General features: G+C 63.9%; 124 protein-coding genes and 2 tRNA genes (2 of these 126 running past the window's edge). 93 read left to right on the top strand and 33 right to left on the bottom strand.

What is annotated here, in order from left to right:
* The 10 genes from nuoI to DFR49_RS05675 all read left to right on the top strand — a co-directional run.
* Positions 1–77, top strand: the 3' end of a protein-coding gene (gene nuoI, locus DFR49_RS05720; protein ID WP_119034705.1) for an NADH-quinone oxidoreductase subunit NuoI. Its footprint begins 409 nt before the window's first position; only the last 77 of its 486 coding nucleotides appear in the window; its start codon lies off the left edge, out of view; it ends in the stop codon at positions 75–77.
* A 33-nt stretch (positions 78–110) separates the two neighbouring features.
* Positions 111–725, top strand: coding sequence for an NADH-quinone oxidoreductase subunit J (locus DFR49_RS05715; RefSeq protein WP_119034704.1), 615 nt, complete (start codon positions 111–113; stop codon positions 723–725).
* Positions 722–1027, top strand: coding sequence for an NADH-quinone oxidoreductase subunit NuoK (gene nuoK / locus DFR49_RS05710; RefSeq protein WP_119034703.1), 306 nt, complete (start codon positions 722–724; stop codon positions 1025–1027). Before DFR49_RS05715 ends, nuoK begins: the two co-directional genes overlap by 4 nt.
* Positions 1028–1145: 118 nt before the next feature.
* A complete protein-coding gene (nuoL, locus tag DFR49_RS05705) occupies positions 1146–3194 on the top strand; it encodes an NADH-quinone oxidoreductase subunit L (RefSeq protein WP_245968257.1) in 2049 nt (682 codons plus the stop codon).
* Positions 3195–3202: 8 nt separating this feature from the next.
* Positions 3203–4726, top strand: coding sequence for an NADH-quinone oxidoreductase subunit M (locus DFR49_RS05700; RefSeq protein ID WP_119034701.1), 1524 nt, complete (start codon positions 3203–3205; stop codon positions 4724–4726).
* Positions 4726–6171 (top strand): NADH-quinone oxidoreductase subunit NuoN, encoded by a 1446-nt coding sequence (gene nuoN / locus DFR49_RS05695; RefSeq protein WP_119034700.1) that lies wholly within the window; start codon positions 4726–4728, stop codon positions 6169–6171. The genes DFR49_RS05700 and nuoN overlap by 1 nt, the downstream gene beginning before the upstream one ends.
* Before the next feature lie 8 nt (positions 6172–6179).
* Entirely contained in the window at positions 6180–6875 is a 696-nt protein-coding gene (locus DFR49_RS05690) for a biotin--[acetyl-CoA-carboxylase] ligase (protein WP_119034699.1), read from the top strand.
* Positions 6876–6885: 10 nt separating this feature from the next.
* Positions 6886–7686 (top strand): type III pantothenate kinase, encoded by an 801-nt coding sequence (locus DFR49_RS05685; protein ID WP_119034698.1) that lies wholly within the window; start codon positions 6886–6888, stop codon positions 7684–7686.
* Positions 7687–7766: 80 nt separating this feature from the next.
* On the top strand, positions 7767–9425 hold the full coding sequence (locus DFR49_RS05680) for a ribonuclease J (protein ID WP_119034697.1): 1659 nt from the start codon (positions 7767–7769) through the stop codon (positions 9423–9425).
* 5 nt (positions 9426–9430) lie between these two features.
* The gene (locus DFR49_RS05675; RefSeq protein ID WP_119034696.1) at positions 9431–9724 is read left to right on the top strand and encodes a DUF1467 family protein; all 294 of its coding nucleotides are present in this window, start codon (positions 9431–9433) and stop codon (positions 9722–9724) included.
* A 4-nt stretch (positions 9725–9728) separates the two neighbouring features.
* Here DFR49_RS05675 and DFR49_RS21880 read toward each other — a convergent pair whose 3' ends face one another.
* On the bottom strand, positions 9729–11990 hold the full coding sequence (locus DFR49_RS21880) for a coiled-coil domain-containing protein (protein WP_170150930.1): 2262 nt from the start codon (positions 11988–11990) through the stop codon (positions 9729–9731).
* Between the two features lie 137 nt (positions 11991–12127).
* Between DFR49_RS21880 and DFR49_RS05665 the strand changes: the two genes are divergently transcribed.
* The 5 genes from DFR49_RS05665 to DFR49_RS05645 all read left to right on the top strand — a co-directional run bounded on the left by DFR49_RS05665 (position 12128) and on the right by DFR49_RS05645 (position 16801).
* On the top strand, positions 12128–12421 hold the full coding sequence (locus DFR49_RS05665; protein WP_119034695.1) for an Hpt domain-containing protein: 294 nt from the start codon (positions 12128–12130) through the stop codon (positions 12419–12421).
* Positions 12422–12487: 66 nt separating this feature from the next.
* The gene (locus DFR49_RS05660; protein WP_119034694.1) at positions 12488–13663 is read left to right on the top strand and encodes a hypothetical protein; all 1176 of its coding nucleotides are present in this window, start codon (positions 12488–12490) and stop codon (positions 13661–13663) included.
* 36 nt (positions 13664–13699) lie between these two features.
* Positions 13700–14812: a DUF2336 domain-containing protein gene (locus tag DFR49_RS05655; RefSeq protein WP_119034693.1), complete on the top strand. Its 1113-nt coding sequence runs from the start codon at positions 13700–13702 to the stop codon at positions 14810–14812.
* Positions 14809–16158: a sensor histidine kinase gene (locus DFR49_RS05650; RefSeq protein ID WP_245968256.1), complete on the top strand. Its 1350-nt coding sequence runs from the start codon at positions 14809–14811 to the stop codon at positions 16156–16158. Before DFR49_RS05655 ends, DFR49_RS05650 begins: the two co-directional genes overlap by 4 nt.
* Before the next feature lie 55 nt (positions 16159–16213).
* Positions 16214–16801: a GNAT family N-acetyltransferase gene (locus DFR49_RS05645; RefSeq protein ID WP_245968255.1), complete on the top strand. Its 588-nt coding sequence runs from the start codon at positions 16214–16216 to the stop codon at positions 16799–16801.
* A 37-nt stretch (positions 16802–16838) separates the two neighbouring features.
* Here DFR49_RS05645 and DFR49_RS05640 read toward each other — a convergent pair whose 3' ends face one another.
* Together DFR49_RS05640 and DFR49_RS05635 are read right to left on the bottom strand one after the other, a co-directional pair.
* Positions 16839–17711 (bottom strand): SMP-30/gluconolactonase/LRE family protein, encoded by an 873-nt coding sequence (locus DFR49_RS05640; protein WP_119034691.1) that lies wholly within the window; start codon positions 17709–17711, stop codon positions 16839–16841.
* A 342-nt stretch (positions 17712–18053) separates the two neighbouring features.
* Positions 18054–21002, bottom strand: a complete 2949-nt coding sequence (locus DFR49_RS05635) for a TonB-dependent receptor (RefSeq protein WP_119034690.1) — start codon at positions 21000–21002, stop codon at positions 18054–18056.
* Positions 21003–21236: 234 nt separating this feature from the next.
* Here DFR49_RS05635 and folE point away from each other — a divergent pair, with 234 nt between their 5' ends.
* The 4 genes from folE (at position 21237) to DFR49_RS05615 (ending at position 24474) form a co-directional block, all read left to right on the top strand.
* Positions 21237–21857 carry a GTP cyclohydrolase I FolE gene (gene folE / locus DFR49_RS05630; RefSeq protein WP_119034689.1) on the top strand — a complete coding sequence of 207 codons (621 nt, stop codon included), beginning with the start codon at positions 21237–21239 and terminating at the stop codon, positions 21855–21857.
* Positions 21857–22630: an SDR family oxidoreductase gene (locus tag DFR49_RS05625; protein WP_119034688.1), complete on the top strand. Its 774-nt coding sequence runs from the start codon at positions 21857–21859 to the stop codon at positions 22628–22630. The genes folE and DFR49_RS05625 overlap by 1 nt, the downstream gene beginning before the upstream one ends.
* Positions 22627–22986, top strand: coding sequence for a dihydroneopterin aldolase (locus DFR49_RS05620; protein ID WP_119034687.1), 360 nt, complete (start codon positions 22627–22629; stop codon positions 22984–22986). Before DFR49_RS05625 ends, DFR49_RS05620 begins: the two co-directional genes overlap by 4 nt.
* A gap of 138 nt (positions 22987–23124) precedes the next feature.
* A complete protein-coding gene (locus tag DFR49_RS05615; protein WP_211325802.1) occupies positions 23125–24474 on the top strand; it encodes a hypothetical protein in 1350 nt (449 codons plus the stop codon).
* An 18-nt stretch (positions 24475–24492) separates the two neighbouring features.
* On the opposite strand, the gene DFR49_RS05610 is transcribed toward DFR49_RS05615, so the two are convergent.
* The gene (locus DFR49_RS05610; RefSeq protein WP_119034686.1) at positions 24493–24960 is read right to left on the bottom strand and encodes an Lrp/AsnC family transcriptional regulator; all 468 of its coding nucleotides are present in this window, start codon (positions 24958–24960) and stop codon (positions 24493–24495) included.
* A gap of 189 nt (positions 24961–25149) precedes the next feature.
* On the opposite strand from DFR49_RS05610, the gene DFR49_RS05605 reads away from it, so the two are divergent.
* The 5 genes from DFR49_RS05605 to DFR49_RS05585 all read left to right on the top strand — a co-directional run bounded on the left by DFR49_RS05605 (position 25150) and on the right by DFR49_RS05585 (position 28428).
* The gene (locus tag DFR49_RS05605; RefSeq protein ID WP_245968254.1) at positions 25150–26907 is read left to right on the top strand and encodes a sensor histidine kinase; all 1758 of its coding nucleotides are present in this window, start codon (positions 25150–25152) and stop codon (positions 26905–26907) included.
* Positions 26904–27968 (top strand): polysaccharide deacetylase family protein, encoded by a 1065-nt coding sequence (locus tag DFR49_RS05600; protein WP_425454912.1) that lies wholly within the window; start codon positions 26904–26906, stop codon positions 27966–27968. The genes DFR49_RS05605 and DFR49_RS05600 overlap by 4 nt, the downstream gene beginning before the upstream one ends.
* A gap of 15 nt (positions 27969–27983) precedes the next feature.
* Positions 27984–28060, top strand: a tRNA-Ile gene (locus DFR49_RS05595).
* 91 nt (positions 28061–28151) lie between these two features.
* Positions 28152–28286 carry an entericidin A/B family lipoprotein gene (locus DFR49_RS05590; RefSeq protein WP_211325801.1) on the top strand — a complete coding sequence of 45 codons (135 nt, stop codon included), beginning with the start codon at positions 28152–28154 and terminating at the stop codon, positions 28284–28286.
* A gap of 65 nt (positions 28287–28351) precedes the next feature.
* Positions 28352–28428, top strand: a tRNA-Pro gene (locus DFR49_RS05585).
* Here DFR49_RS05585 and DFR49_RS05580 read toward each other — a convergent pair.
* The 9 genes from DFR49_RS05580 to serS all read right to left on the bottom strand — a co-directional run bounded on the left by DFR49_RS05580 (position 28429) and on the right by serS (position 38285).
* Positions 28429–29694, bottom strand: coding sequence for an RNA polymerase sigma factor (locus tag DFR49_RS05580; RefSeq protein WP_119034684.1), 1266 nt, complete (start codon positions 29692–29694; stop codon positions 28429–28431).
* Between the two features lie 54 nt (positions 29695–29748).
* Positions 29749–30183 (bottom strand): YciI family protein, encoded by a 435-nt coding sequence (locus DFR49_RS05575; protein ID WP_119034683.1) that lies wholly within the window; start codon positions 30181–30183, stop codon positions 29749–29751.
* Between the two features lie 170 nt (positions 30184–30353).
* A complete protein-coding gene (locus tag DFR49_RS05570) occupies positions 30354–30704 on the bottom strand; it encodes a response regulator (RefSeq protein ID WP_119034682.1) in 351 nt (116 codons plus the stop codon).
* Positions 30705–30743: 39 nt separating this feature from the next.
* Positions 30744–33134 (bottom strand): hybrid sensor histidine kinase/response regulator, encoded by a 2391-nt coding sequence (locus tag DFR49_RS05565; RefSeq protein ID WP_119035280.1) that lies wholly within the window; start codon positions 33132–33134, stop codon positions 30744–30746.
* A gap of 50 nt (positions 33135–33184) precedes the next feature.
* The gene (locus DFR49_RS05560) at positions 33185–33496 is read right to left on the bottom strand and encodes a PilZ domain-containing protein (protein WP_119034681.1); all 312 of its coding nucleotides are present in this window, start codon (positions 33494–33496) and stop codon (positions 33185–33187) included.
* Between the two features lie 253 nt (positions 33497–33749).
* Positions 33750–34976, bottom strand: coding sequence for a tyrosine--tRNA ligase (gene tyrS / locus DFR49_RS05555; protein WP_119034680.1), 1227 nt, complete (start codon positions 34974–34976; stop codon positions 33750–33752).
* Positions 34977–35158: 182 nt separating this feature from the next.
* Complete coding sequence (locus DFR49_RS05550) at positions 35159–36229, bottom strand: M23 family metallopeptidase (protein ID WP_119034679.1); 1071 nt, start codon at positions 36227–36229, stop codon at positions 35159–35161.
* 11 nt (positions 36230–36240) lie between these two features.
* Positions 36241–37005 carry a 5'/3'-nucleotidase SurE gene (gene surE, locus DFR49_RS05545; RefSeq protein ID WP_119034678.1) on the bottom strand — a complete coding sequence of 255 codons (765 nt, stop codon included), beginning with the start codon at positions 37003–37005 and terminating at the stop codon, positions 36241–36243.
* A complete protein-coding gene (serS, locus tag DFR49_RS05540) occupies positions 37005–38285 on the bottom strand; it encodes a serine--tRNA ligase (RefSeq protein WP_119034677.1) in 1281 nt (426 codons plus the stop codon). Before serS ends, surE begins: the two co-directional genes overlap by 1 nt.
* Positions 38286–38378: 93 nt before the next feature.
* On the opposite strand from serS, the gene DFR49_RS05535 reads away from it, so the two are divergent.
* Positions 38379–38819 (top strand): host attachment family protein, encoded by a 441-nt coding sequence (locus tag DFR49_RS05535; protein WP_119034676.1) that lies wholly within the window; start codon positions 38379–38381, stop codon positions 38817–38819.
* 205 nt (positions 38820–39024) lie between these two features.
* Here the strand turns inward: DFR49_RS05535 and DFR49_RS21875 are convergent, their stop codons facing one another.
* On the bottom strand, positions 39025–39906 hold the full coding sequence (locus DFR49_RS21875; RefSeq protein ID WP_170150929.1) for a hypothetical protein: 882 nt from the start codon (positions 39904–39906) through the stop codon (positions 39025–39027).
* A gap of 467 nt (positions 39907–40373) precedes the next feature.
* Between DFR49_RS21875 and dksA the strand changes: the two genes are divergently transcribed.
* Both dksA and DFR49_RS05520 read left to right on the top strand, forming a co-directional pair.
* Positions 40374–40838: an RNA polymerase-binding protein DksA gene (gene dksA / locus DFR49_RS05525; RefSeq protein ID WP_119034675.1), complete on the top strand. Its 465-nt coding sequence runs from the start codon at positions 40374–40376 to the stop codon at positions 40836–40838.
* A gap of 88 nt (positions 40839–40926) precedes the next feature.
* Entirely contained in the window at positions 40927–41283 is a 357-nt protein-coding gene (locus tag DFR49_RS05520; RefSeq protein ID WP_119034674.1) for a PilZ domain-containing protein, read from the top strand.
* A 160-nt stretch (positions 41284–41443) separates the two neighbouring features.
* On the opposite strand, the gene DFR49_RS05515 is transcribed toward DFR49_RS05520, so the two are convergent.
* The gene (locus DFR49_RS05515) at positions 41444–41599 is read right to left on the bottom strand and encodes a DUF465 domain-containing protein (protein ID WP_119034673.1); all 156 of its coding nucleotides are present in this window, start codon (positions 41597–41599) and stop codon (positions 41444–41446) included.
* 196 nt (positions 41600–41795) lie between these two features.
* Here DFR49_RS05515 and DFR49_RS05510 point away from each other — a divergent pair, with 196 nt between their 5' ends.
* Complete coding sequence (locus tag DFR49_RS05510; protein ID WP_119035279.1) at positions 41796–41978, top strand: YdcH family protein; 183 nt, start codon at positions 41796–41798, stop codon at positions 41976–41978.
* Between the two features lie 74 nt (positions 41979–42052).
* Positions 42053–42514 carry a DUF1465 family protein gene (locus DFR49_RS05505; RefSeq protein ID WP_425454927.1) on the top strand — a complete coding sequence of 154 codons (462 nt, stop codon included), beginning with the start codon at positions 42053–42055 and terminating at the stop codon, positions 42512–42514.
* A 23-nt stretch (positions 42515–42537) separates the two neighbouring features.
* Here DFR49_RS05505 and DFR49_RS05500 read toward each other — a convergent pair whose 3' ends face one another.
* Positions 42538–43500: an NAD(P)H-dependent flavin oxidoreductase gene (locus DFR49_RS05500; RefSeq protein WP_119034672.1), complete on the bottom strand. Its 963-nt coding sequence runs from the start codon at positions 43498–43500 to the stop codon at positions 42538–42540.
* Positions 43501–43828: 328 nt separating this feature from the next.
* On the opposite strand from DFR49_RS05500, the gene DFR49_RS05495 reads away from it, so the two are divergent.
* The 7 genes from DFR49_RS05495 (at position 43829) to DFR49_RS05465 (ending at position 49651) form a co-directional block, all read left to right on the top strand.
* Positions 43829–44161 carry a hypothetical protein gene (locus tag DFR49_RS05495; RefSeq protein ID WP_119034671.1) on the top strand — a complete coding sequence of 111 codons (333 nt, stop codon included), beginning with the start codon at positions 43829–43831 and terminating at the stop codon, positions 44159–44161.
* A 996-nt stretch (positions 44162–45157) separates the two neighbouring features.
* A complete protein-coding gene (locus DFR49_RS05490; RefSeq protein ID WP_170150928.1) occupies positions 45158–46312 on the top strand; it encodes a tyrosine-type recombinase/integrase in 1155 nt (384 codons plus the stop codon).
* A gap of 56 nt (positions 46313–46368) precedes the next feature.
* Positions 46369–46662: a type II toxin-antitoxin system TacA family antitoxin gene (locus tag DFR49_RS05485; RefSeq protein WP_119034669.1), complete on the top strand. Its 294-nt coding sequence runs from the start codon at positions 46369–46371 to the stop codon at positions 46660–46662.
* Between the two features lie 12 nt (positions 46663–46674).
* Positions 46675–47193 carry a GNAT family N-acetyltransferase gene (locus DFR49_RS05480; RefSeq protein WP_119034668.1) on the top strand — a complete coding sequence of 173 codons (519 nt, stop codon included), beginning with the start codon at positions 46675–46677 and terminating at the stop codon, positions 47191–47193.
* A 200-nt stretch (positions 47194–47393) separates the two neighbouring features.
* On the top strand, positions 47394–48056 hold the full coding sequence (locus DFR49_RS21670) for a hypothetical protein (protein WP_147373655.1): 663 nt from the start codon (positions 47394–47396) through the stop codon (positions 48054–48056).
* 69 nt (positions 48057–48125) lie between these two features.
* On the top strand, positions 48126–48350 hold the full coding sequence (locus DFR49_RS05470) for a helix-turn-helix transcriptional regulator (RefSeq protein ID WP_119034666.1): 225 nt from the start codon (positions 48126–48128) through the stop codon (positions 48348–48350).
* Positions 48347–49651: a phage/plasmid primase, P4 family gene (locus DFR49_RS05465; protein WP_119034665.1), complete on the top strand. Its 1305-nt coding sequence runs from the start codon at positions 48347–48349 to the stop codon at positions 49649–49651. The genes DFR49_RS05470 and DFR49_RS05465 overlap by 4 nt, the downstream gene beginning before the upstream one ends.
* A gap of 84 nt (positions 49652–49735) precedes the next feature.
* Here the strand turns inward: DFR49_RS05465 and DFR49_RS05460 are convergent, their stop codons facing one another.
* A complete protein-coding gene (locus DFR49_RS05460; protein ID WP_119034664.1) occupies positions 49736–49957 on the bottom strand; it encodes a hypothetical protein in 222 nt (73 codons plus the stop codon).
* A gap of 43 nt (positions 49958–50000) precedes the next feature.
* Positions 50001–50213 carry a hypothetical protein gene (locus DFR49_RS05455; protein ID WP_119034663.1) on the bottom strand — a complete coding sequence of 71 codons (213 nt, stop codon included), beginning with the start codon at positions 50211–50213 and terminating at the stop codon, positions 50001–50003.
* 116 nt (positions 50214–50329) lie between these two features.
* Here DFR49_RS05455 and DFR49_RS05450 point away from each other — a divergent pair, with 116 nt between their 5' ends.
* Positions 50330–50710 (top strand): hypothetical protein, encoded by a 381-nt coding sequence (locus DFR49_RS05450; protein WP_119034662.1) that lies wholly within the window; start codon positions 50330–50332, stop codon positions 50708–50710.
* Positions 50711–50871: 161 nt separating this feature from the next.
* Here DFR49_RS05450 and DFR49_RS05445 read toward each other — a convergent pair whose 3' ends face one another.
* A complete protein-coding gene (locus tag DFR49_RS05445; protein ID WP_119034661.1) occupies positions 50872–51453 on the bottom strand; it encodes a hypothetical protein in 582 nt (193 codons plus the stop codon).
* Positions 51454–51532: 79 nt separating this feature from the next.
* Positions 51533–51814 (bottom strand): helix-turn-helix domain-containing protein, encoded by a 282-nt coding sequence (locus DFR49_RS05440; RefSeq protein WP_119034660.1) that lies wholly within the window; start codon positions 51812–51814, stop codon positions 51533–51535.
* A 60-nt stretch (positions 51815–51874) separates the two neighbouring features.
* On the opposite strand from DFR49_RS05440, the gene DFR49_RS05435 reads away from it, so the two are divergent.
* A complete protein-coding gene (locus DFR49_RS05435; protein ID WP_119034659.1) occupies positions 51875–52147 on the top strand; it encodes a DUF5818 domain-containing protein in 273 nt (90 codons plus the stop codon).
* Positions 52148–52193: 46 nt separating this feature from the next.
* Here the strand turns inward: DFR49_RS05435 and DFR49_RS05430 are convergent, their stop codons facing one another.
* The 4 genes from DFR49_RS05430 to DFR49_RS05415 form a co-directional block, all read right to left on the bottom strand.
* Positions 52194–55340 carry a type I restriction endonuclease subunit R gene (locus DFR49_RS05430; protein WP_119034658.1) on the bottom strand — a complete coding sequence of 1049 codons (3147 nt, stop codon included), beginning with the start codon at positions 55338–55340 and terminating at the stop codon, positions 52194–52196.
* A complete protein-coding gene (locus DFR49_RS05425; RefSeq protein ID WP_119034657.1) occupies positions 55337–56023 on the bottom strand; it encodes an abortive infection family protein in 687 nt (228 codons plus the stop codon). Before DFR49_RS05425 ends, DFR49_RS05430 begins: the two co-directional genes overlap by 4 nt.
* 10 nt (positions 56024–56033) lie before the next feature.
* Positions 56034–56969: a restriction endonuclease subunit S gene (locus DFR49_RS21665; RefSeq protein WP_211325800.1), complete on the bottom strand. Its 936-nt coding sequence runs from the start codon at positions 56967–56969 to the stop codon at positions 56034–56036.
* A 342-nt stretch (positions 56970–57311) separates the two neighbouring features.
* Positions 57312–58880: a type I restriction-modification system subunit M gene (locus tag DFR49_RS05415; RefSeq protein WP_245968251.1), complete on the bottom strand. Its 1569-nt coding sequence runs from the start codon at positions 58878–58880 to the stop codon at positions 57312–57314.
* Positions 58881–59309: 429 nt separating this feature from the next.
* Here DFR49_RS05415 and DFR49_RS05410 point away from each other — a divergent pair, with 429 nt between their 5' ends.
* Entirely contained in the window at positions 59310–60713 is a 1404-nt protein-coding gene (locus tag DFR49_RS05410; RefSeq protein WP_013846918.1) for a tyrosine-type recombinase/integrase, read from the top strand.
* A 167-nt stretch (positions 60714–60880) separates the two neighbouring features.
* Here DFR49_RS05410 and DFR49_RS05405 read toward each other — a convergent pair whose 3' ends face one another.
* Positions 60881–61219, bottom strand: a complete 339-nt coding sequence (locus DFR49_RS05405) for a hypothetical protein (protein ID WP_013846917.1) — start codon at positions 61217–61219, stop codon at positions 60881–60883.
* 69 nt (positions 61220–61288) lie between these two features.
* Positions 61289–61735, bottom strand: a complete 447-nt coding sequence (locus DFR49_RS21660) for a hypothetical protein (RefSeq protein WP_126516758.1) — start codon at positions 61733–61735, stop codon at positions 61289–61291.
* Between the two features lie 34 nt (positions 61736–61769).
* Here DFR49_RS21660 and DFR49_RS05400 point away from each other — a divergent pair, with 34 nt between their 5' ends.
* From DFR49_RS05400 to DFR49_RS05330, 14 genes are all read left to right on the top strand, one after another.
* Positions 61770–62117 carry a helix-turn-helix domain-containing protein gene (locus DFR49_RS05400; protein ID WP_030540648.1) on the top strand — a complete coding sequence of 116 codons (348 nt, stop codon included), beginning with the start codon at positions 61770–61772 and terminating at the stop codon, positions 62115–62117.
* A 184-nt stretch (positions 62118–62301) separates the two neighbouring features.
* The gene (locus DFR49_RS05395) at positions 62302–63288 is read left to right on the top strand and encodes a DUF7146 domain-containing protein (protein ID WP_013846915.1); all 987 of its coding nucleotides are present in this window, start codon (positions 62302–62304) and stop codon (positions 63286–63288) included.
* A 36-nt stretch (positions 63289–63324) separates the two neighbouring features.
* Positions 63325–64962, top strand: a complete 1638-nt coding sequence (locus DFR49_RS05390) for a PRTRC system ParB family protein (protein ID WP_013846914.1) — start codon at positions 63325–63327, stop codon at positions 64960–64962.
* A 37-nt stretch (positions 64963–64999) separates the two neighbouring features.
* On the top strand, positions 65000–65437 hold the full coding sequence (locus tag DFR49_RS05385) for a PRTRC system protein E (protein ID WP_013846913.1): 438 nt from the start codon (positions 65000–65002) through the stop codon (positions 65435–65437).
* A 49-nt stretch (positions 65438–65486) separates the two neighbouring features.
* Positions 65487–65693, top strand: a complete 207-nt coding sequence (locus tag DFR49_RS05380; protein ID WP_013846912.1) for a PRTRC system protein C — start codon at positions 65487–65489, stop codon at positions 65691–65693.
* 75 nt (positions 65694–65768) lie between these two features.
* The gene (locus DFR49_RS05370) at positions 65769–66860 is read left to right on the top strand and encodes a hypothetical protein (RefSeq protein ID WP_013846911.1); all 1092 of its coding nucleotides are present in this window, start codon (positions 65769–65771) and stop codon (positions 66858–66860) included.
* Between the two features lie 8 nt (positions 66861–66868).
* Entirely contained in the window at positions 66869–67699 is an 831-nt protein-coding gene (locus DFR49_RS05365; protein WP_013846910.1) for a PRTRC system protein B, read from the top strand.
* Entirely contained in the window at positions 67696–68355 is a 660-nt protein-coding gene (locus tag DFR49_RS05360; RefSeq protein ID WP_013846909.1) for a PRTRC system protein A, read from the top strand. Before DFR49_RS05365 ends, DFR49_RS05360 begins: the two co-directional genes overlap by 4 nt.
* On the top strand, positions 68345–69103 hold the full coding sequence (locus tag DFR49_RS05355) for a PRTRC system ThiF family protein (protein ID WP_013846908.1): 759 nt from the start codon (positions 68345–68347) through the stop codon (positions 69101–69103). The genes DFR49_RS05360 and DFR49_RS05355 overlap by 11 nt, the downstream gene beginning before the upstream one ends.
* Before the next feature lie 112 nt (positions 69104–69215).
* Positions 69216–69491, top strand: a complete 276-nt coding sequence (locus tag DFR49_RS05350) for a hypothetical protein (protein ID WP_013846907.1) — start codon at positions 69216–69218, stop codon at positions 69489–69491.
* Positions 69488–69772, top strand: coding sequence for a hypothetical protein (locus DFR49_RS05345; RefSeq protein ID WP_013846906.1), 285 nt, complete (start codon positions 69488–69490; stop codon positions 69770–69772). The genes DFR49_RS05350 and DFR49_RS05345 overlap by 4 nt, the downstream gene beginning before the upstream one ends.
* A 60-nt stretch (positions 69773–69832) precedes the next feature.
* Positions 69833–70312: a hypothetical protein gene (locus DFR49_RS05340; RefSeq protein WP_013846905.1), complete on the top strand. Its 480-nt coding sequence runs from the start codon at positions 69833–69835 to the stop codon at positions 70310–70312.
* Between the two features lie 60 nt (positions 70313–70372).
* On the top strand, positions 70373–71572 hold the full coding sequence (locus DFR49_RS05335; RefSeq protein WP_245968250.1) for a hypothetical protein: 1200 nt from the start codon (positions 70373–70375) through the stop codon (positions 71570–71572).
* A 121-nt stretch (positions 71573–71693) separates the two neighbouring features.
* Positions 71694–76856 (top strand): lactate dehydrogenase, encoded by a 5163-nt coding sequence (locus DFR49_RS05330; RefSeq protein ID WP_013846903.1) that lies wholly within the window; start codon positions 71694–71696, stop codon positions 76854–76856.
* Positions 76857–76905: 49 nt separating this feature from the next.
* On the opposite strand, the gene DFR49_RS05325 is transcribed toward DFR49_RS05330, so the two are convergent.
* Both DFR49_RS05325 and DFR49_RS05320 read right to left on the bottom strand, forming a co-directional pair.
* On the bottom strand, positions 76906–77202 hold the full coding sequence (locus DFR49_RS05325; protein WP_013846902.1) for a type II toxin-antitoxin system RelE/ParE family toxin: 297 nt from the start codon (positions 77200–77202) through the stop codon (positions 76906–76908).
* Complete coding sequence (locus DFR49_RS05320) at positions 77192–77443, bottom strand: type II toxin-antitoxin system ParD family antitoxin (RefSeq protein WP_013846901.1); 252 nt, start codon at positions 77441–77443, stop codon at positions 77192–77194. The genes DFR49_RS05325 and DFR49_RS05320 overlap by 11 nt, the downstream gene beginning before the upstream one ends.
* Before the next feature lie 226 nt (positions 77444–77669).
* Here DFR49_RS05320 and DFR49_RS05315 point away from each other — a divergent pair, with 226 nt between their 5' ends.
* The 27 genes from DFR49_RS05315 to DFR49_RS05185 all read left to right on the top strand — a co-directional run bounded on the left by DFR49_RS05315 (position 77670) and on the right by DFR49_RS05185 (position 95801).
* On the top strand, positions 77670–78146 hold the full coding sequence (locus tag DFR49_RS05315) for a hypothetical protein (RefSeq protein WP_013846900.1): 477 nt from the start codon (positions 77670–77672) through the stop codon (positions 78144–78146).
* On the top strand, positions 78143–78448 hold the full coding sequence (locus tag DFR49_RS05310; RefSeq protein WP_013846899.1) for a hypothetical protein: 306 nt from the start codon (positions 78143–78145) through the stop codon (positions 78446–78448). The genes DFR49_RS05315 and DFR49_RS05310 overlap by 4 nt, the downstream gene beginning before the upstream one ends.
* 187 nt (positions 78449–78635) lie before the next feature.
* A complete protein-coding gene (locus DFR49_RS05305) occupies positions 78636–79883 on the top strand; it encodes a hypothetical protein (RefSeq protein ID WP_013846898.1) in 1248 nt (415 codons plus the stop codon).
* Between the two features lie 166 nt (positions 79884–80049).
* Positions 80050–80859 carry a DNA methyltransferase family protein gene (locus DFR49_RS05300; protein WP_013846897.1) on the top strand — a complete coding sequence of 270 codons (810 nt, stop codon included), beginning with the start codon at positions 80050–80052 and terminating at the stop codon, positions 80857–80859.
* A gap of 39 nt (positions 80860–80898) precedes the next feature.
* Positions 80899–81696 carry a DUF5983 family protein gene (locus DFR49_RS05295; RefSeq protein WP_234703075.1) on the top strand — a complete coding sequence of 266 codons (798 nt, stop codon included), beginning with the start codon at positions 80899–80901 and terminating at the stop codon, positions 81694–81696.
* Between the two features lie 75 nt (positions 81697–81771).
* Positions 81772–82419, top strand: a complete 648-nt coding sequence (locus tag DFR49_RS05290) for a hypothetical protein (protein WP_013846895.1) — start codon at positions 81772–81774, stop codon at positions 82417–82419.
* Between the two features lie 11 nt (positions 82420–82430).
* On the top strand, positions 82431–82892 hold the full coding sequence (locus DFR49_RS05285; protein ID WP_013846894.1) for a hypothetical protein: 462 nt from the start codon (positions 82431–82433) through the stop codon (positions 82890–82892).
* A gap of 43 nt (positions 82893–82935) precedes the next feature.
* Positions 82936–83697, top strand: coding sequence for a hypothetical protein (locus tag DFR49_RS21870; RefSeq protein WP_013846893.1), 762 nt, complete (start codon positions 82936–82938; stop codon positions 83695–83697).
* 167 nt (positions 83698–83864) lie between these two features.
* Complete coding sequence (locus tag DFR49_RS05275) at positions 83865–84059, top strand: hypothetical protein (protein ID WP_013846892.1); 195 nt, start codon at positions 83865–83867, stop codon at positions 84057–84059.
* A 131-nt stretch (positions 84060–84190) separates the two neighbouring features.
* On the top strand, positions 84191–85672 hold the full coding sequence (locus DFR49_RS05270) for a DUF3560 domain-containing protein (RefSeq protein ID WP_013846891.1): 1482 nt from the start codon (positions 84191–84193) through the stop codon (positions 85670–85672).
* Entirely contained in the window at positions 85669–86187 is a 519-nt protein-coding gene (locus DFR49_RS22100; protein ID WP_013846890.1) for a hypothetical protein, read from the top strand. The genes DFR49_RS05270 and DFR49_RS22100 overlap by 4 nt, the downstream gene beginning before the upstream one ends.
* Positions 86188–86189: 2 nt before the next feature.
* On the top strand, positions 86190–86630 hold the full coding sequence (locus tag DFR49_RS05260) for a hypothetical protein (RefSeq protein WP_013846889.1): 441 nt from the start codon (positions 86190–86192) through the stop codon (positions 86628–86630).
* Positions 86572–88479, top strand: coding sequence for an ATP-binding protein (locus tag DFR49_RS05255; protein ID WP_245968249.1), 1908 nt, complete (start codon positions 86572–86574; stop codon positions 88477–88479). Before DFR49_RS05260 ends, DFR49_RS05255 begins: the two co-directional genes overlap by 59 nt.
* A 74-nt stretch (positions 88480–88553) precedes the next feature.
* The gene (locus tag DFR49_RS05250) at positions 88554–89144 is read left to right on the top strand and encodes a DUF1419 domain-containing protein (RefSeq protein WP_013846887.1); all 591 of its coding nucleotides are present in this window, start codon (positions 88554–88556) and stop codon (positions 89142–89144) included.
* A 43-nt stretch (positions 89145–89187) separates the two neighbouring features.
* Positions 89188–89724, top strand: a complete 537-nt coding sequence (locus DFR49_RS05245) for a hypothetical protein (RefSeq protein WP_013846886.1) — start codon at positions 89188–89190, stop codon at positions 89722–89724.
* Positions 89725–89726: 2 nt separating this feature from the next.
* Positions 89727–90197, top strand: a complete 471-nt coding sequence (locus DFR49_RS05240) for a hypothetical protein (protein WP_013846885.1) — start codon at positions 89727–89729, stop codon at positions 90195–90197.
* Positions 90198–90281: 84 nt separating this feature from the next.
* Positions 90282–90710 (top strand): hypothetical protein, encoded by a 429-nt coding sequence (locus DFR49_RS05235; RefSeq protein ID WP_013846884.1) that lies wholly within the window; start codon positions 90282–90284, stop codon positions 90708–90710.
* Positions 90707–90907, top strand: a complete 201-nt coding sequence (locus tag DFR49_RS05230; RefSeq protein WP_013846883.1) for a hypothetical protein — start codon at positions 90707–90709, stop codon at positions 90905–90907. The genes DFR49_RS05235 and DFR49_RS05230 overlap by 4 nt, the downstream gene beginning before the upstream one ends.
* A gap of 67 nt (positions 90908–90974) precedes the next feature.
* Complete coding sequence (locus DFR49_RS05225; protein ID WP_013846882.1) at positions 90975–91163, top strand: hypothetical protein; 189 nt, start codon at positions 90975–90977, stop codon at positions 91161–91163.
* 28 nt (positions 91164–91191) lie between these two features.
* Positions 91192–91386 carry a hypothetical protein gene (locus DFR49_RS05220; protein WP_013846881.1) on the top strand — a complete coding sequence of 65 codons (195 nt, stop codon included), beginning with the start codon at positions 91192–91194 and terminating at the stop codon, positions 91384–91386.
* Complete coding sequence (locus DFR49_RS05215) at positions 91383–91931, top strand: hypothetical protein (RefSeq protein WP_013846880.1); 549 nt, start codon at positions 91383–91385, stop codon at positions 91929–91931. The genes DFR49_RS05220 and DFR49_RS05215 overlap by 4 nt, the downstream gene beginning before the upstream one ends.
* Positions 91932–92053: 122 nt before the next feature.
* Positions 92054–92578 (top strand): hypothetical protein, encoded by a 525-nt coding sequence (locus DFR49_RS05210; RefSeq protein WP_119034652.1) that lies wholly within the window; start codon positions 92054–92056, stop codon positions 92576–92578.
* Between the two features lie 205 nt (positions 92579–92783).
* The gene (locus tag DFR49_RS05205; protein ID WP_013846878.1) at positions 92784–93035 is read left to right on the top strand and encodes a type II toxin-antitoxin system prevent-host-death family antitoxin; all 252 of its coding nucleotides are present in this window, start codon (positions 92784–92786) and stop codon (positions 93033–93035) included.
* Entirely contained in the window at positions 93025–93447 is a 423-nt protein-coding gene (locus DFR49_RS05200; protein ID WP_013846877.1) for a putative toxin-antitoxin system toxin component, PIN family, read from the top strand. Before DFR49_RS05205 ends, DFR49_RS05200 begins: the two co-directional genes overlap by 11 nt.
* Before the next feature lie 321 nt (positions 93448–93768).
* Positions 93769–94068, top strand: coding sequence for a hypothetical protein (locus tag DFR49_RS05195; RefSeq protein ID WP_013846876.1), 300 nt, complete (start codon positions 93769–93771; stop codon positions 94066–94068).
* Between the two features lie 51 nt (positions 94069–94119).
* Positions 94120–94521: a hypothetical protein gene (locus DFR49_RS05190; RefSeq protein WP_030538185.1), complete on the top strand. Its 402-nt coding sequence runs from the start codon at positions 94120–94122 to the stop codon at positions 94519–94521.
* A 194-nt stretch (positions 94522–94715) separates the two neighbouring features.
* Positions 94716–95801: a hypothetical protein gene (locus tag DFR49_RS05185; RefSeq protein ID WP_013846875.1), complete on the top strand. Its 1086-nt coding sequence runs from the start codon at positions 94716–94718 to the stop codon at positions 95799–95801.
* Positions 95802–95928: 127 nt separating this feature from the next.
* Here the strand turns inward: DFR49_RS05185 and DFR49_RS21865 are convergent, their stop codons facing one another.
* Complete coding sequence (locus DFR49_RS21865; RefSeq protein WP_170150862.1) at positions 95929–96246, bottom strand: hypothetical protein; 318 nt, start codon at positions 96244–96246, stop codon at positions 95929–95931.
* Between DFR49_RS21865 and DFR49_RS05175 the strand changes: the two genes are divergently transcribed.
* Positions 96230–97234, top strand: a complete 1005-nt coding sequence (locus DFR49_RS05175) for a deazapurine DNA modification protein DpdA family protein (RefSeq protein WP_013846873.1) — start codon at positions 96230–96232, stop codon at positions 97232–97234. The two genes, DFR49_RS21865 and DFR49_RS05175, sit on opposite strands and share 17 nt — an antisense overlap.
* A 111-nt stretch (positions 97235–97345) precedes the next feature.
* On the opposite strand, the gene DFR49_RS21860 is transcribed toward DFR49_RS05175, so the two are convergent.
* On the bottom strand, positions 97346–97522 hold the full coding sequence (locus DFR49_RS21860) for a hypothetical protein (RefSeq protein WP_013846872.1): 177 nt from the start codon (positions 97520–97522) through the stop codon (positions 97346–97348).
* Here DFR49_RS21860 and DFR49_RS05165 point away from each other — a divergent pair.
* From DFR49_RS05165 to DFR49_RS05155, 3 genes are all read left to right on the top strand, one after another.
* Positions 97493–98359: a hypothetical protein gene (locus DFR49_RS05165; protein ID WP_245968248.1), complete on the top strand. Its 867-nt coding sequence runs from the start codon at positions 97493–97495 to the stop codon at positions 98357–98359. The genes DFR49_RS21860 and DFR49_RS05165 overlap by 30 nt on opposite strands.
* Positions 98360–98446: 87 nt before the next feature.
* A complete protein-coding gene (locus DFR49_RS05160) occupies positions 98447–98761 on the top strand; it encodes a type II toxin-antitoxin system Phd/YefM family antitoxin (protein ID WP_013846870.1) in 315 nt (104 codons plus the stop codon).
* Positions 98758–99210 (top strand): type II toxin-antitoxin system VapC family toxin, encoded by a 453-nt coding sequence (locus DFR49_RS05155; protein ID WP_013846869.1) that lies wholly within the window; start codon positions 98758–98760, stop codon positions 99208–99210. The genes DFR49_RS05160 and DFR49_RS05155 overlap by 4 nt, the downstream gene beginning before the upstream one ends.
* A 25-nt stretch (positions 99211–99235) precedes the next feature.
* Here the strand turns inward: DFR49_RS05155 and DFR49_RS21855 are convergent, their stop codons facing one another.
* Complete coding sequence (locus DFR49_RS21855) at positions 99236–99385, bottom strand: hypothetical protein (RefSeq protein ID WP_013846868.1); 150 nt, start codon at positions 99383–99385, stop codon at positions 99236–99238.
* A gap of 293 nt (positions 99386–99678) precedes the next feature.
* Positions 99679–100074, bottom strand: a complete 396-nt coding sequence (locus DFR49_RS05150; protein WP_013846867.1) for a hypothetical protein — start codon at positions 100072–100074, stop codon at positions 99679–99681.
* A 99-nt stretch (positions 100075–100173) separates the two neighbouring features.
* Here DFR49_RS05150 and DFR49_RS21655 point away from each other — a divergent pair, with 99 nt between their 5' ends.
* The 3 genes from DFR49_RS21655 to DFR49_RS05135 all read left to right on the top strand — a co-directional run bounded on the left by DFR49_RS21655 (position 100174) and on the right by DFR49_RS05135 (position 102568).
* The gene (locus DFR49_RS21655; protein ID WP_062116437.1) at positions 100174–100410 is read left to right on the top strand and encodes a DUF5818 domain-containing protein; all 237 of its coding nucleotides are present in this window, start codon (positions 100174–100176) and stop codon (positions 100408–100410) included.
* 575 nt (positions 100411–100985) lie between these two features.
* On the top strand, positions 100986–101459 hold the full coding sequence (locus DFR49_RS05140) for a DUF736 domain-containing protein (protein WP_030538182.1): 474 nt from the start codon (positions 100986–100988) through the stop codon (positions 101457–101459).
* A gap of 83 nt (positions 101460–101542) precedes the next feature.
* A complete protein-coding gene (locus DFR49_RS05135; protein ID WP_013846864.1) occupies positions 101543–102568 on the top strand; it encodes an SLOG family protein in 1026 nt (341 codons plus the stop codon).
* Positions 102569–102732: 164 nt separating this feature from the next.
* On the opposite strand, the gene DFR49_RS05130 is transcribed toward DFR49_RS05135, so the two are convergent.
* Complete coding sequence (locus DFR49_RS05130; protein WP_013846863.1) at positions 102733–103056, bottom strand: hypothetical protein; 324 nt, start codon at positions 103054–103056, stop codon at positions 102733–102735.
* 464 nt (positions 103057–103520) lie between these two features.
* On the opposite strand from DFR49_RS05130, the gene DFR49_RS05125 reads away from it, so the two are divergent.
* The 6 genes from DFR49_RS05125 to ppsA form a co-directional block, all read left to right on the top strand.
* Complete coding sequence (locus DFR49_RS05125; protein WP_013846862.1) at positions 103521–103820, top strand: ribbon-helix-helix domain-containing protein; 300 nt, start codon at positions 103521–103523, stop codon at positions 103818–103820.
* 172 nt (positions 103821–103992) lie between these two features.
* Positions 103993–106143, top strand: coding sequence for a type IV secretion system DNA-binding domain-containing protein (locus tag DFR49_RS05120; RefSeq protein WP_013846861.1), 2151 nt, complete (start codon positions 103993–103995; stop codon positions 106141–106143).
* Positions 106140–109133 (top strand): MobF family relaxase, encoded by a 2994-nt coding sequence (gene mobF, locus DFR49_RS05115; protein ID WP_013846860.1) that lies wholly within the window; start codon positions 106140–106142, stop codon positions 109131–109133. Before DFR49_RS05120 ends, mobF begins: the two co-directional genes overlap by 4 nt.
* Positions 109134–109157: 24 nt before the next feature.
* Complete coding sequence (locus DFR49_RS05110; protein ID WP_234703076.1) at positions 109158–109733, top strand: restriction endonuclease; 576 nt, start codon at positions 109158–109160, stop codon at positions 109731–109733.
* A gap of 14 nt (positions 109734–109747) precedes the next feature.
* Complete coding sequence (locus DFR49_RS05105) at positions 109748–110287, top strand: lytic transglycosylase domain-containing protein (RefSeq protein WP_013846858.1); 540 nt, start codon at positions 109748–109750, stop codon at positions 110285–110287.
* Positions 110288–110852: 565 nt separating this feature from the next.
* Positions 110853–110956, top strand: the 5' portion of a protein-coding gene (ppsA, locus tag DFR49_RS05100) for a phosphoenolpyruvate synthase (RefSeq protein WP_030090317.1). The gene runs 2278 nt beyond the window's last position; only the first 104 of its 2382 coding nucleotides appear in the window; it begins with the start codon at positions 110853–110855; the stop codon falls past the right edge of the window.

The following is a 110956-nucleotide window of genomic DNA, read 5'->3' as shown; positions in this document are numbered from 1 at the left end:
CAAAGCTGCTCGATAATGGCGATCGGTGGGAACGTGCGATTGCCGCGAACCTTGCCGCCGATGCGCCCTACCGTTAAGCGCAACCGACTTTTCAGGGGCCTTGTGATTCAGTGATTCAAGCAATCGCCTTCTATCTGTTCGCGATCGTCGTCATCGCCGCTGCCGCGATGACGATTTCCGCGCGCAACCCGGTGCATTCGGTGCTGTGGCTGATCCTCGCCTTCTTCAACGCGGCCGGGCTGATGGTGCTGATGGGCGCCGAGTTCATCGCGATGCTGCTCGTCATCGTCTACGTGGGCGCGGTCGCGGTGCTGTTCCTGTTCGTGGTGATGATGCTCGATATCGATTTCGCCGAATTCCGCGCCGGCTTCGTCCGCTATCTGCCCGTGGGGCTGGCGCTGGCGGTACTGCTCGTGGTCGAGATCATATTCTACGGTTTCGCGGTATGGCAGACCGACAGCCTGCAACTCGCGCGCCGGGTCGCGCCGACGCCCGAGAGCGTGCCCAACATCCAGGCGATCGGCGATCTGCTCTACACGCGCTATCTGTTCGTGTTCGAAGGCGCGGGGCTGGTGCTGCTGGTCGCGATGATCGGCGCGATCGTGCTGACGCAGCGCCAGCGCGGGGGCACGCGGCCGCAGAATATCGCGCGCCAGAATGCGCGGCGGCCGTGGGAAGCGATCCGTAAGGTTCAACCGCCCGTGGGGCAGGGGGTGGAGCTGTGATCGGCCTCACGCATTATATCGTCGTCGGCGCCATCCTGTTCACGATGGGGGTGCTCGGCATCTTTCTCAACCGCAAGAACATCATCGTCATCCTGATGGCGATCGAGCTGATCCTGCTCGCGGTGAACATCAATCTCGTCGCCTTCTCGGCCGCGCTGGACGATCTGGTGGGGCAGGTGTTCGCGATGTTCGTGCTGACGGTCGCGGCCGGCGAAGCGGCGGTCGGGCTCGCGATCCTGGTGATCTATTTCCGCGGCCGCGGCACGATCGCGGTCGACGACGTCAACCGGATGAAGGGGTGATGCCGGTGTCCTGTTCCGTCATCCCAGCGAAGGCTGGGATCTATGTCTCTAGCGGGTGGCACATCGGCCAGTCATGGGCCCCAGCCTTCGCTGGGGTGACGCGTTGGGGGGCGACCGCGTGACCTCGACCTTCATCCTTCTCATCGTTTTCCTGCCGCTGCTCGCGGCGGTGATCGCCGGGCTCGGCAATCGCGCGCTCGGCAATGTCGCGGCGAAGACCGTGACGACGGGCGCGCTGTTCGTTGCGTGCGCGCTGTCATGGCCGATCTTCTTTTCGTATCTCGCGGGCACGGCGACCGCGACCGTGGTGCCGGTGTTCGACTGGATCAATTCAGGCAGCATGCACATCGGCTGGGCGCTGCGCGTCGATGCGCTGACGGCGGTGATGCTCGTCGTCGTCACCACCGTCTCGGCGCTCGTCCACCTCTATAGCTGGGGCTATATGGAGGAAGACCCGGATCAGCCGCGGTTCTTCGCCTATCTGTCGCTTTTCACTTTCGCGATGCTGATGCTGGTGACCGCCGATAACATCGTCCAGATGTTCTTCGGCTGGGAAGGCGTGGGGCTGGCGAGCTATCTGCTGATCGGCTTCTGGTTCAAGAAGCCCAGCGCCAATGCCGCCGCGATCAAGGCGTTCGTCGTCAACCGCGTCGGCGATCTGGGCTTCATGCTCGGTATCTTCGGCACCTATCTGGTGTTCAACACCATCTCGATCCCCGAGATCCTCGCCGCCGCGCCGAACATGGCGGGATCCACGATCGGCTTCCTGTGGTTTCGCGCCGACACGATGACGGTGCTCTGCCTGCTGCTGTTCGTCGGCGCGATGGGCAAATCGGCGCAACTCGGCCTGCACACCTGGTTGCCGGACGCGATGGAGGGCCCGACCCCGGTCTCCGCGCTGATCCATGCCGCGACGATGGTGACGGCGGGCGTGTTCATGGTGTGCCGCCTGTCGCCGATGTTCGAGGCGAGCCCGACCGCGCTGGGCGTCGTCACCTTCATCGGCGCGGCGACCTGCCTGTTCGCCGCAACGATCGGCTGCGTCCAGACCGACATCAAGCGCGTGATTGCCTATTCGACCTGTAGCCAACTCGGCTACATGTTCTTCGCCGCGGGCGTGGGCGCGTTCGGCGGGGCGATGTTCCACCTGTTCACGCACGCCTTCTTCAAGGCGCTGCTGTTCCTGTGCGCCGGCTCCGTGATCGTGGCGATGCACCACGAGCAGGACATGCGTTTCTACGGCGGCCTCAGGAAGCGTATCCCGGTGACCTTCTGGGCGATGGTCGCAGGAACGCTTGCGATCACCGGCGTCGGCCTGCCCGGCATCGGGGGCCTGCCGGCGTTCGGCTTTGCAGGCTTCCATTCGAAGGACGCGGTGCTCGAGGCGAGCTTCGCGTCGGGCTATGGCGGCGAGATCGCGTGGTGGGTCGGCACCTTCGCCGCGTTGCTGACGAGTTTCTATTCGTGGCGGCTGATCTTCCTGACCTTCTTCGGCAAGCCGCGCTGGGTGGAATCCGAGCATATCCAGCACGCGCTGCACGATGAGCATCACGGGGCGCATCACGGCGACGGCGCGCACGGCCACGAGAACGAGGCGGGGACGGGCGGCTATCGGCCGCACGAAAGCCCGCTGTCGATCCTGATCCCGCTGGTCCTGCTGTCGGTAGGCGCGGTGGCAGCGGGCTATGCGTTCCAGAATTACTTCATCGCGCCCGACGCGGGCGAAACCTTCTGGAAGGGCGCGCTCTATCATTCGGAGCATCTGATGCACGCGATGCACGAGGTGCCCGTCTGGGTGAAGCTGGGGCCGACGATCGTGATGCTGATCGGGCTCTACGTCGCCTGGCTCGCGTATATCCGCAAGACCGACATTCCGGCGCATACGGCGAAGGCGTTCGAGCCGGTCTACCGGTTCCTGCTCAACAAATGGTATGTCGACGAACTCTACGACCTATTGTTCGTCCGTCCTGCCTTTGCGATCGGGCGCCTGTTCTGGAAGCGCGGCGACGAGGGGACGATCGATCGGCTCGGCCCTAACGGGATCGCAGCGGTGATCGACGGCGGCAGCCGCGTCGCCGGGCGGTTGCAGAGCGGTTATGTCTACACCTACGCTTTCGTCATGCTGATCGGGCTCACCGCCGCGGTCACCTGGGCGATCGCGGGCTGAGCGGGGCTATGCACGGTTTTCCCATTCTCTCGATCATGCTGGCGATCCCCGCGGTCGCCGCGCTGATCTGCCTGTTCCTCGATGCCAAAGGCGCACGCTGGCTTGCGTTGGGGGCGACGCTGCTCGATCTCGCGCTGGGCGCGGTGCTGTGGGCCAATTTCGATATCGGCGGCGCGCGGTGGCAGTTCCAGGAAAGCCACGCATTGTTCGGCGGTTTCGGGTGGATGCTCGGGATCGACGGCTTCGCGCTGATGCTGATCATGCTGTCGGTGTTCCTGATGCCGATCTGCATCGGCGCGAGCTGGCGCGCGATCACCGAGCGCGTGCCCGAATATATGGCGGCGTTCCTCGCGACCGAATTGCTGATGATCGGCACCTTCGCGGCGCAGGATCTGTTCCTGTTCTACATCTTCTTCGAAGGCGGCCTGATCCCGATGTATCTCATCATCGGCGTGTGGGGCGGCGCGAACCGCGTTTATGCGGCGTATAAATTCTTCCTCTACACCCTGCTCGGATCGGTGCTGATGCTGATCGCGATGCTGTGGATGAGCAACGAGGCCGGCACCACCTACATCCCCGCGCTGATGGCCTATGATTTCCCGATGCCCGCGCAGACCTGGCTGTGGCTTGCGTTCTTCGCGTCGTTCGCGGTCAAGATGCCGATGTGGCCGATCCACACCTGGCTGCCCGACGCGCACGTCCAGGCGCCGACCGCGGGTTCGGTGATCCTGGCGGGTGTGCTGCTCAAGCTCGGCGGCTATGGGTTCCTGCGCTTTTCGGTGCCGATGTTTCCGCAGGCGTCGGCCGATCTTACCTGGCTGATCTTCGGCCTGTCGGCGGTGGCGGTGATCTACACCTCGCTGGTCGCCCTGGTGCAGCAGGACATGAAGAAGCTGATCGCTTATTCCTCGGTCGCGCACATGGCGATCGTCACGATCGGGCTGTTCGCGTTCAATCAGCAGGGTATCGAGGGCGCGGTGATCGTGATGCTGAGCCACGGGCTCGTCTCGGCCGCGCTGTTCCTGTGCGTGGGCGTGATCTACGATCGGCTGCATACGCGTGAGATCAGCCGATATGGCGGGCTCGCGATCAACATGCCGCGCTATGCGACGCTGTTCCTGCTGTTCACGATGGCCTCGATCGGCCTGCCGGGCACGAGCGGCTTCGTCGGCGAGTTCCTGAGCTTGGCGGGCACCTACCAGCTTTCGACCTGGGCGGCGGCGCTGTGCACCACCGGCATCATCCTGGGCGCCGCCTATATGCTCTATCTCTATCGCCGGATCGCGTTCGGCGAGATCGTCCATGATGATGTGCGCGCGATGCCCGATCTGTCGACGCGCGAATTGTGGTTGCTCGCGCCGATCGCGGCGGTGGTGCTGTGGATGGGGGTGTATCCCGAGAGTTTCCTCGCTCCGATGCGGAACGACGCGGCGGCGCTTGTCGCGCGCGTGGCGCCGGCCGCCCCGGCAAGCGATTCGCAACCGACGGCGGGTCATGCGCCCGCACCTGCCGCGCACGGGGAGGCGCACTGATGAGCTACGCGACCATGCTCACGATCGCGCTGCCCGAAATCGTGCTTTCGCTCGGCGCGCTCGCGCTGATGCTCGCCGCCGCATGGGGCGGGCAAGCGGCGGCCCGACCCGTCTGCTGGGCGGCGCTGGTGGTGCTGATCGGCGCGGGGATCGCGCTCGCCGGCCCGTCATCGAGTGGGGTCGAGGCGTTCTACGGGCTCTATCGCGCCGATGCTTTCTCGGCTTATTCCAAGGTACTCATCTACGCTGCGGCGGGGATCGCGATCCTGATGGCGCCGCGCTTCTTCGAGCGTACCGGTGGCGACAATCTGCGCCCCGAATATCCGGTGCTGATCCTGCTGGCGGCGGTCGGCATGGGGATGATGGTATCGGCGGGCGATCTGCTCAGCCTCTATGTCGGGCTCGAATTGCAGAATCTCGCGCATTACGTGCTCGCGAGCTTCATGCGCCGCGACACGCGCTCGGCCGAAGCCGGCCTCAAATATTTCGTGCTGAGTTCGCTCGCGAGCGGCATCCTGCTCTACGGCATCTCGCTGATCTACGGTTTCAGCGGCACGACCGGGTTCGACGGCATCGCCGATGCCTTCGCCACCGCGAATTCGACCGGGCTTACCTTCGGGCTGGTGTTCGTGCTCGTCGGGCTGGCGTTCAAGATCGCCGCGGTGCCGTTCCACATGTGGACGCCCGACGTCTACGAAGGCGCGCCGACCCCGGTGACGGCCTATTTCGCCAGCGCCCCCAAGGTCGCGGCGATGGCGCTGATCGTCCGCGTCGCGGTCGAGGCGATGGGGCCGGTGACGATCGAGTGGCGCCAGATCGTGATCTTCGCGAGCTTGGCCTCGATCTTCTTCGGCTCGGTCGCGGCGATCAACCAGAAGAGCATCAAGCGGCTGCTCGCCTATTCGTCGATCAACAATATCGGCTTCGCGCTGGTCGGGCTCGCCGCGGGCACGCCCGAAGGCGTGTCGTCGGTGCTGGTCTATATGACCGTCTATATCGTCATGACGCTCGGCAGCTTCATGGTCGTCATCCGCATGCGTGACGAGGAAGGCCGCCAGATCGAGACGATCGCGAGCCTTTCAGGGATGTCGAAGACGCGCCCCGGCCTCGCGCTCGCGTTCATGGCGTTCATGTTCTCGCTTGCCGGAATCCCGCCGCTGTTCGGTTTCTATCCCAAGCTGGCGGTGTTCAACGCGGCGGTGGCGGCGGGGCTGTTCCCGCTGGCGGTGCTCGCAGTGGTGGGCTCGGTGATCGGCGCTTATTATTATATCCGGATCGTCAAGACGATGTATTTCGACGATCCCGCGCCCGCCTTCGCGGTCAGCGGCAGCACGGTCGAGAACGGGTTGATCGCAGCGACCGCGATCGCGATCTCGCCGGTCGCCTATCTCGCGATTCCCGCACTTACCGGCTGGTCGATGGCCGCCGCGCAGGCGCTGTTCTGACGGCGACGATCCGTACAATTGCCGAGACCGGCTCGACCAATGCCGATCTGATCGCGCTTGCCCGCGACGGCGCAGCCGAAGGGCTGTGGCTGCGGGCCGAGCGGCAGAGCGCAGGCCGTGGGCGACAGGGCCGTGCATGGGCGTCGCCGGCGGGAAATCTGTACGCGAGCACGATCGTGCGGCTGCGTCCGACCGATCCGCCCGCGGCGACGCTGGCGCTGGTCGCCGCGGTGGCGGTGGAGGAGACGGTCCGGCTGTTCCTCGACGGCGAACTGGCGTTGAAATGGCCCAACGACCTGCTGCTGGGCGGCGCCAAGCTCGCGGGGATTCTGCTCGAGCGCGCCGATGATGCCGTCGTGATCGGCTTCGGCGTCAATCTGGCACACCATCCGCAGGATGTGGATCGCCCGGCAACGAGCCTGGCGGCACATGGGGCGGCGCCCGAGCCTGCGCTTTTCCTCGAAACGCTCGCCGAGATTTTCGCGCGCTGGCTTGCGCGGTGGCGCGGCGAAGGGCTCGCCCCGGTGCGCGAGCGCTGGGCGGCGCGCGCGCATCCCCGCGGCACCGCGCTGACGGCGCGCTTGCCCGACGGCAGCGAGATCGACGGCCTGTTCGAACGGCTCGACGCCGACGGCGCACTCGTGCTGCGCTTGGCGGCGGGCACGATGCGTGTCATTCACGCAGGCGATGTGTTCCTGATCTGAAGGGTCATCCATGCTGCTCGCGGTCGATGCCGGCAACACCAATGTCGTCTTTGCGCTGATCAGCCCCGGATCGAATCCGGGGCAGGCGAGTACGATCGTCGCGCGCTGGCGGATCGCGACCGATCCGCGCCGCACCGCGGACGAATATGCGGTGTGGCTCAACCAGTTGCTTCAACTCGAAGGCTATCAGCGCAGCGACGTGCATGGGGTGATCATCGCCACGGTCGTGCCCAAGGCGCTCCACAATCTGACGGTGCTGGCGCAGAAATATTTCGGCGGCGATCCGCTGGTGGCCGGGGAGCCGCCGGTCGAATGGGGGATCGCGCTCGACGTCGAGGAGCCGCAATCGGTGGGCGCCGATCGCGCGCTTAACGTCATCGCGGCGCACGCGCACCATCCCGGCGACCTGATCATCGTCGATTTCGGCACTGCGACCACGTTCGACGTCGTCGATTATTCAGGGGCGTATAAAGGCGGGATCATCGCGCCGGGGATCAACCTGTCGCTCGATGCGCTGGTGACGGCGGCGGCCCGGCTGCCGCGCATCGCGATCGAAGCGCCGGCGAACGACAGCGTCATCGGGCGCGACACGGTGAGCCAGATGCAGATCGGCATCTATTGGGGCTATATCGCGATGATCGAAGGGTTGGTGGCGCGGCTCAAGGCCGAGGTGGGCCGCCCGGCCAAGGTGATCTCGACCGGCGGGCTGGCGGTGTTGTTCGAGCAACACACGGCCGTATTCGACGCGATCGAGCCCGACCTCACGATCCAGGGGCTGGCGATGCTGTGGGAACGCGCCCATATGCCTTGATCCGTCACCCCGGTTCATTGCCGGGGTCTCCTCGATTGTTGAAGTGCCGATCATGGCACGGGATCCCGGCCTCCGCCGGGATGACGAAGTTAGGAAATATTTTGATTCCAGGTAACGAACTCCTGTTTCTCGCGCTCGGCGGCTCGGGCGAAATCGGCATGAACGTCAATTGCTACGGCTGCCGCGGCCAGTGGTTGATGATCGATTGCGGCGTCACCTTCGCCGATCCGGATTATCCCGGCATCGACGTGATCCTGCCCGATCTCGGCTTCATCGAAGGCCAGCTCGACGGCTTGCAAGGCATCGTCATCACCCACGGGCACGAGGACCATATCGGGGCATTGCCCTATCTCGCGCTCGATCTCGGCGTGCCGATCTATGCGACGGCGTTCGCCGCCGGCCTGATCCGCGGCAAGCTGGAGGAAGAGGGAATCGAGCACGACGTGACGTTGCGCGTGATCGAGCCCGGCGAGCCGTTCGCGCTCGGCGTGTTCGACTGCACCTTCGTGCCCGTCTCGCACTCGATTCCCGAGGGCAATGCGCTTCTGATCGAGACGCCGTACGGTCGCGTCTTCCATACCGGCGACTGGAAGCTCGACGAGGCACCCGTGCTGGGCGCGCCCTCGACCGCCGAGGCGCTGGGTGCGATCGGCGACAAGGGCGTGCTCGCGCTGGTCTGCGATTCGACCAATGTATTCAACGCCGAAGCGTCGGGATCGGAAAGTTCGCTGCGCGCCGGGCTGCTCGATTGCGTCGCGAGCGCGCCGGGGCGCGTGCTGGTGACGACCTTCGCGTCGAACGCCGCGCGGCTGAAGACGCTGGGCGATGTCGCGCGTGAGACGGGGCGGACCTTGTGTGTCGCGGGCCGCTCGCTCGACCGCATCCTGCGCGTCGCGCGCCAGACCGGCTATCTGCGCGATTTTCCCGAGGTCGTCGATTTCGACAAGGCGATGCGTTTGCCGCGCAAGCAGGTAATGATCGTCGCGACCGGTGGGCAGGGCGAGCCGCGCGCCGCTTTGTCGCGCGTGTCCGAGGGCACGCACCCGATCCAGCTCGATGCGGGCGATCGCGTAGTCTTCTCGTCCAAGCAGATCCCCGGCAACGAAGTCGCGATCGGGCGGATCATGAACCGGCTTGCCGCGCGCGGGATCGAGATGATCACCGAGCGTCAGGCGCATATCCACGTCTCGGGCCATCCCGGCCGGCCGGAACTGGCGGCGATGTACGGCTGGATCAAGCCCGAGCTGCTGCTCCCCGTCCACGGCGAGATGCGTCACCTGATGGAACAGGCCCGTTATGGCCTGTCGCTCGGCATCCCGCGCGCGCTGGTGCAGACCGATGGCGATATCATTCGCCTCGCGCCCGGCGATCCCGAGAAGGTGGGGCACGCGGCCGTGGGGCGGCTGGTGCTCGACGGCGATGTGATCCTGCCCGCTGACGGCGGCACGATCAATGAACGGCGCAAGCTCGCGCTCAACGGTCATGTCTCGGTCGCGGTCGCCATCGCTCCCGGCGGGCGGCTGATCGGCACGCCCGATATCCGCCTTCAGGGTGTGCCGGTGGAGGAGGAGCGGGCGCCGTTCCTCGCCGAAGCGACCAAGGCCGCGGCCGAGGCGGCCACCGATGGCGGACGCGACCGCGAGCAGCTTCGCGAGAAGGTTCGGCTCGCGGTCCGCCGCGTCGCGACGCGATGGACCGGCAAGAAGCCGATCGTCGACGTGATGATCATCGAGGGCTGATCGCGATGCGCTGGACCTCGTTCGTCGCGATCTACTTCCTGATCTGGATGTTCTGCGTGTTCCTCGTATTGCCGTTCGAGGAACGACAGGGCTCAGGCCCCGAGGAGGATCGGGTCCGGGGGCAGGCGGACAGCGCGCCGGCGCAATTTCGTGCCGGCAGGGTGGCGCTGCGCGTCACGATCGTCGCGACGATCGTGTTCGCCCTGTTCGTGCTCAACTACGAATATGGCTGGGTGACGCCCGAGATGCTCGATCTGTTCGGGGGCATGACGCCGGTGCAACCCGCCGGGCCACGCTGACGCGTCAGGTTCGCAGCCGCTCGATCGCCTGCGCCAGCGCGACGTAGAGCTTGCCCATATCCGACGACAGCAAGGTCACGCCGAGCGGCGATCCGTCGCGCTCGGTCAGGATCGCGCGCAGCATCGCCTCGAAATCGTGGATGTAGCGGTTCACCTGTTCGCGGAAATCGGGATCGGCGTCGTAGACGGAGACGATCTCGCGCGCTTCGGTGGCGTCGAGCAGGCGCACCGCACGCCGCGTGAAGACGCCGCGATCGCCCTTCAGATACGCGGCCCAGGCGCTGTCGGATACCTCGTTCGAGAAGGTCTTGGCGATGTCGATCGAGTTCGAGTTGAGCGCCTCGATCAGCAGCGCGGCGCGGCGTGCGAAGCTGTTCTGTTCGGCTTCCTCGCGTTCGGCACGGGCATCGGTGATCTGCGCGTCGATCGCGGCGGTCGCGTCGGCGAGCGTCTTCATCTGTTCGGTCAGTCGATCGGAGGCGCGGCCCGCCGCCGCGACCGCGGCATCGGCGGCCTTGGTGATGCCCTTGACGTGGCGTTCGACCGTTGCGTCGGTCGCGCGCTTCATCGCCTCGGCGCTTGCGATCTCGAGCGATTGCGCCGCCTCGGGGATCACCGTTGCCAGCGTTTCGCGCGCACGCTCCGCCGCTGCGCTTGCGGTATCGCGGACGCGGATCAGCGCCTCGACCAGCCTGGGCGCCGATTCCTCGGCGAAATCGTTGGTGCGTCCGATCGTCTCGTCGAACATCTTGCCGAGCGAATCGGCCTTGGTCCGGCCCGCATCGAGCGTTTCGATCAGCTTCGCGGACAATTGGTCCACCGTCGTGCGCTGGCCCTGGATGACCTGCGCAATCGCCTCGATCGCGTCGTGCGTGCTCTCGGCCGCGGTGACGAGCGCGAGCAATTCGGGCTTGGCGCCCGAGACGACACCGCGGCTCTCGCCGATCCGTGCGTCGAGCCGGGCAAGCGCCTCGGGCAAGGTCTCGTCGATTTCGCGTGCCGAGGCGTCGAGCGCGGTGAGCAGGTCTTCGGCGGTGCCGATCACGCGCCGTGCGGTATCCTCGCCGACCTGCAACGATTGCGCCATCGCGTCCGCCGAGCTGCCGAGCGCGCTGATCGATCCCGCGAGTTCCTGGTTGCGTGCGAGCCCGTCGCTATGGAGCGCGGCAAGCCGTGTTTCGATATGCCCGATGCCGTCGCCAAGGCCTCCGAGCAACGCCTCGCTCGTCGCCTGTTGGTCGCCGAGCCGCGCCGCGAGCCGATCGATCGTCGCCTCGATCTCCGCGATCCGCCCCGAGAGCGCGTCGACGCTGTCGCGGGTCACGCGGTCGAGGGCGGCCTGGTTGGTTTCCAGCATCGCGAGCATCGCTTCGCCCTGCGCGGCGATTCCCTTGCGCGCTTCATCGACGGCGCCCGCGGTGCGATCGAGCAATCCGTCGACCGCGCCCGACATCTCGCCGGTGACGCTTTCGAGCCGCGCGCCCGCGGTCTCGCTGGTCGCCTCCATCCGCGCGATGTGCGCGGCGAGTTTCTGTGCCGCGCCGCCCGCGACATTATCCGCCTCACGCCCGCGTTCGGCGAGCGCGGCGAGCTGCGCGTCGAGTGCTGCCGCCTGTTCGCCCGCGGCGAGCCCAAGTCCTTCGATCGTGGCCTTCATCTCGCGGGTTTCGTCATGCGCGCGCGGCAGCGAGGCGAACAGCACTTCGAGGCTTTTCTGCGCCGCGCCGGTCGATGTCTCGAGCTGGCGGCTGTGGAGGCTGACGCTCGCGATCTCTTGCTCGACATCGTCGCGCAGCGTGCCGAGCCGGCTCGCGACGCCGTCGCCCATCGCCATCAGCGTATCGATCTGTTCCGCCAGCCGTTCGCGATTGTCCTCGATCTGGCGCGACAGGATCGCCATCGTGCGCTCGAGGCTCGCGGCCTCGGCGCGCATCGCCTGCGCGGTATGGCCGAAACGCCGGGCTTCGGCGCGGCTCGTGCGCATGCCCAGCAGCCAGAGGATGCCGACCAGCGCGGGCGGAACGCACAGTGCCGCGAGGAACTGGACCAGTTCGATCGGCGCCGGCGGCGCGACGAAGATGCCGCGTGCAAGCCACATCATGCCGCCGAGCCACGCCAACACCGCGACGACCGCGATGCCCGCCCACAGCCTCGTCGATCCCGATCGGGGCTCGTGCTCGTCCTCGATCAGATAGGCGGGGTCGCCGTCGAGCACGGGCTCGATCGCGATCGCCTCGTCACCCTCGGGGGTGTCGATGGTGGTCAATTCTGCCTCCGCATCATCCCGATGCAGGCCAACGATATGCGTGCCCCCGGTCATGGCCTGTTGTTTACCACGAATCGGCCGGCGTCAAAGCCAATCGGGAAACCTTGCCTTAAACAAGTCACGGTAGAACGCAGACGATGGCCTATGATCCCGGAGCAATCGATGCGGCGCTGGCGGCGGCGGTGGGGGACGAACCCGCGCTGATCGCCGAATTGCGCGAGGCCTTTCTCGATAGCGCCAAACGCGCGCTCGGTGCGCTCGAAGTGGCGGTCGATGCCGAGGAATGGCGCATCGCGGCGTGGCGGATGAAAGGGCTCGCCGCGAGTTTCGGCGCGGTTCGCCTGATGGCGCTCGCCGAAGAGGGCGTCGCCGTGGCGCCGCGCGATCCCGCGTATCTGCGGCGCATCCGGCAGGCGGTGGCGCGGCTGTAATTTGTGCGGGCGCGCGCGCGACGCGCCCTTTGCCAATCACGCGCTGAGTCCGTAACAGCATCGGCCATGCTTGCTGGGCTGATCTTTGCGACCGACGACGCCGACGACCGGCCCGATAAACTCGCGGCCACGCTGCCGTTCGGCGGCGGGACGCTGCTCGAATATCAGGCACGGCTGCTGGTCGCGGCGGGGGCGGCACAATTGCTCGTCGCGGTCACCCGGCTGACGCCCGAACTGATCGGCGCGGTTAACCGGATCGGCGGGCGGATACCGGTCGATATCGTCCGCTCGGCGAGCGAGGCGGCGGAGAAGGTCCATCCGCTCGCGCGGATCATCGTCGTTGCCGACGGGCTGGTGAGCACCGGCGCGATCGTCGACATGCTGGCGGGTGAGGGCGACGATGCGTTGCTCGTCGTCAACGAGGCGGATGCCCTTCCTCATTTCGAGCGCGTCGATGCCGGCACCGCCTGGGCGGGGCTCGCGCGGATCGAGGCGCGGCGGCTCACCGATGTCGCGCGCTTCCCGAAGGATTACGATTTCCAGTCGACCTTGCTGCGGGTGATGGCGCAGGGCCGGACGCTTCGCATCGCACTGCCTCCCTCGGCAGCGCGTGAAGGGCACGGTATCCAGCGCGATTCACGGGCGCTTGCCGATCGCAGCCGCGCGGTGCTCTCCGCGATCGTCACCGCGCGACCGGGCTGGTTCGATCGCCTCGTGCTCGCCCCGCTTGCGCGGTGGACGCTGCCGGGGCTGGTTGCGCGGGCGGTTCCCAGTGCTGCGCTCGCAAGCGTCGGTGTGGTCGTCGCGCTTGCCGGGCTGGCCGGGCTCATGTTCGATTTGCCGGTGACGGGATTGGCGCTTGCCGAAGGCGGAATCGTCGCGATGGCGCTTGCCGCCGTGCTCGGCGCGCTGCGTGGCGAAGACCGGCTGGCGGCCGTGCAGGGGCGCGTGATCGGCGGCGTGGTGACGCTGGCGGCGCTGTTGCTGGGCCGCATGGCGAGCCTCGAAGCGATGACCGCGACCGGCTGGACGCTTGCGATCGGGCTCGTCGTCGCGGGGCTGCTTCTCGAGCGCGCCGCGCGCCGCCGGCGCAGCCTGTGGTGGGCGAGCCCGCCCGTCTATCCGATGATCCTGCTGGCGTTCACCGCGGCGGGTCATCCGCTGATCGGACTCGCGGTGGCAGCGGCGTATGCGGCGGTGTCGCTCGTCGGCGCGATCGAACGGCTCACCGCTGATTCTTAGTGCCGCTTTAACGACAATTCCGGTAGTTTTGATGCCATGTCGGTCGAACCCGATCCAGGCCGGGAAGCGCCCCCTCGCGCCGGTGCGCTGCTCGCGCGCGCGGAAAACGGGGGCGTGCGCGCCGGTCGCCGGCTCGCGAGTGTCGCGGCGGCGTTGCGCACGGCGGAGGAAGATCGGCTCGACGACCGCACCCGGGCGGGATTCGAGGCGTTGATCGAGTCCCTTTTTGGGACAATCCGCGCCGCGATCGTCCAGCAAGCCACGCGCACACTGATCGCCGACGGCCATGTCGATATCGTCGATATGCTGTCGGCCCCGCGCCGCGATGATCATCCCGGCGACGATGGCCTTGCTGCGATCGTGCTCGACGATCCGGCGGTGCTGCGTGAAATCGACGGCCGGGTGCGGCAGGATCTGTTGACCGACGCGCTCGTCGCGCACGAACGCGACGATCCCGAGCAACCGAGCCTGTTGCCCCGGCTCGCGGGCGAACGGGATCCGCTGATCGCAGGACCGGCGATGGCGATGCTGCTCGCGCTCAGCCGCCGCGCCGCCCCGCCGGCCGACGGGGCGCTCGCGCGGATCGATCTATCGGCCGAGGCCTATCATCGCTTCGTCTGGTACGTGGCCGCCGATCTGCGCGCCGCGTTCGTTAGCGCCGCTGGTATCTGCCCGGCGCCGCTCGATCGCGCGCTGACCGCCGCCGCCGAACGCAGCCTTGCCGGACACGACGAAGGCATCGGGCTCGAGCCGAGCGCGGTCAGGCTCGCGGCCGCCCTCGTATCCGCCGGGCGGGGCGGGGGGAGCACCGCGATCGAGGCGCTCGGTGATCGATTGCTGGCGCTGTTCATCGCGCTGGTCGCCGAAGATGTCGGGCTCGATTATGACGCCGCGCGCGACGCGGTGCTCGATCGCGACGGCGCGCGGCTGTGGCTGATGCTGCGCGCGATGGGGATGGACCGCGCGGCGATGGGGCGGGTCGCATTGGCGCTTGCGGCCGCCGATCACCACCGATCGATCGACGATCTCGCCGCCGATCTCGACGCTGCTGCGGCGATTCCTGCGGAGACGGCAAGCGCAGCCTTCGCCGATCAATGCCTTCCCGCCGCCTATCGACAGGCACGCGCCGCACTGGGAGAAGGGCGGTGAATGCGATCGATCGCGATCTGCCGCCGGTGCGGGGCAGGGTCGACCGCGCGGGGCGGCTGATCGAGGCCGATCGCCGGCTGGACGACCTCAACGAAGCGGCAGGCGGCGCGATCGGCGCGCCGCTCGCGATTCCCGCGCTGGCGGAATTGGCCCGGCTCGTGCGGCGGCTTGGGGTGCTCGTGTCGCGCAGGGTCGTGGTGGCCGACGGCCGCAGCGATCTTGAAACATGGGTTCGCGCCGAGCCGGACGGTGGCGATATCCGCCTGACGCTGACGGGCTGGCGCCAGCGCCCGGCGGCGACACCCCGCGCGGCATCGGCGGGGTTGCCAGCGCCCGTTACCAATGGCGGTTGGCGCTGGGAAACCGATGCCGCGTTGCGGCTGATCGCGCTGTCGCCCGAGGCCGGGCCGCGCGACGGCTTCCATCCCGCCGCCGTGCTCGGCCAGCCGCTCACGAGCCTGTTCGGCCTTGTCGAGGAGGCGGACGGCGCGCTGCCGCTGCTCGCCGCCCTCGCCGCCAGCCAACGTTTCGACGGCCAGCGCGCGACGGTGCGCCCGTCGGGCCGCCCGGTCGTACTGGCAGGGGCGCCACGTCGCGATCGGCTGGGCGCGTTCGGGGGTTTTGCGGGCACCGCGACCGATGCCGTCAACGAGGCGATGTGGCAGCCGACGGGTATGGACGTCTTCACGACCCGGCTCGGTGCCGCCTTGCGGGCGCCGCTCGGGCGCATCATCGCCAACGCGGACAGTATCAGCGCCGCGCCCGATGGGCCGGTGAACGAGACCTATGCGGGATACGCAGCGGACATCGCGACCGCCGGGCGCCATCTGCTCGGGCTGGTCGACGATCTCGTCGATATCGAAGCGGTCGAGCGCGTCGATTTCGCCGTGGCGTGCGAGCCGATCGACCTTGCCGATCTGGCACGCCGCGCCGCCGGCCTGCTCTCGGTACGCGCGAGCGCGGCCGAGGTGACGATTGAGCGGCCGGCCGCCTCGGCCAGGCTCGCCGCGACAGGTGAATTCCGCCGTGTGCTCCAGATCCTTGTCAATCTGATCGGCAATGCAGTGCGCTATGCGCCGCCGGGTTCGATGGTGACGGTGCGCGCCGAGCGTCGCGACGCCGTGGCCGAAGTCACGGTGATCGATCGCGGCAAGGGGCTCGCGCCCGAAGACCAGGCGCGCGTGTTCGAGAAGTTCGAGCGCGTCGATCCGTTGGAGCCGGGTGGCAACGGGCTCGGCCTCTACATCGCCCGCCGCCTCGCCCGCGCGATGGGGGGCGACGTTACTCTCGCAAGCGCGCCGGGCGAGGGCGCGCGCTTCACGCTGAGCCTGCCCGCGCGGGACTGAACATCTGGCCGCCTTGGCTGCGCGACGATAGGATATTGGCGCGAAAGGGACAGCGATGACGCATGAGGTGAGCGAAGCGCGCGAGGCGGACCGCGAGGGCGTGGCGGCGATGCTCGCGCGCGCCTTCGCCGACGATCCGGCGATGCGCTTCATCTTCCCCGATCCGACGGTGCGTGCCCGGCGGATGCCGCGCCTGTTCAGTCTGCTCTACAAAGCCGACGGCCCTGTGGGGATGCGGCTGATGACCGCGGGCGGCGAGGCGGCGACCTTGTGGCGCGCGCCGGGCCATGCGCATACCGGCACGCTCGCCATGCTGCGCGAGGCGATCCCGATGCTCCACGCGCTCGGCGGTGCGATCGGCCGCGCGCTCAGCGTCGCGGGCGCGATCGAGGCGCACCAGCCCGAGGGCCGGTTCTGGTATCTCCATATCGCCGGCTGCGATCCCGTGCAGCAGGGGCACGGCTTCGGCGGCGCGGCGGTGCGCGCGGGCATCGAGCGGGCGCAAGGCGAGGGGGTTCCGGTCTATCTCGAGACCCCGCTTGAGAAGAATATCGGTTTTTACCAGGGGTTGGGGTTCGACCTTACCGGCGATTGGCAGGTGCCCGGTGGTGGGCCGCGCTTCTGGTCGATGCTGCGGGTTTGATCGTTCGGCGCCGACTTTCGAAGCGGACTCTAAGCGATCAGATCCCGATCCGCACCGGGTTCGCCGGCACGCCTGGAATCTCGACCGTGAACGCGAACAGCCCGCCCGCGAGCGGCTGGCGGGCAAGCTCGTCTTCGCTCAGCCCTTTGGCGGCGGTGGTTGCGTAAGCGGTTTTGAGATCGGGGCCGCCGAGCGCGATCTTGGTGACGTTGCTGACCGGAAAGTCGATGTGGTGGAGCAGCGTGCCGTCGGGCGCGTAGCAGCGCGCGCCCCAGCCGCCGAACAGACCGATCCAGATGTTGCCCGCCGAATCGCAGGTGGCGCCATCGGGATGGCCTGCGCCGTCCTCGATCTCGATCAGCAGTTCGCCGCGCGCCAGCGCGCCGTCCGCGCCGATCTCGTGGCGCCATATCTTCCGGTCGAGCGTATCCACCGGATAGAGAAAGCGGCCGTCGGGGCTCACGGCCGGCCCGTTGGTGATGCGGCATGTCGAGTCGGTCGGCACCGCATGCGGGCCGTCGGCAAGGCTGTAGACGCGGCCCGACGGCGCCTCTTCGTGATCGTCCATCGTCCCGAACCAGAGCCGGCCCTGTGGGTCGACGACCGAATCGTTGAGGCGGTTGTCGGGCTTGTCAGGTTCGGGGTCGAGCCAGGGCGTGAAGGTCGACGCGGCGGGGTCGAACCAGTGCAGCCCGCTCTTGAGCCCGGCGAGCCAGCGCCCGTCGGCGGTCGGCTGCACCCAGCCGACCTGATCGGGCGCCTGCCACCGGCCGCGGCTGCCGCTGGCGGGATCGAAGCGGTGGATGTGGTGCTGCTTGATGTCGACGAACCACAAGGCCGCGTCGTCCGGCACCCAGAGCGGCCCTTCGCCGAGCGTCGCGCCCAGGCTCCACACGCAATCGACGGTCATCCACTACTCTCCCTAGTCACCTGGAACTGACGTTCGCTGCCATCCAACACCGTCACCCTGAACTTGTTTCAGGGTCCATCGTGCCGCAATTGATGGCGCTGAATGCGGGCAAATGGATGCTGAAACAAGTTCGGCCTGACGGCCATGACACGACGAACATATTAAGCCTGGGCTGTCGGCGGCGCACCATAGCTTCGCCGTGGGAGAGCGCTACCCGCCAATTGACCATATCGGCAGGTGGATGGCGGGCGTGATCGCCAATGTGCCGTGTTGGCGCGTGCTTGGGGTGTTCGGAAAAATGGGCTCCCGGCACGCGGCCGGGAGCCCGCCCCCTTATCCCTGTTAGAATTTGAAGCCCACCGCGACGCCGTAACGGCGCGGTTCGATCGTGAAGGCGTTGGTGAACAGGCCCGATGACTGATCGGTGACGTACTGGCCGGTGATCGCGTTGTTCTTGGTCAAATTCTGCACGAAGGCGCGCGCATACCATGTGTCGTTCGCGCCGTTGAGTTGAAGCTGGGCATTGACGACCTCGTAACCCGGCAAGCGATCGATATCGTTGTTGAAGATGCCGGCATAGCTGTTGCCGGTATAGTTGAGGTCGGCACGCGGCACGAGCGTCATGCCGTTGGCGATATCGATCGTATATTGCGCGCCGATCGCGAATTTATACTCGGGCGCCTGTGGTAGCTGGTTGCCGCGGATGTTGACCGGCACGCCGCCGCCCATGACCTCGACCGGGACGCCGTTGGCTTCGGCAAAGTCGCCGAGGCTGCCGCACACGCTGTAGGCGCCGGTGGTGTTGGTGCCCGGAATCGGCGTCGGCCCGGCGAGGCCGAGCGCGGCGTTGAACGCGGTAACGAAGCCGTTCGAGGTCGCGGCCCCGCCGGCGAGCGGCACCACCGCGCAGTTGGATGCGTTGGTGATGTCCTTGATGATCACCGTGTCGTCGCGCCCGCCCGAGGGATCGCGCGGGTTCGCCAGGTATTTATCCTGCGAAACCTTGCTGTGCAGATAGCTGAAATTGGCGTTGACGACGAAATTGGGCACCGGGCTCATCACCGCCTCGGCCTCGAACCCGTAGATGTCGGCGCTGACATTGTCGTTGACGGCGGTGCGCGCGACGATGCGGGCGAGCTGGAGATTGTCGTACTTGTAGTAGAAGCCCGTCAGGTTGAGCTGGAGCGTGCCGTTGAGGAAGGTGTTCTTCGACCCGATCTCGAACGCGTCGACCTTCTCGGGCTCGAACGCGATCGGCACTGCAAATACCGGCGACAGCGGCGGGTTGATGCCCCCTGATTTATAGCCGCGCGAATAGGACATGTAGATCAGATTGTCGGGGGTGATCTTGTAATCGAGCACCGCGCGGCCGGTGAGCCGTTTGAACGCGACATCATGCTCGGCATACGGCTGAATGCCCGTGGCGCTGGCATCGTAATCGAGCCCTGCATAGTTGAGTGCGTCCTCGAGATCCGCGGCGCCATAGGGAAGCAGCGGGTTCTCGCCGTTCGAATCGACCAGATAGGTCGTGCGCGCCTTCAGATATTTGTCGTCATGATTGTAGCGCAGGCCGAGCGTCAGCTTGAGCTTGTCGTTGAAGTCGAAATAGGCCTCGCCGAAAATGCCGTATGATTTGAGCCGGAATGTGTCCTCGTCGTTGCGGTAGAAGGGCGTCCCGAAGAGGATGGGCGGCAGCGCCGCGGGAATCGCCCCGCCGGCGCGCGCCAGCGCGGGCAGGATGCCCGCCGCGTAATCGAGACCGAACGAGTTCACGTAATAGCTGTTGTCGCGGACCTTTTCGTCCAGATAGATGCCGCCCAACAGGAAATTGAACATCCCGTCGAACGAGCTGTCGATATGCGCCTCGGCCGACCATTGGCGATAATGCGCGTTCGACAGGTCGAAATCGAGGCTCTGGTTGTAGCAGCCGACGCTCGCGCCCGAATAGACGCCGCCGTCGTTCGGGCTCGCGGCCGATTGGCAGAAGGGGCCGCCGGGGCCGTTGGGCATCAGCGCGGCGACGATCGGTGCGAACGGGTTGGCCGCGCCACCCGGCAATGATGCCCCGTACAGGTTGGTCAGCCCCTGGTTGCCGACCAGCGAGCGCTGCACCGACTGGATATAATCGGTCGTCGATTCGACGCTGTTGGCCGCGTAGCCGCCAGTGACGTTGAGCGCGATATTGCCGAAATTCTGGTAGAATTTGGCCTGATATTGCTCTTCCTTGGCGAAATAGGTCGGGTTGTAGTCGATGTTGACGGTGCGCATCCCCTTGGGATTGACCGCGTCGGAGAACACGTCCGCGCCGTAGATGCTCTGGAGGCCGAACGCGGCGGCGGCGGGGCTGCCGGTCGCGATCGCCAGGAATTCGCTCGACGTCTGGATCGCCGCGAGCGTCGAATTGCCGTTGGCGACGTCGGTTCCCACGCGATCAGGCAGACAGCCGAGAATGCCGGTCGGGTCGCGGTGGCAGAGCTGCTTCTGGATGCGCGAGCGATCGTCCTTCTCGTGGAAATAATAAGCGATGAGATCGAGCCGCGTGTCGCTGGTCGGCTCCCACGACAGCGTGCCGCGCACCGAATAGAGGTCGCGCCCGTCGATCCGGCTATTGTCGTAGAGGTTCTTGGTATAGCCGTCGCGATTGAGATAGACGCCCGCCACGCGCACGCCCAGCGTGTCGCCAACCGGCAGGTTGATCATCCCCTTGACCTTCTTCGAGTCATAATTGCCGTATTCGAATTCGCCCGAGGCATGGAAACCCGAGAAGTCGGGCTTGGCGGTGATGAAGTTGATCACGCCCGAGGTCGCGTTGCGGCCGAACAGCGTGCCCTGCGGGCCGCGCAGCACCTCGACGCGCTCGAGATCGAAGAATTCGCTTTCGAACAGCCGCGTGGAGACGAGCGGCATGTCGTTGACGTGGATCGCGGTCGCCTGGTCGCACGCGGTGCCGGTGCACAGATCGCCGATGCCGCGAATCGTGAAGCTCGATCCGGTGAAGTTGGTCTTGGTGTAGCTGACGTTGGGTAGCGATTGCTGGAGCGACGATGAGTTGACGATCTGTTGGCGCTCGAGATTTTCGGCGGTGAAGGCCGAGACCGCGATCGGCACGTCCTGAAGGCGCTGCGATGTCCGCTGCGCGGTGACGACGATATCCTGGATACCGCTCGCATCTTGTTGCGCGCCCGTGTCGGCGGCCGTGTCTTGCGGGGCGGCAGGATCGGTCTGGGCGAGGGCCGGGCTCGCCGACAGGAGCGCAATTGCCGAGGCCGCGAGCAGGTCGAACTTCGTCATGGCAGTCATCCCCTCCTGCACCGACTGCCGTTCTTGAACGCCGGCTAGACGGTGTTCGTGATTCAGGTATGCAAATCTAGCGGTCTTGAAAACCGATCGTCAATCGCATTCCGCTAGGAAAACCGGGGGTTGAACGAGTGTTGCCGAAATGAGACAGTTTCAAAATCGAACTTACGTTGTGCAATTGGACGCATGACGTAGCGTCAATCACGAATCGGCCCTAAGGGAGAGCCCATGTCCTCGCTCCACGATAGCCCCGATGACGGCAAGGCCGTCGACGCTCCGCCCGCGATCCCTGTGCCCGACGACGTGACGGAGGCGGTGCGTACCCTCATCCGCTGGGCGGGCGATGACCCGGAGCGCGAAGGGTTGCTCGATACGCCGCGGCGCGTCGCGCGCGCGTGGAAGGAATATTGTGCCGGCTATGCCGATGATCCTGCGCATCACCTTGCGCGCGTGTTCGAGGAAGTCGGCGGCTATGACGAGATCGTGCTGCTGAAGGACATTCCCTTCCAGTCGCATTGCGAGCATCACATGGCGCCGATCCACGGCACCGCGCATATCGCCTATCTGCCGCGCAACCATGTCGTCGGCATCTCCAAGCTGGCGCGCGTGCTCCACGCCTATGCACGCCGGTTGCAGGTGCAGGAACGCCTCACCGCCGAGGTCGCGGATTGCATCTGGAACGCGCTTCATCCGGTCGGCGTCGCGGTGGTGATCCAGGCGACGCACGCTTGCATGACGGCCCGCGGCGTCCGCACCCCCGGCGTTGGGATGGTGACTAGTCGGATGATGGGGGCATTTCGAGACGATGAACGTAGTCGCCGCGAAGTGCTTGCTTTGATGGGCTTTTGATGGCGAAATCGCGCAATATTATCGTTACGGGCGGCGCGCGGCGGCTTGGCGCGGCGATCGTGCGGCGGCTGGTCGCGCGGGGGCATCGCGTCGTCATCCATCATCACCGATCGGGCGACAAGGCGCGGGCACTTGCGGCCGGGCTCGGCCACGATGCCGCCGTGCCGATCGCCGCCGATCTGGCGGACCACGATGGCCTCGGCGCCTTCGTCGCGGCCGCGCGTGCGGCGCTGGGAGGACCGATCGACGGCCTCGTCAATTCGGCGTCGGTGTTCCGGTTCGACGCGCCGCCGCTCGAATCGGGCGCGTTGTTCGAAGCGCTCGCGCGCGTCAACGTCACCGCGCCGGTGCTGCTCGCCTCGCTTCTTGCGGCGCAGGACGATCTCGAGGACGGCGCGATCGTCAATATCCTCGACCAGAAGCTGGCCAATCTCAACCCGGACTTCTTTTCCTATACGCTTACCAAGGCCGCGCTCGACGCCGCGACGACGATGCTTGCCCAGTCGCTGGCGCCGCGCGTGCGGGTCAACGCGGTGTCGCCCGGGCTGACGCTGCCGAGCCTCGACCAGACCGCGGCCGAATTCGCGACCGTCGCGCGCGAGAACCTGCTGCGCCGGCCGATCGACGCCGAGGCCATCGGCGATGCCGTCGCGTATCTGATCGAGGCGCCGAGCGTGACCGGGCAGAACCTGTTCGTCGACAATGGCCAGCGCTTTCTTCCGCGCACCGGCGACGTGATGTTCTCGGCGCGCGATGGCGGGGAACAGCGATGAGTGCGGTCTTCACCACGATCCTCGACGGTCTCGAAGTGACGATGCGACTCGGCATCCACGAGGGCGAGGTGACCACGCCGCAACGCGTGCGTCTGAGCGTGTGGATGGAGGTCGATTACGGCGCGCATCCCCCTGCCGACCGAATCGACGAAGCGCTCGATTATGATTTCGTGCGGCGCGGCATCCACGACTTCGCGGGCCGCCATTTCGCGCTTCAGGAGACGTTGTGCGAAGCGATCGCGGCGCTGTGCCTGCGCGATCCGCGCGTGCGATCGGTGCGGGTGCGATCGATGAAGCCCGACATCTACCCCGACGCCGCGATCGGTTGCGAGATCGTGCGGATGGCCGGCGAATGACGGCGCGGGAACCAGTCGCGCCGTTCAAACGTCGTTCACCGCGGCATTGCTAGCCCCGCCCGCCAAGCAAGGCCCGGCTTGAACGACGGCCGGTCGCCCACTAGAGCGTGCGACGCCCCGATGAGGAGAGATTCCGGTATGGTAAAGATTTCGAAGGCCGCCCTGGCCGCGGCACTGGTGATGACTGCCGGCGGTTTGGTCGCGACGGCCCCGGCGCTCGCCAAGGACAAGAAGGAGCAGCAGGGACCGCAGCTCAAGCTGAGTGATGCGGTGCGCAAAGCCGCCGTGGCGGCGCAAACGGCGCTCCAGGCCAAGGATTACGCCACCGCGCAGACCAACGTCGACGCCGTGCTGGCGGCCGCGACCAACGATGACGAACGCTATATCGGGCAGGCGCTCAAGCTCAGCCTCATCGCGGGGCAGAGTCAGGTTGAAGGCGCCGCCGACGCCGCGGCGAACGCGCGCCACGACGCAGCACTTGCCGCGCCGCTCGACGCCTTGATCACCAATCCGAGCACGCCGCCGGCTGAAATCGGCAATTATGCCTATATGCGCGGGTCGATTGCCTTCAATCAGCAGAAATATACCGATGCGCTGACCTATTATCAAAAGGCGCAGGCAGCGGGATTCACCAATCAGGATCTCCCGCTCCAGATGGTGAAGGCGAAGGTCGAGAGCGGTGACGTTGCGGGCGGTGCCGCGCAACTCGGCCAGCTCGTCGATCAGGAGAAGGCCGCGGGGCGGACCGCCCCCGAGAGCTGGTATCGCTATGCCATCGGCAAGCTCTACAAGACCAACGACAACGCGACCACGCTCCAGTGGGTGCAGCGCTGGCTGACCGCCTATCCGTCGTCGAAGAACTGGCGCGACGCGATCATCGTGTTCGGCTTCCAGGGCCCCACCGCGGCGCGCATGGGCAAGCCCGAGCGTGTCGACCTGTTCCGCCTGATGCGGGCGACCAAGTCGCTTGCGGACCAGAGCGACTATCTCGAATATGCCGCGCTGACGTTCGATCTCGGCTTGCCGAACGAGACCAAGACGGTGCTGGCGGAAGGCACGTCGGCCGGTAAGATCGCAAGCGGCAGCGCCGATGCGTCGGCACTCGCCAAGACTGCGCAGGACGTGATCTCGCGCGACGAATCGCTGACGTCGCTCACCACCAAGGCGAAGGCGCGGGCCGACGGCAAGCTCGCGGCGCAGACCGCCGACGCGTATCTGGGCGGGGGCGATTACCAGCAGGCAATCGACCTTTATCGGCTCGCGCTCGAGAAGGGCAGCGTCGATACCGACGGGGTGAACACGCACCTCGGCATCGCGCTGGCGCTGGCGGGCGACAAGGCCGGGGCGACGACTGCGTTCGACGCGGTGACGAGCGCGCCGCGCACCGAGATCGCGGCGTTGTGGAAAACGTGGCTCGCCACGGGCACCGGTGCCGCCACGGCAGCGGCCGCAGCGCCCGCAGCCGCGCCGGCCGCCGCCGCGCAATAACGAAACGGCCCCGTGTCGTCAGGCCGGCGACACGGGGATACCGGGTTTCAGCTTCGACGTGCGGATCGTCAGCGAGGTCTTGACGCTGGCGACGTTGGGCGCCGGCGTGAGGTGCGTCGTCAGGATTTCCTGGAATGCCTTGAGATCGGTGGCGACGATCTTGAGGATGAAGTCGATTTCGCCGTTGAGCATGTGACATTCGCGGATTTCTGGGATGTCCGCCATATGCTGTTCGAATTCGGTGAGATCACGCTCGGCCTGGCTCTTGAGGCTGACCATCGCGAACACGGTGATCGGATAACCCAGCGCGGGCGGATCGAGTTCGGCGTGATACCCCTTGATCGCGCCGGCTTCCTCGAGCGCGCGGACACGGCGCAGGCAGGGCGGTGCCGTCAATCCGACGCGTTCGGCGAGTTCGACATTGGTCATACGGCCGTCGTCCTGGAGCAGCCCGAGTATTTGCCGGTCGATCCGGTCGAAAGCCATTATGGCACGCTCCCCACTTTGAACCGACCTTTCTGATCGGCAATCTGCCTGGCAGCATAAGATAATTGCGGCCGAACGCAATTGTCCCACAATGCTACGGGGCGATTTTGAGAGGTTTCGATAGCGGGGCCGACGCGGTAGGAAGGGAAACGACGCGCCGCCCGCGCGTCGCCCGGGGATATTTTCGATTTGCGCTTCGACGACAGCCTCGACACGGTGCTTTCCGCCGACATGTCGACCCCGTCCGGGATCGAATCGGCGTGGCGGCAGCTCGTCGACCTGATCGGGCGCCGCCGCGTTCCGGCTAACGAGCAGACGCTGGGGCGGCTTGCGGCGATTCGCGAAGCGGTGCCGCTGCCGGTCCGCGTCGCCAGCGCGCGCGCGATCGCGCACGGCGAACCGCCCGCAGCACTGGTTCAATTCTTCGCGGTGGACGATGGTGCGGTGGTGGCGCCGCTGCTGCGTACCGCCCGGCTTGCCGACGAAGGCTGGATCGCGGTGCTGCCCGCGTTGTCGCCGATGGGGCGGTCGCTGCTTCGGCACCGGCGCGATCTAGGCGGCAGGGTCGGGCGGGCGCTGGAAAGTTTCGGCAGCGTCGATTTCGTGCTGCCCACGGCCGCCCCGGTTTCCGGAGACGATGTCGCCGAGCCGGAGACGCCGGCGCCGTTGGAGGTGCCGCCATCGTCGTCGCCTTCATCGTTCGTATCGCTGGGCGACGCGGCGCTGGCGCTGCCGGTCGTGGCCGAGGCGCTGCGCCAGCACGGCGAGGGTGAAAATGAGGATGAGGCGGCTCCGCCCGATGCCGAGCCTGACGGCGCCTTCCAGATCGCCGAGTTGGTGGCGCGGATCGACGCCTTTCAACGGCGGCGCGGGCAGGTGCGCGACTCCGGGGAAAGCACGGCTGACGCCGTCGCGACGGCGCCACTTGCCGCGTTCGATTTCGAAGCCGACGAGGGCGGCGTCGTGCGCTGGGTGTCAGGCATCGAGCGCGCACCGATCATCGGCCTGTCATTGCTCCACGGCGCCACCGCGGGCTCGCAGGTGGATGGCGTTGCGGCGGGTGCCTTTCGTCGGCGCGCGCCGTTCACCGATGCGCGGCTCGAGATCGAGGGCACGTCGCGGGCCGGCGGCGCGTGGCGGATTTCGGCGATACCGATCTTCGAGCCGTTGACGGGGCGATTCGCGGGCTATCGCGGCACGGCACGGCGGCCGCGCGCCGACGAAAGCGCGGCGCCGCGCACCGCGGGGATCGTGCCCGATTCGCTGCGCCAGCTCGTCCACGAACTGCGTACCCCCACCAGCGCGATCGCCGGTTTCGCCGAGATGATCGAAGCCGAGATACTCGGCCCCGTCGCCGATCCGTATCGCGAGCGCGCGGCCGCGATCCGGCGTCAGGCGCGCGACCTGCTCGTCGCGATCGAAGATCTCGACACCGCGGCGCGGATCGAAGGCCGGGCACTCGACCTCCGCCCCGCAACCGTCGCGCTGCGCCCGCTGCTCGACACGGTCGCGGCCGACCTCGCGCCGCTCGCCGAATTGCGCGGCACCGGGCTCGATATCGCGCCGGACATGCCCGATCTCGACGTGCTCGGCGACGCGCTCGCGCTCGAACGGCTGATCGGCCGCCTGCTCGCAGCGCTGGTCGCCGCCGGCGCGCGCGACGAGCGGATCGGTATCGAGGCGCGGCAGGACGACGGGCGGATCGTGATCGTGATCGATCGGCCGCGCGGCCTCGCGGGCTATTCGGGCGAGGCGCTGCTCGCGATCGACGCCGAACAGGAAGCCACGCTCGACGGCGCGCCGCTGCTCGGCACCGGCTTCTCGCTGCGCCTTGCGCGCAATCTCGCGGCCGAACTGGGCGGCAAGCTGACGATCGGTGCTGAACGCTTGACTTTGCGCTTGCCGACGGCTCGAATCGACGACGTGGGGCAGGTATCCGGCCATTGAACGACGGCGACGGCGCCGATTGCAATACGGGCTGGCGGGTGCCGCCGCCCGGCCCGGACGCGCGCGTCGCGTGGCCCGACGATTTCGGCACGCGCTTCACCGTGTTCGTCGACACCGAGGAGGAATTCGACTGGCGTGCGCCGCTCTCGCGTGATGCGCGCGACACCACCGCGATCGCAGCGCTTCCCGATGGGCACCGGCGCTTCGCCGAACGGGGCGTTCCGGTGGCGTACCTCGTCGATCACCCGATCGCCACCAGCGCCCGCGCCGTCGATATCCTTCGCAATATCCTGGAGGACGGCACCGCCGCCATCGGCACGCAGCTCCATCCGTGGGTGAACCCGCCGTTCGATGAGGCGCCGACGCGCGCCAACAGCTACCCCGGCAACCTGCCGCGGACGATCGAAGCGGCGAAGCTCGATGTGCTCACCGACGCGATCGTGGCGGCGTTCGGGGTGCGCCCGCGGCTTTATCGCGCGGGCCGCTACGGTATCGGCCCCGCGACGACGGCGCTGCTCGCCGAGCGCGGCTATCGGCTCGATAGTTCGATCCGGTCGCGCTACGATTATCGGCGCGACGGCGGCCCCGATTTCGGTGCGATCGGCAATCATGCCTTCTGGTGGGATGCGCGCCGCCGCGTGATCGAGCTGCCGCTCACCACGGTCTTCACCGGGCTGGGCAGAAGGAGCGGCGAGGGGCTGTACCGCAAGCTCGGGGCGATCCCGCGCGGACGCGGCGTGGCGGCGCGGCTGGGCGTGCTCGCGCGGGTGGCGCTGACCCCCGAGGACATGCCCGTCGCCGACGCGCTCGAGGCGATTCGCGTCGCGGTGGGGGAGGGCGTGCGCGTGCTCAACTTCGCCTTCCATTCGCCGTCGCTCGTGCCGGGGCATACCCCTTATGTGCGCGATGCGGCGGACCTTGCGGCGTTTCATGCCTGGTGGGATCGCGTGCTTGATCTGCTCGATCGGCTGGGCGTCGCGGCGATCAGCGCCGATGCCCTGATCGCGGCGGCAGAGGCGACCTCCGCGAGCGCGCTTGCCAGCGCGCCGCCGCCCGCTTAACGCCGGCGCTCGGTGGGGCCTGTAGCTCAATTGGTTAGAGCTGGCCGCTCATAACGGCTAGGTTGCGGGTTCGAGTCCTGCCGGGCCCACCACGCCTCTTCGCGATCGGCAGCGTGCCGTGAGCTTGCGATTGCGGGCGGCGTCGCTAGATGGAGGCGATCGGTGTTTGAGCGAGGTATGACGATGCGGGCCTTGACCGTTCTGGTCCTGATGGGGGCGTTGCTGGCGGCGGGCTGCAACACGATCGAGGGCGTCGGCAAGGACGTGTCCTCGGTGGGCAGCACGGTCGCCAAGACGGCGAGCGATGCCAAGAACTAGGATACCGCGAGTCCCATCGACCAAAGGTTGCGCGGCCGCGCAAGAGCGGGCAAAGCGCGGCCCGTCGGGGAGTGGCGCAGCCTGGTAGCGCATCTGCTTTGGGAGCAGAGGGTCGCAGGTTCGAATCCTGTCTCCCCGACCATCAATGTTTGCCGTCGCACGCCTCCGCGCGGGCGAGGAGAAAGGCTCTCTCCGCTGCGTTGCGGGTAAGCGTGGCGGCCGTCTCGAATTCCGAACGCGCTTCGGCCAGCCGGCCGACCCGAAACAGAAAGTCGCCCCGCGCTGCCGGTAGTGGCGCATACGCGCGCAGGGCGTCGGCGTCGGCGATCTCGTCGACCAGGCGCAAACCCGCTTCGGGGCCGAAGGCCATGCTATGCGCGATCGCCCGGTTGAGATCGACCACCGGCGAGGGCATCACCCCGCGGAGCCGATCGTAGAGGCCTGCGATGCGGGGCCAGTCGGTATCGGCCGCGCTGCGCGCACGCGCGTGGCAGGCTGCAAGCGCGGCTTGCAATGCATAGGGGCCGTTGCCTCCCTCGCTCAGCGCATCGGCGCGAGCGAGCGCTTCAAGGCCTCGGCGGATCAGCAGGCGGTCCCAGCGGGCGCGATTCTGCTCGGTCAGCGGTACGAAGACGCCGTTCGGGCCGATACGGGCCGGCAGGCGCGACGCCTGGATCTCCATCAGCGCCGCGAGGCCGAGCACCTCCGCGTCGTCGGGGATCAGCGCGGCCAGGATGCGGCCGAGCCGCAACGCCTCCTGGGCCAGTGCCGGGCGGACAAGATCGTCGCCCGCCGTGGCCGCATAGCCTTCGTTGAAAATGAGGTAGACAACCTCGAGCACCGAGGGCAGGCGCGCCTCCCGTTCGGCGCCCCGCGGCACCTCGAAGGTCAATCCGGCCCTGGCGATCGCCTTCTTCGCGCGGACGATGCGCTGTGCAATCGTCGTCTCGACGACCAGGAAGGCGCGGGCGATCTCATCGGTCGTCAGTCCGCCGACCACGCGCAGGGTGAGCGCCGCGCGAGCGTCGGATGACAATATCGGGTGGCACGCCGCGAAAATGAGGCCCAGCAGTTCGTCACCAAGGTCGTGGTCCACCGGCGCGTCGTCGTCCGCCTCTTCGAACGTGCTGTCCAGCGTCCGCGCGATTTCCTCGTGCTTGCGTGTCCGCATCTTGTCGCGGCGGATCGCATCGATGGCGCGGCGTTTGGCCGTGGTCATCAGCCAGGCGCCCGGATTGACCGGCACGCCACGAGTTGGCCATTCGGCCAGCGCGACGACCAGCGCATCCTGCGCCAGTTCCTCGGCACGGTCGATATCGCGCACCAACCGGGCCAGGCCCGCGATGAGCCTGGCCCGTTCGATGCGGAACGTCGCTTCGATCGCCTGATGCGTCTCGCCTGCGGTCACGCCGCCTTGTCGGCGAAGTTCGCGGGAGAGACAAGCCGACTTTACGGACCGATATCAGGCGACGCCGAGCTTCCCGCGCGTGCCGTCGCGCGGTGTCGCGAGTTCCTCAGGCGTCACGAAATCGGCGAGGTCGGCCGCTTCGTAGAACGGCCGGATCTCGATCTCGCTCGGACCCGACATGGGATTGGGGCAGCGCTTCGCCCAGGCCACGGCCTCGTCCATGTCCTTGACCTCCCAGATCGAGAAGCCGGCGACCAGTTCGCGGGCCTCGGCGAACGGCCCGTCGATGATCGTACGGCTAGCGCCATCGAAGGCGATGCGCTTGGCCTCGGCGCTGGGCTTGAGGCCGGCGGCAGCCACGAAAACGCCAGCCTCGACCAGTTCCTCGGTGAACCGGTCCATCGCCGCGAATGCCTCGATCGCTTCAGGCGTGGGGGGCACGCCCTTTTCGCTGTCCTCGGTGGCTTTCATCAATACCATCACGCGCATTTTCTGTCTCCTTTGTCAGAGCCGGCCCCATTGGCCTCTCATCAGGACGACGAACGAACGTGCCGGGAATCGACATCGTTTTAAAAATTTTTTCGCGCGGCCGAAGCGCACAGCAGAGCCGACGCCGGATTTCCTTCAGTGCCGCGCCTGAAATGCCGTCGTCTTATGCGTCAGAGCGCGGCGAGCACCTTTGATACCGCGTCCATCGTGAAGGGCTTGCTCAGCAGCGGGCGGTCGCGGTGCGCGTCGGTGATCGAATCGGCATCGCCGCCGCTGGCGAGCACGAAGGGAATCCCCGCTTCGGCGAGGGCGTCGGCGATGGGCCAGCATCGTTCGCCGCCGCGCAGGTTGACGTCGAGGATCGTGGCGTCGATCCCGCCTTCGGCGACCCGCGCCAGCGCCGCGGCGATCGTATCGACGACCGCCACGGCCTTGTAATCGAGCGCGTCGAGGAAATCCTCGAGCATCATCGCGATGAGCGGTTCGTCTTCGACGATAAGGATGCGGCGGCGGTCGGTCATCCGTGTTGCCTTAGCGGCGGGCCGGGGACCTCGCCAGACCTATCTCTCGGTCAGCGCGTCGCGCGCCGCCTCGGCAAGTTGCTGGACCGAAAAGGGTTTGGCAAGAAACGCGACGTTGTCGATGTCGATCGACCGGCGAAGCTGTTCCTCGGCATAGCCCGACATGAACAGGATCGGCAGATCGGGATAAAGCTTGCGCGCCTCGCGCACCATCGTCGGGCCGTCCATAAGCGGCATGACGACATCGGAGACGAGCAGATCGGGCCGTTCGCCTTCGGCCAGCCGCTCCAGCGCGGCCTCGCCGTTCTCGGCGGTGACGACGGTATAGCCCTGCCGCGTCAGCGCGCGTTCGGCCACCGCGCGCACCATGTCTTCGTCCTCGACGAGAAGCACCGTGCCCGAGCCCCACAGATCGCCCTTCGTCTCCTGTCTGGGGACAGCCGCGGCCGGGGTGCCGGCAGCATGGACGGGCAGGTAGATGGTGAACGTCGCGCCCTTGCCGGGCACCGAATCGGCGAAGATGTATCCACCCGATTGCTTGACGATGCCATAAACGGTCGAGAGCCCCAGCCCGGTGCCCTTGCCGGTTTCCTTGGTAGTGAAGAAGGGCTCGAAAATCTTGCCGAGATGTTCGAGCGGGATGCCCGCGCCGGTATCGCTCACCTTGAGCGCGGTATAATCGGCGATCGGCAGGACGTCGCTCGCCATCTTGCGGACTTCGGTGGCCCGCACCGCGAGCGTCTGGATGGTGAGGGCGCCGCCCCCGAGCGGGTTCTTGGCCAGCATCGCATCGCGTGCATTGACCGCAAGGTTGACGACGACCTGTTCGAGTTGGCCCGGATCGGCGCGCACCGGGCCGAGATTGCGGCCGTGGGTGACCGTTAGCGTCACGGTTTCGCCGAGCAGCCGCTTCAGCAGGTTCGAGACTTCCGAGATCACGTCGGGAAGCTGAAGCACCTGCGGCCGCAACGTCTGCTGACGCGAAAAGGCGAGCAACTGCCGCGTCAGGCTGGCCGCGCGGTTGGAATTGGCCTTGATCTGCTGGATGTCGTCATAATCGCTGTCGCCGGGGGTATGGCGCATCAGCATCAGATCGCAATGACCGATGATCGCCGTCAGGATATTGTTGAAATCGTGGGCGACCCCGCCTGCGAGCTGGCCGACGGCCTGCATCTTGGTCGCTTGCGCGACCTCACGCTTGAGCCGGTCTTCCTCGCTGTTGTCCTTGAGGCTGAGCAACACCGCCGCCTCGCCGAGCCCGCGCGCGCCCGCGATCGAGAGCACCACGGGCTCGTCGGGCTGGCCCTTGAGGCGCACCGCGAGATCGCTGGCGCGCGCGGCGCCGCCGGCGAAGCGGCGGATCGCGTCGGCGATCACGGTCTTGTCCTCGCGTACGACGAGATCGCCGGGATAAACGGGCGGCGCGGCAGGATCGACGCGTGCGGCGCGGACGAACGCGTCGTTCATCTGGAGGAAGCGGCCGTCACGATCGACCAGCGCAGTGCCGAAGGGCATCATCGCGACGAGGTTGCCGAGCGTCGCGGCGGCGGTCGCGCCGAGCGCGGGGGCGCTGCTTTCCTCCTCATCGATCAACGCGACCAGCATCGGTACGCCGTCTCCCTGGAGGAAGGGGATCTGGAGCACGCGCACCGGTGTGCCGTCCATGCCTTCGCGTTCGAAGCGGACGGCCCCTTGCGCATCGGTGATCAGGAAGCGCGCGAAATCGCGGCCGCCGACCGCGCCTTCCTCGTGCCCCAGCGCGCGCGCGCGAAACACGCGGTTGGCGGCCCGGATGCGGCCCTCCGCCGATACGAGCGCGACCATGATGCCCGAGCCGGCGAGGCGATCCCCGGTCGGACCGGCAATGAGCCCGGCAACGCTACCCGCGAGATCGAGCCCTTCGGCGCCGTGAAACCGCCAGATCAGCATGTCCTCGAGCGTGCCGGCGCGCGCGATCTCGGCCGCGAGCGGCGTGCCGTTGGAGACGAGGTGGGCAACCTTGCCTGATCCGTCGCGCCAGGCGGCGCGGCCGGCGGCGGCGAGCAGCGACACCTCGCTGTCGCCGACGGGCAGGCCGGGCGGTGTGGGCAGCCCGCCGAACAACGCCTCATACCGGTCGTTGGCGCAGACGAGGCGACCCGCGCGATCGGTGATCGCGACGGCATCGGCGCTGGCCTGTGCTAGTGCGCGTGCCAGCGACCAATCGACCGCAGCCTCGCCATCGGGAGCGGCCGCCGGAAGCAGGCGACGCACCGCGATCAGCAGCCCCCCCACGACGATCGCGGTGGCGAGGAAGGCAGTGGCGATGACGACGTTGCCCAGCATCCACAGGATCAGCAATGCCGCTGCGATGCCTGTAGCACCGGCGATCAGCGCCGCGCCGCGCGTCGGCGACAAGCGATCGATCGGGGGAAGGGGACGCGTGGTCATCGCGTCCTTCATGGCAGCGCGCTTGGGTCCGTCAAGCGGCGCGCGTGATTTCAGCGCGCCATCACGGCGAGCACATCGTAATAATCCGAGAGCGCGATCGGGCGATCGAGCTGGCAGCCGATCCGCCCGCCGAGCGACCAGCGGATCTCGGCGACGACCACACCGACGACGGGCAACGTGATGCGCAGCCGGTCGCCGACGGCATAGCCGGCGTCGCAGCGGGCCATGAGGCCCAGGGCGGAGATGTTGACAATCAACATGACGAGCGGCTGCGCGTCGGGGCCGAAGCCGCGCGCGCGATAATGGACCTCGTCGCGACCGACCGCGCGGCCGTCTTTCCAGGCGAGGGCGCCCAATGTCATTCCGTCACGCTTCCCCGTTGGTGTGAACGCTACCGACGCTAGGCGCGCGGAATGAATCGTCTGGCAACGAAGCTGGTTTACAAATGCTTGTGAGAGGCTGTTTGAGAAATCGCGGAAGAGCGATTTCCGATGCGGCACCGGCCCACTCCCCCACCCGGCCACCCACTAGGATAATCGCACTGGGTGGCCGGGTGGGGGAGTGGGCCGGTGCCGCAATGCGCTGAACAGCGCGTTTCAAACAACCTCTGCCGGCTCAGCGCGTGAGCAGGCCGTGATGCTTCTTGCCCGCGGACAGCCGCATCGGCTGATCGCCAAGGCAGATCACGGCGGTGTCGTCGGCGACCTTTTCGCCATCGAGCCGCGCGCCGCCGCCCTTGATCAGGCGGCGCGCCTCGCCCTTCGAGGCCGCGAAGCCGAGCGCGACCAGCGCGTCGACGACACCGATCTCGCCACCCGGGACCGTATGGCGCGGGAGCGCGTCGCCGGTCGCGCCTTCCTCGAAGGTCTTGCGGGCCGTTTCGGCGGCGGCGGCAGCAGCGACCGCGCCCCGGCACATCACGGTCGCCGCGTCGGCGAGCATTTTCTTGGCCTCGTTGATCTCGGCGCCTTCGAGGCGTTCCAGCCGCGCGATCTCGTCGAGCGGCAGATCGGTGAACAGCCGCAGGAAACGGCCGACGTCGCGATCGTCGGTGTTGCGCCAGAACTGCCAGTAATCGTAGCTCGGCAACTGGTCCTCATGGAGCCACACCGCGCCCGCCATCGTCTTGCCCATCTTGCCGCCGTCGGCGGTGGTGATGAGCGGCGTGGTGACGCCGAACACCTCGGTGCCGTCCATCCGCCGCGCCAGCTCGACTCCGTTGACGATATTCCCCCATTGGTCCGATCCGCCCATCTGGAGGCGGCAGCCGGCGCGCTGCGCGAGTTCGCGGAAATCGTAGGCCTGGAGGATCATGTAGTTGAATTCGAGGAACGACAGCGATTGCTCGCGATCGAGCCGCAGCTTGACCGAATCGAAGCTCAGCATCCGGTTGACCGAGAAATGCTGGCCGACCTCACGCAGGAAGGGGATATATTCGAGCGCGTCGAGCCATTCGGCATTGTCGAGCATCACCGCGTCCGACGGCCCGTCGCCGAAGGTCAGGAAGCGTTCGAAGATACGCTTGATCGAGGCGACATTGGCCTTGATGCCGTCTTCGGCGAGCAGCTTGCGGGCTTCGTCCTTGAAGCTCGGATCGCCGATCTTGCCGGTGCCGCCGCCCATCAGCACGATCGGCTTGTGCCCGGTCTGCTGGAGCCGGCGCAGCAGCATGATCTGGACGAGGCTGCCGACGTGGAGCGAGGGCGCGGTGGGATCGAAGCCGATATAGCCGGGCACGACCGATCTGGCCGCGAGCGCATCGAGCGCGGCAGCGTCGGTGATCTGGTGGATATAGCCGCGCGTCGAGAGCAGGCGGAGGAGATCGGATCGATAGTCGGTCATGGCGGGGCGGCGCTTAGCACGCGCTCGAATGGGCGTCATCCCGGCGATGTGAGATAGTCCTTATGCATGGTTCGTCATGCCGGACTTGTTCCGACATCCAACCCTCCACGAACGGTAGCGCTTGAGGCACGTTGGACCCCGGAACTAATCCGGGGTGACGAAGGAAGTGGGTGGGGGCGGGCTCAGCCCGGCAGTTTGCCCAGCGGATCGACCGCGTCGCGGCCCTTGCGGACCTCGAAATGGACACCGGGTTCGGGGGCCGAGCCCGATTGCCCCGATAGCGCGATCCGCTGTCCGCGCTTGACCGACTGGCCGCGCTTGACGAGCAGCGAACTGGCATTGCCGTATACCGTTACCCAGCCGTCGCCGTGCTTGAGGATCACGAGCCCGCCGAGCGACGGGATGCCGGTGCCCGCATAGGCCACGACGCCATCGGCGGCGGCCGCGACGGGCGTGCCGACGGGGGCTGCGATCTGGATGCCGTCGCTGCGCTTGCCGTTGCCCATCGCGCCGAATTTGGAAACGACGCGGCCCTGCACCGGCCAGGAGAATCCGCCGACGAGCCGCGCCGGCGTGGCGACTGCGGTGGTTGGCGCGGGCACGTGCGCGGGCGAGGTGGTGGCCGCGGCCGGCGTGCGATTCTCGGCGATCGCGGGTTCGCTGCCGGTGACGAGATCGTCGATATCGAGCGTGAAGGCAGCGGCGCGCTCGGCCGCGCTGGTCTGGCCGGGTTCGGTGCCGCCGGGGATCAGCAGCCGCCAGCCGGTACGCAGCAGATAGGGTTCGGTGAGGCCGTTCACCGCGACGATGCGCGACCATTCGACGCCGTAGGCACGCGCGATCGCGATCCCCGTCTGGCCGCGCGTGATCTCGTGATAGCGCCCGCCGGGGATCGTCAGCCGCTGGCCGGCGCGGATGATATAAGGCTCAGTGAGGCCGTTCGCCTGCGCGATCGCCAGTTCACCGCCGCCGGTCTTGATCGCGATTCCGCGCAGCGTGTCACCAGGTTCGACCGTATAGGTCCGGGTCGCGATCGTGCGTGCATTGGGCGCGACCGGGTTGGTTTCCCACGCGGGCGGCGGCGAGGGCGAGGTCGTTACGTCCTGCCGGTAATCGGGATAGCCGCGATCGGGCTGGGGCGGTGGCGACGGCGCAACCGGAGGGGCGACGCTGGGGATGCACCCCGCCAGTGCCGCCATCGCGCCGAACGACGCCAGGCCGCTGATCGTGCGCCGATTCCCCGCGATCCTCATTGCGCCCCCGCTTACCGATACGCCTGACCCAGCATAGCGAGCGATTCGCGGTGCGTCAGGTCCAGATGGAGGGGGGTTACCGCGATATAGCCATCGGCGATCGCTTCGAGGTCGGTCGAATGCGCCGGTGTCTCGACCGTCGGGCCGAGCGCGAACCAGTGATAATCATAGCCGCGCGGATCGGTATTGCTGACAATCCGCAGCCGCCCGTAATCGCGCAGGCCCTGGCTTACGACGCGGATACCCTTGACCGCGTCCGGCGCCAGCGCGGGGAAATTGACGTTGACCAAGGTGCGCGGCGCAAGCTCCGCTTCGATCAGCGGGCGCAGCACGCGCTCTCCCCAGGCGGCGGCAGCGGCGAAGGGAACGGTGTCGCCCATGCCCTCGCGCGCATAGACCTGGCTCAGCGCGATCGCGGGAACGCCGGCGAGCGCGCCTTCCATCGCCGCCGAGACGGTGCCCGAATAGGTCACGTCCTCGGCCAGATTGGCGCCGCGATTGACGCCGGAGAGGATCAGATCGGGCTGGCAATCGGCCATGATCTTGGCGAGCGCCATCATCACCGCATCGGTGGGGGTGCCGTTGACGGCATAACGGCGCTCGGCGAAGTTGCGGATGCGTAAGGGGCGCGTCAGCGTCAGCGAATGGCCCGCGCCCGATTGCTCCTCGGTCGGCGCGACCACCCAGACGTCGTCGGAAAACCGCGCCGCGATTTCCTCAAGCACCTTGAGGCCGGGGGCATGATAGCCGTCGTCATTGGTGAGCAGGATGCGCATCAGCGCGCCGGCTCGATCCGGTCGAGACCGTGGATATAGGGCTTGAACAGATCGGGGATCGACACCGATCCGTCCTCATTCTGGTAATTCTCGATCACCGCCACCAGCGTGCGTCCGACCGCGAGCCCCGAGCCGTTGAGCGTGTGGACGAAACGCGTGCCCTTCTCGCCCGCGGGCCGATAGCGTGCGTTCATCCGCCGTGCCTGGAAATCGGTGCAGGTCGAGCAGCTCGAAATCTCGCGATAGCGCTGCTGGCCGGGCAGCCACACTTCGAGATCATAGGTGCGCGCGGCCGAGAAGCCCATGTCGCCGGTGCATAGTTTCACGCGGCGGAAAGCGAGGCCAAGCTGGGTGAGCAGAGCTTCGGCGCACGCCGTCATCCGCTCATGCTCGGCCTCGGACTGGTCGGGGGTGGTGATCGAGACCATCTCGACCTTGTCGAACTGGTGCTGGCGGATGAAACCGCGCGTATCGCGGCCCGCGGCGCCCGCTTCCGAGCGAAAGCACGGCGTGAGCGCGGCGAAGCGCAGCGGCAGTTCTTCCTCGGCGAGGATTTCCTCGCGGACGATGTTGGTCAGGCTGACCTCGGCGGTGGGGATCAGCCAGCGGCCGTCGGTGGTGCGGAACAGATCGTCGGCGAATTTGGGAAGCTGGCCGGTGCCGAACGCTACCTCGTCGCGGACGAGCAGCGGCGGCACGACCTGTTCGTAGCCGTGATCGCGCGCAAGGCTGGTCAGCATGAACTGGCCGAGCGCGCGGTAGAGCCGCGCCACGGGGCCGCGCAGCAGCGTGAAGCGCGCGCCGGCGAGCTTGACCCCGGTTTCGAAATCCATGCCGAGCGCGGGCGCGATCTCATCATGCTCGCGCGGTGCGAACGCGAAATCGGGCTTGGTGCCGTGCGTCGCCATTTCGAGATTGTCGTTCTCGTCGGCGCCATCAGGCACGTCGGCGAGGGGCAGGTTGGGGATTGACGCGAGGATGCCGTTCAGTTCGTCGCCGAGCCGTGCGCCTTCGGCTTCCAGTGCCGGCAGCCGCTCCTTGAGCACGCCGACCTCGGCCATCAGCGCCTGTGCGGTCGCCTCGTCCTTCTGCGCCTTGGCCGCACCGATCGCCTTCGACGCCTCGTTGCGCCGCGCCTGGCCCGCCTGGACCTCGGTGATCACCGACCGGTGGCGCTCGTCGAGCGCGATCAGATCTGCGGCGCGGGGTTCCAGCCCCCGGCGGCCGAGGGCGGCGTCGAAGGTGTCCGGATGGTCACGGATGAAGCGGATGTCGTGCATGTACGGCGCTATGGCTGCGCGCGACGGGCCGCGCAACCCCGCCGCCGCGGCCGCGTTCTATCGCTATCCCACCCCTTGATGAGGAGAAGAGAGATGCTGCTTCCGCACGACGCGTTCGTGATGGTCGCCGACGGCCGCAAGATGCTGTTCTTCCGTAACCAGGGCGATGCCGCGCGCCCCGATCTGGTCGTCGAGCATGCGCGCGAGCACGTCAATCCGCCCGACCGCGAGCAATCGAGCGATGCGCCGGGATCGGCATTCTCCAGCAACGGCTCGGGCCGAAGCTCGCATCAGGAAACAGATTTCCACCAGCTCGAGGAAGAGCGCTTCGCGGCCGAGACGGCGGCGATGCTCCGGCAGCGCGCCTTCGCCAACGACTATGAGAAACTGGTCGTGATCGCACCGCCGCGCACGCTGGGGGCGCTGCGCAAACATTATCACAAGGAAGTCGCCGATCGCCTGATCGCCGAGATCGACAAGAACCTGACCGGCCATCCGGTCGACCAGATCGAGAAGGCGTTGATCGGGGCGTAGAGGCTGTTTCGGAAATCGCGAAAGAGCGATTTCCGAGGCGGCACCGCCCTCCAGCGCCATTCCAACGATGCTGCGCATCGCCGGAACCTTGGGCGCTTCCGCCCGCTCCCCCACCCGGCCTCCCACAGCGCATCCTGATTGGGAGGCCGGGTGGGGGAGCGGGCCGGTGCCGCAACGCGCCAAAGGCGCATTCTCAAACAGACTCTCAGCCCGCGGCGTTATCCTTTTTGCGCGCGAGACGCTTGCGCACGACCAGCGCCGAGGCCGCGGCGCCGAACAGGAGCAGCATCGGCGGCGCCGGGACAGGGGCGGGCGGGCCGCCGCTCGATCCGCTCGATCCGCCGTGATGCCCGCCGCTGCTGCCATGATGGTGGCCGCCGCTGGTGCTCCAGCCCTTGCTCGACGATCCGTAGCCGTTCGACGAACTGCTGGTGCTCGACGACGATGAGGTCGACGAGGACGTGGAGGACGAGGTCGACGACGACGATGAGGTCGAGGACGACGACGAGACATTACCCGACGACGACGATGAGACGTTGCCCGACGATGACGAGGTGCTCGAGACGCCGCCGGTCGACGACGAGGTCGACGTCGAGCCGCCGCTCGAGGTCGACGAGATCACGATGCTGCCGCTCGATCCGCCGCCGCCACCGAAGAAACCGCCGAAGAAGCCGCCGCCGAACCCGCCACCGAAGCCGCCGCTGCCGCCGACGATGATCGGCGCGCTTCCGCCGCCGCCCGACATTTCGGGAAGCGGGGGCAGCGGCACGGGCGCCGGCTGGTTCATGACCGTCACCGTTGCGGGCGGACATTCGGCCACAGGCGGCCTCGGCACCGTCTTCGAGCGGTGGACGACCTTTTCCTTGGAGACGAGCTTGGTCGGGCGGTGGCGCATCTTGGTCTTGCTTGGAGAGGCGTCCGCAAGCGAGGCGTCGAGCGCGTCGCTGCCCACATGCTGCCGCACGACCTTGTCGGTCGGGCGCACGATCGGGTGCTGCTGCTCGGCAAGATGCACCGCGCCGCCGCCGAGAAGTGCTCCGCCCGCGGCGCATGCACACAATTTCGCCAAAGCTATCCGCACCGACATAGCGTGTCTCTCTTTTTGCCGGCAGGTGATGCCGCCGGCTTCGGTTGCAGCAAAGATTTCGCCGCCTGATGACTGAAAGTGCGGAACAAAGCCTTAATCGCAAGCGCGTTAACCACGCTTCACCGTCCCGCGGCGGGATTTTCTCGCGCCGTCCGGGCGCCGGCATGATTAATGTCCTGCAACGGGACAGGATGGGCCGCCGTTACCGGGCAATCGTTAATGCGCGCGGGCGAGCGAGCGGCCCTCTGGGCTGGCGCGAATCGAACGGCGACCGACTCGCGGCCCTGTTCGTCGGTGCGCAACAGCGCGGCGCCGGGGTGCGGCAGCGAACCCTTTTGCCGCGGTTCGTCGACATGCGTGTTCACAGTCGCTTGTGGAGCGTCCCGGGCATCGGTATAGGGCGCGCCAGTGCGGATCGGCACCGAGACGCCAAAGAGCGCGCGGAGCCGCCGTGGGGGAGAGTGGGAATGGCCAGCGCCTTGAAAAGTATTGATGATATCGCAAAACTAGTTCCGCCCCCGGCGAATGACGGGGACGGCTATCGGCCCAGTCCGGACGAGCCGTTCATGAACCCGCGCCAGCAGGATTATTTCCGTGACCTGCTTCAGGCGTGGAAGGAGGCGATCCTGCGTGAAGCGCAGGGGACGATCTCCCAGCTTCAGGCCGATTCGTTGCGCGAAGCCGATCTCACCGATCGCGCGTCGAGCGAGACCGACTGGTCGATCGAATTGCGCACGCGCGATCGCCAGCGCAAGCTGATCGCCAAGATCGACGCGGCGATCCGTCGCATCGACGAGGGCGAATACGGCTATTGCGAGGTGACCGGCGAGCCGATCTCGATCGCGCGGCTCGAGGCGCGGCCGATCGCGACGATGACGGTCGAGGCGCAGGAACGCCACGAACGCCAGGAGAAGGTATCGCGCGAGGACTGAGCCTTCGCGAACGGCGTCTTAACGCTTGGATAGCGAATGAACGATAGACCGGCGTTGAGAACGGCAACCGTAAACCAGCGGATTTGAGATGGATCGCTATTCCGACGATCGCCTTTCCGCCGTGGCCGATACCGATGTCGGCACCGGGCGCAACCAGACGCGCGACAGCTTGTTGCTGTCGGCGCGGTTTCGCGAGCTTGGCAAGAATCGCGAGGATCAGGTCCGCGTCCGCAATCTTTCCGCCGGCGGTTTGATGGTCGAATTGCCGCGCGACGTGCCCGTCGATACGGCGGTGGAAGTCGACGTGCGGGGAATCGGCTGGGTGAGCGGCCGCATCGCCTGGAATACCGCGGGGCGTGCCGGGGTGGCCTTCGATACGCCGATCGATCCGATGCTGGCACGCAAGCCGGTGAGCGCGCCGCGTAATCGTACCGTGAAGATTTGAGACGATGCCGGTTCGGCGGGAGCCCGCGTCGCGGGCCGCCGCCGTCCGGCGTGCCGCTTAGAGCAAGCTGCGTTAAATCCAATGCATGCCGCTTGCTCTAACTCTTTGTCATCGTAGCGTTGTTCGCGAGAAACCGGTTCCCACTTTTTCGCACGATGCTTTAGATCGCGGCCATTTCCTCTTTCAGCTTGAGCTTCAGTTTCTTCAGGTCGGCCAGCATGCGCGTATCGGGCGAGGGACGTTGCGACTCGACGACGATCTGCCGCTCGAGCCCGGCATGCTTGGCCTCAAGTGCCGAAAGATGCGCGTTTTGCATGGAAGCAGTCCTCCTGGTTGCCAACGGGACGGCCAGTAGATCACCAACGCGTGCAAATGTCGCTATCGAAGATGGTTGATTTCGACGGCATGTGCCATTTGCCGCATGATCGGGCCGGGGCACGAATCGCACCGGACGACGAGATGGAGGCGAGCGAGGGCGTAAGGTGGCGGACCAGACGGCGAATGAGGTGGAGATGCGGCGGCGGCTGGAGGCGTTGCGCGTCGAACATCGCGATCTCGACACCGCGATCGCCGCACTGGGTGACGCGAGCTCGGCCGATCAGCTCCAGCTCGCGCGGCTCAAGAAACGCAAGCTGCGGCTGCGTGACGAGATTGCGCGGATCGAGGATGCGCTCATCCCCGACATCATCGCCTGAGCTGGACCGGATCGGGACATGGGTTCGCCACGCAAACAGTGTCATGATGCGTGCGGATGTGGCACCGTCGGATGATGCAGGGGCGCCCGGACGATTCGCGAATCCATCGCAGGCTGATCGACTCGCTTTATGTCGAGGCGATGCTGCTTGCCGATGAGGCGCGCGCCTATTTTGACGAAGGCGGCCGCAGCGATCGCGAGGCGCTCGATCCGCTCGCACGGGTCGCGTTTTCGTGCGAATCGCTCAAGGTGACGACGCGGCTGATGCATGTCATCGCGTGGTTGCTCACCCAGCGCGCCGTGGCGGCGGGTGAACTGCCACCGCGCGATGCGCTCCATCCGTCGCGGCGGCTGGGGGCGGCGCCGGTTTCGGATGGCGACGCCGTTTCCGGGATGCCGGCGGCGGCGGGCCAGTTGGTGACTGCAAGCGCCGATCTCTATCGTCGTGTCGCGCGGCTCGATGCGGCTCAATCCGAAGCCGCCAGCCCGGCCAGCCCGGCGCGGCGGATGCTCGATCGACTCAACGCCGCGTTTTAAGTGTCTGGTCCGCTGCTGACCTTTTAGCCGAGAACCAGGCGCTCCCGCGCGGCGCGATATTCGGCCTCGAACCGATCGACCCGCGTGGCGACCGGCGTGATCGCGTCGATGGCGCCAATACCCTGTCCCGATCCCCAGATGTCACGCCAGGCCTTGGCCTTGCTCGAATTGCCGCCGCCGAAATTCATCGTCTTGAGGTCGCCCTTGGGGAGATCGTCGGGATCGAGCCCCGCGGCGGCGATCGAGTTGCGCAGGTAATTGCCGTGCACTCCGGTGAAGAGGTCCGAATAGACGATGTCGCTCGCGTGGCCGTCGACGATCGCCTGCTTGTACCCGTCGATCGCATTGGCCTCGGTCGTCGCGATGAAGGGTGAGCCGATATAGGCGAGATCGGCGCCCATCGCCTGCGCCGCGAGGATCGCGCCGCCGTTGGCGATCGCGCCCGACAGCGCGAGCGGCCCGTCGAACCACGCGCGGATCTCCTGGACGAGCGCGAACGGCGACAGCCGGCCGGCATGACCGCCGGCGCCCGCCGCGACCGCGATCAGCCCGTCGGCGCCCTTTTCGATGGCCTTGCGCGCATAACGATCGTCGATGACGTCGTGGAGGGTGATGCCGCCCCAACCGTGCACCGCGTGGTTGAGATCCTCACGTGCGCCAAGCGAGGTGATGACGATCGGCACCTGCCATTTCGCGCAGGTCGCAAGGTCGGTCTCGAGCCGGTCGTTCGAGCGGTGGACGATCTGGTTGACCGCGAAGGGGGCCGCCGGAGAATCGGGATGCGCCCGATTCCACGCGGCGAGTTCCTCGGTGATCCGGTGCAGCCACTCGTCGAGCAATGACTGCGGCCGTGCGTTGAGCGCGGGAAACGAACCGACAATGCCCGCTTTGCATTGCGCGATCACCAGATCGGGCACCGAGATGATGAACAGCGGTGCGCCGATGACCGGCAGGCGCAGCGTGCGAAGAAGGGGCGGAAGGCTCATCTGAGTTTCATAGCGCAACCCAATCGCGTGTCCAGCCGCGGCCGTCCCCGTTCACGGTCTTGTTCGGGTCGTTTGACGCATGGGTTGAGCGCGAGGTGCTGCCGGGCATCGAGAGCGGGGCGCTGGACCGGCAGGACATGGTGGCGGTCGCCGCCGCCCTCCGAGCATGGGAGTCAGACGGGACATGGGAGCAGGCATATGCTCGCTGACGGGGAACCCGCGTGGCTGGTAGCATGGCGCGAGTGCGACCATCAGCCGCTACCGTCGTTGGTTGAGCATACGCAACAGATGCTGGAGATGGTCGCGCTTAGTCAGTACGAAGTGAACTATGCGCCGTTTGATGATTCTAGCGTTGATGCTTGTGAGTTGTTCGCCTGGCGGTCGTTTCGACGCGACCGAATGGAAGAACGCGGATTTTACAGGGCGGGCGCGCGCAAACATGCTTCCCGATTTTTTGCAACGTCATCGCCTGAAAGGAATGGCTCGCGCGGAGGTTGTCAATTTCCTTGGAGAACCGACCGCAACGGACAAATGGGATGGCGCGGACATGGTGTATGTTCTTGGAAATGATGGAACCTACTTCCCGATCGATAACGAATGGCTGCTGATCGACCTCGATCAGCACAATCGCGTCGTGTCATTCAAACAAGTGAAGGACTGACGCTGCCAGCACCCTGCGCCTTAGGGCGTGGGGTGCCGCTAATGAAACCCGATTAGATTGCGAACATCGCTTTTCGCGCGGTAGTCATCAGAAATGCCAAACGCGATCATGACGAATCGAATTTTCTTAAGCGCAGTCTTGGTGCTTACCGGCTGTCAAAGTGCTCCACCTATGCCGGAGACGACTTTCACACAGGCGAAGCAGCGGTGCGGACTTGGCGCCACCACTTATACATATCGCGATGGCGTCTTTCTTGATGAACCTCTGATTGACTTCTCCCGAGAGGGGAATCCCGAGAGCGCGCATAGCTGCTTCAACAAGGCTTTGGAGGCTATTGATCGAGAGGCTGCCGAGCGCGGCGTGACTCATATTAGTTACATCTGGGAATGGCGAACCGCTCCGGAATGATGCGGAGCGGCGAACGCTCGACCGGCTAGAAAGACGCTAGAAAGCAAATCGTAAGCAGCTTTTGGATCTGACCCCGCTCGGAGTAAGTTGCTGTATTTATAGGAAAGTTTGGTGGACGCACTAGGGCTCGAACCTAGGACCCGCTGATTAAGAGCGTGGCTTAAGCTCTTGTTATAGCTTGTCAAAACTCGTCAAAACGGACCACAAGTCATTAAAATCAGCGGGTCTTGTGTCCGGCGGATCGCTTCAGTCTTCTTCACTCTCCGGCACCCAAATTCAGGCGTCTGGTACCCATATGTGCCCAACGCGGAAGACACGTAGTTTATTGAGATCGATTTTCTGGAGAATGTCGCGCGGCATGTGGTGCGGCGCGTGGGCGGGGAGTTCGGTCTAAACTACCCCCCGGTCATATCCTGAATATCGCATTCGATCGGGTATGTCAGGAACATTCCCGCCAGATCACCCGGCGACCAACCGCCATTTCGAAGCAAACTGCACCTTTCCTATGCAAGCCTCGTCAAAACCGGAAAATCCTTTGAGATTGGCGGGATACTGTGATGTTTGAGCTGTCATCGAAAGGATGACAGTGTGCGTAAGGCGCTAACCGACAAGACGATACAAGCCCTGAAACCTCGCAAGGGGGTCTATGACATCCATGACATGCATTGTCCGGGTCTGACCGTTCGCGTCTTCGAAAGTGGGCTGAGGTCGTTCGCGCTGCGATACCGCTACGGCACGAAGCAGCGTCGCTACGGCCTCGGCCGCTATCCGGTCGTCAGCCTTGTCAAAGCCCGCGAAAAAGCGATCGAGGCGTTGCGGCAAGTGGAGGAGGGTATTGATCCTTCGCGCCGTCGTCGCCAGCCCGATATGCAGGTTGAGGCAATATGCGCAGCGTTCATCCGGCAATATGCGAAACCGCGCAACCGCAACTGGCGCGAGACTGAGCGCATCCTTGATCGTGAGTTTGTTGCAGTTCACGGGCAGCGGGACATCCGCCAAATTAAGCGGCACGATGTCTTGGAAATCATGGATGCGGCGCTGGAACGAGGCGCGAGCTATCAGGCCAATCGCATCCTTGCGACGATCCGCAAGCTATTCAATTGGTGCCTCGAACGCGGGATCATCGACGCAACGCCGATCGCGGGCCTCAAGGCGCCCACAAGGGAGTTGTCGCGGGATCGGGTGCTTGACGATGGCGAAATCCGGCGGGTGCTGAATGCGGCGCGGTTGGATGCCTATCCGTTTCGGCAATTTGTCCCGCTATTGCTCGCTACCGCCCAGCGGCGCGGTGAACTGGCGAATATGCGTTGGAGCGAGTTGGACCTTGAGGCGCGGACTTGGGTGATCCCTGCCGAGCGCGCCAAGAACGGCAAACCGCATGTCGTCCACCTGAGCGACTTCGCGGTGTCGCTGCTCGACGAGGTGCCGCAATTCGTCGATTGCGACTTCGTGTTCACAACCACGCGGCGATCACCCGTGAGCGGGTTCAGCAAGGCGCTGCGATGGCTGCACAAGCACTCCGAGACATCCGATTGGCACATGCATGATCTTCGGCGCACAGCAGCGTCGGGGATGGCGAGAGCTGGGGTTGCGCCCTACGTCATCGAAAAGGTGCTGAACCATGTCAGCGGGACGATCAGCGGCGTTGCGGCTGTCTATAACCGCTATGGCTATGATGCCGAACGCTGCGCAGCGCTGGAGAAGTGGGGCGCAGGGCTGGCGGAGCTTAGTCACGGCGAATAGAATGTATTGTAAAATGCGATACAATGCGCTATGCGCTATGTGATTGGAGAATAGCAATGCCCCGTGCTGCTCAACGCAAGGATCACCCCCTCTCTATTCGCCTTCCTGACGCGGACTTGGCGATCATTGATCGTGCTGCCCAACTGCAAGGACGTTCGCGGACGGAGTTTATGCGCGATGCGGCAGTTCGGGCTGCGGAAGACGCCATCATGGATACCAACCTCCTCCGCGTTAGCCCTGAAGCTTTCGAGGCCTTTGTTGCGATGCTCGATGCGCCAGCCAAGCCTGTCCCCGCTTTGGTTGAGCTAATGAGGCGTCCTGCGCCATGGGAAACGGGCGCCGAGCAATAGACCGCTCCAGTCGTGCCAATTTCCGCACCTGAGCCGTTGAGTGACGGGCATGACTTGTCGCAGTTCACATGCGGTAAGCCGTCACTCGACAACTGGCTAAAGCACAGGGCGCTATCCAATCATAAAAGAGGCTTCACGGCTGTCATGGTCGTCCACGAAGCCGGGCGCGTAGTTGGTTATTACGGGCTTGCACCCACAGCCGTTGTGCCGACCGGAATGCCGCGTTCGATCCGTACTGGCCAGCCGCCAAATCCGATACCGTGTTTGCTGCTGGGGCAGTTGGCCACCGATATCAATTGGGCTGGGCGCGGAATTGGCTCGGGCTTGCTCAAGCATGCGTTGGAGCGCTGCATCGACGCAGCGAGGCTCATCGGCGGTCGCGCGCTCATCGTTAAAGCGGTAGACGAGGAGGCCGCGCAGTTCTGGCAGCGTAGGAAGTTCCTGCCATCAAGTGATAATCCAATGATCCTGTCCCGCTCGATTTCTGACATCGCCGCCTCGCTGTCCGAAGCAAGACAGACCCAGCAATGAAGGAATACGCACAGGCGCTCCTCGTCGATGCTGCCATGGCCGCGCTCAGGCATTCAACCGAAATCAGGTGGCCGCAGTAGGCGGATGGGGCCAGACATCGCCTGTCGCCCAGCCTTAAGAATATTTTTACCATGTTAGTTTCGGTTAACCTTTGGCGCGCATCCTCTCTCCGCCAACGGATGATGGAAAGGGCCGCGCCGATGCTAACTACCTCAGAATTCAGCCTTCCAGCCGATGACCTCGGCCCGCTTGGCAACGCCTTCGACATGATCGGTCGCCATCGCTTCGGTCCACGTTGGACCACGGATATGGCGAGGGCGGTAAGGTTGGGGCAGCGAAGTCGGGACCGGGAGAAACGGGCGCGAGGGAATTGGGCGGTCAAGGCGCTGACCCAGTGTGTCGAGAACGGGTGGCTGCCGCTTGTGTATTTCGTTGGCGGCAGGCGCGTGCGGTATTTCGATGATTCACACGGGCCGACGCTTCACGCACTATACCCGCAGCCCACCGAAGATTTGGAAGGGCAGATCGAGCTGAAGGGCGGTGATATCCACCCTTGCATGGTCGATGCTTCCGACCTTTCTGACGTACTGCGCCGGAAATTCCCCAAACCTTCCGCTAATCGAACCGGGCCGCGCCGGAACTTTCTCAGATTCGAGGAGGAGCTGGACCGTTACTTCAACGATCATCCATTGGATACACGTGGGTGCGAGGTGATCCGCGATTTGGGAAAGATATTGCCAGAGGAATCTATGCCCTCACGAGCGAGTGCCTATCGTCTAATCTATGAAGCGACAAAGCGCGTCCAAGCGCATTTTCTCAACGCGCAATCTGAGACGAATATGAGACGAACAACTTTGGCATAGCGGCTCGATCGGCGTCATTTTCGGTCAGGAAGGCGCGCGCCTTCATCTATCAGATGAAGGAAACCTCACATGCCACATGCCGAGAATGTGCAGGCGCTCGATCGCCTGCTGCTTTGCCGTGCCGATCTGCGTCGGCGCGGAATCAAGATTTCAGATTCGACGATTGCCCGTCTTGAAAAGAAGGGGGCGTTCCCGAGGCGCGTCCGCGTTTCCACAAATTCGGTAGCGTGGATGGCTGCCGAAATTGACGCTTACATTGCCGACTTGGCGGCGTCGCGGGAGGACGGTCGATGAGCGAGCCGGTCAAATCCGAAAGCGAGGCAGCGCATCTGTTCCGCGAAAAATGCGGCAAAGACGTCCACTACGTGCCGGAACGTGGCGACTGGATCGTCAGGAACGGAAAGTTATGGGACTTCGATAGCTCGCTTCGGGTCGATGATATGATTCGAGTCCTACTGGACAGCCGCGATGATATAGAACCCAAGTGGAAAGGCTCGCTCAACGTCACCCGCAACGTCAAGGAGTTCGCGAAGCGAGATCCGGCCTTGCACCTCTCCGTAAACGAGATCGACGCCGACCCGCTATTGGTAGGGACGAAGACCGGCGTTTACTCCCTAAAGCGGCACAGGCAGATCAAACCCAAGCCCGGTGTATTTGTCATAAACCGGACATCGGTTGACCCCGATATAAGCAGGGTTCCCCGGCGCTGGATCAGGTTCCTCAAGCAAATCTGCCAAGGAGATATGGAACTCGTCCGGTTTCTCCAACGCTGGGCGGGCTATAGCCTTACCGGGAGCGTGTCCGAACACGCCCTGCTGGTGATTTACGGCCCGGGCGGGAACGGGAAAGGGGTGCTGGTCAACACACTGGCGACGATCATGGGCAGCTATCATCGCGAAGCCACCCCGGATACATTCGTGGAAGGCAAGGGCCGCACCCATGAAACGGCGATGGCCTTCATCGCGGGGGCGCGGGTTGTGACGTCCAGCGAAACTGATCAGGGCGGAAGCTGGAACGAGGCAACGATGAAACGCGCAGTGGCGGGCGACTCGGTGACAGCGCGGTTCCTGTATAAGAACCCGTTCACCTACCGACCGACTTACAAAATCTGGATCGCGACCAACCACCTGCCCAAGCTCAAATCGGTCGGTCCAGCGATGCGGCGGCGCATCCACCTCCTCGAACTGGACTATGTGCCGAAACGGCCTGATCCCGACCTTGAGGCTCGCTTGCGCGATGAGCATGAAGCGATCCTTGCATGGATGCTCGAAGGCGCGCGCGAGTGGCGGAAGCAGGGCCTCAATCCGCCCACATCAGTCAGGCGCGCAACCGACGAATATTTCGAGGAGCAGGATGTCATGGGCGTCTGGCTCCGCGAGAAGACGCGCCGGTCGGAGACAGCGGTCACGCCGTCCTCGGCCCTGTGTGACAGCTACAATCGCTTCCTGAGGTCACGGAACATGCCGGAGGTGGATGCGAGCTATTTCGGGCGGCAACTGAGCGCGAGGGGCTATCAGCGCCAGCTCACCAAGGCCCACAAGGGCGGGGTGCGCACCCGTTGTTTCATCGGGCTGCGGTTGAAGGTGAACAGTTGAACAGCCGGGGCGTATAATCGCGATCGATGCGTTTCCGCGCTACGTCAATTATACGTCCTCAACTGTTCAAGTGCTCGGCGAATGTCAGTCGATGGTCGCGGTCAGGGCCTTCTTCGCCTCTGCTAGCGCCTTGGACCCGGCGGGCCACTGCCACGGCTGCCTCGGAACATGTGCGTCGGCCAGAGCGGGATATTCCAGCTTCTTGGAGACGGCGAGGCGCAGCATCATGCGGGCTTCGCGCGGCTTGATTTTCAGTTCGCCGCAAAGGTCGGTGAGGGTGATGGTCTTGGTTTTATCGACGGCCATGAGGTCAGTCCTTTCGGTCAGAGTTGGAGGTGCGGCGAAGATTTCAGGCATCGTCCATCAGCGGGATCACGAAGGACCGGCCCGCGCCGTGGAAAACATACTCATCGTCGTCGCTGCCGATTTCGAAGGTGAAGCGGTCGCCGTCGATGTCGAGGTGGATGATTTCGTCCTCGGTGTAGGTCACCGCGACCACAGTGCCGGGGAAGAGCAAGCGGGCATGGTGGACAAGGTGATCGTGGTCTTCGGGTATGGTCATGTCGTCATCTCCTTCAGTTGACGACAGACCACTTAAGGCAGGCGGCTAGGAGCCGTCAGGAAAATTCCTAGAAGAATCAGTAGATTCTCTAAATGTTCGGAGGGTATGATTGAAATATGGCCAAGAAATATCCTCGAACCAATATACCGATCCACGATGTGGTCGTGCTTTGGCAGCCCCTTTGCATTGACTATCGCCCTTATTGGGTCGAGCCGGGCTCTGTCGCGATTTGCGCCCAGGGTGACCCGAGTGAGCGAGCCTTCTTGTTGAGTGAAGGCGCTGGCAGCGTATTCTGGGAGGAGTCCTCAGCGGATGAGCTGGTGCGCTTTCTGATCAAGCTCAAACGCCACATCGCGGTCGAGTATCGAATCCCCAGGTGGCGGATCGAAGGTATCTTCCGGCGCGTCCGTGAGTACCGGCTCTATCGGGTCGAACAGCGCCGACTTCGAGAGGAGCTGAAGAAAGAGAAACGGCGGAAATCGGTCAGGACCCGCTGATAATGAATTAGACCGTCCTGCAGAAGTGGATCGCAGTTTTGCGCACCTTGGTGCCACTGTTCGGCTGTGTCGGGACGCCTGTGGGAACCAGACCCGAATAAGGCTGCTTCGGGGCGTGCATAGGTGGAACCTCCGGCCCCTGCCTCCCGAAGACAGTGCTCCTAGAGGATGTCCCCGACCAGTCCGCGTAGGCGATCGAGATAGAGCGTCCGGGCGTCGAACTCTGCCGATCTTAGTTGCTGCATTTTTTGCCAGCGATTGCGGCCACGGGGTCGTGGATAGAGCCCATCGCCTTCTACCCTCCTGCGCAGCCTGTGGGCCTTGCGACGGGCGCGAGACAGGTCATTCTCGCTCTGGCTGGCATAGGTGAGCCTGTGGGCCTTGCGGGAGGCAAACTGACCATCTGCGAGAAATAGCTGCTGGCACCGCACACCATCGACCGGGCAGAGGAAGTAGCAGCGGACGCCACCATAGGGGCAAGGGACGCATTCGATCGTGACGCGCTGATTGATGGCGCCAGCGCCGACGATCCGCATCGATGCATCGCTGGTATCGCTCAGGTCGATGAAAATTCGCGCGCTGAGCGCCTCTGGAGCCTGATTTTGCCAGCGCGCTGTGTCATATGTGCATTCACTGGGCCGAAGCAGCCCAGCGCGCCGCAAAATGCGCAGGTCGATGGCGGGAAACTGCTCTACGGTCCCGCGATGGATGCTGCGCCGCCGCCCGGAGTTGATGCCGCCCATGATGGCCTCTGTATGTCGCTGATGCTGGCCATTATACGAAATAGTCTGGCGAAGATCAGGCGAAACCCCGGCTATACAGCTAATCGAGCAGTCGCCCCGGCGTCACGCCCAACGCGGTAGCGAGCTTGTCCACCACTGTAATCGTTGGGTTGCGCGCCCCGCGCTCGAGGTCGCTGATATAAGTCCGATGCAGACCCGCTTCATCGGCAAAGGCTTCCTGCGACCAACCCTTTTCCTGCCGGAGCAGGCGCAGATTCTTCGCAAGACGTTCCCGAATATCCATCGCTGAGACATGGACCGTTCTGTAGCCAATCAGTCTACAGACATTCAGTGACAATTCACTTTGCCAGACCGCCGCCACTTTCTTATCGATGTCACCGATCGACTACAGGAGGGTGACGATGCATCGACGGACAGCCCCATGCCGCTAGGCACGCTTCACACGGTACGCGGCATCATCGAGCGGCGACCGGGTTATCGGTTCTTCATCGCCGTTCATGAGGGCGGGGAATGGGAACTTGAGCCGAGCAGACGCCTCACCCGATATCTCGATTATCCCGTGACGATCGAAGGTGTCCGTACCGGCTTCAACAGGCTGGAGGTCGTCAGGATCAAGCGCGATGGCGAGGAATGGCCGCCGCAGCAAAGCTGGACGCGATGGTTCAATCGCTGGCGTAAGAAACAGCTCCCGTGAACGGGTCGGCGTTTGCGATGATGTGAAGCGGCAACGGACATTTGCGTCAAAGCGCCCAGTCGATGGCAATGGTATTGGCCTGTTCGAGAACAAGGTCCACCGCCGCTTTTTGCAGATCGGGCGGATAGCCATAGCGAGCCAGCAGCTTGCGAACCTCAATCCGCATTTTAGCGCGGACGCTTTCCTTCTGCGTCCAATCGACGGTCACGGTGCTGCGAATTGTCTTGACCAGCAGTTGAGCAAGGGTGCGGAGCGTTTCGCGCTCCATCAAATCCCTTGCCGATCCATTCTCCGCCAAGGCATCGTAAAACGCCAACTCTTCAGGGGCCATGCCCAGTTCTTCGCCGCGCTTGGCGGATGCGGACACCTCGCGGGCAAGCGAAATCAGCTCATCGATTACTTGCAAGCTATCGACTGCCCGGTTGTGATACCGGGTCAGCACATCGTCTAGGCGCTCGCTGAGTTTTCGTGCCTCGACAATATTCATCCGTTCGCGCGCTTTGATGTTGCCCTGCAAGAGCCGCCGCAGCGTCTCAACCGCCAAATTCGGCTGCTTCGTCTGCTTCACTTCCATCAGGAAGTCATCCGACAGAATGGCAAGATCGGGCTGCTCAAGCCCGGCATCCTTGAACACGTCGAGAATGCCATCGGACATGACAGCCTGCGACATGAGCTGGCGGATTTCCTGCTCGATTGCCTGCCTGCCGCGCCCGCCCTTGCCGGAGGTGTATTTGATGAGGTTGGCCCGCAGAGCGACAATCAGCGCTACCTCTTGCCGCTTGGCCGACGCGCGCTCGTCACCCGCCGCGATGGCGAAGGCTGCTTCGGCCTGTGTCGCCAAATCGATGAACTCAGCGCGGTGATCGCTGGACAGGATTTCTTCTAGGCACTGCTTGAGGATGGTAAGACGAGCGGCTGGATCAGCACCGAAAAACGCCTTCCAGTTGACCTTACCAAGCAAGGCCAGGGCGGATTCGACCCTGCTGAGAAGCTGTCGCACCGCCTCATCCATATTGAGGCTGACTTGCTCCTGATCGCGGGCGCTATATTGCGCCAGAGCCGCCCGCAATTCCGCGCCGATGCCGAGATAATCGACGATCAGCCCGCCCGGTTTGGCACCGAACACGCGATTGACCCGCGCGATGGCTTGCATGAGGCCATGCCCACGCATCGGTTTGTCGATGTAGAGCGTGTGCAGCGATGGCGCATCGAAGCCCGTCAGCCACATGTCGCGCACGATCACCAGATCAAAGCCGGATGACGGATTCTTGAAACGGTCTGCCAGTTCCTCCAGCCGCGACTTGGTGCGGATATGCGGTTGCATCGCCTGCGGATCGGCATTGTTGCCGGTGATGACGACCTTCATCATGCCATCGGCGTCATTGGCAGGATCAGCGCCAACCCATGCAGGGCGCAATCGGGCGATCTCATCGTAAAGGGCAACCGCGACTTGGCGGCTTATGGCCACGATCATGCCCTTGCCGCCGCCCATAGCCTCCTTGCGTTCCTCGAAATGGGCGACGATGTCGGCAGCGACAGTTTCGATGCGCTCCTTGGACCCGACAATTTCCTCAAACCGGCTGAACTTCGCCTTCAACTGTTCGGCGGCGCGCACGTCGCTGCCTTCGGTCAGCTCTTCGGCCAGCGCGTCCAGCTCTTCGCGTTGCTCCTCATCGAGCCGGAGCATCAGCTTGGCGAGCCGGGCGGAATAGTGGATCGGAACCGTTGCCTTGTCGATGACCGATTGGGTCATGTCGTAAGTGTCGATCACATCGCCAAACACAGCCGCCGTGCTGCGATCCCTTTCGTCAATCGGCGTGCCGGTGAAGCCGATGAACGTCGCGTTGGGCAGCGCTTGGCGGAGATATTCGGCGAAACCGACTTCCTCACGCACTTCATCGCCGCGCGTCACAAAGCGGCGGTTGAGGCCATATTGCGAGCGATGCGCCTCATCGGCAATCACGATTACATTGCTGCGATTGGTCAGCAGCGGATGCTCGCCTTCATCACCGCGAAACCGCTGGATCGTGGTGAACACCAGCCCGCCAATATCGACCTTGAGCAGTTCTCGCACCGCCGCCACTGTTTCAGCGTTGCGAGGCTCGCCACGGATAGCGCTGCGGTGCGCGGCGAAGGTCTTGAAGAGCTGATCGTCCAGATCGTTGCGATCCGTCACCACAACAATAGTCGGATTCTTGAGCTTCTTTGCCAGTTGGAGCTGGCGGGCATAGAACAGCATGGTCAGAGATTTTCCGCTGCCTTGTGTATGCCAGACCACGCCGCCCTTGCGGTGCCCTCCTTCACCCGCCGCTTTGACCGTCGATGCCAGCGCCCGGCGCACGGCGTGGAACTGGTGATAGCCAGCCAGCTTCTTCGATTTGACCATGCCATCGGCCATTTCAAAAGCCGTGTAGTCGAATGTCAGATCAAGCAGTCGCGACGGATCGAGCGCGCCCTTGATGAGCACTTCCAGTTCCGCCCGGCCGAAGTCGTCATGCTTTTCGCCATCGATGGTCCGCCACGGCTGGAAACGGTCCAGCCCGGCAGTCAGCGAGCCGATGCGTGCTTCCATCCCGTCGCTGATGACCAGCGCCGCGTTGAAGCGGAACAGTTCTGGGGCCTTGTTCTTGTAATTTTGAAGCTGCTCGTGCGCCCGATCCATCGTGGCGTTTTCATCGGCGGGATTTTTTAGCTCCAGCACCGCCAGCGGCAAACCGTTCACGAAAAGCACGATGTCCGGCCTGATCGTATGGCGCTCGGCCTGCACGACAAACTGGTTGGCGGCGATGAAGCTGTTGTTGTCCGGCTTCTTCTGGTCGATCAGGCGCAGCCGGACGGTCCGGCCTTCGCCATTCTCGTTCAGTTCCACCGGCACGCCAAAAACCAACAGTTCATGGAATGCTCGATTGTTCTCAAGCAGGTTCTGGGTTGGCGCCGCCAGCACTGCGCGCACTGCCGCTTCGATCATCGTTGAGGTTGCATCGGGGTTGAGCGTGGCGAGAGCATCGCGGAGCTGTCCTTCCAGGACCGTTTGCCGATAATCGGTGCGAGCGCTCATCGGGCCATCGGGGGCAAGATAATCACCCGACAGCACCCGCCAGCCGGAAAGGTCGAGCCAGCTCATCGCTGCCAGTTCCACCGCACCCTCGTTGAAACGGCTGACATGGGGAGTGCCGCCCGTGGGATAGGTCATGCGGCGGCTTCCTGTTCACCATCGGCGGGATTGGTCAGCCGCCATTCGGTCAGCGCCGCCTCATATTGCGTGGGGTCCAGCATGAAGAGGATGCGGCTGGGCTCAAAGCTGGACCCGGCAATTTCTACCAGCTCATATTCGCTGTCGAGGCTGTCGTTGAAATCGGTTTCCAGCGCGTAGGACGGGCCGGAGGGCTCTTCCATTTCTTCGGATGGACGGCTCCACGCGACATCAAGCAGGAAGGACACCAGCGCATCGCACAGCCCGCCCAGCATATAGGCGTGTTGGCGTTGCAACACCGCCCAATCGAGCGCCCCGCCATGACGCATGTTCGGAATGTTGCTGAGGCGGGCGAGGGCGGTTGTCGTTTCCTCAATGCCCTTGACGAGCGCGGTCAGCTCCTCGTGGATCTTGTCGCCGTCCGGGTGGTCGGTCATCGAAAAATTAAAGGCTTCGATCACTTTGGTCATGCGGTCGGGCAGGCCGTCGCGGCCAAACTCAATTTTCAGTTGGAGACCGATGGACGCCTGTGCTGCCTCAAAGATCGTGCGAACACTGGCAAGGCAGGTATTGGGCAGTTGCTCGATGCTCTGTTCCAGCGCCCGGACGTGCAGCTCAAGATTGCCGGCCCGTTCCGGATGCCGTTCGATGAGGTTGCGGAGGAGCTGGAGGTGATAGGCCATTCGCTTCCCCCTATGCAGCGACAATCACGTTTTCGGCGTCTGCCACCCGAAGCTCGCCAGAAAGCAATTTGGGGAGAAGCGCATCGCGTAGCTGCTCAAGTTTCCGGCACTCAACAAGCCGTTCGTTGATTTGTTCAACGTGCGCGAGGGCAATGCCGTTAAATGCTTCAAGCACCAGCGCTTCGTCGATGGCGAAAATCTGTTCGGACATGAAAGACCATTCGGCACGTGGCATCCGTGTGCCAGTCGATGCCCCCGATGCCGATGCTACAAAGCCTTCTTCGCTAAAACCAAAATACATCAAACCCTTGTATCGTTTATGCTTGGCGCGGAAAACGAATATATCCGACGAGGCGATGCCCTCAAACGGCATGACCGATACTTTGTGAAAATATGGTCTCAGCTTGCCGAAGAGCAAATCGCCTTCTTTGAACTGAAGCTTACCGCTTTCGACTTGGCGCGCGTAGCCGTGCGAGCTGATACCGAGCGACTTTCGCGGCAAGTGTTCAAGGCCAACATAGGGAGTGTCCGGTGGCATTGCCTGCGGGTTGGAGGTTGAACGAACAGAGTCGGCGATCTCATCGGCGCGCCTCCATGTCCACCCTGTTGGCAAGGATTCATCATCGAAGCTATCCGGGAACAGATCGGCGATGTCGGCTGGAAGGCCAGTGTCGTTGCCTTCGGCTTTGGCGTGAACGGGGTCGAAATCGACAAACCAACTCTTGAACAGCGCCCGCGCCATTTCCTCCAGTGTCGAGGCCATCTGGCGGTTTAGGTCAATCTTTTCCCTAACGGCTGCCAACAAGGAACTGATCGCTGGAAGCGATACACCTACGCCAAGCTTTAACGGGAGTTCCGATAGCTGATCTCTGGAAACATTGGGAAATGTCGATCCTGTCGCTGCTTGAAGCAATGCTGGCAATTGGGCCTCAATCAACCCTCGCATCACATCTGCTGTGTTCGACGAATTTGGCCGGATTGCTGCTATACCACGACCAACCGCATATCGTTGATCTGCCCAATTCATACGGCCCGTGGTCGAGCCTCTAACACAGAACAGCAAATCGCCCGGTTCCGCGATTCGCGGTGCCTCACGGGTCCATTGCACCGGGACGGGATGAGAGGCCCCAAACTCACTTGGACCATTGAGGAGCGGTAAGCCCCAAGATGGGTCGTCAGATACCAGACTCCCGGCGGGGGACTGCCCCATGATGATGAGCGCAATATCTTTCAGCTCGCTCGGCGCCATTAGCTGCCACCATAAAGTACGGGGTCAGTGAGGCTTGAATCACCAGCCATAACCAACCTTTTGCAGTTGGCGGCGGATTTCCATGTCGAGCACGTTGCCGCGCTCCATCTGCTTTTTCAGCGTCCCGGTCAGGCGCGCCATCTTGTTCGCGAAAGGCTCGCCATCCTCCTCCCGCGCTGCCTGCTCCACATACATGCCGGGGGTGAGCACGAAACGCTTGGTGGCAATGTCTTCGATCTTCACCGACTTGGCGAAGCCGGGCACGTCCTCGTACTGGCCGTTCTTTTCCCGCCACGCATGATAGGTATCGGCGATGGTCGCCACATCGTTGCCTTCACCCTCGAAGGTCAGCTCTTTCAGCGTTCGCGTTTTCATCGTGCCCATGTTGCGCGCGTCGATGAACAGAACCTCTCCGCGCCGGTCGCGCAGCTTCTTGTCCTTCACTATGCCGTTCGATTTGTCGCGGGCAACGAACCACAGGCATACCGGAATCTGCGTGGTCGAGAAAAGCTGGCCGGGAAGGGCCACGATACAGTCGATCACATCCTTCTCGATCAACCGCTGGCGGATTTCGCCTTCGCCTGATTGCTGACTGGACAGCGAGCCGTTGGCCAGCACGAAGCCCGCGATGCCGTGCGGGGCCAGATGATGATATATATGCTGGACCCACCCAAAGTTGGCGTTGCCAGCGGGCGGCGTGCCGAATTGCCAGCGCGCATCACCTTGCAGCTTATCTTGCCCCCAGTCACTGGCATTGAACGGCGGATTGGCGAGGACGTAGTCCGCTTTGATGCTGGGGTGCATATCCTCGTGGAAGCTGTCGGCCCACTTGCTTCCAAGGTTCGCCTCGATGCCCCGGATGGCGAGGTTCATCTTGGCCAGCCGCCATGTGGTCGGGTTGGACTCCTGCCCGTAGATCGAAATGTCGTTGCGCCCGCCTTCGTGCGCTTCAATGAATTGTTCGGATTGCACGAACATGCCGCCTGACCCGCAGCAAGGGTCATAGACGCGGCCCTTGAACGGCTCGATCATCGCCACCAGCAGCCGCACCACGCAACCAGCGGTGTAATACTGCCCACCGCGCTTGCCTTCGGCAATCGCGAACTGGCCAAGGAAATACTCATAGACCCGGCCAAGCACGTCCTCCCCGTGATGCTTATTGCGGAAGGCCAGATCGGAGAACAGCTTGACCACCTCGGCTAACTTGGTCTGGTCCAGCTCTGGCCGGGCATAGTTCTTGGTCAGAACCCCCTTTAGCGTCGGATTTTCAGCTTCTATCGCAAGCATCGCCGTGTCGATCAGCTCGCCGATCGTCGGCTTTACGCTGGTGGCGTTTTCCTTGAGATACTCCCAGCGCGCATTTTCCGGCACCCAGAATACGCTTTCGGCGGCATACCAATCCCGCTCATCGGCAAGGAAGGCATTCTCCGGGTCCGCTTCGGCTTCCGCCTTACGCTCGTTGAAGCGGTCAGAGATGTATTTGAGGAAGATCAACCCCAGCGCGACATGCTTGTATTCCGCCGCGTCCATGTTGCCGCGCAGCTTGTCAGCCGCCGCCCACAGGGGAGCTTCAAACGCACGAGGATTGGACTTCTCCGGCTCGACCACGACTTTCCTAGGTCGTCCACGAGCCATACGAATCCCCCTGCTATCATCTCATGGTCCGCCCCTTATCCAAAGAGCATACGATCGTCTACACCAGAAGGGCTTAACGGAAGCCAAAACAAGCTGAGGCCAGGGCAGCGCTATCTGATACCCATATGTGACCTCGCGCCGGATCACCGTCGCCGTTTTGCATCTAAGTCATTGAAAAAATGGTGGACGCACTAGGGCTCGAACCTAGGACCCGCTGATTAAGAGAAATTGGATTCAACGTCTCACCGCGAAATTTCATAGTACATCGCGTCACCATGTTACAGGAAATTCCCTTATGTTTCCTTGTATTAATGGTAAAATTGCGTCATCCTCCCGAACATGGAGGTGTGTGGCATCCCTTCCAATTTGTAGCGCAATTTGTAGCGCAAAATCGAGGCTGACATGGCAACGAAGAAATTTTCTGATCCTTGGATTCGCGGCCTGAAGGCCGCCCCAGAAGGGGGACGGGACGAGTGGCACGACGAGGCCGAAACAGGACTATTAGTTACGATCAATCCCAAGCGTCGGGTGACATTCTGGCTCTATGCGCGATACCCGAAAGGAGATGGGACGTGCGGAGCTCCTAGTCGCAGAGTGCTAGGAGATTTTTGTCCTGCGGACGCCAAGGATCGCATCTACATTGTCAAGAAGGGTGTGCCCGCCCTTGCCTTGGACGAAGCGCGGCAGAAGGCCCGAGAATGGAAGGCCGCGATTGCGGATGGCATTGACCCTAGTCGACCTGCTCAGCCGGTAGATGAAGAGCCGCAGGCGGTATTGGAGACGATTGCGACGGTTTTTGTCGAGTTTTTCAAGCGCCATGTTATGAAAGAGGGTCAGAAGGACGGCCGTGGTAGACCTCTGGCTCCGCTGCGTTCTGCAAAGGAGATCAAGCGGATTTTCGATCACTATATCTTGGAAGACCTAACCGGCAATGAGCGGTGGCGAAATCGTCCGATCGCTTCAATCACGCGCCGCGATGTAACCGAGTTACTCGATACAATTCAGGATAACAATGGAGCTACTCAAGCGGATGCCGTGCTCGCACAGCTCAGCTCCATGTTCAACTGGTACGCGGCGCGGGGAGACGATTTCGTGTCTCCAATTGTGCGGGGAATGAAGCGAACTAAATCTTCCGAGCGCAAACGCAAGCGTATTCTGAGTGACGAGGAAATCCGCATATTCTGGCAGGCTTGCGGGACGCAGGAGGTATTCGGTGTTTTCTGCCAGCTATTGTTGCTGACTCTTCAGAGGCGCGAAAAACTGCGGTTGATGCACCGGGACTATGTTACGTCCGATGGACTGTGGACGATCCCGACGGAAGATCGAGAGAAGGGTAATGCCGAGTATGTTCGGCTATCTCCCATGGCGATGCAGATCGTTAAGAAGCAGCCTACGACGCCGACCCGACCATTTGTTTTCCAGGGACGCTTGGCTGGTCCGATCAACGGCTTCACTGACGCCAAGGCGGAACTGGATGCCAAGATGGAGGAAATCGCCGGTCACCCTATCCCACACTGGGTCCTGCACGATCTGCGCCGGACCGGAAAGACGCTGATGATACGAGCAGGCGTCTCGCCGCATGTCTCTGAGCGAGTGCTTGGGCATGTCATTCCAGGCGTAGAAGGTGTCTATGATCAGCACGACTACCTCGCTGAAAAGACGGAAGCCCTTCGTCAGCTTGCGTCATTGGTGGCGCGGATACTCAATCCGAAGGACAACGTCGTTCCGATGAAGGCTCGCAGCCGGTCTCGATCGAACAGTCAAATGGAGCAAAAGGCAGAAGCAGAAAGAACTGCTATAAACTAGCTTTACCTACGGATGTGGAACTGGGCCTTCGGGGTAAAGCAGGGGAAGCAAGCCCTTGATTTGCGGTATGCCAATTGCCCCTGATTACCCTTCGTTTCCCTAAATGTGCCACGGAAATGCTGCTGGGCGGGCTCACGCTTCTCGTCCGTCGGGCACAGGACCGCGCGCTAGTTTGTCGACTTTGGCTTTCCGTTGGCGCGGTTCAGCTCGATGAGAAGCCAATCCCGAAACTTGCCCATATAGCCGCCTGCATCGGCAGCGATCTGCGCCAGCAGTTCATCGCTCAACTCATCTTGTTTGAGATCGAGATCACGCAGCGCACGTTTCACCATGTGGCTTTGGAAAACGAAAATCGCATTGCGCAAATATCCACGCACGATTTTTTCGATCTTTCTATCATCTCCTTTGGCGGCATGGATGAGCTTTTCTATGGCCAGAACGGTGGGATCGGGCTCAGCCATCGTCTGACGCATTTCCGGTGTAAGCTGCATCTCCTCGTCGTGCATGGATCAGTCCGGCTCTATTGCTTAAGGCATAACGACATGGTCGCATGGGCGACGCAGGCGGGCAAGGCATCAGTTGCGATGCTTTGCCAAGAAAACCAGCCGCATACGATTGGGCATCCCGCCATAGAGAAGGCGACGCGGCTGCCGGACGGGTATTGCCATGGTTTTGCGGTGTAGCGCGAGATGTTCTCCTGCATCGTTAAAGGGGCAGAGGACGTAGGAATATTCGTTTATGTTAACCAATTCGGCACCGAAATTCCCCTCCGAAAGGCACCTTGCCGGACGGATGAATTCGAGCATCATGCTCATTGGACTATTTTGTTCAGAATAGCCGGGGGGCAACCAGACGTTGGGGCATCGGCACGGTTCGCCCGATGCACCCGAATGGGATGGAGAGCGAATGCCCATGCGACAGGAAGCCCGAATTGAACCCATGCTGGACGACACAGGCCGTCCGGCTGTTTTTGCACCTCTTTGCAGGTCGATCATCAGCGCAAGAGCGGAGTCGGCCACCATGTTCGGCTCTTTATGCTCCGATCCAGGATGCGAAATGCTGCTCGATCTTTACTGGCGCGACAGCCAGGGATTGAAGACTTCTCTCACCAGCTTCTGCCTCGCGTCGAAAGCGTCGGAGATGACCGGTCGGCGATGCCTTGCCGAGATGGAGGCGCAACGCATCGTCGAGCGCTTCCCTGATCCCTTCGACAAACGCCGCATATATGTTCGGCTGACGGCGACTGGGCGGGATAAGATGGATGCCTGCTTCCAGACCTTGCTGTCCGGATATGCGCAAACCTGTCACGACTGCGCCCGCAAATGCGGAGACGCTCCAGACGGGGCCCGGCAGGAAGTCCCGTTCTGCATCGCGATTGACGGTGTCCGCCAGTTTCGGCGTTAGAAGCTCGGAGCCGATATCGGTAGTCGATCAATAGGCCGACGTAGCGTTCAGTGCTATGCCGGTGAAACGGGCACGCGCTACCCGTTGATACGACCTGCGATCATACTGACAGCGGGCGTCGGCCGCGGCCTGAAGAGAAGGAGGAGTGGGGCGAGGGAGTTTTCCCTATGCTGGAGTTCCTCCCATGGCCCTGTCGCGCACGAGCGCCGATCCGCGCCTGCATGCCGCTGCCGCCAATATCGTCAAATCACTCGGTGGAACATGGAAGCCATCGGGCGCGATGTGCCGTTGCCCTGCGCACGACGACCATCGCCCCAGCCTGTCGGTCCGGGTCGGCGAGCATAGCATATTGTTCAAGTGCTTTGCCGGCTGTTCCACGATTGATGTCATCCGCGCGCTGCGCAGCGACAGGCGGCCTATCCCGACGGCCGACGCTGAAGCGGAATTCGCACGCGCGGATGGCAGCGAGCGACGGTTGGCCGGCCGGATCCGTTCGCTCTGGAAGGAAGCGCGTGCCGTTACCGATACGCCGGCGGGCGTCTATATGGCGACGCGTGGTTTCAACGAGCCGCATCCGGCGCTGCGCTACCATGATCATGTGCCGCTCGGCCGGGGCGCCGACGTCCGTTTCCGTCCGGCGCTGCTCGCCGCCGTTGAAGCCGACACCGGCGTCATAGCACTCGAACGGCTGTTCCTCGACCCCCGGACCGGATTGCCGGCCACTGATCTCGATCCGCCCAAACTGATGCTGGGTCGCCCGCACGGTGGCACCGTCCGTTTCGGGGCCGCCACCGATGTGCTGGGGCTGGCCGAGGGCTGGGAGACCGCCTGGTCCGCTCATTTGCTGCTCGGCATCCCCGTCTGGGCCGCGCTTGGTGCTGACCGCTTCCCCCTGGTCACTGTGCCTGAGCGGGTTGAACGCCTCTTCCTCCTTCACGACAACGACCTTTCCGGTCGGCGCGGCGCGGCACGGGCGAAACAGGCGCATGCGCGAGACGGCCGGTCGATCGAGCCGCTGCCTCCACCGCCGGGCTTCAATGACTGGAACGACCTCTACCGGGCGAGGGGAAGGGGGAGGGGGAGGGAGATGGTTGCGGAATGCAGGCTGATGATCGGCCGCGTCCCGCACATTCCGACACGCGCAGCGGCATGGGCGTCCAGCCAACCCTGAACGCGAGCCTGCTACAATCCACACAGGAGACGAGCCTTGACCTCGCTACAACCGAGCTATCCCTCCACGCTGCCGCTCGCCAGTATCGTGAAGGGCGACAATCCCCGCCGGTATTTCGACCGGAAGAAGCACGAGGAGATGGTGGCTTCCATCCGGCAGCGCGGCATACTCCAGCCCATATTGCTCCGGCCGAAGGACGACGTCTATGCCATCGTCGCCGGCGAGCGTCGGTACAGGGCAGGGCTGGAAGTCTATGGGCTCGACGGCGAAGTGCCGGTCATCATCCGCGTGATGACGGACCAGGAAGCGCTCGATGCCGCGATCGCCGAGAATGACGACCGTGACGATCCGTCGGAGACCGAGCAGGCCGATGCCGCCGTCCGCTACCTCGCGGCATGCAACGGCGACCGCGCCGAGGCCGCACGGCGACTGGCCTGGTCCCGCGCCAAGCTTGATCGCCGCCTGGCGCTCGCTGAACTCACCGACGCCGCTAAGACCGCCCTCGATGAGCGCCGGATCAAGGTTGGTCACGCCGAACTGCTCGCCGTCATCCCCAAGGACAAGCAGGACACGGCCCTCGACACGATCCTGCGCCTGAATCTTGACGTGAACGATACGCGCAAGGAACTGATGCGCATCACGCATAGCCTCGCGAGCGCCTGTTTCGACAAGACCGAGTGCGCCACCTGTCCGTTCAACTCGGCGGCGCAGCAAGTCCTTTTCGAAACCCATGTCGATGATGGCCATTGCACCAATCCGGGATGCTTCAAGCTCAAGACCGAAGCCGCCGAGGTGATCCGTTTCGAGGAAGAGGAGCGCGCCGCGAAGGCGGCCAGGAGAGCGATGCCTCCTGCTGCCGATGATGCCGACGCTGATGCGCAGGACGATGTCACCGTCGAACCCGCGCCATCGATGGATCTCCAGCCGCAGCCGGAACGCGGCGCCATATCATCCAGTGCTGTCGAAAACCGCGAGCCTCCCCCGCCACGCACTGCCGAGACCGTGCCGGCCGCGTCGACGGCGCATAAGCCGACCGTCACGGCCAGGTCGATCGCGACCCGAACCGCCGAGCTTCGCGAGGCGACATGGCGAACCGCGCTTGCCCGTGCGCTCGCGGGCAATGCTGTCCACGCCCGGACCACGATCCTTGTGGCGGCGATGTCGGGCACGCTTTCGCAGATCAAGCCCGACACGCTGACGTCCCGCGCTGGCATCCTCGTCGGCGCCTCGTTCCCGGACCTCGACTTCAAGGGCAAGATCGCGGAAATCCGGGCGCTTGCCGATGCGCGGGCCGCCAATGTGCTGGCCGTCATCGGCGGCGCTTACGCCAAGGATGTGCTCAGCTTCGATCATGTCGCGGACCTTGCGAGAGTGTTCGAGGTCGACTTGCGCGAGACGTGGCAGGTCGATCAGACCTTTCTCGAGCGCTACACAAAGGAAGAGCTCAAGTTCATCGCCCAGGAATGCGGCCTGATCGCGCATGTCGGCGAGAAACGGTTCGCCAAGCTGCTCGCATCGAAAAAGACCGAGCTTGTCACCAGCATGCTCAATCGCATCGGGTTCGATTGGGCGGGACGTCTGCCGGGCTGCATGACGCTCGATGGCGCCTATGGACCGCCCCCGGATCGTGCTGCCCAGCCGGCCGACGCTCCCATCTCGCAAATCGCCGCCTGACCGACACCCTCACCCTTCCAGACAAGGACCAACGCCCATGTTGATTGCCAACCTGCTGCCGCTTCTCGCCAACTATTCGCTCGGTTTCGATCTTGTCGCCGGCCCCGACGATACCGTCACGCTGACCGTCATTCCCCGCAAGGCGGAAGGCGCGAAGCACGGTCTCGAATCCGGCGAGACCCGCCCGATCTCGATCACCGCAACCGCCGTGGAGATCGATGCGGAACTTGGCCGTGGATCGGACGGCGCACTCGGCCAGCTCATCGCTACGCGCAAGACCCTTGCCGACCAGATCGCCGATCAGCGCCAGGCGGCCGAGGACGCAAGGATCGCCGCAGCGGAGGCCGCGAAGGCCAAGGCCGCCACGAAGGCCGCGACAGCAAAGACGACGGTGCCTGTGAGTCCTCCGAAGCTCCAGCACGCGGTCACCCCGCCGGTCGACGCCAAACCGGACCAACCCGCCACCTTGTTCTGACCGGACTCCGCTCAAATCTCGCCACGACCCAAGCCGGGAGTTTTACCTCATGCAGATCAACCATCTCACCCGCGCGTACCGCTATGACGGCATCGACCTTCCGGTTCCGCCGCATCTCGCCAACGATCCCGACGGTCTGCGTGCCTACCATGCCACGCTCTACCCCGCGGTTCTCAACGCCGAGATGGTCGACGCCGGCGTGTCGGGCGGCGCTCACGTCACCGAATACCGGCGCGCCGTCGGCACCAAGGGCTGACCGTGGCGCGCGGCAGCAGCGCGGCGATCCCGTCCGCAGTTCGTAAAACGCTCATCGAATGGATCGAGCCCGGCAATGGCGACACATCCGAATTCACCCAGCCAATCTGCAGCGAGCAAACCCAGGCGCTCCACGCGTGCATCCTTCTCGCGTCCGGGGACGGCGGGAGCAAGGCTCCCAGGCCGCTCCCGCCGCCACCGGGCCTGCGCCTTCCACCCCTCGGCTGACCTCGCGGGGCGGGCCGTTGCACTGTCCGGCGACATTCCCGCCCTCTTCGATGCTCCACTGGCGTCCCATCACAAGCTGATAGGCCGCTGGGCCACGTCTCGGGAAACGACGGCTAAACGCTATACTCGCGACCAGGCGCGCCAGCGCATCGAACGACTGTTCGACAAGGCGGTGCTCGACATTCTGGGCTCCGTCGAATTCGCGGACTTCAGGGTCGCGGTTCTTCACGGGAACGAAGGTTATCCGCCGGCTATCGCGGTGATCTGCGACAGCATGGGGCAACTCGACCTCGGATGGATCGAAGACAGCGATGCGCCCATTCCCTGGCGCGCCGCAGCCTACAAGGCCCTCGACGATATGCTGGGCCGCGCCCTTCCGATCTTCGGCTACCAGGACCTCTTCGATGAAATCTCTATGTACTATTGGGACGGCGCGACCGATGATGAAACCGCGCGGCAGTGGATCGTCGAATATCAGGGCATGGATCCTGACGATATCGAGGAACTCACTCTGCCATCCAACATGGAGTCTCGCCGACCCGATTGGATGATCGCGGCAAACGCGGGGGCATCGGCGGAACTTCCGAACGGCTTACACCGGAAACTGGAGGAACTCCGCAAGGCGTACGCCGCTCTCGGGAAACTCCGACCGGAGCGCAGCGCCTGGCAATTCGATATCGAGATTGCCCAAGAGTATCTCCCCGGCATCGAGGAATGCTCGACATTGCCCCCGCTGACGCTCGTTCCGGTCGAGCAGTTCGCACGCGAGGTCGATGACGTCGGACGCCACGGGATGGAATACGGCTTCATGGACATCGCCGGCTTCTGCCCTTTGCCAGATTCAGTCCCGATCGACGACTGGTTCGCGTCCTTGCGTGTCGGCGCGCGGTTCCTGCTCGCCGCGCAGGACCTGATCCAGCTCGATCCAGCCAACCTTTGAGGTTCCTTATGTCCGACCACCGCACCCAGTTCGAAGCGACCGCCGGCGGCCTCGCGCTGACCAACGCCATTCTCCTTTACCGCAGCCAGCCGATCCGCAACGCCAGTCCCTATGCCACCGCTCGCGCGGGCGCCGCCGCATTCGCCAGCATCCATGCGATCGAGCATGACGATGAGGGAAAGCCGATCATCGGCGCGGGCACATCGCTGTCGCGCGCGCATCTGCGTCAATGGACCGAGGCCCTGGGCCGGACCGCTCTTCCCGAATTCCTGCCTGACAATGTGCTGGTCGCTCATCCCGACATGCTCGCATGGTGGATCCCGACCCAGGTTCGCCCGGCCTATTTCGCTCTCACGGATCCGCCCGCCGGCCTGCAGGTGCTCGCCGCGCGAACCACTATGCCGGTCCCGTATCCGCCGCATCTGTTCATCGCGACCCGATCGGGGTTCGGCGTTTACGCCTTGCCGGCAAACGAACGCCCCGGCATCGATACCCCGGTGCTGCACTCGCCGGTGCTCAATGTCTATCTCGACGGGCAACTTTGCTGGGGCAACATTCCGAAGCCAAAAACGCTGACGACAGCCTCCATCCCGGAATTCGAGCGCGGGGTGTTCGATAGCTGGTCCACCCACCCCAATCCCGGACAGGAACTGACCATCACCGGCAAAGGTGGTCTGGTTCGGCTCTGGGACGACCTCGCCGCGCGCAAGGCGAAGCGCTTTCCGGTCAGGCGTCTCAGGCCATTCGATCCCGGTCGGACACGACAGGCCTCCCGGCGAGCAACCCGGACCGATCCGATGACTCTCGGAAAGCTCATTGCGAGAGGGGCGAACCAATGACCGTGCTTGCTGACGATCCCACTGCGGCCGCGGTCCTTGCCGCCGTGCCCTGTTATCCGGTTCCGCCGCAGGGGCGATCGCCGGCCCTCGACGCGCTGCGCGCTGCCCGCGCCGGGCGCGGCCTTGCGATCGGGATAGACGGCGTCATGCTCGTCCTGCGCCGGCCCTGGCTGGAACTCGATTTCCCGATCACGACGCCGCTTTCCCTCCACGTGCCCTATGGCAGCACGGGCGCCTGCCGCGCCGAACTGCGCTGCGGGCTCATTCCACGCGAGCATCTCGATCATATTCTCGATCATTTTCGCGCAGCCTTGCCCAATGAAGCCGCGGCGTTTGTTCTCTGGAACGAAGCGACCCGGGAATTCGCAGTGGAGTTTCCGGTCATCGACGAAGCCACGCCCTCGCGCCTCGTCTACCGCACGCCGGTCCCGCAGCCCGATTGGCATGTCCTCTGCGATTTTCACAGCCACGGGGTCGGTCCCGCCTTCTTCAGCACCACCGACGATGCCGATGACGCCCATGCGACGAAGATCGCGATCGTCGTCGGCTGGCTCGGTGACCCCGGCGGCCCGGTGATGCTCGCGCGCCTTTGCGCCGACGGCATGTTCCTGCCGTTACCACGGAGCCCGTTTTCAGGAGACCGTCATGCCGACTGACCTCACGGATCGTCATTATCTGCCCGCCGGGTTCGATAATCGCACGATCAACATCCTGCTGGTCGGTTGCGGCGGAAACGGCGGGCAGATGCTGATGGGACTCGCCTCGCTCGACACCGCGCTGCGCGCGATCTCCTCGCGATCGCTGCATGTCGCCGTGATTGACGACGACATCGTGACCGAAGCCAATCTCGGCAGGCAGCCATATTACCGGGGCGACGTCGGCAGTTCCAAGGCCCGCACGCTCACCGAACGGATCAACCTCGCACACGGCCTGGCCTGGCAGGCAGTGCACGGCCGCGCCCCTGAAGCCATTAGTATGGATGGCGCCGACATCGTCATCACCTGTGTCGACACGGCATCGGCCCGCCGCGCGATCGGTGCCGCGCTCGCCGAATGCGGGACCGTTCCCGCCTATTGGATGGATCTCGGCAATCGCGCGAGCGACGGGCAATACCTCATAGGCTCCCCGGAGCACCGTTCCAACAAGCACCGCCATCGCCTGCCGACCGTGCTCGAATATTTCCCCGAACTCGCCGACGAAAACCTGCCCGACGACGATGCCCCTTCCTGCTCGGTCGCCGAAGCGCTTGAACGCCAGTCGCTGTTCGTCAACCGCGTCGTTGCGAGCCATGCCCTGGCGTTGTTGTTCGACCTTCTCGGACGCGGCTCCATCGGTCACGCCGGCGCATTCCTCAACCTCGCCAGCGGTCAGGCCGTCCCGATCCCGTTGCCGCGCGGCGACTGAACCTACCCGCATCACCCCGTGTCAGTCGGCCTGCACCGGCCGGAACCGCACGCCAGTCCGGCGGAGCGGCGGGAGAATCGCGCCTTCGCAAATTCACACAAGGAGACCAAACATGGCGTCACTTTCCCAGAGGGGCTGGACCCTTCATTATACCATTGGCCGGGTGCTGGCCGCCAAGGTCAGGCCGGGGGATATCGTCCCCATGCCGGGTGGGGCCAACGATTTGATGGTGCTCGGCGGACGCGCCCCGCAGCGTGCCAACGACCGCGGCAGCGTGTTCGTGCGCGATCCCCTCGCTGAGACCAGTGATTGCATGGAAATGCCGCTCCGGGCGCTCGGAATGGTTTGGATCAGCGACGCCGGTGGCTGGTCGGAGCTCCCGGCATGAGAGGGTTTCATGTCCATGTCTATACGACGATCAGAGTCAAGGTCGCGGTGACCGCCGATGATCATGCGGACGCCATGCGGCAGGCTGACGCGATCGTCGGACGCGGGATATTCCCCGTTCGTCTCCTTCCGAACGCCGCTGGTGTGCTGGAGGCGGAGCCGGCTGAAGAGGTCACCGGCTATCTGGTCGATGAAACCGACGATCCCGAATTCGAGAACAGCTGCTCTTACGATGCCGAATACCGGCCTTGCGGCGCGGGCGACAGTCCGGGCTGCGCCTAGAAAGGGGGAGAGGGAACAGGGGAGGGTGCTCCGCATGATGGAGCAGTCTGGAGAATCCCCATGCAAATCGAACTACGGCGTATCTCCTACAGCGCCGCGCTATCGCAGGAAACCGCGGCTTTCTCGGCGGAAGTCTGGATCGAAGGCGAACTCGCCTTTCATGCCCGAAACCAGGGAACGGGCGGAGCGGACTTCTATCACCAGGTTGGCCGGTGGACCGTGGCCGAGGTCGATGCCTGGCTCAAGGCCAACCGGCCGGTGCGCACCCTGGATGAAAATCTCGGCTGCGACCATGATCTCGAGATCGAGGTAGCCGACCTTCTCGCGCGCGAACTCGAGTCCCGGCGCCTAAAGCGCCTTTTACGCACCAACATCGTCACGATCGAAAACGATCAAATCCTGCAATATCCGCTGCGCAAGCGGCCGCTCGCGATCGTCGCCCGCGCCGTGTGCGCCACCAATCCCGCCGCGGTCATCGTCAACGACGCCGGCGACGCGGTGTTCGCGCGCGCGCTCGACCTGCTTCTCGCCAGCCGCTGACATTCCAGGCCGGAGATCGTCATGACCGACAGTTTCGATCCCGCCGATGCGGGATGCTGGATGGCGCGCGGCCGTCCGGCTCATCACGCCCATGCGTTGGCCGATGCCTGGCGCCGTTTCCCCGACCTGCCGAACGATGCGCCCCTCGACGCCCGCATGGCGCGTTCCCGCGAGCGGGTTCAGGCGCTTCGTCCCCTCAACGAAGCGATCGCCCAGGAAACCGAGCGCCAGCGCGTGGCCGCGAACTTTGCCTGCATCGAGCGCCAGATCGCCCAGGGCAGCACCGACAGCCGAAACCCCGCGATCCTCCACGGCCGTGACGTCCATGGCTATGGCTGGGATGCTGCCGTCGCCTACGCCGACGGACTCTACGCTGCCCGGGCGGGATGGGAATCCAGGCCGCCGTCGCCGCCACGACCGGGGGATCCCGATGTCCGACGACCTGCCTACCGCCACGGATTTCTGGATGGCGGCGGCCAACCAGACGACATTTTCGACGTCGCCCGTCGAGCTTTCGCTGCCACACCCTCCGAGCCCAATCGCACCGAGAATGCGCAGCCGGGACGGCCGCTCCCCAGCGAGTGGTCGCACCCCACCGACGTCCCGGCACCGGCATCCTGGCATCGCCGCGTCCTTCTGCTCGGCGCGACTGAACTCGCGACGGGCACAATCGGCATCCTGGCCATGCTACGCGAACGACCCGGACACGAAGCTATCGCGCTTTATGCCGTTAGCGCCGAAACCGGGCTCCGCCCCTTTTCGCTCTCGTCCGGGCCTACGCCTGCCGACGCGACGGTGACGCGCCAGACTCTGCGCCAAGGCGACTATTCCGATATTCTCGTCGTCGTGGACCCCACTGAACTCGAACGGCTCGATGCGGACGCCGATATCCTCCCGCTCACCCGAACAATGGAGCGCACGCGCAATTCGGCGCTGCAACAGCGAGCCCAGTTCCGCCTCTGGCTCGCACGAGGCCGAGCGCCCGGCGATCAATTTGCCGGTGGCCATATCCGCTGGAGCAAGATGGCCGCCGGGCTGTCGGGCCGCCTCGGGGATTTCACCGCGCGCTATGCCGGTCCGGCGCGGCCCCGCGGCCACCGGATCATCGTCGAGGACATGAGCGGCAGGTTGGCGCTCGGATACCGCACGCCGCTCGGCCGCGAACTCCAGCCCGAGATCGTGATCGGCAACAAGGCGCATGCCCGGACCGCGATAGCCGATCTGCTGCGCCAATATGCCGCGTCGCTTCGTCTCGGCTGACCTGACGCCTGAAACGACGCCCGACCCGGGGCTTCCCATCACGCCCTGATCCCCGACCAGCCCGACACGCTTGTGGGCCGCCGCGCTGCGCCCGCGAACCCACCAAAAAAGGAAGCATTCCATGCGAAACAGTGCATCCGCGCTGGCTCTCCAGCTATGCCTCGACTTCGACCAGCCCGCCAGACCGCCCGATCCAGCGCCCGATGCAGCGATCGTCTCCCAGCTTTGCGAGCCCACGCTCTTCTCGCTGGCACCGGCGGAGGTGCTTGCCGATCCGCCTCCGGCCGAACCCATCGATTTCTCCTTCGCCGCCGGTCGGGTGCTGGCGTCGTCATGGAAGGGCCGCGCGCAGGACAATATCGAGGCGATCCGGCTGCTGAACCTCTTGGACCGCGAACAACGAGGGGCGACGCCGGCCGAGCAGGAAGCCATCGCGAAGTTCATCGGCTTCGGCGCCTCCGAGCTTGCGAACAATATCTTCGCCGATCGCGCGGGCACATTCCGCGATGGCTGGGAGGAACTGGGGCAGGGCCTTGCCGCGGAGACGACCGATGCCGAACTCCAGTCGCTCAAGCGGGCGACGCAATACGCCCATTACACGCCCGAATATATTGTCCGCGCCATGTGGGATGCCGCCCGCATCCTCGGCTTCACCGGCGGCCAGGTTCTGGAACCCGGATGCGGCAGCGGCCTGTTCATGGGGCTGCGGCCCGACTGGCTGGCGAGCGACACGATGTTCGTCGGCATCGAGAACGATCCCGTCACCGCCCGCGTCGCGAGCGCGCTCTATCCGGGGCAGATCATCCGCTGCATCGATTTCGACAAGGCTTCGCTGCCGCGCGACTTCGACCTCGCCATCGGCAATCCCCCGTTCTCGAACCTCAGCATCCAGAACAAGACCAGCCTCGGCCGGCTTGGCCTGTCGCTCCACGATTTCTTCATCGCGAAATCGCTGGAGCATCTTCGCCCCGGCGGCGTCGCCCTGTTCGTGACCTCGCGCTATTCGCTCGACAAGAGCGACCCCAAGGCCCGCAGTCATATTGATACCATCGCCGATTTCCTCGGCGCGGTGCGTCTTCCCGGCCGGGTCATGCGGCAGGAAGCGGGCACCGATGTCGTCGTCGATATCCTACTCTTCCGCAAGCGCGAGCCAGACAACCTCGGCGCCGGACACAAGTGGATCGATCTGGCCGATATTCCCGATAGCGACGAGGGCGAGGGACCGCTGCGGATCAACCGCTATTTCCTCGACAATCCTGGTCATGTCCTTGGGCGCCATGAATGGAAAAGCGGCCAGTTCGGCATGGACTATCACTGCGCCGCCGAGCCGGGCATCGACCTTGGGCAGGCTCTCATCGCTACCCTGTCGGGAATCGCATCCCGATACGAAGGCACCTGCCGCCCCATCCATCGCACGACGTCGCTGCGTGACCGGGTCGACGTCTCGCTCGACCTTGAGATCGGTACGGCGGCGGATGAGGCCGAGTTCAAGGAAGGCAGCTATCTCGTATCGGGCGGCGTTCTGCACCAGATCGTCGACGGCATGCCGACCGTCGTCGATGTCAAATCAGGGCGAGGCACCACGGGCCTGTTCGCCAGGCACGCCAGTATCATCAAGGCGCTGATCCCGATCCGCGATGCGGTTCGCGCGATCCTGCGGGCGCAGCTGAACGACCAGCCCTATGCGGCGTCCCAGGAGAAGCTGCTCGCGCACTATCGGCAGTTCACGAAGAAATACGGCCCGATCAACCGGACCATCACCAGCATCCGCGCCGATCCCGACACCGGCGCCGAGAAGGAATATCAGCGCCGCCCGAACCTCCAGCCTTTCCTTGACGATCCCGACGTCTGGCTGGTCGCGTCGATCGAGGCCTATGACGAGGCGAGCGATACCGGCACGCCGGGCGCGATCTTCACCGAACGTGTCGTCAAACCGCCAGTCGCCCATGAAATCCACTCGGCGCAGGATGCGCTGGCGGTGTCGCTCCACGAGCGCGGCCGCGTCGATCTCCCGCTGATCGCCGGCCTGCTCGGCGTCACCGAGGCCGAGGCCCTCGCGGATCTCGCCGACGACGTCTATCTCGACCCCGTCCGCACCACGCCCCATTTCGACAACTGGGTTACGGCGGACGAAGCCCTGTCAGGACCGGTGCGGACCAAGCTCGCTCTTGCCCGCGAGAATGCCGAAGCCGATCCGCGCTTCCATGCCGTCGCCACCGCGCTCGAAGCGGTCCAGCCGGTCGACCTCAAACCCAGCGAGATCACCGCGCGTCTCGGCGCGCCCTGGATTCCTACCAGGGTCATCGAAACCTTCGTCGCGGAGATCATGGAGGTCGAGACCACCATCTATCATACCGTCGATATTGCGAGTTGGACCGTCGACAAGCTCCCATTCGCCGGACATGTCAGTTCCACCTCGACCTGGGGCACGGCGCGCCGCGGCGCCGCGGACCTGCTCGAAGATGCCCTCAATTCCCATATCCCCAAGATCTACGATGTTCACCGCGAAGCTGACGGTTCGGAGCGCCGCGAGCTCAACGTCACCGACACCGAAGCCGCCAAGGAAAAGCTTGCAGGCATCAAGTCGACCTTCGAGACCTGGGTCTGGCAAGACAGCGAACGCGCCGATCGCCTGGTCCGCATCTACAACGACGCCTACAACAACCTCGTTCCCCGGACGTTCAACGGCAGGCATCTGACGCTTCCGGGCGCGTCGACCACCATCCAGATGCGCGACCATCAGAAGCGCGTTGTCTGGCGGATCGTCGCCGCGGGCTCGACCTATGTAGCTCATAGCGTCGGCGCGGGCAAAACCTTCAGCCTGTGCGCCGCCGTGATGGAGCAGCGCCGTCTCGGCCTTGCCAACAAGCCGATGATCGCGGTGCCCAATCATTGTCTCGCGCAGATCGCGCGCGAGTTTCTGATGCTCTATCCCACGGCGCGCATCCTTGTCGCCGACGACACCAACTTCATCAAGGAGAAGCGGCGGCGGTTCCTGGCCCGCGCGGCGACCGGCAACTGGGACGCGATCATCATCACCCATGATGCGTTCAAGTTCATCCCCACCCCGGCAGCCTTCGAAAAGCAGCTGATCGAAGACCAGCTCGCCAGCTACGAGGTGCTGATCACGGGCATTCAGAGCGACGATCGCGTCTCGCGCAAGCGGGTCGAGCGCCTGAAGGAAGGACTCCAGCGGCGGCTAGAGAACCTGCAGGCCCGCAAGGATGACCTCGTTCATATCGGCGAGATCGGCATCGACCAGATTCTGGTCGACGAGGCCCAGCAGTTCCGCAAACTCACTTTCGCGACCAATCTGGGCGACCTCAAGGGCGTCGATCCCGCCGGCTCGCAGCGGGCATGGGATCTGTTCGTCAAGGGCCGATACCTTGCCGACATCAATCCCGGGCGCGAACTGATCCTGTCGTCGGGCACGCCCATCACCAACACGCTCGGCGAGATGTATACGCTGCAGCGGTTCATGCAGCCCGACGAACTGCACGCCAAGGGCTTGCACGAGTTCGACGCCTGGGCCGCGAACTTCGGCGACACGCGCACCGAACTCGAACTTCAGCCGAGCGGCAGCTACAAGCCGGTCACGCGCTTCTGCGAATTCGTCAACGTCGCCGACCTGATGGCGATGTACCGCAGCGTTGCCGATGTCGTACTCAAGGACGATTTGCGCCAATATGTCCGGCTGCCCACCATCAAGGGTGGCAAGCGCAAGATCATCGTCGCCCAGTCCGGGGCGCCCTTCAAGGCCTATCAGAAGGTGCTGGCCGGACGCATCAAGGCGATCGAGAACCGCAGCGGGCGACCCCAGAAGGGCGACGATATCCTGCTTTCGGTGATCACCGACGGGCGGCATTCGGCGATCGATCTCCGCTTCGTGGACCCCATGATGGGGAACGAGGAGGGCAACAAGCTCAATCTCCTGATCGAGAACGTCCATCGTATCTGGCGCGATACGGCCGACAATCGTTACACCGACCCGGAAACCGGGCGACCTTATCCGCTGCCCGGCGCCGTGCAGATGATCTTCTCCGATCTCGGCACCGAGAACGCCATCGAGACACGCGGCTTCTCCGCCTATGTCTGGATCCGCGAGCAGCTGATCGAGATGGGCATACCGGCCGATCAGATCGCCTTCATGCAGCATTATAAGAAGAACAGCGCCAAGCAGCGCCTGTTCAACGACCTCAATCAGGGGCGCAAGCGCATTCTCATCGGCTCCACGCCCACCATGGGAACGGGCGTCAACGCGCAGCAGCGCCTCAAAGCCCTGCATCACCTCGACGTTCCCTGGATACCCTCTGATATCGAGCAGCGCGAAGGCCGGATCGAGCGCCAGGGGAACCAGAACGACGAAATCGAGCTATACGGCTATGCGACCAGTGGCTCGATGGACGCGACCAACTGGCAGATGCTCGAAAGAAAAGCCCGCTTCATCAACATGGCGATGTCGGGCGATCGCTCCATTCGCCGGATCGAGGATGTCGGCTCCAACGTCAATCAGTTCGCGCTCGCAAAGGCGCTGGCGTCCGGCGACGATCGCCTGATGCGCAAGGCTGGGCTCGATGCCGAGGTCGCAAGGCTCGAACGCCTGCGCGACGCGCATATCGACGACCAGTATAATATCCGCAGGACCATCAAGCGAACCGCGGACGCCATCATCGACGGCGCCAACCTGATCGCGAAGCTGGAGGCCGATATCGCACGCCGGGTTCTTCCGCGTCACGACGAGGTCCTGTTCGATTGCGGCGGCACCATGGTCACCGACCGCAAGGCCGCCGGCGAACGCATTCTGAGGCAGGCCTTCGAATTGCGACTGCACGGCGGCCAGGCCCGGCAGTTGCTCGGCACCGTCAACGGCATCGATGTGGAACTTTCAGGCTATGAGGCCGTGGACGACGATGGCGAGCGCGGCATCCGCACGTCTGTCGCGGCACTCCACCACGGCGAGCGTAACGCGTTCGAAGTATCCGACAAGACGCGATGGACCACGGCGCTGGGCCGGCTCGAATCCTCCATTCTCAATCTCGACGCCGAACTTGCCGCCGTGCAGGCCGATCTCGAAGCGAACGAGCGGCGCCTTCCGGCCTTCGAGGCGCGTCTCGACCAGGAGTTTCCCGACGCCGCCTTGCTCGAGGACAAGTTGCGGGAACTCGCGGAACTGGAGGCTGACCTGGCGACGACCAAAGGGGAGTTCGAGCCGGGGAACGATGAGGACGCAATCCTGGCACCGCCTTCGAGCAACGAAGGTGCTGAGGTTCCGCAAGCGGCCTGACCGGCACCAGTCATAGAGCGAGACCTGTTCCACAGGCGTGAACGCAATTTCAGGAAAGCTGGTCGGATGCCTGCCAGTCTTCCCGTCCATGACGGACGCCGAGGATCAGGATGTCCTGTCCTTCGATGATATAGACGACGATATGGGACTTGTAGGGATGTGCCCGGACCGGTGGTGAAATTTCCGCGCGCGCTCTTGCCGAATAGGGAAAGTCGGAGAGAAATCCAAAAACCCGATGCAAACCGGCCTGATATTTTTCCGCGACGGCTTCTCCTAATTCTCCGACGCCGCCGACATATATACCGATGAGATCCTTTTCGGCGTTACGCGTGAGTCTATAGGCCATGACCGACGCCTGCGCGACGCCGGGCTTCCTTCATCATGTCATCGATGGAATTGGGACTTATGCCGGAGGCGAGAGACTCATCGACCATGGTCTGCATGGCTGCGATCTTCTCCCGCCGCTCCTGGTCGCGACGGATCAGGTCGCGCACATAATCGCTGGCATTGCTGTATCTGCCTGTCCCGGCCTGACCTTCGACCCATTCCTTCATCGCATCGGGGAGGGAAACATTCATTGTCGCCATGGGAACACCTCTAAGAGACTATATGGCATATTTGGCAAAGATTGTCAAAATCAGGCGGGCAACGAGAGCCGATCATAGACAAAGCGCATCTCTCAGCGTTGTCCGTATGCCTGCGGATGAGCGCACCGGCGAACCCACCACGATCCCGCAGCATAGTTGAACACTGGCCGCGGAAAAACCCGCTTCGCCAAACCTCTGTCCCATCTCCAATCGAGGAGTCACCCGCATGGAAATCACCTTCCACTTCGGTGCCGCCAGCCATCCCGTCAGCTGGATCCTCCACGCTGCCTACGGCTCCCACTATGGCGTGGCGCTGGCCGCGGCGCACACCTGGCATGAACGCATGATCGCCTCCGCGCGAAACGGAACCCCGGCCGGCGGTCAATTCGTGATCGCGGTCAAGGATGATGCGGTCGTTCGGACCGATCTCATCTTCGACGCCGATCATTTCCGGCGGCACCAGGAACCCGACGATTGCTCCTGGTTGTGCCAGTTTCAGTCCTTTCCCCTCGCCATTCCCGAAACCGTCAAGCAGACCGTGACAGAGGCGCTCCGGCGCGAACTGGTCGATGTCGGCTTCCTGATCCCTCGCGCCCAGTGGGAGGAACGATACCCCGAGCAAGCCGAGATGCTGCGCCAGTTTCGCCAGGCGATGCAAAACCGTCTCGGCCCACCCGAGGATGAGGGAATGGACGCACCATGAGCCGGCACGAACTCGATCCGCTCGCGCAAGCGGCCAGCACCCATGGCGCATTGAGCATCGCCATTGGATGGGACGCGCCCCTGAACAGCTATTTCGCGATCGTCCAGCGGGAGGACGACGATGTTGACGATGATGATCGCGACCTTCTCTGGATCGGAACCCGCTACGGCGAAATCCTGGAGCCAGCTACCGTGATCGACGTGGTCCGGCCCTTCGCGGCCATCCGCGATGACCTGGCTGCGACCCTGGGCGCCGATCGCTTCCGCGAGGGCAGCCGCCTGCGTGCGCCCTGGATTCGCTGAAGAGGATCAGCCTGTTTCTGACGTCTCGACGAGCTGACCGATCAGGGTGACGGCGAACACAACCAGGAAAGTCGCCCACGGCATGGACGGCAATAAAGAGTGGAGGGGGAAGCAGGGAGAGGAGCAGGCGAGTGTGTCCGAAGGGACCACGGACCACCAGGCTCTCCCTTCTTCGGAGACATTTCCCATGACCACTCCCAGATCCGCGCCATGGACGGCGCAGGAAATCGCCATTCTGCGCGCCTGGTATCCGGCCGAAGGACATGGCATCGCGCCGCGGCTACCAGGCCGCAGCGTCCATGCCCTGCAGGTCAAGGCCAACAAGCTTGGCTTGACGACGGCCCATAGAAGCTCCGCGCCCAAATCGCGCCTTCAGGGTGAAGCCCTCGATGAGGCCGTCAGACTGCGCGAGGTCGAAAACTGGTCGTTCAGCGCGATCGGCAAGCATTTCGGGGTCTGTGAGGCCAGCGCCTCCAACGCGGTTACGACGGCGCTGTGTGTCCGGCGTGGATACCGTCCCGCGGAGCGCGATCAGCATGGTCGCCTGACCGTCGAAGGTATCGAGCGCCTACGCTATGCCCTGAAGAAGGGCCTCAAGGGCATCGACATCCAGTTGCGCCTCGGCGTGTCGGCGGCCTGCGTTTCCGAGCAGCGTCGCCGATATAATCGGGAACTGCTTGCACGCGGCAAGGCGCTGCTACCACCGCCCGGAGGCGGCCAGGCCTATAGCGGCGCCAGGCTGTCGCCGGCGAAACGCAAACAGGTCGAGCAACTCTTCCTGCAGGGACTTGGCACCCAGAAGATCGCCGAGCACACCGGCGTGTCACGGACGAGCTGCACACGCATCAGGACCCGGCTCTTCCGCCGCCTGCGCCGCAGGGGCGAAGTGCTCCCCGGATGCGATGCCGCCGGGGTCCGCCATGTCCATGCCGAGAGCGCGCGCTTCGTCACCGATGAGCAGAAAGAGCTACTGCGCGCGATGCTCCTCGATCGCATGCCCGTCCAGCGAGCCGCGCGCGAACTCGTGATCGGCGCCTCGACCGCCTATCATCTTCGCGATGCATTTGCCGCTGAACTGGCCGCGGAGGGTCAGGCCCTGCCGCCTCCCCGGCGGCCCGGCCGGGTTCGCCGCACGCCCGTGCGCAATCCGTCCTGGCCTCCGGTCTCGTCTCAGGAAATGTACGCGTTCCGGCGTCTCCTCGGCACGATGGGCTTCGCCGAGGCGAAAGCGCATTGGCAGGACACCCGGCGCGAGGCGGCAAGGGCCGCACGCGAAGCCGCCGCGATGCGCAAGCTCAGTTTCGAGGAGCAGCTTGCCAGGGTCGCATCCGGCGAGCTGGGGATCACGAGCGGTTTCGTCCGGAACCACCTCGAGCCGCGGTTGCCTGTGCATTCGTCGCCGCGAAGCCGGTGCGAAACCCTGATCGACGCCTGATCGGTCGACCGTCATCGTCGCCGTTCCATATCGGCCATCCCGGTCTGGCATGGTGGCGTGCGTCTCGAACGCGTTGCCCGTTCTCGATGTGCGCCATGCACTTCGCGAACCTGGGTCTGCCGGCCCCTGGAGCCGCTGACGTGCGGCCGTCAATCAGGACATCATCATGACTCCTCACGAACGCCACGTCGCAGACGTGACCAGGCTGTTGCGATCCTGCGCCTATTGCCATGATTTGCACCGACTGTTTTCGGATTGCATGGAGGCGAGTGCGATCAGCATCTCCAACAGCATGGATCTGCGCAACCGCGAAGCACGCGAGAAGCGCTATCTCGATATCGTCGGCCAGTATGAGCGCGATATCGTCGAGCTTTTTCCTCAGGTCTTTGCGGAGATCATGATGGCGCTGGAGGCCGAACCCCGCGATGCGCTCGGCACGGTGTATAACAACCTTGAACTATCGAGCGCCGACAAGGGGCAATTCTTCACGCCGTGGCCCATATGTCAAATGATGGCAGAGGCGACGCTTGGGGGCCCGAAGCTGATCCAGGATCTGATAGCGTGCAAAGGTTTTGTGCGCGCAATGGAACCTGCCTGCGGCGCGGGTGCAACGGTTATCGCCCTTGCACAAACCATGCGCGCGCAAGGCATCAACTATCAGCGGCACCTCCATGTGACCGCCGTCGATATCGACGCGCGGGTCGCCCACATGGCGTATATCCAGTTCAGTCTCCTGCACATTCCTGCCGTGGTGGTCGTCGGAAACTCGCTTTCACTCGAAATACGCAGCTACTGGTATACGCCAGCGCACATCATGGGCGGATGGTCGGCGAAACTTGCACGGCGCGATACCGAGCTGATGGCAACCACCGGTCCAATCGAGAATCATCCCGTTCCGATGGACATACTTCTGCCGCCGTCCACAGTGGAACGCCCGGAACAACGTGCCGCGCCACGCCAGCTCAGCCTCTTCTGAGCCTGGCATTGCGACAATGAAATCGAGAAGACCATCGGCATGCCCAAGCCGCTGATGTCCCCCGGCGTTGCGGATCCCGCGACCACGACCGGGCGCGATCTCCGCGCAATTATTCAATCACCCATGAAGAAGGAGATTGTGATGAAAGATCATCCGCGATCCATGCACCTCGATTTGCTGGCGCGCGCCAGGGCTGCGCTGGCCTCCCATGCCGAAGGGGACGCCGACATTGCGGAGATCATCGCCGACCTCGATACCGCAATTTTATCGATCGACCGGGCGCCCGTGGCCTGGTCCATTCCCGTCTATCTCGCCACGATCGGGCATGGCCACGGAACCACCAATGTCGTCGCGGTCAGTTATCGAGGGCTGCAGGTGCAGGTCGCGACCTTCTGCCGCTCACAATGGGGCGAAATCAACGACAGCCGCGATCCGGGGTCCCTCGACGATGCCATGGTGATACGCGACTATTTCAACCTCCATCCCGAAGACCAGCTGACCAGCCGCATGGAATGGATCGATCCCGACTTCGGCTATGATCCCGAACGCCTCGAGATCGGGAACTATATCGCCTTGTCCTCCAGCCATATATCATGGCCGACGACGGAAAAGATCGACGAATGGATTACACTCGATCCGTGCCACCGTCCCGTCAGCATAGCCGATACCCATTATGGCTGGGTCATAGCCACGGCTCCGTCCTCGTTCGGGGATAAATCGGAAATACCGGCTGATCTCTTCCATGCGCTGACATTCGCGCGAGGACTGGGCTGCAACTACCTGATCCTGGACCGTGATGCTTCCACGACCGATCGGCTCCCCTGTTACGAATGGTGACGGTCTGATCGAGGGGGAGGGGGGAGAGATTGAGGCGGGCGTGTGGATGCGCCCAGGCCCCAGGAGTAGAACCTCATGTCCTATGACGCCGCGTTTCGCTTTCAACAGGCGCTCGACCCTTCCGCGCTGACCACGCTTGCCGGAGGGCTGAACGTCCTGATCCAGGCAATCGACGAGTGCCATCGCAACCAGGTCGATGCGGAGTGCGATCCGGCGGTTCTGCTGCTGGCGCGTCATCTCGGCAACATTGCGACCGAGAACCGTCCGTCCCAGGCCGAGTTGCGCCGTGCTTGCGTCGAAGCCGTCGGCGCTGTCGAACGCACGCCGATCCTGGTGACGCTGGCGCGACGCGGCGTCGACTATGACAGCGACGCGAAGGCCATTTTTCACAAACAGGGCCGCAAGGCGATGACGCGGCTCGCCAAGGCGCTCGGTCTCGAACGCGGGCAATTCGAGTTGCGTTCCAACATGGCGGGTATCGCCTGCTCGGGCGAAATTACGATTCATGCCGCTCATCTCTATATCCAGTTCGATCTGGGCTGCATGGGACCGGGCTACGAGGTCATGTTCCGCACCTGCTCGGGGACCAAGGACTATGTCGGTGGCCGCAACCATTTCGCTTCCGTAGCGGAACTGATCGAGCCTGCCAGGCTCGCTGAACGTATCCGCCGCGATCTCGATCTTCCCCAACCGGACGCCGCTGCGACCCGGCTCTTCGCCTGAGGACAGTCACCATGGAAATCATCGTCACCCGTTCCCGCATCGCGGGGACGCTGCCGCACTATGCCTATCGCGCGCTGGTCCCCGCCGACAAGGTCACGGCCGAACGCCGGGCACTGACCGGCACGGTTGCCGGGCCACAACATGTCGGGCGTCTCCCATGCGTCCGTATCGCACCGTTGCTGGCGCCCGACCGCTATTTCACGATGGCGCATGCCGAGCGAGCGGAGTTCGCCTCCGGCATTGCCGCCCTCGGGCGCCGGATCGAAACCTTGATCATCCAGGCCAGCTTCCCGGAGATGACCGCGGCCTTCACACCCATCGTCTTCCAGCTCGACTCCGATCCCGGCGACGCCTTCACCTGGATCGACATCGACGACCTGACGTCCGCTTTCGATCGTCTCGAGCCGAAATACGGCAACCTCACCGCCTTCGATCTCGGCCTTCGTCAGGACGCTGGCCGCTGCGCCGCCTGATGCGCGCACCGATCCCGCATCCACATTACCCGGAGAATTCGACATGGATATTTTCGTCGCCAACGGAACGCACTTCTCAGCACCGTCGAAGATCGCGAGCTATCACGCCAGCGAACACGAAGCACAGATCGCCGCGACCGATATGGTGAACCAGCTCCGCGCCGACCTCGATGCCGAGGGCTTGCCGCCAGTCGATACGAGCAGCTGGCAATTGGGGCTGGTCGGCGTGCAATTCCGCCACCTCACCGCACAGAGCATCGAAATTGCCGACATAGACCCCGATGATCTCGCCGAAACCGCAGGCTTCAATGTGTGGATCGAAAAGGCCGAACTCCAGGGGATATCGGTTCTCGCACTTAACGATCGGCAACTCTCGACCGTGCTTGCCGCGTTGCGCGACCACCAGCGACGCCACTGTGGGTCCGATCCTGACATTGCCAGCAATCTCGGCCGACACGAACCACTGAACCCGGACGAGATCGAGGATCTTTGCATGCGGATCAATGGCGCCGAGCAGCTCCCTCTCGAAGCCAATATCGTCATCACGCTTGATGGCGGTCTTGTTCAGGGTGTCGTCGCCGACCGGCCGATCACGGTGCGCATTGTCGATTACGATGTCGAGGGCGCCGATCCCGACGGCCTCCTCATGGTCCCACAGGACAATGGCGATCCCGTCTCCGCATCCGTCAGCTGTTGGGCAGTTGAGGGCGCCTGCATTGATCCGGAATGGATAGCCCGCCTCGATGCAGCCAATGCTGCGGACCACCGAGCCACGAAGCAGATGACGGCGGAATGCCTGCCATGAGCGTTAGCGGAAACCCGCGGTGAATGAGGTCGGCGTCGAATTCGCCTGAAATGGCGGTTGAGCCGGCCACCTAGAAATCCTGGTGCGACTGGTCGGACGCGCCGGATCGCATGACCCCTTGCGGGTCGTTTCCGACCGCAGCCCTCTACAATCTGGAGAATTTCTGCATGACCACTTCCGATATCGATACCGCAACCGCAGAGCAGCTCGCTCCGGTTGCCTATGCCGCCATTCAGCGTCTCGGTCAGCTCGGCCGCACGGGCGCTGTCGCGCTCGCCGCCCTGGTCGAAGATGACGACGCCGATTTCGAGGAGGGGGCCTCCTGGATTGGCGATCTCGCCGCCGGAGACCTGCGCGAATAGCTCCCCGACACCGACATTCCTTGTTTTCCATGAAGCCCGGCCATCGCGCCGGGCTTCATGATTCCGGGGAACACAGATGCACCGCTTCGCCCCGAAATCTGATGACCGCGGGGCCCTCGAAAGGACGATCGATGATCAGCTTTACCGCAACCTATAGTCCAGAGGACAACAAGATCCGCATTTACGCGTCATCGCGCCTCGATGCGGAAACCTATGCACAGGTCAAGGAGGCCGGATTCAAATGGGCTCCGAAGCAGGAGCTTTTCGTCGCTCCCAGGTGGACTCCGCAACGCGAGGACCTGGCCATCAAACTGGCTGGCGAGATCGAGGCGGAAGAGATGACCCTGGCCGAGCGCGCCGCGATGAAAGCTGAACGGCTCGAAGATCTTGCAGACAAGCGCCATGCGCAATCCAACGCCTTCGCACGCCGCGCAGACGAACTGTCGCAGGCCTTCTATATGGGCCAGCCGATCCTGGTCGGCCATCATAGCGAACGTGGGGCGCGCAAGACCCAGGAACGCATGCACTCGGCCATGACGGCGTCCGTAAAGGCGGAAAAAGCGGCAGGCTACTGGCTCGGCCGCGCCAGCAGCGCCGAGCATTACGCCAGCAGGAAGAATGACCCGCGCGTCCGCGCCAACCGGATCAAGACTTTGCTGGCAGAGCTGCGAGACTTTCAGCGCGGCATCAATAGAGCCCATACGGCACTGGCGATCTGGGACGAAATCACGACCGACGAACAGATCCGCGACGCGCTCCGCAACAGGGATTCCCGTGAACTCTGGTCGGGCTATGATCTCTACTACAAGGTCGACAAGGGCGAGATCGCGCCCGGCGACGCACGGCAACAGTGCATCGACGGGGCAATGGTCACCGTCAATGGCCCCAACCGCCGCCGCTGGATCGAGCACATCCTGCACCGGCTCGCGTTCGAGCGTTCCATGCTGGGCGATGTGCCTCGCTATGATGGCGAGTTCACCCCGGTCATCATCCAGGCCTTTGCCCGCGAGCATGGCGCCGAAAGCCCCAAATGCACCGTGATCGCTGCGGGCCGTTTCCGGCTCGAAAGCCCGGTTCCGCTTCCGGCGCATATCGCGTCGGCATCCTCTCTTGAACTGAACCAGGATGACTGGCGCGACCTGATGCAGGCTTGCGGCTACACCGTGCCGGAGAGAAAGGCTCGCCGGGCGGGTAAGCCGGGCACAGTACCGCTGATCAATCCATCGCGCGAGCAGGCCGAACAACTTCAGGAGATATGGAACCTGCGCATGATCGCAGCCCGCAAGGGCAAGCAAAGTGCTGCCAAGCCCAACGAAGTCCGTGAGACGGAGCAGGCCTTTTATTCGGCTAATTCAAAGGGCGACTATGACGTGTTCAAAACGGTGGAGATAGCTGCCGACGGTCGCCCCGTGCGAATGAAATGGCAGGGGCATGAGCGCGTGCGGTCCGGCGAGCCTGTCGCCCGCATCCGTATCGCTGGGCTCGGCCTCCAAATGTACCAGCCGGACGCCGTCGTCGTCATCACCGACAAACCGGGCAAGCCGTTGCCGATCGACCTCGACGCTCTGGAAGCCGATGCCCGCCATGCCGCGGCCGAGGAGGCCGCAGCATGAAAACCGGCGTCTCTTCCCGGCCCGCAGAGCCATCACGGATTGCGGTCCAGCCGCGCAGCGTTTTCGCACAGGCTGAGATCGTGCCCGCTGCGGAAACCCAACGCCGCGTCATGCCGACGGCCAGTGTCGAATCCGCTCTTGAGACCGCTGCCTGCCTCTGGGAGGCTGTGCTGACATTGCGCGATCATCCCAGTTCAGACCCGGGCGCCATCGCCTTGGCGCTGGCCATCTGCGGAACCTGCAATGCGGTCGGCACAGCTGACCTGCGGTTGACAGTCGTGGGTTGGACCAGCGCGGTCGAGGCGGCGTGGAGCGTGGTTGCCGACAGTTACGATCTGTCTTTCGATTGGGATTACGTGCCAGGCTGGATCATCGATCATATCGACTGGTCCGATCCTGCTCATCCCACGATCAGGCCGGAACCCGTGCCGAAAGATCCCGATCGTGCTCCGACCGACGAACCAGTCACCGCCCAGCCGCCCGCATGGCGGCCGTCTGCCGACGAGGGGAACTGATCATGGGGCGCTCGGTATCCTATCCCAGCGGAGCGCATGTCGCGTTCGCACAGTGGGACGCGGGCTGGATCGAGGACGATGACGATCCTGACACCCGCCATTTCGATGAACTTGCCGCACAGGACGATTGGGACTTCATCGTCGCGGATTTTCGAGAGCAGGTGCTCGCACTCTATCCTTCGGCATGGTCCCATGACGGCTGGATCGACCGTGAAGACCGGATTGTCGCCATGAACGGCTATGCCCGCTTCGGCATTTCGGAATATTGTGGCTGCATCGCATACTGGGTGGTTTTGCGGAACGACATCGACGCCGGCCGGGAAGGGCTGGCAGAACAATGGTTCGACCGGATCGGGCCAAAATTCGAGCAGCGGTTCGCGACGCTTGTCCGTCTGGGCAGCTTCTCCAACGGAGAGTCCGTCTATCGGCGCATCGCCGCCTGACTGCCCGGTCAGCCGATCCCATTTTCGCCCATTCCTCGATCGCAGGATTCCGTCGACTTCCCGCGTCTCGACCGCGCAATTGCGCCATGAAGGGGAGGGGGCGGGATGTGGGAGCGACGATGAGATCGCTGCATTTCCGGAGACTCACATGACTTTCCCCACCACTATCCAAACCACGGTCGGAGATTCCCTGCTGACAAGGATCACAAGGTTTTTTGACGGATCGGTCTCTGCGTGTCTCATCGAGGCCATCCAGAACGCACGCCGGGCTGGCGCCACCCGGATCGATATTTCCCGGATCGAGAGCGATCGGGGGCCTGTGCTGCGTATTCGTGACGACGGGTGCGGCATCGCCGATCCGGTCAAGTTCCTGACGCTGGGCGACTCCGGTTGGGATGAGAAGATCGCCCGATCCGAAGATCCAGCGGGCATGGGCGTATTCAGCCTTGCGGGGCGCCATGTCACGGTCCGTTCCCACGCGGCCGAACTGGACGCGGCCTGGCAGGTGACCATCACCCCCGACGCCTGGGAAAGCGGCATGCCGCTCGATCTTGCGCCGACGGCCATCGACAAGGGCACCGAGATCGAGGTCGACATGGCCGAAGACTGGGTGAACGCACTCGAGCAGGCAGTGAAGGACGCCGCGCGCTTCTGCCCGGTGCCGGTCTGGCTCGACGGCAAGAGGCAACCCCACGAAAGCTTCCTCGCCGGTGCGGCGCGCGTCGAGAAATGGAACGGGTGCAACATCGGCATCTACAGCGACACCATTCATGTTCCACGCGAATTGGCGCGGATCAACTTCCATGGTCTCACGGTGCCTTGCCGGCTGCCGCATATCCATGACGGGGATGGAGATCCTGGCTGGTATGCCAAGGTCGACATCATAGATGCAGGCCACCTGCAACTCGTGCTACCTGCACGCAAGGAAATGGTGCAGGGGCCCGCGCTCGAGGCGTTGCACGAGGCCTGCGAGGCGGCGATCTTCCGCACTATCGCCCACAAGGGTCACCATCGGCTGTCCCATGCCCATTGGCTGCGGGCCAAGGCGCTCGGCGTGTTCCTCCCTGAAGCCGCGCCCTGGCTCTCGGCCTGGACGCCGCGCACCGCGGAAGCGGATAGCACCATGTTCGGCGAGCGGGTGGCGGGTGAACCGATGATCCTGATGCCGACCGACCAGGCCCATATCGAGCAGTGCGCCGCGCGCGCCCTCGCGTCGGGACAATTGCACGGCGCGACCCCGGTCGAGCCCGTCGACGATTTCGCGGGATACGCCTGGTATGATCAACTTCCGCGCGTGCTCGGATGGTCCTTCCGGGTCGACCGGGGCGAGGGCGACGTCTTCGACTATGCGGCTGATACGCAGCTGTCGCAGGTCCTGGTCTCCGGGCGCGTCGACGCGATCGAACTCGAAATCGCCATGCAGGCGTCAGCCGTTTCCGAGGAACCTGCCGAAATCCTCTCGCTGCCTGCGGATGTGCTGATCGTTCCCGATGACTGCTCGACCGAATTGGAGAACGTCGCCATCCTGCTCAGCGCCGACTGTACGATCACACCCAGCGAACTCGCCTGGCTGCTCGAAGCCGCCTGCTTCTACCACGTCGACGATTGTGATGCCGACAGCTATCATACCCAGCAGGCGGCATTCGACATGCAGGCGCGCTTTACCGCGAACATGTTGCTGCTCGGCGAAGATGCCGCGGTCCTCGAACGAGTCCGCGAGGCGATCCGCGAGCATGTCGCCTGGCTGATCCCCAAGGATCGGGCAATCCGGATGCAGGCTGTCAATTATCTGGTCGAGGCCAGCTTCGCGGACAATGACGACGAGGCCGCTCTCAGCGCCGCCGAATAACCCATTCTCTTTCCGGCCTGCCCGGCGCGTCATCACGCGCGCCGCGGCACGCCATGTCCATGAGGAATCGTCCCATGACCCAGGCTCTGCCATTCAGGAAGATTTTCGACGGCGTCGCGACGCGCGAGCAGATGTTCGAACTGTTCAACCGCGTTCCCGATTGCCCGTTCGAGGATCGCATTTCGGGGAAGGCATTTGAGAATACATGGTTCGAGATTGAACTCGAATCCTACGAATCCATGCTCGGGGAACTGCCGCCGCTCTTCATGCGCGCCGGGATGTTCGCCTGGTCTGAACTCAAGGCCGGTTTCGTCGGTTCGGTCTTCTTCGCCATCACGATCGGACGCAAGCGCTGGTTTACCGGTTATTGCAATCTTGGAGATCGCCATAGCCCCGACGCGATGCGGGCGGCAATCATAGCCCATGAGACAGCCGCCGCTCGGGGCATGAACCGCGAGCAGAAGCTCGAACTGATCTGGTCGCGCACGCACGCTGATTTTCGTGGTCTTGCAGGCGAGGCCGATCCCGATGCGTGGCCCCCGGAAGACCGGGGCAAACGCACGATCGTCATTTGTGAACCGGACGGCGGTTCCGCTTTGAAACTGCTCGAACGCCTTACCGATGATGAGATCGACCACCGGCTGCCGTCCGGGCCGGCGATCTAGCCTGCCGGGTGCTGTTCCATCCTTTCCATCCAGGAGCTGAAAGATGGCCAATCACTATCTGCAAACGGCGTTCGCCATTCCGCTGATGCCGCAGGAAGCAATCCTGCTCAAGGAATGCTTCGCCGTATCGACCCAACTGTCCAGCGACTTCGCCGAACTCTCGTCTAACGGGATGCAAGCGGTGAAGACCTATTACGCGTCGCTTAGCGAGGGATTCAGGAACACCTTCCCGAACAAACCGGAGGAGGAAGATCCTTTCGCGGACTTTCTCGATCTCTGGTCGGATCCGGGCTTTCCCGAGTTCGATGCCGATCTCATCATTCAAGGCGACCCGGAGGCCAAGACACAGTTCGCGTTCATCAGCGGCCATGAAGCCGACGTTCCGGCCCTCGCATCGCTGATCCAGAAAGTCTGCAAATCCGCGCTGCCGTTCGGCTTTCAATGGGCGGAGGTGGCCGACAAGGACATCGCTGACGGTTTCGGAGGCGGCTACTATGTCGTCACCGATACCGAGATATTCGGCGGCTCGACCCGGTGGCTCATGAAGGAGACGCTGCAAACCTTGCGGGCAGGAGCATGATCATGGCGGAACGCATCAACGCACGCGTCACCCTCCATGTCGAGGTGTTCGACGCCAAGGAGCTCTGGCAGCACGCATACGGGACCTACGAGGAGCAGAACGGCACAGCCGATCAGGGCGACTTCGAGGAGATGTACGGGACCGAGGACGATCCCGACATCGGGGAATGCATTCGCATGATCTTCGATCCGGGTGAAAGCCCGCCCTGCCTCCAGATCGAGGATAGCTCGGTCGAGGTTACGCTTGTGCTGTTGGAAAACCGATATCCGCTCTTCATCGCAGATCGCGGCGAGCCTGGGATCATAAGCGCCGAGCCTAAAGGCGCGCATCACCCCGAATATGGCGACGCGCTCGATATGATCGAGCCGGATACCGAGAGGGTATTCGCGCGATCGCAGGAGTGCCTCGACCACCATAGCAACCCGGCGCAATGGATCGAGAGCGTCCGGGCCAGGATGATGAAGCGGCTCTGAGGCCGCCAACAATCCGTCCATCCCCGACATAGCACCGGACACCTCGTGCGCCGCGTCCGGTCGCGCCCGCGAAGGAGATTTTCGATGAACGACGATCAATTCGACGCGCTGGTCGATGACGCTACCCATGCGGTCAACGACCTCATTCCCGACACTGTGCTGGACGGTCTTCGCGATAGTGAAAGGTCGGATCTGCTTTTCCAGATCAATGACGCGCTGACGCCGATTCTGCGCGAGGTAATCGACAGGACCGACAGCGGCAGCGACAATCCGACCCGCTCCAGCACGATTGCTGCTCTGATCTCCGAGCTGCTGGAAACCCATGCCCAAAAGTGTGACGAGGGCGGCGATTGTGCCAATGACCGCCCGCGGCATGTGATCTCGGAAGTTTACGGAACCAGCGCCAATATCGACAGCCTCGCGATCTGCGAGATCGAAATGGGCACGCAAATCTACCTCGTTCTGGACGATCATTCCGCCTTCCGCATCGCCGTGGAGGCGGTCTCCCCATGATCGAGATGCACTTGGCGCTTAGCGCGCTCAGGCGAGTAGCGCTCGTTTCTACCCAGAGCGAACTCGATGCTGCCAGGATGGAAGCCGCCGATATCCTCGATCAGGCCGGTTGGGAGAAATCGGCTCGCATCGTGATCGACAGCATCGGTCGCCCGGTTGCCTCCGACGATCAGGAAGGCCCGTCCCGACAAGGCTGATCCCGCATCGGCTATGCCTGCCTACCGGGCAGCAAAGCTGCCTCACCTCAACATCATGGAGGATATCATGGCCCAACTCTCTCCCCTTCGCGAGCGTTTGGCGAGCGCCGAGCACGCATATGCCTGCGCGATTCAGCGCCGCAGCGCCACCGGCCGCAACCAGTATGTCATCCGCACCGGCAGCCCGCTCCAGCCGTTCCGCGTCACGGAGACCCGGCCGGCGAGGGACGAAAATCTCGTTCTGCACGTCGCCTGAGACAAATCCTATCGTCGAGGAGGCGCCAATGAACGCTGCCGATCGATACCCGATCGAGCCGGGTATGTGGATCAGGACCGAGGAAAACGAGAAGCTCTTCTTCCTGCGATATTCATCGACCGGCCATTGGGGCTTCTTTTCCGAGGAGCGTCATCACACCGCGCGGGAATACAAGCTCCCGCTCGCGGGCCTCAAACCCTGGCACAAGGAACGCCGCCCATGAAAACGCACGCGATGGCGAGCGGCCTTCGGGTCACTCTCAGCAAGACCGAACTGCAGGCATTGCTTGCGCTCGCGCGATACGGCGCTGAACAGATTGCGGCCGCGCACCACTCTTATATCGTGCCCAAGCGACAGGAAGCCGTGGCGGCCGGCGTCATCCAGGGCCTCGAACAGGGTCTGTCGTCGGTCCGCTGGAAACAGGCGGAGGCCAAGGCAAGACGCGACGCACCGAAACGCGAGGCCGAGCGGCGTGCAACGCGCGAGCATCATGCCCAGATCGACGGCTATACCGTTTGGGGGATGTTGAGTGACTGGACCGATCTCTCCGATGACCCCGACCGGCGCCAGTGGGCGGACCTGTTAAATCCTCTGACCGAAGCGCGTGAGCAGGCAGAAATTCGCCGGAATGTCTGGCGGATATACATCAGCAAGGGCAGCGCGGCGGCGGACGATCTCATCGTCTATCCGGGCGATTGCACGCAAACCGCCGATCGTCAGGAAATCGAGGTGCTCGCCCGACGGATCATCGCGCAACATCGAGAATGACGGGATCGCGCCGGCAAGATATGCGCGCGCCCTCGGAGGGGACCACAGGATCGGCCATTGCGAAAGGGCCCGCAAGGAGGGGAGTAGGAGGGGCTGGCGGTGAACTTCCCTGGGAGCTTGCCATGACCGCCAGCGATTCTGCCACATACCATCGCGTATCCACGCCGCCCATATTCATCTCCGGATCGCTCTCCATCCGACAGCTTCCGGCCAGCGTAATGAAGCGGCTCGGCGCCGTCATCGACAAGGAGTTACCCGTCGTGATCGGCGACGCCCCTGGCGCGGATGCGGCCGTCCAACGATTTCTTGCCGATTGCGGTGTGCGTCACGTCACGATCTTCTGCGGAGGTTCCGTCCCCCGGCACAATATCGGCATATGGCCGGTCCGGCAGATCCGAGCAGATGCTCCTGCGGGCACGCGCGCCTTCCATAGCGCAAAAGATCGGGAAATGTGCCGCCTCGCCGGTGTCGGATTCGTCATATGGGACGGAGCGAGTCAGGGCAGTCGCGCCAACATCCGGCGACTATGCGAGCGCGGGCGGTATGTCGTCGTCTATCTTCGCCCTGAAGACCGTTTCGTCACCCTCGCCAGCGATGCGGAACGGATGGCGTTTTTGGCGTCATCTATCCATAGCGATGGAGTGTGATCATGCCCTCTTCTGACATCGACATATTGCCGTCGCGGGTAGGGACAGCGCCTATCAGCTGGCTCCCGATTTTTCGGACTGCTGGTAGCGCCGTCATGCACGGCGCGCGCGCAAGCGCCGGCGCACAGACCGCTTGAAAGACAGGCTTCTCCTTCTTAGATAGTGAATCGAACGATTCGATCAATTCGGTCGAATGGAGGCAGCTATGCAGACCATCACCGCCAACGAAGCCAAGACCCGCTTCGGCGAACTTATCGACCGCGTACAGCGCGAGCCGGTGCGCGTAACCCGCCGCAATCGGGTTGTGGGTGTGATGGTTTCCCCGGAAGACTATGCAGCCATGCGGGCGTTCTACGCGGACAGGCTCGCCAGCACGCTACGCGAAACCGCCAACGAGGCCGCGAAGAAGGGCCTTACCGATAGCGAACTGGAGCGTCTGCTGTCCGATGAAGGGTGACAGGTTCGTTATCGATACGAATGTCCTCATCAGCGCCGCGCTTTCAGCAGATTCGACCCCCGCAAGGGTGACGCTCTGGGTGATCGCCCATGCCCGGCTGATCTTCGCCGAGGCCACTTTCGAGGAATTTCGTTCCCGTCTTTGGCGTCCGAAATTCGACAGATATCTGACCATCGAGCGTCGAAATCAGATTCTACACGATTTCAGTGCAATCGCCGACTGGGTGGAACTGAATGACGATGCTCTTCCGGTCAGCAGCCGAGATCCGGATGATGATATGTTCATCCGCGCCGCCATTGCCGGATCGGCCCGTTGGCTTGTGAGTGGCGACAGGGATTTGCTGGACATTCAGGGATTGCCAGCGATTACGATCCTGACGCCGGCGGACATGCTGAAGCGGATTTCCGCATAGGTCTGACCCGGGCGGCGCCACGCTAGCGCAGCTGCGAATGACTCTGGCACTCCTCGACGCAAAGTCTTCGCGAATGGGAGGTGCGGCCCGGCTCGATGACGAAGTTCATCTGCGACCGGCGCCTGCTCGATCCCGACGAGTTCGATCATATCGTTGCCTAAGCGTCCACCGATCTCATCGGCTTCCTCGACGTCGTGGCGAGGCTGCCGCCCGATCAACTCCCGACCATCGGAAGCTGGCTCGAGCGGTTCAACGCCGGCGTTTCCTGATCGCTGACGGTCCATCGTTGGACGCAATCCCGCCATTTCTTGCGAGGTTCTTATGCTCACCATCCAGTTCCGGGCGAAAATCGTGACGATCTATTACACGGACGACACCATCGCGTATCGCCGGATCAAGATCCCCAGCATCGCGCGCCACCTCTGCGATATGAACGCCTTTCGCCGCTCACGAAAATTCGGAGCCTATGCGAACAGCGACCTGTTCCTCGCCATGGTGACGCGCGCCCTGAAAGAGAATGGCATCGCGAACTTCCTCCGCATGGGTGCGCTGCCCGAAGGCGTGGCCGTCGACGAAAGCGGTTTCCTCGCAGGCGTCACGATCACGCTTCCCGACCGATAGGGACGAGCAGCAATGCGCTGGGACATCCCCGCGAACTGAAGGAGCTTCGACATGCAAGCCACCGTCCGGCTGACGGCCAATGATATCCGCCAGCTTCGTTCGACCGCCGAACAGATTGCACGGCGGCATAGTTCCGCCCGTCGCTTCGCAATCGAGATTGCCGAACGCGTCAACCTCGCCACCGGCGCCGCTGGCCTCAACATTCGTGCGATCACCGACGATCCCGACTGGGAAGATACCGATCTGCACACGACACATCCCTGGTCGCGCATCCGTGAGCGTCATACGCTCGCCAACGGCACGGCACTGTTCGACCTCTATGTCTATGAGCGGCCCGGCATCGGCGAGACCGGCGATCTTGCCTGCTGCGTCGAGGCCGAACTGGATGGACAGGGCCTCGCAGCCTTTCACGCCGATAGCGCCAAGAATGTCTGGCGCCGGTCGGACCTGTAGATTGTCCTTCCACCCGTTCGATACGATGAGCGAGATCACGCACAGCAACCACACTTTGGGAAACCCGCCATGCGCCTGTCGGACGAGCTTGCCGCCAGACGCATTTTCTAGCGGGTCTGGACCGCAGAAGAGGAGGAAGGAGGTGATGGGCGAGGGGCCATCATGGATCCTCCGATCTCCATAAGGAACAACCCATGCCCATCCATCAGCCATCCGGTCCCGCGACCGAACCCGCCGTCGACACTTCCTCCCAGCCGTCCGCCGATCTTGTCGCGCTGTCCAGCAACGAGCTGATGGTTGCGCGCAGGCTTGCCTATGACCCTGAAAACGACGCCCTTGGTGAAGGGGATCTCTGGGTCGAATATATGGAAAGCGAGGACGACTGCATGGCCGCGCGCCAGATCGTTCCGTTCGACACATTCACGCTTTCCGTCTGGCATACCCTTGCCGCCGACATGTTCGAGGAACGCTCCGATGAACGCGACGCATCGCAGATCGACCAGCTGATCGAAAGGCGTGGCCTTTTTCCTCATGACCCCGCCAATGGTCCGCGGCGTATCGCGCTTCCCGCAATCGAACTCCAGATCGCGCTTGAAAAGGATATCAAAGCAGGTTCGTGTCGGATCGCCAATGCCCGGATAAGGGTCGATGCCCTCGATCAATTGTCCGGCATGGAACCCGACTTCTATACCAATCCGGAAGCCATATCGACCGCGGGCTGGGACGCGCTGTCGGTAACGATCTTCGAACAGACCTGCACGGCACCGACGGGCGGGCGCTTCGGGAACATCTTCGATCAACCCGACCTGACAACCGGAACGCCGCTCGCACACGCCCGCGCCCAACTCTTCGAACTCCAGACGGCACTCGCTACCGCCAAACGAAGCCGGCGGCAGGATCCTGTCTTCAAAATCTATGTGCGGAGCATGATGGACGAGCTGCTCGCGATGCCTCCGCTGCTGGAGGCGATCCATAATGACCACAGCGGCGCATTCCGCATCGTGGCCGCCTTTCTCGACGATCATCATCCCGAATGGTCCGAGGGGCTCTCGAAGAACCAGGCATTCAGTCCCTTGCTGCCCCTGCCTGTCGACTGGAATGGCCACGTCGATATCGTCGGCCTGGTGCAGGACTCGCGCGCCCGCATGTCCGCCGAAACGGTGGGTGTCGCGCCGCAGTTCTTCGGACTCTATGCCGGACGCCGCGATGGCAGTTCCGTCTGGCTTGGAGCGGCGGCCTGCGAAGCCGATGCCCATGCGCTGGTGACCGGGTTGGGCTAACCCGGCCCCATATCGGCCCGCTCATTGGCGCGACAGACTGGTGCAACAACAGGGCGGCAATATGGCGCCCTTCGCGCTCTCCACAGGGGGAAAGGGGGTGGTTGGTGGATGAGTTTCATCTGGGAGTTCACCAACCATGTCCAGCAGCCAGCAAACCACGAACATCCCCGAAATCGTCGTAATCGACAGCATTACCTGCCCCAACTGCGGCGCAGCCGAGTGCTACGATGATCCCACGAGCCCCACAGGCAAGCGGTTCAACATCAACGCCTATAAGGTCGGCGACAAGCACGGTTACTGGTGGAGTCGTTGCAACCTTTGCAATAGCTGGTTCTAGAAGGGCAGGAGGATTTCCGGCTCCCGCAAGCGTAACCGTCTTTCGTCTCACCGACCCTTCGCTTGAGAAGCGTGACGTCGCGGAGGCCAGCATGAACATAGAGATCATCGTCGGCCTCCCGCATCTCAATCGTGGCCCGCTTCTCCAGCGCGCGATCGAGATGCGCTATCCGGTCCTCATTTCAGCGAACGCGCTGTCGCGATGGGATCGCCGCGAGGGCTATGCGCGCTGGGCGGGCTGGAACCTGCGTTCGCTGGCCAATGCCTCGCGCCTGGTGTCGATCGACCTCGACTCCGCCGGCTTTGTCGTCGCTCATCGCTACCGCGGGCTGCCCTGGACGGCCGATGACTATATCGAACTGGCCGCAAGCTACCCATTTCGGCGCTTCGCGAGCCTCGACCTGTGCACCGAAGAGGAAATTGCCCGCGACCGCGACGAAGTCCTCGACCGTATCTCGCGCACCATCGCGCTCAATCATGCCTGTCATGCAAGAGCCGCCGATCGCGGAATCGATGCCCGGTTCATGCCCGTCATCCAGGGACGGCATCCCGACGACTATCTGCGATGCCTCGACGGCATTGCCGGTATCCTTCGGCCAGGCATGGTTGTCGGTATCGGCTCCATGTGCCGCCGCACGGTGTCCGGTCCTGATGGGCTTCTCGCGGTGCTAAGCCGGCTCGACCGGGACGCAGACCCTGCGCTCCGCTTCCACCTTTTCGGTGTGAAGGGAACAGCCCTCCATTATTTGCGGCCGCTTGCGCATCGCATCGCCAGCCTCGATTCCTGCGCCTATTCTCTGGCCGCGCGGATCGAGGCGTGGCGCGAAGGCTTTTCGAAGACCGACGAGTTCGTTGCCGGTCATATGGAGCGATGGCAACGCCGGCAGCAGGCCCGGCTCGACGGGGGCGACGCCGCATTCCAGCATCATCTGCCGCTCACGAAACCTGCGCTTTCGGCCGGAAACGCATGGGACAGAGCACTCGATCTCGCCCGGGCGGAAATCCGCACTTTGATCGAACAAGGGGAGATCGCGCACGAGCAAATCACCGAAGGGTGGGTCGCGCAGTGGGCGGCTGAAACCTATAGCGCCACGTAGTAACGCAGGTCCTGGTGAATTTAGCCTCGGTCGCTGACCTATGCGGTGTGCGAAGAACTCACCGGCCTATAAGGTCGAGGACGCCACGCAGGGTCTTGCCCATCGATCGAATCATCTCCTCGCCCGCCTCACCTCGTCATCCCGACAGAAGTTCCAATACTCGTCCATATCTGCGAGCGTTAGCTTCTTCGGCTGCATCTTGGCCCAGGCATCCGCCATAAAGAGCATGAAGCTCATTGCGCCGTCATCAGAAACGGCATGCGGCTGATACACGATAGGCAGGTTCATCACGAGCATCCCTGTCGGAGCACTTTGTTTCTTTTTCAAAGCGGCGATAGGCGACCGCCCGTTTTTCACAGGTCCGAGACGCTCCGATTACGCCTGTCGCTGCGAATTCACAAGATTGACCGCCAGATTGGCGTGAACGACGCGCGGTTGCAACCACCGATCACCGTCGCCGCACGGCCTGGCTGTGCCGATGGGGGCAATTGCGGCCTTCAAGCCCGCAAAAAGGAGGTATCCGTGACCCAGTGTCCCGAATCCAATTCGGCCGAGCGTCATTGCTATGGCGTGATTCTCCATCATCGCGCCGAATGGTGGCTTGTCGAATTTCCCGAGCGCGATCCGGACCCTATCAAGGCATGGGCCCTGACCGGCCAGCTTACGCCGGCGATGGCGGATTGGTTTCGTGCCGATACGGGCAATAACGCCGCCAAGGCAGAGGTCCCCGCGTTGAACCCGGACAGTCGCTGCTGGTCTGGTGAATTCTCGATCCGCCCGTCGCCGGATGCCGTCGATCGCTTCGACATCGATGCTCATCCCTGGGGCTCCGAAGCGGGCGAACTGGAGACGCGGCTTGCCCGCGCCATGATCGAAAGCACGCTGTTCCCGATCCCGCCCGGCTTCCTTTCGGTCTTCACAGGCCTTCCGGACGACGATCGGCCCGTTCTTGCCATCCGTCTCAGCGGCTATATCTGCTCTACGTTCGAAGTGCTCACCGCCCGCTATATGCCGGTCTATCGGCCTCGATCGCCCTGGCGGGACATATCGGGCGAGGCCGTCGGCGACAGCGGCAGTGACATTCTCGGATGGGCACCCGCCCGCGATTGGATCAGGCCAGCATGACGCACGGGACCCGCCGATGCCGGATCGAGCTTGCGCCGATACAGCTGGGCCATTATATCTGACTAGCTGGTCAGATGGAGAATTCTCATGACTACACCCAAACGGGCCGGTGACGGCCCCGCACGCAAAGGTGGTTCCAGGCTTCCACCAGCGGCGCGCGGATGGAAGCTCGAAGACGCCAAGGCGCGGTTCAGCGAGGTCGTTCGCCTGGCCCGCAGCGAAGGGCCGCAACGCGTCACGGTCCGCGGCAAGGATGCCGTCGTTATCATCAGCGCCGACGAACTCGAAAGGTTGCTGCCGCCCGAGCGTAAGAAGCCGCTCGTCGCCTTTCTCGAAGGACTGCACCTCGACGGCGTCGATCTGACGCGCGAACGCGATAGCGGACGGGATATCGTCTTGTGATCGGCTGGCTTCTCGACACCAATGTGATTGCCGCGCTCATCAATCCGGGCGGCGCGCCGAGCGTGAAGACATGGGCGTCGGAGCAGCCCGAAGAAGCGCTGTTCCTCAGCATCCTGACGCTCGGTGAATATGACAAGGGCATCCACGCCATACCTGCCGACCATTCTGAGCGGTCACGCTATATCGGGGCTCGCGATGCACTCGAAGCGCGTTTCAAAGGTCGCATTCTGTCCCTTGATGACGCGATCATCCGGCGATGGGGAGCAATCTCCGGCGACGTCAAGCTAGGCACGGGCCATACACCGAGCGTTGTCGACACGATGCTGGCGGCCACCGCGATCGAGCACCGGCTTTATCTCGTGACCCGCAACGTCAAGGATGTGCGTCACAGCGGTGCGGCCATATTCAATCCGTGGGAGGATGATCCCACGACACTGGCGCTATCCTGACCAGTTGGGGGAAGGATATCCTTCCTCAGGTTCTTTCGAGCAATCGCTCCCGTGCGAGGTCAAGTGCGTGCGAAAGCCTTATCGCCACCACCTGGTCCTTGGGGTCGACGAGGCACTCAAGTGCCGCCTCCATGTGCTTGATGGCGTTTTCCAGCCTTGGCTCTTCGTCTGTCATGTGTGCTTCTCCGTCCCGTCGCGCTCAGTCGGCGGGCACCCTCCCCGGAGGAGGATGCCGGCCCCTGAGCCGGACGGTCGAAAGACGCGAACAATAGAACGCGTGCCTGATCTTTAGCCGGAGCCTGGACATAATACAGGCAATCCGGCCGCAAGGCATGCGCCGACTCTATTGTTCGGAGTTTCGACTCTCCGGCCCGCCACCGGCGGACACGCTCCTCTAAACCAACCGGGCAGCAACTGCCAGTCGGTTCCGAGCGAAATTACCGGATGCCGCAGGTGGGTGCGGGGTCTTCAGCGTGTCGATAGACGCGCCGCCTCGACCGGCCGATACATGTCCGCGCGATCACGCATTACACCCGTAAGCCAGGCGAGATGGCTCGCAGCGTCCGCCAACGGCAACGTGGCTACCGCGTCGAACAGGTTACGCTGATAGGGTGGACCGCTGTCGAGGATATCCACCAGCTTCTCCCGCGCGGGGCTATGGGGATCGGTGATCTCGGCATTGGCTTCGCGGGCCGCCTCCAGAAAGGCCTCAGCCAGTTCCTGGGTCGCATAGTAGCCGCTGTCGAGATCTTCCCCGAGCGCGAGGGCGGCGATCTGGCTGCGCACATCCGCGATGTCGGGGTCGTTGACCGCATCGATCAGCGACAGGTTGAAATCGAAGGTGGCGAGATAGTCCGCGATCATGGGGAAAGTCCTTTCATCCATCACTGGAACATAGGGCAAACATAGTCACAATGGAAATGATCCTCGCAACGGGAACGCGGTCATGAATCCGTCTTCCGCATGGGCCGCCCCGATCGGCCGGCATCCCGCGCCGTGATCGGGACGGTCGCACCCCTGCGTCTCCGGGGACGCCTGCGTCGAACCGAGCGCGGTTTCCTCCTCGATATGGAGGATGGCCACGTCTGGCGCCTCAATGGCGCGCAGGATTTCCCGCCGCTGGTGGACGCAGTCGTCGTCGTCGAGGGACGCAAGGCGAGCCCCAGCCTCCTCGACGTTCTCTGGCTCGGGCCGGCGTAGCATCCCCAGAGGCACGCTCTGTTTCCTTCCTCAAACGTCGCGCTTGCGGCACCGTCGCCGCGGACCTCGGCGAGGACGCCTCGGCCCGCAATCAGCGTCGCACGATGTCTGTCATCACATTCTGCGCCGCCTCGCAGGGTCTCGGCGTGCCAGGGCTGGTCGGGGCAAGCAAGGGCTGCCTCCGGCCAAGAAAACCTAGGAGTAGAAGGGGCCTGCCGACGTTGTCGCTTGGGGTAAGCGGTCGGCAGGCCCCTTCTACTCCAAGCTTTTCTAAAGGCCGCAGCGCGACGTCCCTTGCTTGCCCCGACCAGCCCTGACCCTTGAGCCCCGGCGACGGCGGCTCCGAATGCGATGACAGACGGCCACCGTCGCGTCCTCCGCTGATCAGGAAGGAATGGCTTCGCCATATTTTTCTTTGTTCGAGACGCTACCGCGTCCGTATTATTGGCTCTGGCTCACCAAATGCGATGAAATACTGTCAAGAAAACAATAGAATATACTCGAAAAAGGGGAGGGGGTATAAGTATAGGTGCAGATGGGGATTGGCCCCGGAAGCATCGTTTGGAGTAAAGGCTATGAATATCGGTGAGTTTAACCTTAACAAGGGCCGCATCATCGGATGGATTGCCACCCGCGCAATCGACCTGCCCAAGCTGGCCTTGCGCCCGGTGGAAAGCGAAAACGAACTGGCCCCGGCTTATGAGATCATCGCGCCCAATGTCGGGGGCCGTGTCGTTCAGGTCGGCGCGCTTTGGGAAGCCGTCGCCAAGAAAACCGGCGAGGTTTTCCTGCAAGGCCATGTTGATGACCCGTCGATGCCCGAAGCCCTGCCCATCGCGCTTTTCGGCTCGGTGGAGGAAGGCTATCGGGTGGCATGGCGCAGGCAGGAGCGCGACGATTTCGGCCCCGCCATTCGCACCCCCCGCGACAATGCGCCTTCCGGCAACCGTGGCGATGACTACGGTTTCGGTGACAGCACCGCCGATGGAAGCGGCGGACTGTCCAGCCAAGGGGCCGCATCCGATTTTGACGACGAGGTGAGAGTCTAGGAACCGGACCAAGACGGGCCGGGGGAGCGCAGCAACGCTTCCCCGGACCCTAACCGATCATCCTGCCATCAGGAGTCAGACCCATGACGAAGAAGTCAGCTAAGAAGGCCGTTAGCACATTTGCCGACCTGCCGGAACTTATCGCGGAGGAAACCGCAACCCCCGCTTTTGAAGCATCCTTTGGCGATCCGTTGCCGCTGTCCATCATCGAACACGGCGACGAACCGGGCGAACATGAGATGCCCGAACCGTTCACCGCGCAGAAGGTTTGCGGCGAACTTATCACGTCGCTTTATTGCCTCTTGACGGACACGCGGCTTGACCCGCTCGCCCCGGATATTGCTTGGGGTATCGTCAACAGCTTCCATTTTGTCGCTGGAACGGTGGAGCGCCGGGAGGATCGCCTAGCCGACAAAATCCGCGATATGACGCGGTGCATGGAACCGGGCGAGGTATTCAACAAAGACCTTGAGGATACCCAGCTTCAATGCCGCTCGCTTGCGGAACAGCGCGCCGCCATCGAAACGATGCGCGACTATGCCGCCGCCATGTATCGCGCTTGCTGGCGTCGCGCATGGGCACCGACCAAGGGCAGCAAGGCGTCATCCGTCACCACCGCAAGCTATATCAATGCGCTGGATTTCTTGCAGGAACGCGCCCTTGCCAAGCGCGAGAAGCACCAGCCGCAAGGCCCCGTCGTCATCTTTTCCGGCCCCGCCATCTGGGACGAATGGGAACCGCTTTGGGCGAAGCTGACAGAGATCAAGGCCCGCGTTCCGCATATGACGCTTGTTACCACCGGGCAGCGGAAAGGGGCGGACGCCATCGCGGCGGCATGGGCAGCGCGGGAAGGCGTCCCCGTTGTCGCTTATGGCCTCTATGGAGGCGGGCGCAAGGCTCCCTATCAGCGAAACCGCAAGATGGGCGAGCTTGAGCCGGTGGAAGCCGTCCTTTGCGAAGGGTCCGGCATCCAAGCCAATCTCTATCAGACCATGCGGAAACAAGGCGTTCCCATCCATGCTTTCCGCAAGCCCAAGGATGCCCCCGCATCCCGCAAGCCGCAGAACGGCGAGGGGGACACGTTCAGGCAAGCACGGCGCAGCGCCTGAAACCAAACGGCGCGGCGCTTCCCCCAGCGCCGCGCTACCCATCACACGAGACCCGCCAAGGCTGGCGCGCATCCCCGCGCGCTGGCCTTTTGTCGTGCCCCCGGCCGCCGCCGCGCCTGACGGCGCGGCGGCGGGAAGAACCAAAAGGGGAAGGGCCGACAGGTTCACGCCCCCACCGAAGGGCCGAGCGCCCCACCGTCATCCCCCTTTGCGGGCCTTGGCGCGGCTGGCGCTTTCCCCGAATGGGAAGCATCGGAGGCACCCGACGCCCCCTTGAGCGCAGCCAGCGCGGCAGCGCCGCCCAACCGCAACACATGGCCCAGCACGTCCCGGAACTCGCGTTCCGTCAATTGCTCGACCGGCAGCGCCGTCACCATTGCCGCATAGCGATCGCGTAGCCGCTTGCGTAGCGCAGCCTTCTCGACCGCAATCCTCTTCTCGCGATCTTCCAGATCAGCGAGCCTATCGCGTTCAGACATTTTAGGCATGACCAGTTTCCTTCTCAGGCTGGCCCGCTCGTCACGCGATCCTTGTCGCACAGGCGCACCCGCGCCACAAGCGACCCCACCGCATAGCGCGACCTATCTCCCCACATCGACCACCACCGCAATGGGTGCGCCCGGCAGCGGTAGGGATGACGCAGCAACTCCGTTGCTGCGGGCAAGCGACGCACGCGCTTCGCGGTTTGTAATGCACCGTACGCACGGGTGCTGTGGCCTGAAACTGCCCTATAATCAATGGTTTCCGTTGGCAGACGCGTCAGCCAGATTTCACGTTATTTGGCTGACGCGTCTGCCGCCTCAGTACTATTGCCCGAAAAAGCCCCGCAATTCCGCCGTTTCCGGCTGGCAGACACGTCCGCCACGCTGATTTTATTGTGATCGTCGCTTGTCTGCGCTATAGTTGCTGTGCGTCGTGACCTCCTTGTCGAAGCTCCAGTCGGAGCATCACCTTGGCAAGGGTCACAATCCGGATCGACGATGCCCTTTACGAGCGGCTGCAGCGCCGTGCCCGTAAAGTCGGCGTCAGCGTCGCCGAACTCCTCCGCCCCGCGATCGACCAGACCGCCGATCCCCGCGGCGGCTACGTCTACACGACGCAGGACGAAATCCTCTCCTGCGTCCTGCAGACGCTCTCTATCCTCGCGGCATCGGTGCGACGCCGGTCGCCCGAGACGCTCGAACAGGGCATGGCCGACGCCAGGGCGCTGCTCCTCGAAAAGGGGCTGCTCTCACCGGACGAACAGCCATGACCCGGCGCGCGGATCCCCACCTCGCGGACACATGCCCGGCCTCGCGTTCCCCCTCGGCGGGCTTCCCGTCCGGCCGCGCGATTGCCTGCGATTATTCCCTGCCGGTCAGGGCCATCCCAAATCCGGGGGCATGCCGTAGCGCACCGCCAGCCGTTCGGGGGAGGGGCCGGCCATGAGCATCTTCCGCAACGACACGTTGGGGAGCTGGACGCGGGGCGGGCAGGCGATCGTCCACAATGTCCGCATGACCACCCAGGTCTTTTTCCAGACCGTGCTGGCCGGGCTGATCCTCTGGTTGATGGGGACCTGCTGGTATGCGTTCGAAAAGTCGACCGACTATCAGCGCTTCGTCCTCGCCAAGCTGGTGGAGGCGACCATCAAGGCGGATGCGGCGCCGGGGACCAATGACCCGGTGCTGTTCCGCACCCCCGACGGGCGCCAATACTGGACCTCGGCCGACACCCTCGCCGACTCCGGTGTCGCGAAGCAGGCGCTCCACAAACTCGAAAAGGACCTCATCCACGGGGCGGCCATTGCCGGTGTGGTCGCCCTCTTCGGACTGGTCAGTGCCTGGTTCTATTTTACCAGAACTGGGAAGGGGCTCGGCTCCAACGAATATCTGCGCGGCGCCCGCTTCGGGACGGCCTCGGAAGTGCGGCGCGCGCTCCGGGGGCAGAAGAAGGGGGCGCTCACAATCGGCGGCGTCGCCGTGCCGGAAGCCTTCGAGCCCGAACATATCCTGCTGGTCGGCGCTCCAGGAACGGGCAAGACCAACCTCATCACCACCATGCTCGAAGGCATCCGCAAGCAGGGTAAGCGGGCGATCGTCTATGACACGGCCGGGAGCTTCGTTGAGAAATTCTATCGCCCCGGCAGGGACATCCTGCTCAACCCGCTCGACAAGCGCACCGACATCTGGAGTCCCTGGGTCGATGTTCCGCGGGAGTATCATTACGACCAGATCGCGGAATCTACGATCCCCGACAAACATGGCGATCCGTTCTGGAGCAAGGCCGCGCGCGGCACGCTGGTCGCCGTCCTGCGCAAGCTCGCGCGGCAGAAGCACACGCTCATCTCGGTCCTGCTTGATCGGGTGCTGCGTTCCCCGCTCGCCGATCTTGCCGCCTATGTGAAGGGCACCGATGCCGCCGCTTTCATCTCCGCCGAGGGAGAGCGCACCTCGGCCGGCGTCCAGGCCGAGCTTGCCTCGGTCATGCGCAGCTTCGCCTATCTCGACGATACCGAGGACGGCTTCTCGATCCGGCGTTGGGTCGAGGACGAGAAGGACGACAGCTGGCTGTTCGTCACCGTCAAGGCCGACCAGCTTCCTTCGCTGCGCCCCCTGATCACGGTCTGGCTCGACATCGCGATCAGCGCGATCATGAGCCTCACGCCCGACCGCGACCGGCGGCTCTATTGCGTCATTGACGAATTGCCGACGCTCCAGAAGCTCCCCAGCCTATCCGACTTCCTCGCCCGTGCGCGCAAATATGGCGGCTGCGGCATATTGGGGTTCCAGTCCTATCCCCAGCTGACCGCGACCTACGGCAAGGAGGATGCGGCGGCCATCACCGGCTACTGCTCGACCTGGGTCGCGCTCCGGGCGAACGATAGCGACACCTCGGAACTTATCTCCAAAAACCTTGGCCGGGTCGAGCAGGTCGAAGCCAACGAGGGGATGAGCTACGGCGTCAATGACATGCGCGACGGGGTGAACCTCAGTCGCATGCAGGTGACCCGCCCGCTGGTTCTGGACACCGAGGTCACCCATCTGCCGAACCTTTCGGGTTTCCTCCGTTTCGGGCGCAATCTCCCCGTCGTCCGTTTCACCGATCGCTTCAATCCGCTGCCTTCGATCGCGGCCGCGTTCGTTGAACGCACCGAGCCCCCCAAAAGGCTGCCGCTCGGCAAGGCCATCATCTCCCAGGCGTGGGCAGAGCGCCGCGCGCGCCAGGCGCGGGAGGAGGCCGCGAGGCGAGGGCAGGGTCCGGGACATCCGGACACGCCGCCGTCTCCCGGAACGGGGCAAGGCGATCTTTTTACCGGCGAGGCCAATCCCCCGCCGGCGCGGGAGCCGACCCAGGAGCCGCCCAGCCTGCCGGATCCCCAGGACGCCGTGCCGCAGGATGAGGTGTTCGGACCCACCGACCACAGCGATTCCGGCATGACGGACGAGGGAGCGCCGATCGACGATCATCCCGACGAGGAGAACAGGGTTGCCACCCCCATCCCCTTGTTGGGGGCGACGCGCGGCACGATCCGTGTGCGGCTCGACAGCCATGGCCGTTCCGAAGGCCCGCGTGAGAAGGCGAAGCCGGCATGATCCATCCTCGCCGCCTCAAGGGGACACCCGCCAATATCGGCCGCTACTATACAATCGGCGACTATTATACCAAGGGCGGCAACGAACCCTCCGAATGGGGCGGCAAGCTCGCCGCCAGCCTCGGCCTGTCCGGGCCTGTCGACCCCAAGCAGTTCGAGGAACTGCTCGCCGGCAAGGTCGGCGACCAGCAGCTCGGTCGCCGGCGCAAGGAAGGCATCCAGCATCATCCCGGCTGGGATTTCACGATCAGCGCGCCCAAGTCGATCTCGATCCTGGCGCTGGTCACGGGCGACGAGCGCATCCTTGCCGCGCACGAGCGGGCGGTCGGGGTTGCGCTTGCCTATGCCGAGGAACATGCCGAGCTGCGCCGCCGGGTGGACGGCGAGATCGTCCACGAGACGACGGGCCGGCTGCTGTTCGCGCGTTTCACCGAATATGCCAGCCGCGAGCACGACCCGCAGCTCCATACCCATGTCGTCATTCTCAACATGACCAACCATCTCAATGGCGACCGCATGTCGAGTCTCGAGACGCGCTCGATGTATGCCGAGCAGCTCGTCATGGGTCAGATCTATCGCAACGAGATTGCCCGCGACGTGCGCGCGCTGGGGCATGAGATCGTGTTCGATCCGCGTAAGGGGCTGTTCGAGGTCGAAGGCATGCCCGGCCAGCTTATCCGTGACTATTCGCAGCGCGCCGAGCAGATCAACGAGCATGCCGCGGAGCACGGGCTTGAGGGACAGGCCCAGCGCCGGATCTCCTTCTTCGCGACCCGAAAGGCCAAGGAGACGATCGGCCTCGATGACCTGCGCGAGCAATGGCGCGTGCGTGCTGAACCCTATCGTGAAGATCTCGACAGGCTCCAGGCCGCGGCGCAGGAGCGGGGTGAACGAACCATCGAGACCGATCCGCGCGTTGCCCGCCGCGCCGCTCTGTTCGGCATCCGCCAGAATGAAACGCGCGAGGCGGTCAACAATATAGGCCGTCTCTATCGCACCGCGCTCGCATCGCATGTCGGTGAGGTCCGCCTGGGCGACGTGCGGCCGCTCTACGATGCGCAGGAGAACAAGGGCAAGCTGCTGGTCACGGTGCGCCAGACCGGCGACCAGCCGCTTCCGCGCGGCCGGACATCGCGCCGGACCGCCAAACTCGAACTCGCCCTGTCCGAGCATCTGTCGCTGGCCATGGGCGATGCGAAGCCGGTTGCCACCCGTGAACGGCTGGAAGAGGCTGCGACGGCCGCCAGGCTGAAGCCCGAACAGACCGCGGCGCTGATCGCCATCGGCAGCGGCACAAACCGGGCGGTCGGCGTGCATGGTGTCGGCGGCGCAGGCAAATCCACCCTGGTCGCCGCGTTGGTCGATGCGACCCGCGACGACTATACCACCGTGGCGCTCGCACCGACCTCTTCGGCGGCGGCGGAACTCGGGCACAAGGCGGGCATCGAATCCCGCACGCTCGCCTCGCTGCTCGCGAGCGGCGGTTATGGCATTACCGACAGGCATATTCTCGCGCTCGACGAGGCGGGCCAGCTCGGCAACCGCCAGGCGCTGCGCGTGCTGGAGATCAGCCGCGCGACCGGCGCGCGTCTCATATTCCTCGGCGACAATAAGCAGACGGGCGCGATCGAGCAGGGCAAGGCCTATTGGCTGCTCCAGCAACTCGGGCTGCCGACTAGCCAGCTCAAGGAGTCGCGGCGCCACCTGACCGACGCGACGCAGGAGGCCGCGGACATGGCGCGCAAGGGCGACTATGCCGCGTCGCTCGCCGCGCTGGATCGCGTGACCACCGGCGACACCGCGGAGAACCTCGCCAAGGCGATGGTCGCCGATTGGACCCGGCTCAAACCGGAGATACGGGGCGAAACCAATATCCTCGTCCTCGACAACGCGACCCGTCTGATCGTCAACAGCCATATCCGCGAAGTCCTGAAACGCGAGGGCACCGTCGCGGCCGAAGACCATCGGCTCGAAGTGCTGACCCCGTCCGGCCTGACCGACCAGGAAAAGCAGATGGCGCGCTTCTACAGCGCGGGCCAGGTGCTCAAGTTCACGCGCGACAATCCCAGGCTGGGGATCGCACGCGACGCCGACTATCGCGTCGTCGGGGTCGGCCGGAACAATCATGGCCGCCAGGTCGTGCGCCTGGTCGACGAGCATGGCCGCCAGATCGAATGGCGTCCGGGCCTCGGCAAGGCGGCGCATGTCAATGTGTTCCTGCCTGAGAAGCGCGACCTTGCCCAGGGCGACCGCATCCAGTGGCGGCTGGTCAACAAGGAACTCGAGGTCAAGAATGCCGAACGCGGCACCGTTCTGGCGCTCGAGGGCAATATCGCGACGATCAGATGGGACCGCGGCGAGCGCGTCCAGCAGGTCGATCTCTCGGTCCACCGGACCTGGGATCATGGGTATTCGGAAACCGTCTATTCGTCGCAGTCCAAGACCTATGACCGCGTCTATGCGCTGGCGCCTGTGGAATCCGGCCTCGTCAACGGTCAGAACTATTACACCGCCATCACTCGCGCCGCCTATGGCGTGAAGCTCTGGACCGAGAGCCAGCAACGTCTCGCGGAAAAGCTCGCCTCGCGATCGGGCGAGAAGACCTCGTCGCTCGAAGGGCTCGGCCGGATCAGGGCCGACAGCCACAAGATGCGGGGACTTCGCCACAAGGACCGGCACGACCGCTCCCGCGAGGAGAATGCCCGCGAGCGCGCCGCCCGTAATGCCGAGCGGGAGCAGCGCGAGCGGAAACGGCAGGGCCGCTCCGAACCCCGCCCGAACAGTCTTGCCGAGATCCTCGCCGGCCGCGCGCAGGAGGCTGCCTCGCTGGTCGACCGCTTCCTGCGCGGCACGATCGAACGGGACCGTCAGCACGCGCCGGCGGAGCCCGATCGCGCGGGTACGCGCGAGCCTGTCCACCAACCAGAACCCCAATCCCAACCTCAGCCGCAGCACGATCATGGCGATCGTGGCGGCGGGCATGACCGATAGGAGAAGATGATGGAACTTTTGCTGATGGCGATCGCCTGCGCCGCCCTCGTTGCCCTGCTATACCGCCATTATCGCGTTCCGATCCGTCATCGCTGGCGACGCCGACAGGCTCGAACGATGTGCGAGCAGCTGCGCGGACCGGATCGCGATCAGCCCGCCGTCTTGCACTATGCCCGGCTGCGCGCGATGGATCCGCTGGCGTTCGAGGAATTACTGCTCGAAGCCTTCGAGCAGCGCGGGCACCGCGTCATCCGTAATCGCCGCTATACCGGGGACGGCGGCGTCGACGGGGAGGTCATCATCGATGGCCGGCGCTGGCTGATCCAGGCGAAGCGGTATCGCGATGCGATCAAGCCTGAACATGTGCGTGAGTTCGCCATGCTTTGCGCTGCGCGGCGGCGGCGCGGCATGTTCATCCACACCGGTCGCACCGGCGGGATGAGCCGCACGATCTGTTCGAGCGCCGATGGCATCGAAATCGTCTCCGGGCAGCGATTGCTTGCGCTGCTGACCGGCGCTCCGTTCGAGCCGGATGGTCTGCCGTCTCGCGATCTTCTTCGACGTGGCCCCTCCGATTTTCGTGATCGGATAGTGCAATGAGGGCGTGTCGATCAATGATTTTCCAGGCCTCGGTAGCGGGAAGGGCGCTCACCAGTATAGCGATCCTGTCCGTCATACTGACGCCGGCTCCTGTGCTGGCGAAGCAAGCTGCACCTGGTGAGGTCGCCGAAATCGCCCGTTGCATCCGCGTCGCCGCGCGGGGGCGTGCCTGGCTTGAAAAGACGCTTTGGGGCTTGCGGACACAGGAGGCTGGCTGGCTGGGCGCGGAGATCGCGAATACCAACGGCACCCACGATCTCGGGCCGCTTCAGATCAACAGTAGCTGGGTGCCGAAAATGTCCCGACTGCTCGAACGACCCCAGGAGCAGATCCGTCATTGGCTGCGCTACGATCCCTGTTTTAATGTCGAGGCGGCACGCTGGATATTCCTGTCCGGGCTGGAAGCGACCGGAGACTATTGGAAAGCGGTTGGCGTCTATCATAGCCCAACCGAGGCGAGGCAGGTCGCCTATGCGAAGAAGGTCGCAAGCCACATGCGTCGGCGGTTTGGCCCGGACGTGTTTGCGGCAAGCCGCGGGAACCTGGTGAGGTAGTTTTGGGCGATGAATACAAGCGGTTGAATAGCTTTCAACGCTGGACTCCAAGGCTGGGCAGGCAGCCCGTTCGCTGCATCTGCCCTCCGAGGTCATCCCTTTTCAGCGAACACTGGGATCGTACCTAAGATCGTGCGCTGGCCACCTGCGCTTTGCAGCTTCCGCCCCAATTCAGCGATGCGTCGTTCGCCGTCCTCTTACGTCAGTGTACTCCTTCGATGGGGCTGGCGGACTTGCACAGCTTGGCAGGCTTGGTGGACGGCCTGCGATCTGCTGATCGGTGAAACTGACGACAGGCAGGCAATGGCGCGATAGGGTGAGTATTACGCCCGCGCCCGCAGTTCGTCGATCATGCATTTGTGTTGCCCATAACCTGCTCTCGATCTTGGGCCATCCGGCCGGAGCTGATCCGGTCAATCTGATGATCGAGCCGAAGTCCATCGATACACTCAGGAGCCTTACGTAGTGACGTTGCCAGTCGGCGCGGTGATGGTGACCACAAAAGAGGTGGCTGGGTGAAACCTTGAGGCGGCCTCTGGCACCTTACGCAAGCTGGAGATGAGCTATGTCCAAGCCGATGATTTTGTGGTTCGAAGACATCGGTATCGCTGATGTGCAGGCCGTAGGCGGCAAGAACGCGTCTTTAGGCGAGATGACCGCGGCCCTCGC

The sequence above is a fragment of the Hephaestia caeni genome (genome assembly GCF_003550065.1).
GTDB lineage: Bacteria > Pseudomonadota > Alphaproteobacteria > Sphingomonadales > Sphingomonadaceae > Sphingomonas > Sphingomonas caeni_A.
This window is presented reverse-complemented; position numbering and strand designations above follow the sequence as displayed.

Coding starts and splice junctions, on each gene's coding strand:
- DFR49_RS05625 (WP_119034688.1), top strand. CDS start 21,857: ATGGCGAAATCGCGCAATATTATCGTTACGGGCGGCGCGCGGCGGCTT.
- serS (WP_119034677.1), bottom strand. CDS start 38,285: ATGCACGACATCCGCTTCATCCGTGACCATCCGGACACCTTCGACGCC.
- mobF (WP_013846860.1), top strand. CDS start 106,140: ATGATCCATCCTCGCCGCCTCAAGGGGACACCCGCCAATATCGGCCGC.
- DFR49_RS05550 (WP_119034679.1), bottom strand. CDS start 36,229: ATGAGGATCGCGGGGAATCGGCGCACGATCAGCGGCCTGGCGTCGTTC.
- DFR49_RS05310 (WP_013846899.1), top strand. CDS start 78,143: ATGAGCCGGCACGAACTCGATCCGCTCGCGCAAGCGGCCAGCACCCAT.
- DFR49_RS22100 (WP_013846890.1), top strand. CDS start 85,669: ATGAAAACCGGCGTCTCTTCCCGGCCCGCAGAGCCATCACGGATTGCG.
- DFR49_RS05660 (WP_119034694.1), top strand. CDS start 12,488: ATGCTTGCTGGGCTGATCTTTGCGACCGACGACGCCGACGACCGGCCC.
- DFR49_RS05460 (WP_119034664.1), bottom strand. CDS start 49,957: ATGGCCGTCGATAAAACCAAGACCATCACCCTCACCGACCTTTGCGGC.
- DFR49_RS05560 (WP_119034681.1), bottom strand. CDS start 33,496: ATGACATTGGGCGCCCTCGCCTGGAAAGACGGCCGCGCGGTCGGTCGC.
- DFR49_RS05160 (WP_013846870.1), top strand. CDS start 98,447: ATGACTACACCCAAACGGGCCGGTGACGGCCCCGCACGCAAAGGTGGT.
- DFR49_RS05430 (WP_119034658.1), bottom strand. CDS start 55,340: ATGACCTATCCCACGGGCGGCACTCCCCATGTCAGCCGTTTCAACGAG.
- DFR49_RS05345 (WP_013846906.1), top strand. CDS start 69,488: ATGAGAGGGTTTCATGTCCATGTCTATACGACGATCAGAGTCAAGGTC.
- DFR49_RS05245 (WP_013846886.1), top strand. CDS start 89,188: ATGGCCAATCACTATCTGCAAACGGCGTTCGCCATTCCGCTGATGCCG.
- DFR49_RS05400 (WP_030540648.1), top strand. CDS start 61,770: ATGCTGCTCGATCTTTACTGGCGCGACAGCCAGGGATTGAAGACTTCT.
- DFR49_RS05210 (WP_119034652.1), top strand. CDS start 92,054: ATGACCGCCAGCGATTCTGCCACATACCATCGCGTATCCACGCCGCCC.
- DFR49_RS05565 (WP_119035280.1), bottom strand. CDS start 33,134: ATGACCACGCGTCCCCTTCCCCCGATCGATCGCTTGTCGCCGACGCGC.
- DFR49_RS05640 (WP_119034691.1), bottom strand. CDS start 17,711: ATGACCGTCGATTGCGTGTGGAGCCTGGGCGCGACGCTCGGCGAAGGG.
- DFR49_RS21670 (WP_147373655.1), top strand. CDS start 47,394: ATGCTAACTACCTCAGAATTCAGCCTTCCAGCCGATGACCTCGGCCCG.
- DFR49_RS05105 (WP_013846858.1), top strand. CDS start 109,748: ATGATTTTCCAGGCCTCGGTAGCGGGAAGGGCGCTCACCAGTATAGCG.
- DFR49_RS05190 (WP_030538185.1), top strand. CDS start 94,120: ATGCAAGCCACCGTCCGGCTGACGGCCAATGATATCCGCCAGCTTCGT.
- DFR49_RS05500 (WP_119034672.1), bottom strand. CDS start 43,500: ATGAGCCTTCCGCCCCTTCTTCGCACGCTGCGCCTGCCGGTCATCGGC.
- DFR49_RS05200 (WP_013846877.1), top strand. CDS start 93,025: ATGAAGGGTGACAGGTTCGTTATCGATACGAATGTCCTCATCAGCGCC.
- DFR49_RS05120 (WP_013846861.1), top strand. CDS start 103,993: ATGAGCATCTTCCGCAACGACACGTTGGGGAGCTGGACGCGGGGCGGG.
- DFR49_RS05685 (WP_119034698.1), top strand. CDS start 6,886: ATGCTGCTCGCGGTCGATGCCGGCAACACCAATGTCGTCTTTGCGCTG.
- DFR49_RS05620 (WP_119034687.1), top strand. CDS start 22,627: ATGAGTGCGGTCTTCACCACGATCCTCGACGGTCTCGAAGTGACGATG.
- DFR49_RS05330 (WP_013846903.1), top strand. CDS start 71,694: ATGCGAAACAGTGCATCCGCGCTGGCTCTCCAGCTATGCCTCGACTTC.
- DFR49_RS05335 (WP_245968250.1), top strand. CDS start 70,373: ATGGCGCGCGGCCGTCCGGCTCATCACGCCCATGCGTTGGCCGATGCC.
- DFR49_RS05225 (WP_013846882.1), top strand. CDS start 90,975: ATGGCCCAACTCTCTCCCCTTCGCGAGCGTTTGGCGAGCGCCGAGCAC.
- DFR49_RS05175 (WP_013846873.1), top strand. CDS start 96,230: ATGAACATAGAGATCATCGTCGGCCTCCCGCATCTCAATCGTGGCCCG.
- DFR49_RS21655 (WP_062116437.1), top strand. CDS start 100,174: ATGGGCCGCCCCGATCGGCCGGCATCCCGCGCCGTGATCGGGACGGTC.
- DFR49_RS05575 (WP_119034683.1), bottom strand. CDS start 30,183: ATGCGCGTGATGGTATTGATGAAAGCCACCGAGGACAGCGAAAAGGGC.
- DFR49_RS05675 (WP_119034696.1), top strand. CDS start 9,431: ATGCGCTGGACCTCGTTCGTCGCGATCTACTTCCTGATCTGGATGTTC.
- DFR49_RS05325 (WP_013846902.1), bottom strand. CDS start 77,202: ATGGCCTATAGACTCACGCGTAACGCCGAAAAGGATCTCATCGGTATA.
- DFR49_RS05680 (WP_119034697.1), top strand. CDS start 7,767: ATGACGAAGTTAGGAAATATTTTGATTCCAGGTAACGAACTCCTGTTT.
- DFR49_RS05270 (WP_013846891.1), top strand. CDS start 84,191: ATGATCAGCTTTACCGCAACCTATAGTCCAGAGGACAACAAGATCCGC.
- DFR49_RS21875 (WP_170150929.1), bottom strand. CDS start 39,906: ATGTCGGTGCGGATAGCTTTGGCGAAATTGTGTGCATGCGCCGCGGGC.
- DFR49_RS05360 (WP_013846909.1), top strand. CDS start 67,696: ATGACCGTGCTTGCTGACGATCCCACTGCGGCCGCGGTCCTTGCCGCC.
- DFR49_RS05320 (WP_013846901.1), bottom strand. CDS start 77,443: ATGGCGACAATGAATGTTTCCCTCCCCGATGCGATGAAGGAATGGGTC.
- DFR49_RS05135 (WP_013846864.1), top strand. CDS start 101,543: ATGACGAAGAAGTCAGCTAAGAAGGCCGTTAGCACATTTGCCGACCTG.
- DFR49_RS05655 (WP_119034693.1), top strand. CDS start 13,700: ATGTCGGTCGAACCCGATCCAGGCCGGGAAGCGCCCCCTCGCGCCGGT.
- DFR49_RS05570 (WP_119034682.1), bottom strand. CDS start 30,704: ATGACCGACCGCCGCCGCATCCTTATCGTCGAAGACGAACCGCTCATC.
- DFR49_RS05300 (WP_013846897.1), top strand. CDS start 80,050: ATGACTCCTCACGAACGCCACGTCGCAGACGTGACCAGGCTGTTGCGA.
- DFR49_RS05495 (WP_119034671.1), top strand. CDS start 43,829: ATGCGCCGTTTGATGATTCTAGCGTTGATGCTTGTGAGTTGTTCGCCT.
- dksA (WP_119034675.1), top strand. CDS start 40,374: ATGGCCAGCGCCTTGAAAAGTATTGATGATATCGCAAAACTAGTTCCG.
- DFR49_RS05395 (WP_013846915.1), top strand. CDS start 62,302: ATGGCCCTGTCGCGCACGAGCGCCGATCCGCGCCTGCATGCCGCTGCC.
- DFR49_RS05275 (WP_013846892.1), top strand. CDS start 83,865: ATGACCACTTCCGATATCGATACCGCAACCGCAGAGCAGCTCGCTCCG.
- DFR49_RS05665 (WP_119034695.1), top strand. CDS start 12,128: ATGGCCTATGATCCCGGAGCAATCGATGCGGCGCTGGCGGCGGCGGTG.
- DFR49_RS05260 (WP_013846889.1), top strand. CDS start 86,190: ATGGGGCGCTCGGTATCCTATCCCAGCGGAGCGCATGTCGCGTTCGCA.
- DFR49_RS05230 (WP_013846883.1), top strand. CDS start 90,707: ATGATCGAGATGCACTTGGCGCTTAGCGCGCTCAGGCGAGTAGCGCTC.
- DFR49_RS05465 (WP_119034665.1), top strand. CDS start 48,347: ATGAGCGAGCCGGTCAAATCCGAAAGCGAGGCAGCGCATCTGTTCCGC.
- DFR49_RS05635 (WP_119034690.1), bottom strand. CDS start 21,002: ATGACGAAGTTCGACCTGCTCGCGGCCTCGGCAATTGCGCTCCTGTCG.
- DFR49_RS05250 (WP_013846887.1), top strand. CDS start 88,554: ATGACCCAGGCTCTGCCATTCAGGAAGATTTTCGACGGCGTCGCGACG.
- DFR49_RS21860 (WP_013846872.1), bottom strand. CDS start 97,522: ATGAACCTGCCTATCGTGTATCAGCCGCATGCCGTTTCTGATGACGGC.
- DFR49_RS05290 (WP_013846895.1), top strand. CDS start 81,772: ATGTCCTATGACGCCGCGTTTCGCTTTCAACAGGCGCTCGACCCTTCC.
- DFR49_RS05205 (WP_013846878.1), top strand. CDS start 92,784: ATGCAGACCATCACCGCCAACGAAGCCAAGACCCGCTTCGGCGAACTT.
- DFR49_RS05195 (WP_013846876.1), top strand. CDS start 93,769: ATGCTCACCATCCAGTTCCGGGCGAAAATCGTGACGATCTATTACACG.
- DFR49_RS21865 (WP_170150862.1), bottom strand. CDS start 96,246: ATGATCTCTATGTTCATGCTGGCCTCCGCGACGTCACGCTTCTCAAGC.
- DFR49_RS05700 (WP_119034701.1), top strand. CDS start 3,203: ATGCACGGTTTTCCCATTCTCTCGATCATGCTGGCGATCCCCGCGGTC.
- DFR49_RS05615 (WP_211325802.1), top strand. CDS start 23,125: ATGGTAAAGATTTCGAAGGCCGCCCTGGCCGCGGCACTGGTGATGACT.
- DFR49_RS05365 (WP_013846910.1), top strand. CDS start 66,869: ATGTCCGACCACCGCACCCAGTTCGAAGCGACCGCCGGCGGCCTCGCG.
- DFR49_RS21665 (WP_211325800.1), bottom strand. CDS start 56,969: ATGCGAGGGTTGATTGAGGCCCAATTGCCAGCATTGCTTCAAGCAGCG.
- DFR49_RS05140 (WP_030538182.1), top strand. CDS start 100,986: ATGAATATCGGTGAGTTTAACCTTAACAAGGGCCGCATCATCGGATGG.
- DFR49_RS05510 (WP_119035279.1), top strand. CDS start 41,796: ATGCGGCGGCGGCTGGAGGCGTTGCGCGTCGAACATCGCGATCTCGAC.
- DFR49_RS05590 (WP_211325801.1), top strand. CDS start 28,152: ATGCGGGCCTTGACCGTTCTGGTCCTGATGGGGGCGTTGCTGGCGGCG.
- DFR49_RS05285 (WP_013846894.1), top strand. CDS start 82,431: ATGGAAATCATCGTCACCCGTTCCCGCATCGCGGGGACGCTGCCGCAC.
- DFR49_RS05150 (WP_013846867.1), bottom strand. CDS start 100,074: ATGATCGCGGACTATCTCGCCACCTTCGATTTCAACCTGTCGCTGATC.
- DFR49_RS21870 (WP_013846893.1), top strand. CDS start 82,936: ATGGATATTTTCGTCGCCAACGGAACGCACTTCTCAGCACCGTCGAAG.
- DFR49_RS05165 (WP_245968248.1), top strand. CDS start 97,493: ATGCGGCTGATACACGATAGGCAGGTTCATCACGAGCATCCCTGTCGG.
- DFR49_RS05110 (WP_234703076.1), top strand. CDS start 109,158: ATGGCGATCGCCTGCGCCGCCCTCGTTGCCCTGCTATACCGCCATTAT.
- DFR49_RS21660 (WP_126516758.1), bottom strand. CDS start 61,735: ATGGTGGCCGACTCCGCTCTTGCGCTGATGATCGACCTGCAAAGAGGT.
- DFR49_RS05470 (WP_119034666.1), top strand. CDS start 48,126: ATGCCACATGCCGAGAATGTGCAGGCGCTCGATCGCCTGCTGCTTTGC.
- DFR49_RS05370 (WP_013846911.1), top strand. CDS start 65,769: ATGGCGACACATCCGAATTCACCCAGCCAATCTGCAGCGAGCAAACCC.
- DFR49_RS05505 (WP_425454927.1), top strand. CDS start 42,053: ATGCAGGGGCGCCCGGACGATTCGCGAATCCATCGCAGGCTGATCGAC.
- DFR49_RS05220 (WP_013846881.1), top strand. CDS start 91,192: ATGAACGCTGCCGATCGATACCCGATCGAGCCGGGTATGTGGATCAGG.
- DFR49_RS05445 (WP_119034661.1), bottom strand. CDS start 51,453: ATGGGCGGCATCAACTCCGGGCGGCGGCGCAGCATCCATCGCGGGACC.
- DFR49_RS05350 (WP_013846907.1), top strand. CDS start 69,216: ATGGCGTCACTTTCCCAGAGGGGCTGGACCCTTCATTATACCATTGGC.
- DFR49_RS05515 (WP_119034673.1), bottom strand. CDS start 41,599: ATGCAAAACGCGCATCTTTCGGCACTTGAGGCCAAGCATGCCGGGCTC.
- DFR49_RS05385 (WP_013846913.1), top strand. CDS start 65,000: ATGTTGATTGCCAACCTGCTGCCGCTTCTCGCCAACTATTCGCTCGGT.
- DFR49_RS05435 (WP_119034659.1), top strand. CDS start 51,875: ATGCCGCTAGGCACGCTTCACACGGTACGCGGCATCATCGAGCGGCGA.
- DFR49_RS05410 (WP_013846918.1), top strand. CDS start 59,310: ATGGCAACGAAGAAATTTTCTGATCCTTGGATTCGCGGCCTGAAGGCC.
- DFR49_RS05485 (WP_119034669.1), top strand. CDS start 46,369: ATGCCCCGTGCTGCTCAACGCAAGGATCACCCCCTCTCTATTCGCCTT.
- DFR49_RS05340 (WP_013846905.1), top strand. CDS start 69,833: ATGCAAATCGAACTACGGCGTATCTCCTACAGCGCCGCGCTATCGCAG.
- DFR49_RS05240 (WP_013846885.1), top strand. CDS start 89,727: ATGGCGGAACGCATCAACGCACGCGTCACCCTCCATGTCGAGGTGTTC.
- DFR49_RS05355 (WP_013846908.1), top strand. CDS start 68,345: ATGCCGACTGACCTCACGGATCGTCATTATCTGCCCGCCGGGTTCGAT.
- DFR49_RS05455 (WP_119034663.1), bottom strand. CDS start 50,213: ATGACCATACCCGAAGACCACGATCACCTTGTCCACCATGCCCGCTTG.
- DFR49_RS05295 (WP_234703075.1), top strand. CDS start 80,899: ATGCCCAAGCCGCTGATGTCCCCCGGCGTTGCGGATCCCGCGACCACG.
- tyrS (WP_119034680.1), bottom strand. CDS start 34,976: ATGACCGACTATCGATCCGATCTCCTCCGCCTGCTCTCGACGCGCGGC.
- DFR49_RS05450 (WP_119034662.1), top strand. CDS start 50,330: ATGGCCAAGAAATATCCTCGAACCAATATACCGATCCACGATGTGGTC.
- DFR49_RS21855 (WP_013846868.1), bottom strand. CDS start 99,385: ATGACAGACGAAGAGCCAAGGCTGGAAAACGCCATCAAGCACATGGAG.
- DFR49_RS05405 (WP_013846917.1), bottom strand. CDS start 61,219: ATGCACGACGAGGAGATGCAGCTTACACCGGAAATGCGTCAGACGATG.
- DFR49_RS05425 (WP_119034657.1), bottom strand. CDS start 56,023: ATGGCCTATCACCTCCAGCTCCTCCGCAACCTCATCGAACGGCATCCG.
- DFR49_RS05215 (WP_013846880.1), top strand. CDS start 91,383: ATGAAAACGCACGCGATGGCGAGCGGCCTTCGGGTCACTCTCAGCAAG.
- DFR49_RS05645 (WP_245968255.1), top strand. CDS start 16,214: ATGACGCATGAGGTGAGCGAAGCGCGCGAGGCGGACCGCGAGGGCGTG.
- DFR49_RS05535 (WP_119034676.1), top strand. CDS start 38,379: ATGCTGCTTCCGCACGACGCGTTCGTGATGGTCGCCGACGGCCGCAAG.
- nuoN (WP_119034700.1), top strand. CDS start 4,726: ATGAGCTACGCGACCATGCTCACGATCGCGCTGCCCGAAATCGTGCTT.
- DFR49_RS05185 (WP_013846875.1), top strand. CDS start 94,716: ATGCCCATCCATCAGCCATCCGGTCCCGCGACCGAACCCGCCGTCGAC.
- DFR49_RS05305 (WP_013846898.1), top strand. CDS start 78,636: ATGACCACTCCCAGATCCGCGCCATGGACGGCGCAGGAAATCGCCATT.
- DFR49_RS05520 (WP_119034674.1), top strand. CDS start 40,927: ATGGATCGCTATTCCGACGATCGCCTTTCCGCCGTGGCCGATACCGAT.
- DFR49_RS05380 (WP_013846912.1), top strand. CDS start 65,487: ATGCAGATCAACCATCTCACCCGCGCGTACCGCTATGACGGCATCGAC.
- DFR49_RS05610 (WP_119034686.1), bottom strand. CDS start 24,960: ATGGCTTTCGACCGGATCGACCGGCAAATACTCGGGCTGCTCCAGGAC.
- DFR49_RS05130 (WP_013846863.1), bottom strand. CDS start 103,056: ATGCCTAAAATGTCTGAACGCGATAGGCTCGCTGATCTGGAAGATCGC.
- folE (WP_119034689.1), top strand. CDS start 21,237: ATGTCCTCGCTCCACGATAGCCCCGATGACGGCAAGGCCGTCGACGCT.
- DFR49_RS05315 (WP_013846900.1), top strand. CDS start 77,670: ATGGAAATCACCTTCCACTTCGGTGCCGCCAGCCATCCCGTCAGCTGG.
- DFR49_RS05235 (WP_013846884.1), top strand. CDS start 90,282: ATGAACGACGATCAATTCGACGCGCTGGTCGATGACGCTACCCATGCG.
- surE (WP_119034678.1), bottom strand. CDS start 37,005: ATGCGCATCCTGCTCACCAATGACGACGGCTATCATGCCCCCGGCCTC.